Annotated in this window: 97 protein-coding genes, 2 tRNA genes and 1 other RNA gene; 44 read left to right on the top strand and 56 right to left on the bottom strand. The window is 63.6% G+C overall.

Annotated elements, in window-relative coordinates:
• From ACGYLA_RS14560 to ACGYLA_RS14550, 3 genes are all read left to right on the top strand, one after another.
• The coding region (locus ACGYLA_RS14560) for an ATP-dependent DNA ligase (RefSeq protein ID WP_394433446.1) at positions 1-1,233 on the top strand (1,233 nt) is incomplete at its 5' end.
• 56 nt (positions 1,234-1,289) lie between these two features.
• Positions 1,290-3,110 (top strand): M3 family oligoendopeptidase, encoded by a 1,821-nt coding sequence (locus tag ACGYLA_RS14555; protein ID WP_394433444.1) that lies wholly within the window; start codon positions 1,290-1,292, stop codon positions 3,108-3,110.
• Positions 3,110-3,352, top strand: a complete 243-nt coding sequence (locus tag ACGYLA_RS14550) for a hypothetical protein (RefSeq protein WP_067262457.1) — start codon at positions 3,110-3,112, stop codon at positions 3,350-3,352. The genes ACGYLA_RS14555 and ACGYLA_RS14550 overlap by 1 nt, the downstream gene beginning before the upstream one ends.
• A 2-nt stretch (positions 3,353-3,354) precedes the next feature.
• On the opposite strand, the gene ACGYLA_RS14545 is transcribed toward ACGYLA_RS14550, so the two are convergent.
• The 3 genes from ACGYLA_RS14545 to ACGYLA_RS14535 all read right to left on the bottom strand — a co-directional run bounded on the left by ACGYLA_RS14545 (position 3,355) and on the right by ACGYLA_RS14535 (position 4,938).
• Positions 3,355-3,624, bottom strand: a complete 270-nt coding sequence (locus tag ACGYLA_RS14545; RefSeq protein ID WP_394433442.1) for a DksA/TraR family C4-type zinc finger protein — start codon at positions 3,622-3,624, stop codon at positions 3,355-3,357.
• Between the two features lie 166 nt (positions 3,625-3,790).
• Positions 3,791-4,177 carry a hypothetical protein gene (locus ACGYLA_RS14540; protein ID WP_394433440.1) on the bottom strand — a complete coding sequence of 129 codons (387 nt, stop codon included), beginning with the start codon at positions 4,175-4,177 and terminating at the stop codon, positions 3,791-3,793.
• A gap of 200 nt (positions 4,178-4,377) precedes the next feature.
• Entirely contained in the window at positions 4,378-4,938 is a 561-nt protein-coding gene (locus ACGYLA_RS14535; RefSeq protein ID WP_394433438.1) for a hypothetical protein, read from the bottom strand.
• A gap of 87 nt (positions 4,939-5,025) precedes the next feature.
• Here ACGYLA_RS14535 and ACGYLA_RS14530 point away from each other — a divergent pair, with 87 nt between their 5' ends.
• Complete coding sequence (locus ACGYLA_RS14530; RefSeq protein ID WP_394433436.1) at positions 5,026-5,661, top strand: GntR family transcriptional regulator; 636 nt, start codon at positions 5,026-5,028, stop codon at positions 5,659-5,661.
• Positions 5,662-5,717: 56 nt separating this feature from the next.
• Here ACGYLA_RS14530 and rpoH read toward each other — a convergent pair whose 3' ends face one another.
• Together rpoH and ACGYLA_RS14520 are read right to left on the bottom strand one after the other, a co-directional pair.
• Positions 5,718-6,614 carry an RNA polymerase sigma factor RpoH gene (gene rpoH, locus ACGYLA_RS14525; protein ID WP_067262445.1) on the bottom strand — a complete coding sequence of 299 codons (897 nt, stop codon included), beginning with the start codon at positions 6,612-6,614 and terminating at the stop codon, positions 5,718-5,720.
• Positions 6,615-6,787: 173 nt separating this feature from the next.
• The gene (locus ACGYLA_RS14520) at positions 6,788-7,834 is read right to left on the bottom strand and encodes an RluA family pseudouridine synthase (protein ID WP_394433452.1); all 1,047 of its coding nucleotides are present in this window, start codon (positions 7,832-7,834) and stop codon (positions 6,788-6,790) included.
• On the opposite strand from ACGYLA_RS14520, the gene ACGYLA_RS14515 reads away from it, so the two are divergent.
• Positions 7,833-8,123 carry a DUF6476 family protein gene (locus tag ACGYLA_RS14515; RefSeq protein WP_271691728.1) on the top strand — a complete coding sequence of 97 codons (291 nt, stop codon included), beginning with the start codon at positions 7,833-7,835 and terminating at the stop codon, positions 8,121-8,123. The two genes, ACGYLA_RS14520 and ACGYLA_RS14515, sit on opposite strands and share 2 nt — an antisense overlap.
• Here the strand turns inward: ACGYLA_RS14515 and ACGYLA_RS14510 are convergent, their stop codons facing one another.
• Positions 8,124-8,909, bottom strand: a complete 786-nt coding sequence (locus ACGYLA_RS14510) for an inositol monophosphatase family protein (protein WP_067264836.1) — start codon at positions 8,907-8,909, stop codon at positions 8,124-8,126. It lies immediately after the preceding gene.
• Between the two features lie 167 nt (positions 8,910-9,076).
• Here ACGYLA_RS14510 and ACGYLA_RS14505 point away from each other — a divergent pair, with 167 nt between their 5' ends.
• Complete coding sequence (locus tag ACGYLA_RS14505; protein ID WP_394414008.1) at positions 9,077-10,117, top strand: NADP-dependent oxidoreductase; 1,041 nt, start codon at positions 9,077-9,079, stop codon at positions 10,115-10,117.
• A gap of 218 nt (positions 10,118-10,335) precedes the next feature.
• Here ACGYLA_RS14505 and ACGYLA_RS14500 read toward each other — a convergent pair whose 3' ends face one another.
• The gene (locus ACGYLA_RS14500) at positions 10,336-11,241 is read right to left on the bottom strand and encodes a LysR family transcriptional regulator (protein WP_394433435.1); all 906 of its coding nucleotides are present in this window, start codon (positions 11,239-11,241) and stop codon (positions 10,336-10,338) included.
• 94 nt (positions 11,242-11,335) lie between these two features.
• On the opposite strand from ACGYLA_RS14500, the gene ACGYLA_RS14495 reads away from it, so the two are divergent.
• Complete coding sequence (locus ACGYLA_RS14495; protein WP_067264828.1) at positions 11,336-12,202, top strand: methylenetetrahydrofolate reductase; 867 nt, start codon at positions 11,336-11,338, stop codon at positions 12,200-12,202.
• A gap of 81 nt (positions 12,203-12,283) precedes the next feature.
• Positions 12,284-12,766: a PaaI family thioesterase gene (locus ACGYLA_RS14490; RefSeq protein ID WP_394433433.1), complete on the top strand. Its 483-nt coding sequence runs from the start codon at positions 12,284-12,286 to the stop codon at positions 12,764-12,766.
• Between the two features lie 78 nt (positions 12,767-12,844).
• On the opposite strand, the gene ACGYLA_RS14485 is transcribed toward ACGYLA_RS14490, so the two are convergent.
• Both ACGYLA_RS14485 and ACGYLA_RS14480 read right to left on the bottom strand, forming a co-directional pair.
• Positions 12,845-13,300: a PRC-barrel domain-containing protein gene (locus tag ACGYLA_RS14485; protein ID WP_271689592.1), complete on the bottom strand. Its 456-nt coding sequence runs from the start codon at positions 13,298-13,300 to the stop codon at positions 12,845-12,847.
• A 171-nt stretch (positions 13,301-13,471) separates the two neighbouring features.
• Positions 13,472-13,548: transfer RNA gene (locus ACGYLA_RS14480), tRNA-His, on the bottom strand.
• Between the two features lie 337 nt (positions 13,549-13,885).
• Here ACGYLA_RS14480 and ACGYLA_RS14475 point away from each other — a divergent pair.
• Positions 13,886-14,074, top strand: coding sequence for a DUF6324 family protein (locus ACGYLA_RS14475; RefSeq protein ID WP_209219317.1), 189 nt, complete (start codon positions 13,886-13,888; stop codon positions 14,072-14,074).
• A gap of 60 nt (positions 14,075-14,134) precedes the next feature.
• Here ACGYLA_RS14475 and ACGYLA_RS14470 read toward each other — a convergent pair whose 3' ends face one another.
• The gene (locus ACGYLA_RS14470; protein ID WP_394433432.1) at positions 14,135-14,611 is read right to left on the bottom strand and encodes an MmcB family DNA repair protein; all 477 of its coding nucleotides are present in this window, start codon (positions 14,609-14,611) and stop codon (positions 14,135-14,137) included.
• A gap of 89 nt (positions 14,612-14,700) precedes the next feature.
• Between ACGYLA_RS14470 and ACGYLA_RS14465 the strand changes: the two genes are divergently transcribed.
• The 3 genes from ACGYLA_RS14465 (at position 14,701) to ssrS (ending at position 17,030) form a co-directional block, all read left to right on the top strand.
• Entirely contained in the window at positions 14,701-16,026 is a 1,326-nt protein-coding gene (locus ACGYLA_RS14465) for a hypothetical protein (protein WP_394433431.1), read from the top strand.
• Positions 16,023-16,799 (top strand): hypothetical protein, encoded by a 777-nt coding sequence (locus tag ACGYLA_RS14460; protein ID WP_394433429.1) that lies wholly within the window; start codon positions 16,023-16,025, stop codon positions 16,797-16,799. The genes ACGYLA_RS14465 and ACGYLA_RS14460 overlap by 4 nt, the downstream gene beginning before the upstream one ends.
• Before the next feature lie 76 nt (positions 16,800-16,875).
• Positions 16,876-17,030: non-coding RNA, 6S RNA (gene ssrS / locus ACGYLA_RS14455), on the top strand.
• Between the two features lie 58 nt (positions 17,031-17,088).
• Here ssrS and nusB read toward each other — a convergent pair.
• The 4 genes from nusB to ACGYLA_RS14435 all read right to left on the bottom strand — a co-directional run bounded on the left by nusB (position 17,089) and on the right by ACGYLA_RS14435 (position 19,912).
• A complete protein-coding gene (gene nusB, locus ACGYLA_RS14450; protein ID WP_394433428.1) occupies positions 17,089-17,565 on the bottom strand; it encodes a transcription antitermination factor NusB in 477 nt (158 codons plus the stop codon).
• Positions 17,562-18,113, bottom strand: a complete 552-nt coding sequence (locus tag ACGYLA_RS14445) for a 6,7-dimethyl-8-ribityllumazine synthase (RefSeq protein WP_209219320.1) — start codon at positions 18,111-18,113, stop codon at positions 17,562-17,564. The genes nusB and ACGYLA_RS14445 overlap by 4 nt, the downstream gene beginning before the upstream one ends.
• 5 nt (positions 18,114-18,118) lie before the next feature.
• Positions 18,119-19,243: a 3,4-dihydroxy-2-butanone-4-phosphate synthase gene (ribB, locus tag ACGYLA_RS14440; protein ID WP_394433426.1), complete on the bottom strand. Its 1,125-nt coding sequence runs from the start codon at positions 19,241-19,243 to the stop codon at positions 18,119-18,121.
• An 81-nt stretch (positions 19,244-19,324) separates the two neighbouring features.
• Positions 19,325-19,912: a riboflavin synthase gene (locus tag ACGYLA_RS14435; RefSeq protein ID WP_209219322.1), complete on the bottom strand. Its 588-nt coding sequence runs from the start codon at positions 19,910-19,912 to the stop codon at positions 19,325-19,327.
• A 130-nt stretch (positions 19,913-20,042) separates the two neighbouring features.
• Here ACGYLA_RS14435 and ACGYLA_RS14430 point away from each other — a divergent pair, with 130 nt between their 5' ends.
• From ACGYLA_RS14430 to ACGYLA_RS14420, 3 genes are all read left to right on the top strand, one after another.
• Positions 20,043-21,335 carry a capsule biosynthesis protein gene (locus ACGYLA_RS14430; protein ID WP_394433425.1) on the top strand — a complete coding sequence of 431 codons (1,293 nt, stop codon included), beginning with the start codon at positions 20,043-20,045 and terminating at the stop codon, positions 21,333-21,335.
• Positions 21,336-21,449: 114 nt separating this feature from the next.
• On the top strand, positions 21,450-22,580 hold the full coding sequence (locus ACGYLA_RS14425) for a polysaccharide biosynthesis/export family protein (RefSeq protein WP_394412893.1): 1,131 nt from the start codon (positions 21,450-21,452) through the stop codon (positions 22,578-22,580).
• A 9-nt stretch (positions 22,581-22,589) separates the two neighbouring features.
• Positions 22,590-24,614, top strand: coding sequence for a capsular polysaccharide biosynthesis protein (locus tag ACGYLA_RS14420; RefSeq protein WP_394433424.1), 2,025 nt, complete (start codon positions 22,590-22,592; stop codon positions 24,612-24,614).
• Positions 24,615-24,617: 3 nt separating this feature from the next.
• On the opposite strand, the gene ribD is transcribed toward ACGYLA_RS14420, so the two are convergent.
• On the bottom strand, positions 24,618-25,697 hold the full coding sequence (gene ribD, locus ACGYLA_RS14415) for a bifunctional diaminohydroxyphosphoribosylaminopyrimidine deaminase/5-amino-6-(5-phosphoribosylamino)uracil reductase RibD (protein WP_394433450.1): 1,080 nt from the start codon (positions 25,695-25,697) through the stop codon (positions 24,618-24,620).
• A gap of 29 nt (positions 25,698-25,726) precedes the next feature.
• Positions 25,727-26,194 (bottom strand): transcriptional regulator NrdR, encoded by a 468-nt coding sequence (gene nrdR, locus ACGYLA_RS14410; RefSeq protein ID WP_067264800.1) that lies wholly within the window; start codon positions 26,192-26,194, stop codon positions 25,727-25,729.
• 186 nt (positions 26,195-26,380) lie between these two features.
• Here nrdR and ACGYLA_RS14405 point away from each other — a divergent pair, with 186 nt between their 5' ends.
• Positions 26,381-27,052 carry an SDR family oxidoreductase gene (locus tag ACGYLA_RS14405; protein WP_394433422.1) on the top strand — a complete coding sequence of 224 codons (672 nt, stop codon included), beginning with the start codon at positions 26,381-26,383 and terminating at the stop codon, positions 27,050-27,052.
• Between the two features lie 18 nt (positions 27,053-27,070).
• Here ACGYLA_RS14405 and ACGYLA_RS14400 read toward each other — a convergent pair whose 3' ends face one another.
• The 11 genes from ACGYLA_RS14400 to ACGYLA_RS14350 all read right to left on the bottom strand — a co-directional run bounded on the left by ACGYLA_RS14400 (position 27,071) and on the right by ACGYLA_RS14350 (position 39,723).
• Positions 27,071-27,487 carry a secondary thiamine-phosphate synthase enzyme YjbQ gene (locus tag ACGYLA_RS14400; protein WP_394419230.1) on the bottom strand — a complete coding sequence of 139 codons (417 nt, stop codon included), beginning with the start codon at positions 27,485-27,487 and terminating at the stop codon, positions 27,071-27,073.
• 1 nt (position 27,488) lies between these two features.
• Positions 27,489-27,968: a hypothetical protein gene (locus ACGYLA_RS14395; protein ID WP_394433420.1), complete on the bottom strand. Its 480-nt coding sequence runs from the start codon at positions 27,966-27,968 to the stop codon at positions 27,489-27,491.
• Positions 27,969-28,038: 70 nt separating this feature from the next.
• The gene (locus tag ACGYLA_RS14390; protein ID WP_394433418.1) at positions 28,039-28,452 is read right to left on the bottom strand and encodes a hypothetical protein; all 414 of its coding nucleotides are present in this window, start codon (positions 28,450-28,452) and stop codon (positions 28,039-28,041) included.
• Positions 28,453-28,553: 101 nt separating this feature from the next.
• On the bottom strand, positions 28,554-30,536 hold the full coding sequence (gene rpoD / locus ACGYLA_RS14385; protein ID WP_394412909.1) for an RNA polymerase sigma factor RpoD: 1,983 nt from the start codon (positions 30,534-30,536) through the stop codon (positions 28,554-28,556).
• Positions 30,537-30,671: 135 nt separating this feature from the next.
• A complete protein-coding gene (gene dnaG, locus ACGYLA_RS14380) occupies positions 30,672-32,666 on the bottom strand; it encodes a DNA primase (protein ID WP_394433416.1) in 1,995 nt (664 codons plus the stop codon).
• Between the two features lie 114 nt (positions 32,667-32,780).
• The gene (locus ACGYLA_RS14375) at positions 32,781-33,089 is read right to left on the bottom strand and encodes a hypothetical protein (RefSeq protein WP_209219329.1); all 309 of its coding nucleotides are present in this window, start codon (positions 33,087-33,089) and stop codon (positions 32,781-32,783) included.
• Between the two features lie 51 nt (positions 33,090-33,140).
• Positions 33,141-33,677, bottom strand: coding sequence for a sarcosine oxidase subunit gamma (locus tag ACGYLA_RS14370; RefSeq protein WP_394433414.1), 537 nt, complete (start codon positions 33,675-33,677; stop codon positions 33,141-33,143).
• Entirely contained in the window at positions 33,670-36,606 is a 2,937-nt protein-coding gene (locus ACGYLA_RS14365; RefSeq protein ID WP_394433412.1) for a sarcosine oxidase subunit alpha family protein, read from the bottom strand. Before ACGYLA_RS14365 ends, ACGYLA_RS14370 begins: the two co-directional genes overlap by 8 nt.
• A complete protein-coding gene (locus ACGYLA_RS14360; protein WP_394433410.1) occupies positions 36,603-36,875 on the bottom strand; it encodes a sarcosine oxidase subunit delta in 273 nt (90 codons plus the stop codon). The genes ACGYLA_RS14365 and ACGYLA_RS14360 overlap by 4 nt, the downstream gene beginning before the upstream one ends.
• A gap of 12 nt (positions 36,876-36,887) precedes the next feature.
• Positions 36,888-38,141: a sarcosine oxidase subunit beta family protein gene (locus tag ACGYLA_RS14355; RefSeq protein ID WP_067264778.1), complete on the bottom strand. Its 1,254-nt coding sequence runs from the start codon at positions 38,139-38,141 to the stop codon at positions 36,888-36,890.
• Between the two features lie 151 nt (positions 38,142-38,292).
• Entirely contained in the window at positions 38,293-39,723 is a 1,431-nt protein-coding gene (locus ACGYLA_RS14350) for a Glu/Leu/Phe/Val dehydrogenase (RefSeq protein WP_394433408.1), read from the bottom strand.
• Between the two features lie 340 nt (positions 39,724-40,063).
• Between ACGYLA_RS14350 and ACGYLA_RS14345 the strand changes: the two genes are divergently transcribed.
• From ACGYLA_RS14345 to ACGYLA_RS14335, 3 genes are read left to right on the top strand one after another with little or no spacing between them, the layout of a single operon-like run.
• Entirely contained in the window at positions 40,064-41,500 is a 1,437-nt protein-coding gene (locus ACGYLA_RS14345) for a pilus assembly protein TadG-related protein (protein WP_394433406.1), read from the top strand.
• Complete coding sequence (locus ACGYLA_RS14340) at positions 41,497-42,036, top strand: TadE/TadG family type IV pilus assembly protein (protein WP_168612391.1); 540 nt, start codon at positions 41,497-41,499, stop codon at positions 42,034-42,036. The genes ACGYLA_RS14345 and ACGYLA_RS14340 overlap by 4 nt, the downstream gene beginning before the upstream one ends.
• Positions 42,036-42,584 carry a TadE/TadG family type IV pilus assembly protein gene (locus ACGYLA_RS14335; RefSeq protein WP_394433404.1) on the top strand — a complete coding sequence of 183 codons (549 nt, stop codon included), beginning with the start codon at positions 42,036-42,038 and terminating at the stop codon, positions 42,582-42,584. The genes ACGYLA_RS14340 and ACGYLA_RS14335 overlap by 1 nt, the downstream gene beginning before the upstream one ends.
• On the opposite strand, the gene ACGYLA_RS14330 is transcribed toward ACGYLA_RS14335, so the two are convergent.
• The 5 genes from ACGYLA_RS14330 to ACGYLA_RS14310 form a co-directional block, all read right to left on the bottom strand.
• Positions 42,581-43,087: a hypothetical protein gene (locus ACGYLA_RS14330; protein ID WP_394433402.1), complete on the bottom strand. Its 507-nt coding sequence runs from the start codon at positions 43,085-43,087 to the stop codon at positions 42,581-42,583. The two genes, ACGYLA_RS14335 and ACGYLA_RS14330, sit on opposite strands and share 4 nt — an antisense overlap.
• Before the next feature lie 125 nt (positions 43,088-43,212).
• On the bottom strand, positions 43,213-43,731 hold the full coding sequence (locus tag ACGYLA_RS14325; RefSeq protein ID WP_394433400.1) for a periplasmic heavy metal sensor: 519 nt from the start codon (positions 43,729-43,731) through the stop codon (positions 43,213-43,215).
• A gap of 1 nt (position 43,732) precedes the next feature.
• Positions 43,733-44,089 (bottom strand): hypothetical protein, encoded by a 357-nt coding sequence (locus ACGYLA_RS14320; RefSeq protein WP_271691757.1) that lies wholly within the window; start codon positions 44,087-44,089, stop codon positions 43,733-43,735.
• Positions 44,082-44,678, bottom strand: a complete 597-nt coding sequence (locus ACGYLA_RS14315; protein ID WP_394433397.1) for an RNA polymerase sigma factor — start codon at positions 44,676-44,678, stop codon at positions 44,082-44,084. The genes ACGYLA_RS14320 and ACGYLA_RS14315 overlap by 8 nt, the downstream gene beginning before the upstream one ends.
• A 46-nt stretch (positions 44,679-44,724) precedes the next feature.
• Complete coding sequence (locus ACGYLA_RS14310; RefSeq protein WP_394433395.1) at positions 44,725-45,333, bottom strand: calcium sensor EFh; 609 nt, start codon at positions 45,331-45,333, stop codon at positions 44,725-44,727.
• Positions 45,334-45,551: 218 nt separating this feature from the next.
• Between ACGYLA_RS14310 and ACGYLA_RS14305 the strand changes: the two genes are divergently transcribed.
• Both ACGYLA_RS14305 and ACGYLA_RS14300 read left to right on the top strand, forming a co-directional pair.
• A complete protein-coding gene (locus ACGYLA_RS14305; protein WP_394419217.1) occupies positions 45,552-45,968 on the top strand; it encodes a DUF983 domain-containing protein in 417 nt (138 codons plus the stop codon).
• Positions 45,969-46,010: 42 nt separating this feature from the next.
• Complete coding sequence (locus ACGYLA_RS14300) at positions 46,011-46,706, top strand: DNA mismatch repair protein MutT (protein ID WP_394433393.1); 696 nt, start codon at positions 46,011-46,013, stop codon at positions 46,704-46,706.
• Here the strand turns inward: ACGYLA_RS14300 and ACGYLA_RS14295 are convergent.
• From ACGYLA_RS14295 to ACGYLA_RS14285, 3 genes are read right to left on the bottom strand one after another with little or no spacing between them, the layout of a single operon-like run.
• Positions 46,703-47,623 carry an EamA family transporter gene (locus ACGYLA_RS14295; RefSeq protein ID WP_394433391.1) on the bottom strand — a complete coding sequence of 307 codons (921 nt, stop codon included), beginning with the start codon at positions 47,621-47,623 and terminating at the stop codon, positions 46,703-46,705. The genes ACGYLA_RS14300 and ACGYLA_RS14295 overlap by 4 nt on opposite strands.
• Before the next feature lie 40 nt (positions 47,624-47,663).
• Positions 47,664-48,170: a lipocalin family protein gene (locus ACGYLA_RS14290; RefSeq protein ID WP_394433389.1), complete on the bottom strand. Its 507-nt coding sequence runs from the start codon at positions 48,168-48,170 to the stop codon at positions 47,664-47,666.
• A gap of 38 nt (positions 48,171-48,208) precedes the next feature.
• Positions 48,209-49,252: an aldo/keto reductase gene (locus tag ACGYLA_RS14285; RefSeq protein ID WP_394433387.1), complete on the bottom strand. Its 1,044-nt coding sequence runs from the start codon at positions 49,250-49,252 to the stop codon at positions 48,209-48,211.
• 154 nt (positions 49,253-49,406) lie between these two features.
• Here ACGYLA_RS14285 and ACGYLA_RS14280 point away from each other — a divergent pair, with 154 nt between their 5' ends.
• Positions 49,407-50,630, top strand: a complete 1,224-nt coding sequence (locus ACGYLA_RS14280; protein WP_394433385.1) for an MFS transporter — start codon at positions 49,407-49,409, stop codon at positions 50,628-50,630.
• A gap of 70 nt (positions 50,631-50,700) precedes the next feature.
• The gene (gene metG / locus ACGYLA_RS14275) at positions 50,701-52,413 is read left to right on the top strand and encodes a methionine--tRNA ligase (RefSeq protein ID WP_394433383.1); all 1,713 of its coding nucleotides are present in this window, start codon (positions 50,701-50,703) and stop codon (positions 52,411-52,413) included.
• Between the two features lie 66 nt (positions 52,414-52,479).
• Here the strand turns inward: metG and ACGYLA_RS14270 are convergent, their stop codons facing one another.
• Positions 52,480-53,070 carry a PAS domain-containing protein gene (locus ACGYLA_RS14270; protein WP_394433381.1) on the bottom strand — a complete coding sequence of 197 codons (591 nt, stop codon included), beginning with the start codon at positions 53,068-53,070 and terminating at the stop codon, positions 52,480-52,482.
• Between the two features lie 311 nt (positions 53,071-53,381).
• On the opposite strand from ACGYLA_RS14270, the gene ACGYLA_RS14265 reads away from it, so the two are divergent.
• A complete protein-coding gene (locus ACGYLA_RS14265) occupies positions 53,382-54,923 on the top strand; it encodes an MHYT domain-containing protein (RefSeq protein WP_394433379.1) in 1,542 nt (513 codons plus the stop codon).
• 14 nt (positions 54,924-54,937) lie between these two features.
• Here the strand turns inward: ACGYLA_RS14265 and ACGYLA_RS14260 are convergent.
• Together ACGYLA_RS14260 and ACGYLA_RS14255 are read right to left on the bottom strand one after the other, a co-directional pair.
• A tRNA-Leu gene (locus ACGYLA_RS14260) sits at positions 54,938-55,024 on the bottom strand.
• A gap of 78 nt (positions 55,025-55,102) precedes the next feature.
• On the bottom strand, positions 55,103-55,579 hold the full coding sequence (locus ACGYLA_RS14255) for an Lrp/AsnC family transcriptional regulator (protein ID WP_394419336.1): 477 nt from the start codon (positions 55,577-55,579) through the stop codon (positions 55,103-55,105).
• A 107-nt stretch (positions 55,580-55,686) separates the two neighbouring features.
• Here ACGYLA_RS14255 and putA point away from each other — a divergent pair, with 107 nt between their 5' ends.
• The 4 genes from putA to ACGYLA_RS14235 all read left to right on the top strand — a co-directional run bounded on the left by putA (position 55,687) and on the right by ACGYLA_RS14235 (position 61,491).
• Positions 55,687-59,103: a bifunctional proline dehydrogenase/L-glutamate gamma-semialdehyde dehydrogenase PutA gene (gene putA, locus ACGYLA_RS14250; RefSeq protein WP_394433377.1), complete on the top strand. Its 3,417-nt coding sequence runs from the start codon at positions 55,687-55,689 to the stop codon at positions 59,101-59,103.
• A 27-nt stretch (positions 59,104-59,130) separates the two neighbouring features.
• Positions 59,131-60,282: an amidohydrolase gene (locus tag ACGYLA_RS14245; protein ID WP_394433375.1), complete on the top strand. Its 1,152-nt coding sequence runs from the start codon at positions 59,131-59,133 to the stop codon at positions 60,280-60,282.
• A gap of 82 nt (positions 60,283-60,364) precedes the next feature.
• Positions 60,365-61,108 (top strand): rhomboid family intramembrane serine protease, encoded by a 744-nt coding sequence (locus ACGYLA_RS14240; protein WP_394433372.1) that lies wholly within the window; start codon positions 60,365-60,367, stop codon positions 61,106-61,108.
• Entirely contained in the window at positions 61,105-61,491 is a 387-nt protein-coding gene (locus ACGYLA_RS14235) for a GFA family protein (protein WP_394433370.1), read from the top strand. The genes ACGYLA_RS14240 and ACGYLA_RS14235 overlap by 4 nt, the downstream gene beginning before the upstream one ends.
• Here ACGYLA_RS14235 and ACGYLA_RS14230 read toward each other — a convergent pair.
• From ACGYLA_RS14230 to ACGYLA_RS14220, 3 genes are all read right to left on the bottom strand, one after another.
• Positions 61,464-62,579, bottom strand: a complete 1,116-nt coding sequence (locus tag ACGYLA_RS14230) for a DUF2235 domain-containing protein (protein WP_394433368.1) — start codon at positions 62,577-62,579, stop codon at positions 61,464-61,466. The two genes, ACGYLA_RS14235 and ACGYLA_RS14230, sit on opposite strands and share 28 nt — an antisense overlap.
• Complete coding sequence (locus ACGYLA_RS14225; protein ID WP_394433366.1) at positions 62,557-64,854, bottom strand: xanthine dehydrogenase family protein molybdopterin-binding subunit; 2,298 nt, start codon at positions 64,852-64,854, stop codon at positions 62,557-62,559. Before ACGYLA_RS14225 ends, ACGYLA_RS14230 begins: the two co-directional genes overlap by 23 nt.
• Positions 64,855-64,924: 70 nt before the next feature.
• Entirely contained in the window at positions 64,925-66,085 is a 1,161-nt protein-coding gene (locus ACGYLA_RS14220; RefSeq protein WP_394433364.1) for a type III PLP-dependent enzyme, read from the bottom strand.
• Positions 66,086-66,185: 100 nt separating this feature from the next.
• On the opposite strand from ACGYLA_RS14220, the gene ACGYLA_RS14215 reads away from it, so the two are divergent.
• Together ACGYLA_RS14215 and ACGYLA_RS14210 are read left to right on the top strand one after the other, a co-directional pair.
• Positions 66,186-66,626 carry an Lrp/AsnC family transcriptional regulator gene (locus ACGYLA_RS14215; RefSeq protein ID WP_394433361.1) on the top strand — a complete coding sequence of 147 codons (441 nt, stop codon included), beginning with the start codon at positions 66,186-66,188 and terminating at the stop codon, positions 66,624-66,626.
• A gap of 89 nt (positions 66,627-66,715) precedes the next feature.
• A complete protein-coding gene (locus ACGYLA_RS14210) occupies positions 66,716-69,649 on the top strand; it encodes a valine--tRNA ligase (protein ID WP_394433359.1) in 2,934 nt (977 codons plus the stop codon).
• A 208-nt stretch (positions 69,650-69,857) separates the two neighbouring features.
• Here ACGYLA_RS14210 and ACGYLA_RS14205 read toward each other — a convergent pair whose 3' ends face one another.
• Entirely contained in the window at positions 69,858-70,649 is a 792-nt protein-coding gene (locus ACGYLA_RS14205) for a crotonase/enoyl-CoA hydratase family protein (RefSeq protein ID WP_394433357.1), read from the bottom strand.
• 119 nt (positions 70,650-70,768) lie between these two features.
• Between ACGYLA_RS14205 and ACGYLA_RS14200 the strand changes: the two genes are divergently transcribed.
• A complete protein-coding gene (locus ACGYLA_RS14200) occupies positions 70,769-71,872 on the top strand; it encodes a pyridoxal phosphate-dependent aminotransferase (RefSeq protein ID WP_394433355.1) in 1,104 nt (367 codons plus the stop codon).
• Here the strand turns inward: ACGYLA_RS14200 and ACGYLA_RS14195 are convergent.
• A complete protein-coding gene (locus ACGYLA_RS14195) occupies positions 71,869-73,077 on the bottom strand; it encodes a pyridoxal-phosphate-dependent aminotransferase family protein (protein ID WP_394433353.1) in 1,209 nt (402 codons plus the stop codon). The genes ACGYLA_RS14200 and ACGYLA_RS14195 overlap by 4 nt on opposite strands.
• 233 nt (positions 73,078-73,310) lie before the next feature.
• Here ACGYLA_RS14195 and ACGYLA_RS14190 point away from each other — a divergent pair, with 233 nt between their 5' ends.
• Complete coding sequence (locus tag ACGYLA_RS14190; protein ID WP_067265149.1) at positions 73,311-75,167, top strand: ABC transporter ATP-binding protein; 1,857 nt, start codon at positions 73,311-73,313, stop codon at positions 75,165-75,167.
• A 32-nt stretch (positions 75,168-75,199) separates the two neighbouring features.
• Here the strand turns inward: ACGYLA_RS14190 and ACGYLA_RS14185 are convergent, their stop codons facing one another.
• The gene (locus ACGYLA_RS14185; protein ID WP_394433351.1) at positions 75,200-75,883 is read right to left on the bottom strand and encodes a TIGR04283 family arsenosugar biosynthesis glycosyltransferase; all 684 of its coding nucleotides are present in this window, start codon (positions 75,881-75,883) and stop codon (positions 75,200-75,202) included.
• A 64-nt stretch (positions 75,884-75,947) separates the two neighbouring features.
• Here ACGYLA_RS14185 and ACGYLA_RS14180 point away from each other — a divergent pair, with 64 nt between their 5' ends.
• A complete protein-coding gene (locus tag ACGYLA_RS14180) occupies positions 75,948-76,694 on the top strand; it encodes a YgfZ/GcvT domain-containing protein (RefSeq protein ID WP_394433348.1) in 747 nt (248 codons plus the stop codon).
• Between the two features lie 85 nt (positions 76,695-76,779).
• Here ACGYLA_RS14180 and efp read toward each other — a convergent pair whose 3' ends face one another.
• Positions 76,780-77,343, bottom strand: a complete 564-nt coding sequence (efp, locus tag ACGYLA_RS14175; protein WP_067265157.1) for an elongation factor P — start codon at positions 77,341-77,343, stop codon at positions 76,780-76,782.
• Positions 77,344-77,564: 221 nt separating this feature from the next.
• Between efp and ACGYLA_RS14170 the strand changes: the two genes are divergently transcribed.
• Positions 77,565-77,885, top strand: coding sequence for a DUF6280 family protein (locus ACGYLA_RS14170; RefSeq protein ID WP_007120494.1), 321 nt, complete (start codon positions 77,565-77,567; stop codon positions 77,883-77,885).
• Between the two features lie 128 nt (positions 77,886-78,013).
• Entirely contained in the window at positions 78,014-79,471 is a 1,458-nt protein-coding gene (locus ACGYLA_RS14165; RefSeq protein ID WP_394433346.1) for a cobyric acid synthase, read from the top strand.
• A 32-nt stretch (positions 79,472-79,503) separates the two neighbouring features.
• Here the strand turns inward: ACGYLA_RS14165 and ACGYLA_RS14160 are convergent, their stop codons facing one another.
• Together ACGYLA_RS14160 and ACGYLA_RS14155 are read right to left on the bottom strand one after the other, a co-directional pair.
• Entirely contained in the window at positions 79,504-80,616 is a 1,113-nt protein-coding gene (locus ACGYLA_RS14160) for an S-(hydroxymethyl)glutathione dehydrogenase/class III alcohol dehydrogenase (RefSeq protein WP_394433448.1), read from the bottom strand.
• Positions 80,617-80,706: 90 nt separating this feature from the next.
• Positions 80,707-81,168 carry an Lrp/AsnC family transcriptional regulator gene (locus ACGYLA_RS14155; RefSeq protein ID WP_394433344.1) on the bottom strand — a complete coding sequence of 154 codons (462 nt, stop codon included), beginning with the start codon at positions 81,166-81,168 and terminating at the stop codon, positions 80,707-80,709.
• A 124-nt stretch (positions 81,169-81,292) separates the two neighbouring features.
• Between ACGYLA_RS14155 and ACGYLA_RS14150 the strand changes: the two genes are divergently transcribed.
• Entirely contained in the window at positions 81,293-84,694 is a 3,402-nt protein-coding gene (locus ACGYLA_RS14150; protein ID WP_394433342.1) for an indolepyruvate ferredoxin oxidoreductase family protein, read from the top strand.
• Here the strand turns inward: ACGYLA_RS14150 and ACGYLA_RS14145 are convergent.
• Positions 84,686-85,783 carry a cupin domain-containing protein gene (locus ACGYLA_RS14145; RefSeq protein WP_394433340.1) on the bottom strand — a complete coding sequence of 366 codons (1,098 nt, stop codon included), beginning with the start codon at positions 85,781-85,783 and terminating at the stop codon, positions 84,686-84,688. The two genes, ACGYLA_RS14150 and ACGYLA_RS14145, sit on opposite strands and share 9 nt — an antisense overlap.
• 440 nt (positions 85,784-86,223) lie before the next feature.
• Here ACGYLA_RS14145 and ACGYLA_RS14140 point away from each other — a divergent pair, with 440 nt between their 5' ends.
• A complete protein-coding gene (locus ACGYLA_RS14140) occupies positions 86,224-87,201 on the top strand; it encodes a PleD family two-component system response regulator (RefSeq protein WP_394433338.1) in 978 nt (325 codons plus the stop codon).
• 52 nt (positions 87,202-87,253) lie between these two features.
• Here the strand turns inward: ACGYLA_RS14140 and ACGYLA_RS14135 are convergent, their stop codons facing one another.
• Both ACGYLA_RS14135 and ACGYLA_RS14130 read right to left on the bottom strand, forming a co-directional pair.
• Entirely contained in the window at positions 87,254-87,622 is a 369-nt protein-coding gene (locus ACGYLA_RS14135; RefSeq protein WP_394433336.1) for a hypothetical protein, read from the bottom strand.
• Position 87,623: 1 nt separating this feature from the next.
• On the bottom strand, positions 87,624-87,863 hold the full coding sequence (locus ACGYLA_RS14130; protein WP_007120503.1) for an Lrp/AsnC family transcriptional regulator: 240 nt from the start codon (positions 87,861-87,863) through the stop codon (positions 87,624-87,626).
• A 159-nt stretch (positions 87,864-88,022) separates the two neighbouring features.
• Between ACGYLA_RS14130 and hisB the strand changes: the two genes are divergently transcribed.
• Together hisB and hisH are read left to right on the top strand one after the other, a co-directional pair.
• Positions 88,023-88,610, top strand: coding sequence for an imidazoleglycerol-phosphate dehydratase HisB (gene hisB, locus ACGYLA_RS14125; RefSeq protein WP_394433334.1), 588 nt, complete (start codon positions 88,023-88,025; stop codon positions 88,608-88,610).
• Between the two features lie 4 nt (positions 88,611-88,614).
• Positions 88,615-89,253: an imidazole glycerol phosphate synthase subunit HisH gene (gene hisH / locus ACGYLA_RS14120; protein ID WP_394433332.1), complete on the top strand. Its 639-nt coding sequence runs from the start codon at positions 88,615-88,617 to the stop codon at positions 89,251-89,253.
• 180 nt (positions 89,254-89,433) lie between these two features.
• On the opposite strand, the gene ACGYLA_RS14115 is transcribed toward hisH, so the two are convergent.
• A complete protein-coding gene (locus ACGYLA_RS14115; protein ID WP_394433330.1) occupies positions 89,434-89,823 on the bottom strand; it encodes a DUF2147 domain-containing protein in 390 nt (129 codons plus the stop codon).
• A gap of 129 nt (positions 89,824-89,952) precedes the next feature.
• On the opposite strand from ACGYLA_RS14115, the gene hisA reads away from it, so the two are divergent.
• From hisA to ACGYLA_RS14100, 3 genes are read left to right on the top strand one after another with little or no spacing between them, the layout of a single operon-like run.
• Complete coding sequence (gene hisA, locus ACGYLA_RS14110) at positions 89,953-90,672, top strand: 1-(5-phosphoribosyl)-5-[(5-phosphoribosylamino)methylideneamino]imidazole-4-carboxamide isomerase (protein ID WP_394433328.1); 720 nt, start codon at positions 89,953-89,955, stop codon at positions 90,670-90,672.
• Between the two features lie 3 nt (positions 90,673-90,675).
• Positions 90,676-91,437, top strand: coding sequence for an imidazole glycerol phosphate synthase subunit HisF (hisF, locus tag ACGYLA_RS14105; RefSeq protein WP_067265192.1), 762 nt, complete (start codon positions 90,676-90,678; stop codon positions 91,435-91,437).
• Positions 91,434-91,742 (top strand): phosphoribosyl-ATP diphosphatase, encoded by a 309-nt coding sequence (locus tag ACGYLA_RS14100; RefSeq protein ID WP_394433326.1) that lies wholly within the window; start codon positions 91,434-91,436, stop codon positions 91,740-91,742. The genes hisF and ACGYLA_RS14100 overlap by 4 nt, the downstream gene beginning before the upstream one ends.
• Here the strand turns inward: ACGYLA_RS14100 and ACGYLA_RS14095 are convergent, their stop codons facing one another.
• The gene (locus ACGYLA_RS14095) at positions 91,743-92,156 is read right to left on the bottom strand and encodes a CoA-binding protein (protein WP_394419186.1); all 414 of its coding nucleotides are present in this window, start codon (positions 92,154-92,156) and stop codon (positions 91,743-91,745) included.
• Between the two features lie 173 nt (positions 92,157-92,329).
• Here ACGYLA_RS14095 and ACGYLA_RS14090 point away from each other — a divergent pair, with 173 nt between their 5' ends.
• Positions 92,330-93,604 carry an acyl-CoA dehydrogenase family protein gene (locus tag ACGYLA_RS14090; protein WP_394433324.1) on the top strand — a complete coding sequence of 425 codons (1,275 nt, stop codon included), beginning with the start codon at positions 92,330-92,332 and terminating at the stop codon, positions 93,602-93,604.
• Position 93,605: 1 nt separating this feature from the next.
• A complete protein-coding gene (locus ACGYLA_RS14085) occupies positions 93,606-94,382 on the top strand; it encodes an SDR family oxidoreductase (protein ID WP_394433322.1) in 777 nt (258 codons plus the stop codon).
• 6 nt (positions 94,383-94,388) lie between these two features.
• Here the strand turns inward: ACGYLA_RS14085 and ACGYLA_RS14080 are convergent, their stop codons facing one another.
• The 4 genes from ACGYLA_RS14080 to ACGYLA_RS14065 all read right to left on the bottom strand — a co-directional run bounded on the left by ACGYLA_RS14080 (position 94,389) and on the right by ACGYLA_RS14065 (position 98,225).
• The gene (locus tag ACGYLA_RS14080; protein ID WP_067265201.1) at positions 94,389-95,264 is read right to left on the bottom strand and encodes an acyl-CoA thioesterase II; all 876 of its coding nucleotides are present in this window, start codon (positions 95,262-95,264) and stop codon (positions 94,389-94,391) included.
• An 85-nt stretch (positions 95,265-95,349) separates the two neighbouring features.
• Positions 95,350-96,384, bottom strand: coding sequence for a phosphotransferase family protein (locus ACGYLA_RS14075; RefSeq protein ID WP_394433320.1), 1,035 nt, complete (start codon positions 96,382-96,384; stop codon positions 95,350-95,352).
• The gene (locus ACGYLA_RS14070) at positions 96,381-97,373 is read right to left on the bottom strand and encodes an NAD(P)H-dependent flavin oxidoreductase (protein WP_394433318.1); all 993 of its coding nucleotides are present in this window, start codon (positions 97,371-97,373) and stop codon (positions 96,381-96,383) included. The genes ACGYLA_RS14075 and ACGYLA_RS14070 overlap by 4 nt, the downstream gene beginning before the upstream one ends.
• Before the next feature lie 33 nt (positions 97,374-97,406).
• Entirely contained in the window at positions 97,407-98,225 is an 819-nt protein-coding gene (locus ACGYLA_RS14065) for an SDR family oxidoreductase (protein WP_394433316.1), read from the bottom strand.
• Positions 98,226-98,490 lie beyond the last annotated feature (265 nt).

Raw genomic sequence — 98,490 nt, 5'->3', positions numbered from 1 at the left:
GTGCTTTCGGCGTGGCAGCAACTCGGCGGCACCGAGCGGTTTCTCTTCAACAAGCTCATCACCGGCGGCTTTCGCATTGGCATCAGCCAGAAGCTGATGACCCGCGCCCTTTCGCGCGCCACCGGCCGACCCGAAGCGGAGATGGCGCACCGCCTGATGGGCAACTGGCACCCCGACGACGTCACATGGCACAGCCTGATCGAGGCCGAGGATGCCAGCGCCGACGCCTCGCGCCCCTATCCCTTCTACCTCGCCTATGCGCTGGAGGACGGGCCAGAAGCCTTGGGCGACCCGACCGACTGGCGGGCGGAGTGGAAATGGGACGGCATTCGCGGCCAGTTGATCCTGCGCGACGGGGATTACTTCGTCTGGTCGCGCGGCGAAGAGTTGATGACCGACCGTTTCCCCGAACTCGCCCGTGCCGCCGACCACCTGCCCCCCGGCACGGTGCTGGATGGCGAATTGCTGGTCTGGCAGCCGGGGGCGGAGTTCCCGTCTTCCTTCAACGCTCTGCAAGCGCGGATCGGGCGCAAGACGGTCCCCAAGAAGCTGCTCAAGGACGCGCCGGTGGTGCTGCACGCCTATGACCTGCTGGAATGGCAGGGCGAGGACATCCGCCACCGCCCCTTTGCCGAACGCCGCGCGCTTTTGGAAGAAGCCGCCGCCGATCTTCCCGCCGACGCGCCCGTACGTCTTTCTCCACAGCACCAATTCACTGATTGGGCCGAATTGGCCACCCTGCGCGAAACGGCGCGCGAGGCGCAGGCCGAGGGGCTGATGCTGAAACGCGCGGACAGCCCCTATCTTTCGGGCCGCAAGAAGGGCGACTGGTGGAAATGGAAGCTCGACCCGCTGACCATCGACGCGGTGATGATCTACGCGCAATCGGGCTCGGGCCGCCGCGCGAACCTCTTTACCGATTTCACCTTCGCGGTCTGGAACGGCAACGATCTGGTGCCCTTCACCAAGGCCTACTCCGGCCTCACCGATGCCGAGTTCCGCCAGATCACCGCATGGGTGCGCAAGAACACGCAGCAGCGCTTCGGCCCCGTGCGGCAGGTTACGCCGCACCATGTTTTCGAGATCGCCTTCGAGGGCATCCAGCCCAGCCCGCGCCACAAATCCGGCGTCGCCCTGCGCTTTCCGCGGATGCTGCGCTGGCGCAAGGACAAGCCGCTGCAAGAGGCCAACACCCTCGACGATCTGAAAGAAATGCTGCGCATCTACGGATAGGTTGTTCCGGCCCGCTCGGAGGCATAGATGTGACGAAACGCAAATGAGGTACACCGATGTTTCAGCTTCCCTTCCCGCTTCACGATGCCGACGCCAGCGCCGGGGGCAAAGACCTTGGCGATCTGCCGGAATGGGATCTGAGCGATCTCTATACCAGTGAGGACGCGCCCGAATTGAAACGCGACCTCGACTGGCTGGAGGAAGCCTGCGCCAGCTTCGCCGCCGATTACGAAGGCAATCTGGTCGCGCTCGATGCCAAGGGTCTGCTCGACTGCGTGCTGCGCAACGAGAAAATCAATCAGGTCGCCGGGCGCATCATGTCCTTCGCCGGCCTGCGCTACTACCAGCAGACCACCGACGCGGGCCGGGCCAAGTTTATGTCCGACATGCAGGAGAAAATCACCGATTACACCACGCCGTTGGTCTTCTTCACGCTGGAGCTTAACAAGCTGCCCGACGATCACCTCGCCAAATTGCTGGACGAGAACCCCGATCTTGCGCGCTACAAGCCCGTCTTCAACCGCATCCGCGCGATGAAGCCCTACCAACTGTCGGACGAGATGGAGAAGTTCCTGCATGACCTCGGCGTCGTCGGCGACGCATGGGAGCGGATGTTCGACGAAACCATCGCCGGGCTGGAGTTCGATGTCGACGGTGAGACGCTGAACATCGAAGGCACGCTGAACCTGCTGACCGACCCCGACCGCGCCAAACGCGAGGCCGGTGCGCGGGAACTGGCCAATGTGCTGGGCCGCAACATCCGCACCTTTGCCCGCGTGCACAACACACAGGTGAAGGAGAAAGAGGTGATCGACCGCTGGCGCGGCATGGAGACGCCGCAGACGGGCCGTCACCTCAGCAATCACGTGGAGCCGGAGGTCGTCGAGGCCCTGCGCAACGCCGTGGTCGAAGCCTATCCGAAGCTGAGCCACCGCTATTATGAGCTCAAGCGCAAATGGCTGGGCCTTGATGTGATGCAGGTCTGGGACCGCAACGCGCCGCTGCCGATGGAAGACCCCAAGGTCGTCGACTGGGCGCAGGCCGAAGCGACCGTGATGGAGGCCTACAACGCCTTCGATCCGCGTATGGGCGAACTGGCCAAGCCGTTCTTCACCAAGGGCTGGATCGACGCGGGCGTGAAACCCGGCAAGGCGCCCGGGGCCTTCGCGCATCCCACCGTGACAGACGTGCACCCCTACGTGATGCTGAACTACCTCGGCAAACCGCGCGACGTGATGACACTGGCGCATGAGCTGGGCCACGGCGTGCACCAAGTGCTGGCCGCCGATCAGGGCGAAATGCTCTCCTCCACCCCGCTGACATTGGCCGAGACCGCCTCAGTCTTCGGCGAGATGCTGACCTTCCGCAAGATGCTCGACAAGGCGCAGACCCAGGCCGAGCGCAAGGTGCTGCTGGCGGGCAAGGTCGAGGATATGATCAACACGGTCGTGCGCCAGATCGCCTTTTATGACTTCGAGTGCAAACTGCACGAGGCGCGCCGCGGCGGGGAGCTGACACCCGACGACATCAACGCGCTGTGGATGAGCGTTCAGGCCGAAAGCCTCGGGCCGGCCTTCGAGTATATGGAGGGCTACGAGACCTTCTGGGCCTATATCCCGCATTTCGTGCATTCGCCCTTCTACGTCTATGCCTATGCCTTTGGCGACGGTCTGGTGAACGCGCTCTACGCCGTCTACGCGGAAGGTGAAAAGGGCTTTGAAGAGAAGTATTTCGACATGTTGAAAGCGGGCGGATCGAAGCACCACAAAGAACTGCTCGCCCCCTTTGGCCTTGATGCCAGCGACCCGGCTTTCTGGGACAAGGGCCTGTCGATGATCTCTGACATGATCGATGAATTGGAAGCGATGGAGGACTGATGTCCCGCGCCGAGCGCATGAAAGAAAGGTTCGCACCCTTCTTTGTCTGGATTCAACGGCGGGTGCCGCCCGGATTTAGATTTGCGCTCGGCCTGCTGCTCATCTGTGGCGGCATCCTCGGGTTCTTGCCGATCCTCGGCTTCTGGATGCTGCCGCTTGGCCTCATGGTGGCGGCGATGGATGTGCGGCTATTTCGACGCTGGCGCTCCCTTCGCCGCAGACGGCGGGCAGAGCGGCCTTGAGGTCACTTCAACTGGCTGTCTTTCGAGCCCCGCCGATTGATCCCGCCGCGCATCTGCGCCTGCTCGTCTCGTTCCCGCACGCAGTCGATACAAAGCTTTACCCCCGGCAGCGCCATGCGCCGCGCCTCTGGAATCGGCTCTTCGCATTCCGCGCAATGGGTGCGGCTCTCGCCCACTGGCGCGCGGCGCGCTTTTAGCCGCGCCAATTCGTCGGAAATGGAGGCTTCGATCTGCTCGCTCACCGCGCCATCGCGTGTCCATCCACCTGCCATGTTGCGCCCTCCTCATGCGGTTCACTTCATAGATATGGGCCGCAGCGGCAGCATGTCACGGCCTCACCCGGGATATGTCCCCCGCCCCAAGGCTCACTAGATGGGGTCGCGCAAATAAAAAAACACCCCTAAAAGGGGGTGCAGTTGCGAGGCATTGGGCTGTGAGTCAAGCAGCACGCAGGGTCGTATCTCCTCCATTCAAGCAGTTTAGCAGGGTGGACACGGTGACGGCGCTTTGAATGAGCCGTCGGCGAAGCTCTTGTCGCTGGCCGGCAGGGCGCAGCGGAACGTTGGTGCGCAGGTAGACCCTTTGCGGCATGGCGGCGGGATGGCAGGTATAGGTCACCTCAACCATAGCCTCGACCCGGCCAAAGTCGCGGGCATACTGTACACTGTGAAATCGGGCGTCGCAGATGGTAAGTGTGACGGGGCATTCATCGGACGGGTGACCAAGGGTGACGGGATCATAGCTGCGTTTGCGGCGGAGAATGTCACCTGCATTGAGGGACGTGATGGGACCGGGTGTTTCTGGCGCGGTGGAGCGGCTTGGCATGTCTGATCCTCTTCCTAATGATCTGGTCGCTTATCTTCCCTTTCTATGGGCCTTTGCGTTCTCTGAGGTGCCGCTTTTGCCCAACCTGTATACATGTTGTCGGGCTCAATTGTGGCAGAAATGGGGCAAGAACTTGCCGACAATGGGGAAAACGTATAATTCGCCAAACTTTTTTCACATCTCCTATGCGAAAGGGAGGTCTACCTCTCCTTTTCAACCTCTAGCAGCCAGTTCTCCTGAAGCTGGTTTTCGATCGCTTCGGGGGAATGACTGCGCACCAAGGCGATGGCCTCCGCGGCGGGCATTCCGGCCCCGATCAGCAACCACGCCGCGATCAGCCCACTGCGCCCCGCGCCGTATTGGCAGGAAAGGGCAACCGTCTCTCCCGCCTCTAGCGCCGCCTCGAAACGCACCCGGTGTGGAGGCCATTCGGCTAAGAATCTATCGCAAGGGACGTTGAAATCTTCGATCGGCGCGAAAGAGAGCCTTAAGCCAAGAGACTGTGAAGTCTTTAAAATCAAGGGAAAAGCTCCGTCAGGAAGCTCGACCTCCTCGGTAAGAACCAGCAACTCACGCGCCCCAGCCGCGCGCAGGCCTTCCAAGGTTTCCCCCATCTGTTGAGGATCGAGGTAAGCGCTGCCATCGACATGGGTCAACAGCCCCGGAAAGCCCGTCATCGCCAGATGCCCGCCGCGGGGCGTGGGGATAACGGCGCGTATCGAGGTCGCTTCAGGATCGAAAAAAGGCCCATCACGAGACATAAAAACATCCATAGAATTTGAGTAACGGCAGGAGCACCTGTATACATGTTAAATAGATAAAATCGAATAGACGAAGGATGCCGGGCAATGTCTACCCAAGTCAAATCCAGCGCGGCGATTGCAGAGGCGCTTCGGACGGACATCTGCCTGAACCGCAATATCGCCGCCGGCATGCTGCATGAGGTGGCCCTCGCTCAGCGTTTCGGTGTGTCCCGCACGCCCATCCGGCAAGCGTTGCAACGCTTGGCCTATGAACGCATGATCGCCGTGAAATCCGGCGTGGGGTCTGTCGTGACCCCTCTGGACGCGCCCATGCGCGCGGATGACATTCGCGCGGCTGTGGCGATTATCGAAGCCGCCGCCAAATGTGCACCGCCCTCCCCCGCCCCAACGGGGCACTTCATGTCGCTCGCCGGGATGCTGGGCATGATGGACCTCGCCCCGCTGGACAATGCCGAGACGTTTTTCGACATCCGCGCCCGGCTTTTGAACGCCCTATCGGAGATGATCGAGAACCCGATCCTCAGCGACGCCTTTCGCGCGGCCTATTGGCGGCTGATCAGATGGTCCCTGCGTGATTTCGACACCGCGCCGGAACCTCAGATCGTGCATCTGCGGGCGGTGCTGCAAGCCGCTGCCCGGGCGATGCAGTCGGGCACGATCGCCGCCTGTTTCGAAGAAGTCGCAAGGCTCGAAAACCAGCTCATCGAACCCCGAATTTAATAAAGAAAAGCCCCGCGTCAAAGAAGCGGGGCCCTCTGCATCATCTGGTTCAGCCGTTAGCTGGCCGCCAACATGCCCTTTTCCTTCGCCAAGTCGCGCATCCGCTTTTGCAGCTTCTCGAAGGCGCGCACTTCGATCTGGCGAATCCGCTCGCGGCTGACATCGTATTGCGCCGAGAGATCTTCGAGCGTGACCGTCTCATCCGACAGGCGACGCTGGGTCAGAATGTCCTTCTCGCGCTCGTTCAGCACGTCCAAAGCCTCCGCCAGCATCTCACGCCGGGTCTCCAGCTCGTCACGCTCCGCATAGTCGCCGGCTTGGTCGGCGTCTTCATCCTCCAACCAATCTTGCCACTGCATCGTGCCTTCGCCTTCGGACCCGACGGTGGCGTTGAGCGAAGCATCCCCGCCCGACATCCGCCGGTTCATGGAGACGACCTCATCCTCGGTCACCCCAAGTTGCGTCGCGATCTCTTTCACGTTTTCGGGGCGCAAATCGCCCTCTTCCAGCGCACCGATCTTGTTCTTGGCCTTACGCAGGTTAAAGAACAGCTTTTTCTGACCTGAGGTCGTGCCGAGCTTAACCAGCGACCACGACCGCAGGATATATTCCTGAATCGAGGCGCGAATCCACCACATCGCATAAGTGGCAAGGCGGAAGCCCTTCTCAGGATCGAAACGTTTCACCGCCTGCATCAGGCCGACGTTCGCTTCCGAGATCACCTCGGACTGCGGCAATCCATAGCCGCGGTAGCCCATCGCGATCTTCGCCGCGAGGCGCAGGTGAGAGGTGACCATCTTATGCGCGGCTTCGGTGTCTTGCTCTTCGACCCAGCGTTTGGCCAACATGTATTCTTCCTCAGGCTCCAGCAGCGGGAACTTGCGGATCTCTTGCATATAGCGGTTCAGCCCGCCTTCGGGCGTTGGTGCGGGCAGATTTGCATAATTTGCCATGTCTTGTCCCTTTCCCCAGTTTAATCGGGGCCTATGTTATTTCGCTTAACATGCAATATGGGCGGCCCCCTTCGTGCTTTCAAGACAGAAGCATTCACGCTTTTGTTCATGACTGCACAGTTTCTGTGAACAAAACGTAACCGATCCTTAGGCGGTTCCGCCGGGTGGCGGGGTCACGCCGATGGGGCGGTGGGGCCGTCGCGCAGCAGGTCCAGCAGGGCGGCCATATCGGGCGGCAGGGGTGCTTCGAAACGCAGGTTCTCACCAGTCACCGGATGTTCGAACCCCAGAACGGCGGCGTGCAGCGCTTGGCGGGGGAAGGCACGGATTGCTTCGGCGGTGGCCTCAGGCAAGGCCGTCTTGGCCAGCTTGCGCCGCCCGCCATAGGTGGCATCCCCCACCAGCCCATGGCCCGCGTGGGACATATGCACGCGGATTTGGTGCGTGCGACCCGTCTCAAGCCAGCATTCCAGCAGCGCCAGCACGGGCGGAGTGCCGAAACGCTCGACCGTGCGGGCGCGGGTCACCGCGTGCCGCCCGCCTTGAAACAGCACCGCCTGCCGCTGTCGGTCGGTCTTGTGCCGCGCCAGTTGGGTGGTCATCCGCAGGATATTCCCCGCCTCGAAAGACGCGCCTTTGACGCCCCGCAGGCGCGGGTCATTGGCATCCGGCACGCCGTAAACGAGGGTCTGGTAATAACGCTCGACGGTATGTTTCTCGAACTGCGCCGCCAGCCCGTGATGCGCCGCATCAGATTTCGCGACGACGAGCAGACCGGTGGTATCCTTGTCGATCCGGTGCACGATGCCGGGCCGTTTCATTCCGCCCACGCCAGAGAGGTCATCACCGCAATGCGCCAGCAATGCATTAACGAGGGTGCCGGAAGGCGATCCCGGCGCGGGGTGCACCACCATGCCCGCGGGCTTGTCGATCACGATCAGGTCGTCATCCTCAAAGACCACCGAAAGGGGGATGTCTTCGGGCAGGATATGGCTTTCCGCCGCCTCTTCGACCGTGATCTGCACCGCCTGCCCTTCGGCCACCTTGGCGCGGGGGTCTTGGACCACGACACCGTCCAGCGTGACGGCGCCTTCGGTGATCAAACGGCCCAAACGGGTGCGCGACATGTTCGCTTCCTCTGGCACATCGCGGGCCAGCGCCTTATCAAGACGGGCGGGCGGGCTATCGTTCAGAATGAAATCAATGCGGCGGTGAGACATGGACACGGACAACCCTGATGAACCGGCAAACCTGCGGTTTCTGCGGCGGATGGTGACGGTCTTGACCGTCGTGATGATTGGCGGGGTTCTAGTGCTGATCTTCGTGCTTGTCACCCGCCTGAGCGATCAGGGCCCGACCATGCCGCGCAGCATCACCCTGCCCGATGGCAGCAGCGCCCAAGCGTTTACGCAGGGGCGCGGCTGGTATGCGGTGGTGACGGATGCGGATGAGATCCTGATCTTTGACCAGCTGACCGGCGCATTGCGCCAGACGGTCGTGATCGAGTGATCAGCCGCGGATCGTCTTGGCAAAGGTCGAATAGATCGGCTCGTTCGCGCAGATGATCTCACCATGTTGCAGGATGTTGCGCTCAGGGCGGATCGGCTCGACAAGGCCACCGGCCTCTTTGACGATCAACATGCCCGCGGCCACATCCCATGGCTTCAGACGACGCTCCCAGAAGCCATCGTAACGGCCCGAGGCGACATAGGCGAGGTCGAGCGATGCCGCGCCCCAGCGGCGCACACCGGCGCAGACGGGCAGCAGGCGGCCCAAATCCTTGAGCGTTTCAGGCAGATCGGCACGGCCCCCGAAAGGCAGACCTGTGGCAAAGATCGACTCAATCATGCGGTGACGGCCAGAAACCCGCAGGCGGCCTTCGTTCATCCAAGCGCCGGTGCCTTTCTCGGCAAAAAACATTTCGTCCTTGGCGGGGTCAAAGACCACACCGGCGACGATCTCGCCCTTATGCTCCAGCGCGATAGAGATGGCCCAATGCGGCAAACCGTGCAGAAAGTTCGTCGTGCCATCCAGCGGGTCGACGATCCAGCGACGGGTCGGGTCTTGGCCCTCTTCCTCGCCGCCCTCTTCGGCCAGCCAGCCATAGGTCGGGCGCGCGCCCATGAGGTCGTCTTTGATGATCTTCTCGGCGCCAATGTCGGCCTTGGTCACGAAATCGCCCGCGCCCTTGACCGAGACCTGAAGATTCTCGACCTCGCGGAAATCCTTGACCAATGCACGCCCCGCTTTGCGTGCCGCCTTGATCATGATGTTGAGATTCGCACTGCCGATCATTGTTCGCGCCCTTTGATGGATAAGGCGGGACGTATAGGGCGCAAGAGCGCAATTGCCAAGGGGGCAGAAACCTGCACCGCTTATTGATTCTTGCGCGCCTCACGGGTTGCATTCAGAGCGCGAGGGAACACCTTGGACCCTGTAGCAACCAGCACGAAGGAAACCCCATGTCCGACCAGATGCAGAGAATCGTTCTCGCCTCCCGCCCAGATGGCGCACCGACGCCCGAGAACTTCCGCCTTGAAAGCGCGGATATCCCCCAGCCGGGCGACGGCGAAATTCTGGTCGAAGTGCATTACATGTCGCTCGACCCCTATATGCGGGGCCGGATGGACGATGCGAAATCCTATGCCGAACCTGTGCCCATCGGCGGGCTGATGGAAGGCGGCAGCGTGGGCAAGGTGATCGCCTCGAATGACCCCAGCTTTGCCGAAGGCGATTTTGCCTTTGGCGCCTTCGGCTGGGCCACCCATGGCGTCGCCCCGGCGAAACAATGTCAGAAGGTCGATGCCGAAGGCGTGCCGATCACCGCCTCGCTCGGCGTGCTGGGCATGCCCGGCCTGACCGGCTGGTACGGTTTGAACGACATCGGCCAACCGAAAGAGGGCGAGACCCTCGTCGTGGCCGCAGCCACCGGCCCCGTCGGCTCGATCGTGGGGCAATTGGCCAAGGCCAAAGGGCTGCGCACTGTGGGCATCGCAGGCGGCGCCGAGAAATGCGAGATCGCCACCCGCGATTTCGGCTTTGACGTCTGCCTTGATCACCGCGCCTATGACGATGCGAAATCCCTGCGCACCGCCCTGAAAGAGGCTGCGCCGGATGGCATCGATATCTATTACGAAAACGTCGGCGGCAAGGTGCTGGACGCGGTGCTGCCGCTGATGAACCCCCATGGCCGGATCCCGCTTTGCGGCATGATCGCATGGTATAACGCGGGCGGACTGGGTGCCGATGCCGAGGGCGCTGGCCTCACCGCGCCGCGGCTGTGGCGGACGATTTTGGTGAACTTCCTCACCGTGCGCGGCTTCATCATCTCGAACCACTGGGACCAGATGCCGAAGTTCCAGCGCGAAGTGGCGCCGATGGTCGCCGATGGCCGCGTGAAGGTGAAAGAGGACATCACCGAAGGGCTGGAGAATGCACCTCAGGCCTTCATCGACATGCTGAATGGCGGGAACACGGGCAAGGCCATCGTTAAGGTGAAGTAAACGTTGGAGTGCGTCGTTCCGCCTTGTGGAACGGCGCGTTCACCCACCCGCCCGGAGCCAAGCCGCAGGGCCGGGCCATCGCTTGCCCGTCCCCGGGTAGGCGATTTAGAAAGGCTTGGTGCAACTTCGCGTCCGTGCGTCATGGCTGAACCATAAAGCGGCATGAACCACGGTCAGATCGCCCACCCACGGGCAGGCGCTGGCCCTCGGCACCCCGCTCAGGCCCGCTGCAACTTCCGCGCCTCCTGCCCGGCCAGCTTTAGCAACTCATCCATAAACGGTTTGCCCAAATCATCCCGCCGCACCGCCGCATAAAGCCGCCGCGTGATCCCCTCGGCCGTCAGAGGCCGCGTGACGTAATCGGAGGAATATTTCACCTCCCGCACGACCCAATCTGGCAGGACCGAGACCCCGCGGTTGGATGCCACCAGCAACAGGATTACCGCCGTCAGCTCCACCTGCCGGATCGTCGCAGGCTCGACCTTGGCGGGGATCAACAACTGGCTGAACACGTCCAGCCGGGTCCGCTCCACTGGATAGGTAATCAGCGTCTCCCCGCGAAAATCGGCCGCCTCGACAAAGGGCTTTTCGGCCAAAGGGTGGTTCTGCGAGGCCACGAAAACAGGATTATAATCAAAGAGTTCGACAAATTCGACACCCGGCAATTCCTCAGGGTCCGAGGAGACCACCAAATCAACCTCTTCCCGCAAAAGCGCAGGCAGCGCATCGAAGGCGAGACCGGGGCGGATATCGACATCCACATCCGGCCAATGGCGGCGGAACTGTTCCAGCACCGGGAAGAGCCACTCGAAACAGGCGTGACATTCGATCGCGATATGCATCCGCCCCGTGCTGCCCGCCCGCAGGCCCGAAAACTCGTCCTGCAAGGCTTCGACCTGCGGCAAGACCTGCTGCGCAAGCTTCAACAGCCGCTGCCCGGCGGGCGACAGCTTCAACGGTTTCGAGCGCCGCACAAAGAGTTCGACCCCCGCCTGATCCTCCAACCCCTTCACCTGATGACTTAACGCCGATTGCGTGATATTCATCTGATCCGCCGCGCGGGCCAAGCCGCCCGCCTCGTGGATGGCCTTGATTGTGCGCAGGTGACGGAACTCAATGTGCATTTGAGGCATTACTCATGTTCAAGATGAATGTTATGAGTTTGTCTCACAAGGCTAGATGTGAGACAAGACGTGAAACCGCCAAAAGGATCTCTCAATGACCACGCCTGCCGTTTCCTTCGAAGTCTTCCCGCCCCGCACCGTCGGCGCGGCGTTCAAACTGTGGGATGCGGCGCAGGCATTGGCCCCGCTGGCCCCGCGTTTCTTTTCCGTCACCTATGGCGCGGGTGGCACCACCCGCGATCTCACCCATGATTCGGCGCATGTGCTGCACCGCACCTCGGGCCTGCCCGTCGCAGGACACCTGACCTGCGTCGGCGCCAGCCGGGCAGAGACACTCGACGTGGCCGATAAATTCGCCGAAGCGGGCATCAAAGACATCGTCGCCCTGCGCGGTGACCCACAAGCGGGCACCGACAAGTTCGTGCCCCACCCCGAAGGCTTCGCCGACAGCTGCGAGCTGATTGAGGCGCTGGCGAAAACCGGCAAATTCACAATCCGCGTGGGCGCCTACCCCGACCCGCACCCCGAAGCGGCGGACCAGCAGGCGAATATCGACTGGCTCAAGCGCAAGTTCGACGCAGGCGCGGATGAGGCGCTGACCCAGTTCTTCTTTGAGGCGGAGACCTTCCTGCGTTTCCGCGACGCCTGCGTGAAAGCGGGCATCGACAAGCCGATCACGCCGGGCATCCTGCCGGTGGTGAACTGGACCTCGGCCCGTAAATTTGCCGTCAAATGCGGCACGCCGGTCCCGGAATGGGTCGACCAAGCCTATGAGGCCGCGATCCGCGATGACCGGCACGACCTGCTGGCCCAAGCCATGTGCACCGAACTGTGCAGCGAGTTGATCGACGAAGGCGTGGACGCGCTGCATTTCTACACGCTCAACCGCGCGGAACTCACCCGCGATGTCTGCCGTGCCATCGGTGTGACCCCGCAGGTCGATCTCTCGGACGTCGCGTAAGCGCTGTCCCTCCGGCAGGGGGGCTTGCCCCTGCCCCGCGCGGGCGTATCCTCCGGCAAAAATCACTTGCCGGAGAAGACCATGCCCCGCATCGCCCAAAGCCCTGCTGACCTTTTGTCCCAATCCGAAGCGCTCAAGCTTTCGGGGCTGGAGTTCATGCAGGCCATTCTCGACGGCGCGAACCCCGGGCCGCCCATCGGCCAGACCATGGGCTATGCGCTGCATTCGGTTGAAGAGGGCCGCATCGTCTTTCGCGGCGCGCCGAGCTTTGCCATGACAAACCCGATGGGCACGGTGCACGGCGGTTGGTACGGCACGCTGCTCGATTCAGCGATGGCCTGCGCGGTAATGACGAAAATCCCCCGCGGCTCGGTCTATACCACTTTGGAATACAAGATTAATATCCTGCGTGGCCTGCCTTTGGGGACGGAAATTGACTGTATCGGGGTGACCGATCATGTGGGCCGTTCAACCGGTGTCGCACACGGAGAGATTCGCGGCGTCGAAGATGGCAAGCTTTATGCCACAGGCTCCACCACTTGCATCGTGATGAAGCTGGCCTAAGCCCATTCAGAAAGAACCCCGGTGCGGAAGGCTCCACGCCGGGGTCTGAAAATTTAGCTAAAGCGTTTACCGCTTAAATTAGTCCCAGAAGCCTTCGTCAACGCCGGGCAGCGCTTCGAGTTCTTCTTCACTCAGACGCGTGACATAAGCGTAGGTCTGGTCGTCGACGGCCACGAGGTTCACATCGGGTGTCGAGATCATGACGTGTTTGTCACCGATATCGAGGAAGCCGCCCACTTCGGCCACAATGCCGACCATCTGGCCGTTTTTGGACAGAACGATGTCTTCGATCTCACCAATTTCGTTCCAATCGGCGCCGATTTCGTTATAGGCCGTGTTGGGGCTCCATTCGTCGCCGGCTTCGTTGAGGGTGTAGATCTCACCGCCGGTGATGTCGCGCGACCGGATCAGATCGCCGCGCATTTCGTTCATCTGCATGCTGTCGACGTTGGAATAGTCGGTCATATGCGTTTCAGCGAAAGCGGCGGTGCCTGCGAGTGTCAGGGCAAGGGTGCTGGCTGTAAGCGTTTTCATGTCTCTCTCCTCTTCGTTATTCTCTATGGTCACAACGAAAGCTCGGACAGAACGTTCCAGAAAATCTAAAATTTACCATGGGTTAGGGTGCCAGCGCGTTGGCAGCATCATGCCGCGCGCCGCAAAAAGGCAGTTCGCCCCAAAGCGCAGATAGAGTGAAATAGGGGGGGGTGGTACCACCTCCTGGTCTCGAACCAGGGACCTCTTGATCCACAATCAAGCGCTCTAACCAACTGAGCTAAGGCGGCACTGGGGCGGATTTAGCGCCCGTGGCGGAGGAATGCAAGACCTCAAAGTCAGAAGAAATGCCGGTTTCCGTCAGATTTTTCGCGCGCCCTGTGTCATCGGCACTCATGCGGGAAACGCGGGTGGATGACGCGGCGATTCCGCCCTAGGTCTCCAAGCTGCGCGTCGCGGCAATCTCCCGATCTGCCAGAACGGCACCCCACCCTCTTCCAGAACGGTGATGATGCAGCCGTCACCTAAGGCCAACGAGCCCCCTGCCCTTCCACGCAACTCACCATGATATCTTGCCTTTCCGCCCATGCCGCGCTAGCGATAAGCCCCACCAAACCGGAGGCTCCCATGGGCATCGACACCGAACGCGACATCGAAGCAAACCTGCAAATCGGCCCGACAGACAAGGGCATGGTCCGCCTTTTCGTCGAAGGCGGCGGCGTTGAAATTCCGATGGATTTCACCCCGGAAGAAGCCCGCGAAATCGCGGAAGAGATCATGGCCGCCGCAAACCGCGCAGGCAAAAAAGGGCGCTAAGCCGCCTAAACGCGGGTTCGCCCCGCCTTAGGGATATGGGCGAACGACCTCCCCCCCCTTTCAAGACCAGTTCGGCGCCATGTCAGGATCGCGTAGGCGATGCAGGCGCCGGGCGGCATGGGTCGCGAATTTCTGCACCATCACCTTGCGCCGGGCGGGCGCAAGCTTGGTCTCATCGCACATCCTCACAATCTCGGCCCCATAGGCGTCACCGATGATGAGGCCGCTTTCCTCGGGCAGCAGTTCTACGGGGAAATTACTGTCCACGGCCCAAAAGAACCGGTCGGCCCAATCCAAATAGCCCTCCCATTTTGCATCGCCCATGAAATCGGCGCGACTGGATTTGCATTCGACGATCCAAATCTCCCCCTTCGGGCCAAGCGCCATCACGTCGACCCGCAAACCGCGCGTCGGCACAAGCTCCTCCACCGAGGCGAACCCACGATCGGCCAGATGCCGCATCACCCCCCGCGCCAATAATTGGCCGGGTTGGAGTTGTCGTATGTCATTCTCCATCATGGCGACAAATATGAACATTTGATGAACATCCACAAGGGGCAGCACCGGAAAGTTTGGTAATTCCCCCGCGACCCCCTATCTTCACCCCAGCAAAGCGAGGGAGGCCCATGGCACAACGCGAACCGATGAGTGAGACGCAGGCGCGCGGGGTGCGTTACGCCCGTGAATTGGAGGGCCACCTGACATGGCTCGATACATTCTCCGGCACGGCGCTTGGCGTTTTGGCAGTGGCCTCGGGCATTTACACCTATCTTGGCGTCTCGTCGCTGCTGGATGACAATGGCGCCATGTCGGCCTTTGCCGCGATCGCCTATTCGGTGGCGGTCTCGGTAGGGATTTTTGTCTTCTGGTCCTATCTGCTGCGGCTCTTCCCCGCTGTGCGCACGACCCGTGCGCGGATGGGGCTTTTGGGGGCGATGGGGCTCGGCTCCGTCGCGATCATCGCGATGTCGAGCTGGCTGAACGCCGCCGCGCTCGCCGGATCGGCGGCGGTGGAACAGCATCTGGCCGAGACGGTGCAGGACTACCAAGGCGCGTTGGAGCGCACCCATGAGATTGCCCTGTCGGCCCAAGGGCTTGAGCGGGACGTGGCGCGGGTCAGACAGAGCTTCGAAGACCTCAGCGAGCAAGAGGCGGCTGGCAGCCTGTCGGGCCTTGCCGGGCGCGGCGCGGTGTTCCGGGTGCTGCGGCAGAAGTCGGCGGAACTGGGCGCGCTGGAGGCGCAGATCGCCACCCAGACCCCGCTGGTGAATGACGCCTTCGCCGAGGGGAACCAGATCCTCAGCCGCATGCGCGCCCTGACGGTGGAGCCCGGCCCGGTTCAAGCGCGCTCGGTCGAGTTTTCCGAACAGGCCGTGCGGCTTGCAGGTCTGATCACCCGGCTACGACAGCTGTCCGTGGCCCCGCTGGTGGAACGCGCAGCGCAGGATTTGGCGGCCTCCGTCGTGCTGCCTGAGCTTGACGGCAGCAACGAAGAACAACGCGGCGCGCAAGGGGCGACGATCACCTCGGTTCTGGAGGTGCTGGCCCAGCGTGCAGCGACATTGGAGCGCGCGGCGCAGGATGTGCAAGCCATGCCGCCCGCCGCCGATACGACCTATACGCCGATTTCCAGCGCCGATGCGGTGATCCTCTATGCGCGCAATTTCGTGCCCTCTTGGGCCGGGGCCATCGCGATTGACCTGTTGCCCGCTGTGCTGGTGCTGATCCTCTCCATCACCCAAGGGGCGATCCGCTCGGGCCGGGAGGGGGCCGCGGTCGAAGACACGCTGACCCTTGCAGAACTGCGTGCCGCGCTTGCTGCCGTGCGTGATGTCGATGTGGCGATGCAGGAAAGCCCCGCCCACAAACGCCCCGCCGCCAAAGCGCCGCCCGCCGCTGATGCGCCCGAAGAACCGGCCCCCGGCCCAGTCGCATCGATCAAAAGCACATGAGCGAAGAGACCCCACCAGAAGCCGACGCCCCCCACCGGAAGCCAATTGTCGGGCGGGTGCTGATCGGCGTGCTGATCTTTCAACTTGGCCTTGCGGTGCTGCTGTTCTGGGGGGACCTAGGGGAAGGGCTGCGCCTGCCGGGCTTCGGCCCGCGCGCCCCGGAACTGACCGAGCCGATCCGCCCCGGCGACCAGACCCGCCGCTTCCGCCCCGAGCGCGCGCCAACCCCGGGCCAGCCGATGCCCGAGACCGCCCTGCCCGACCGGCTGGTGCTCACCCCCGTCTCGGGCGGGCGGGCGGCGCTGCTGGAAGGGGCCATCGAAGCTGGCGACGCCGAGCGGATCGTTAAGCAGTTAAGCGAACTGACCCCCACGCCCGAGGAAATCTACCTCAATTCCCCCGGCGGATCGGTCCGCGACGCTTTGGAACTGGGCCGCTTCCTGCGGCGCGAAGGGCTAGACACCGCACTGCGAGAGGGGGACATCTGCTATTCCGCCTGCCCCTATCTGCTGGCCGCCGGCGCGGCACGGACGGTGCCCGAGAGCGCCTCGGTCGGGGTGCATCAGCATTACTTTGGCGAAAGCACGATCCTGCCCGCCTTTGTCGCTGTGGAGGACATCCAGCGCGGCCAAGGTGAGGTGATGCGATACCTTGATGATATGGGCATTGATCCGATGGTGATGCAGCACGCGCTGGTCACGCCACCCGATGAAATCTATGTGCTGCTGCCCGAAGAATTGCGCCGCTATGGCTTTATCCCCGCCGAAGATTGAGCGCGGCAGAGAAGTTTTGCAAATCCACTTCCGCCCCCTTGCCGCAGCCCCACTTGGCCCCTACATCGGGGGTCGACGGGTTCTGCCCTGTTCGTGAACGTTACATTCCAGTGGCCTTAAGCAAATCCGAGGGAGCTGGCTCTGTCCGAGCCCTGGTTCGGTTACCTGGCGCCCACCTGTACATACAGGTCCTCGGGAATATAAAACAGCAGCGGCAGGCGCGGTTCCCGTCACTTTCCCAAGACATCAATGTGGTAGATGGCCCCCTCGGGGCCACTTTCCCGCGCGTTTAAAACGCTTCGGGGCGCGCCTCGCGGGCCATATGGTCAAGCACGGCGTTCACAAAGCTCGGCTCGCGCCCATCGGGGAAGAAGGCATGGGCCACGTCGACATATTCCTTGATCACCACGCGCGGCGGCGTGTCGTCATGGCGGAACTCGGCCCCGGCGGCGCGGAACAGCGCGCGCAGGGTCGGGTCGATCCGGGCAATGGCCCATTTGGCGACGATGGCGCGGTTGGCCATCTGGTCGATCGGCGCTTGATAGTTCACCGCATCTTCGAGCACGCGAGAGAAGTGATCAACATCCCCCTCCTGCATCTCGTCGCCCTCATAGACCGAACCGAAACGGTGGTCGATGAATTCGTGACGCACGACATCGACCGTCTGCGCAGAATGCTCCATCTGGAACAGCGCCTGCACGGCATAGAGCCGCGAGGCCGACTTCATCTTACGTTTCTGGTTGCCCGAAGGCCCGTTGCTGGTCATGCGATGTTTGATCCATCCGTGTCGCCGGCCATCAAAGTGTCCTGCCCGAATGGCTTGAACCCGATGCCCTTGCTCTGGCGGCCCCATTTACGAGCGAGCGCGATAAGATGCAAGGCCGCAGCGGCCGCGCCGCCGCCTTTGTTTTGCCCCTCGGGGTCGGCGCGCACCTCGGCCTGCTGTTTGTTCTCGACCGTCAGAATGCCATTGCCGATGCAAAGCCCTTGCAAGCCAAGCAGTTGCAAGGCGCGGCTGCTGTCATTGCAGACGGTCTCGTAATGGGTGGTCTCGCCCCGGATGACGCAGCCAAGCGCGACATAGCCGTCGAAATTGCTGCCCCGGTCGGAAATGCCGATGGCGGTGGGAATCTCCAGCGCGCCGGGCATTTCGATCACCTCATAACTGGCGCCCGCAGCCTCCAACTCGGCCTTGGCGCCGGTCAACAGGCCATTCGCAATGTCCGAGTAATAGGGCGAGACGACGATCAGCAGTTTCACCGGTTCGTCAAAGCTGGGGCGCGGCAGGATGGTATGCTCTTCGGCGGATGCCATGGCGATTACTCCGTAGTGATGGGCCGGGTGCCCACGATTTCCAGCGCATAGGCGTCGAGGCCCAGATAGCGCGTGTCGGGATTGTCGGTCAGCAGGATAAGTTCGTGCAGCCCCATCGACGAGAGGATCTGCGCGCCCAGACCGGTACGTTTGATCGTGCGCGGGCGGTCGTCCTCCTCGGGGTCGAGCTTCAGACGCGGGTAAGGATCGCGGAACAGCACAACGGCGCCGCGGCCCTCTTCGGCGATGATCTGCATGGCACGCGGCAACTCATCCGCCGGACTTGGGCCGAGGCCGAGGATATCTTCAAGCGCGTTGATGGCATGGGTGCGGATCAGCACCGGCTCGGGCGTTGAGATGTCGCCCTTGGTCAGCACCACATGGTCGGTGCCCGTGATCTGGTCGGAGAACACCCGCATCTGCCAATCGCCGCCATAGGCGGAGGTCACGGTGCGGCTGTCGCGCTCCACCAACAGATTGTCGTGCTTGTGGCGGTAGGTGATGAGATCGCTGATCGTGCCGATCTTGAGCCCATGCGCGGCGGCGAATTCCACCAGATCGGGCAGACGGGCCATCTCGCCATCGTCCTTCATGATCTCGCAGATCACGCCCGAAGGATGCAGCCCCGCGAGGCGCGAAATATCGACTGCCGCTTCGGTATGGCCCGCCCGCACCAGCACGCCACCATCGCGGGCGCGCAGGGGGAAAACGTGACCGGGGGTGGCAATATCTGCCGAACCGGATTGTTCCGAGATCGCCACGGCCACGGTCAGCGCACGGTCGGCGGCAGAGATGCCGGTGCTGACACCCTCCCGCGCCTCAATGCTGACGGTAAAGGCCGTCTCATGCCGCGAGGAATTGTTCACCGCCATCATCGGCAGGCCAAGGTGATCGACCCGCTCTGCCGTCATCGGCAGACATATCAGCCCGCGCCCGTGGGTCGCCATGAAGTTGATCGCCGCAGCATCGGCAAACTGCGCCGGGATCACCAGATCGCCTTCGTTCTCGCGGTCCTCATGGTCCACAAGAATGAACATACGGCCTTGGCGCGCGTCTTCGATGATCTCTTCGATGGGCGAGATCGCATCGCTCAGCCCTGTCTCGACCGGTCCGGGTTTGTCAAATTGCATCGGCTGCTTCCATCTATCTGTTGCCCGGCTCTTAGCCTGACCCGCACCGCTTGGCCAGAGCGCGCCCCGAAGGGCGCGGCGTCACATCTCGTTCAAACGCGCCACGTAACGGGCCAGCGTGTCGATTTCGAGGTTCACCAGATCGCCGACGCCTGCATCGCCCCAAGTCGTCACCTCCTTGGTATGCGGGATGAAGTTGATGCCGAAATCACAGCCATCGACATCATTCACCGTCAGCGAGGTGCCATTCAGCGCCACGGAACCTTTGGGCGCGATGAACCGCGCCAGATCCTCGGGCGCGCGCAGGGTCACGCGGGTGCTGTCGCCCTCGTCTTTCATCTCAATGATCTCGGCCACGCCATCGACATGGCCCGAGACGATATGCCCGCCCAACTCGTCACCCACCTTCAAGGCGCGTTCAAGGTTCACGCGTTTGCCCTCGCGCCAATGCTGGCCGAGGTTGGTCTTGGCCACGGTCTCGGCGCTGATCTGCACCTCATACCAATCCTCGCCCAGCCCCACGACGGTCAGGCAGACCCCGTCGCTGGCGATGGAGGCGCCCATGTCGATGCCGCTGGTGTCATAGCCGGTCTGGATGCGCGCGCGCAGGTCGCCTTCCTGCTCCAGCTTGGTCACGGTGCCAACGTCTGTAATAATGCCGGTGAACATGGGGTAGGCTCCTTTGCTGGTTCCGCGCAGTGGTAAACCCGGTCACCGCCACAGGCAAGAGCGGGTGACGCCACATTGTCGCCCCTATTATATGGTGGTTAAGAGGGCAAAGCCCCACCAAAGGACCAGAATGACCGTGACCGCCGCCCCGACCAGAACCTTCCTGTTCCTGCAAGGACCGCATGGCCCTTTCTTTAACAGTCTGGGCAAGATGCTGCGCCGCGCGGGGGCCGAGGTCTGGCGCGTGGGCTTCAACGCGGGCGACCGGGCCTTTTGGTTTCATCCGTCGACCTACATCCCCTATCGCGGCAGGGTCGAGGATTGGCCGGGCGTCTTTGCCAGCCTGCTGGACGACAAGCAGGTCACCGACATCGTGCTTTACGGCGACACCCGGCCCATCCACGCCGAAGCCGTAGCCGAGGCCAAGCGCCGTGGCATCACCGTCCATGTCTTCGAGGAGGGCTATATGCGGCCCTATTGGGTCACCTATGAGCGCGGCGGCTCGAACGGCAATTCGCGGCTGATGGAGATGACAATTCCCCAGATGCAGGCCGCCCTCGCCCGCTCAGACATGGAAGCCCCCCTGCCGCCGGGCCATTGGGGCGACATGCGCCACCACATCTTTTACGGCGCACTTTACCATTGGTTCGTGATGTTCCGGAACGGCGATTACCGCAATTTCAAACCGCATCGCAGCCTGCCGGTCACCAAGGAATTCCGTCTCTACCTCAAGCGGCTCTTGCTGATGCCGGTGCTGGCCGCCGACCGCCTGCTGGCCACGCTGAAAATTCGGCTGGGCGGCTTTCCCTATCATCTCGCGCTGCTGCAACTGGAGCATGATTCCTCTTTCCAGAAACATTCGCCCTTCAACACGATGGCCGATTTCCTTGAACTGGTGATCGAAGGTTTCGCCAAGGGCGCGCCGCAGCATCACCACCTCGTCATCAAGGCGCATCCTTTAGAGGATGGCCGCGTGCCGGTGCGGCGCGATGTCAAACGGGTGGCCCGGCTGCATGGCGTCTTAGACCGCGTGCATTTCGTGCGCGGCGGCAAGCTGGCGCAGCTCTTGAACGACACCCGCAGTGCGGTGACGGTGAATTCCACCGCCGGACAACAGGTGCTTTGGCGCGGCATCCCTCTCAAGGTCTTTGGCCGCGCGGTCTACTCCCAGCCCGAGTTTGTCTCGGACCAGTCGCTGCCGGATTTCTTTGCCGCCGCCAACCGCCCCGACAACCGCGCCTATAAGGACTACCGCCGCTATCTGCTTGAAACCTCTCAGGTTCCCGGCGGTTTCTATGCCGCACGCGGGCGGCGGCAATTGCTGCGCCAAGTGGTCGATATGATGCTCGCACCCGATGATCCATATGACGCGCTGGAACAGGGCACCGCGGCCCCTCGGCAACAGTTGCGGGTCGTCACCTGAGTTAACCCATTCCGCCCTGTAGATTTTTTCGCTAGGCTGCGCTAAGTTGCAAAGTAATACGTCATGACAATTGGCGATTTCGAGGCAGATATTTCAGGTCGAGGAGACCGGGCAGTGAAATCCGTATCTTTCCGGTGGGCGCGCCCCATCGCAGCGCTGGCGGCGGTGGCCGTCATCTCATCATGTGGCTTGCCACAGGTCGGACCGAACAAACGGCAAATCTATGCAGGCTCTGTTCAGCGCGAGGGCGATGCTTTTGTCGTCAGCGTGAATGACCGTGTGACCCGCGCCACCGCCGTAGCCCCCGCGCTCGGCTTTTCGGAAAGCTTCAAGAATGCGGGCCGGGTCGGTTCCGACACGATCCAGCCGGGCGACATCCTTGGCATCACGGTTTATGAGAACGTGGACGATCCGCTTCTCGGCGTCGAAGGCGCCCCGGCCACCATGCTGGAAGAGGTGCAGGTCGACGGCGCGGGCTTTATCTTTATCCCCTACGCGGGCCGCATTCGCGCTGCGGGCAACACGCCCGAGGCGATCCGCCGCATCATCACCAACAAGCTCGGCGAGCAGACCCCTGACCCGCAGGTCGAAGTGCGCCGCGCCGCCGGTGACGGCTCGACCGTCTCGCTCATTGGTTCCATCGGGGCGCAGGGCGTCTACCCGATCGAACGGCCGACCCGCACGTTGGCCGCCATGCTGGCACGCGCGGGCGGTGTGACCATCATCCCCGAAATTGCGCAGGTCACCGTGATCCGCGGCGGGCAGCGCGGTAAGATTTGGTTCCAAGACCTCTATGACCACCCCGAACTCGACATCGCCCTGCGGCCGGGCGACCGGATTTTGGTCGAGGAAGACACCCGTTCCTTCACCGCGCTTGGCGCCACCGGCGGACAGGCCCGCGTGCCCTTTGAATCGCAAAACCTCTCGCTCTTGGAAGGCATCGCGCAGGTGGGCGGGCTCAGCCCCCTCTCGGCCGACCCCACCGGCGTTTTCGTGTTCCGCAATGAGCCTGAGGAAGTCGCCGAACAGGTGCTGGGGCGCAGCGATCTGACCGGCGCGCAGCGCATGGTCTATGTCACCGACCTGACCAAACCCAACGGCATGTTCATGGCCCGCGATTTCGTGATCCGTGACGGCGATACGATCTATGTGACCGAAGCGCCCTTCACCCAGTGGAGCAAGGTAATCTCGGCCATCACTGGCACGGCGGGTTCGGCGGATAGTATCACCTCGCTGACCGAATGAGCCACCCCGGTGGCATTCGAAGCTGACCCATACCAATACCCCGCCGCCGGTCCCGAAAGGAGCCGGCGGCTTTTCGTATATAACGGCGGCTTTCTGACGCAGCGCCGTCTGCGGCGCATCCTGCAACTCTCGGGCCATTCCCTGCGCCTCGGCCTGCCCGGGCCGGATGATGCGGTGGCGGTCTGGGGCAACTCCCCCACCGCGCATCGCGGACTGGCCGTGGCGGCCAAACGCGGCGTGCCGGTGATCCGGGTGGAGGACGCATGGCTGCGCTCGCTCCACCCCGGTCGCGCGGGCGAGCCGCCCTTGGGCCTGCTGATCGACAGCCGGGGGGCGCATTTCGACCCTGCCCAGCCCTCAGACCTCGAAGAGCTGCTCGCCCATCACCCGCTGGACGATACCGCCCTTCTGGACCGTGCCCGGGGCGGCATGGCGCAGATGGCCGAGGCGCATCTGACAAAATATGCGGGCTTTGACCCCGACATGCCCGCGCCGGAGCCGGGCTATGTGTTGGTGATCGACCAGACCCGCGGCGACGCCTCCGTCACCGCCTCGAACGCGGATCGCGCGCGGTTTCTGGAAATGCTCGTCTTCGCGCAAGAGGAACACCCCGGCGCGCGGGTCATCATCAAGAGCCACCCCGAGACGGCACAGGGCTACCGCGCCGGGCATTACGGCCCCGAGGATACCAACGAGCGGATCAGCCTGCTGACCGATCCCATCAGCCCTTGGGCGCTGTTCGAAGGGGCGGTGGGTGTCTACACCGTCTCATCGCAAATGGGGTTCGAGGCGATCTTTGCCGGCCACAGGCCGCGCGTCTTCGGCCAGCCCTTCTATGCCGGTTGGGGGCTGACGGATGATGAGTTCCCCGTCCAACGCCGCCAGCGCCGCCTCAGCCGCGCGCAACTCTTCGCCGCCGCGATGATCCTCTATCCGACGTGGTACGATCCCTATCGCGACCAGCTCGGCAGTTTCGAGACGGCCTTCACCGCCCTCGCCGCGCAGGCCCGCGCGTGGCGAGAGGATCATCGCGGCTGGGACGCATGGGGCATGCGCCTGTGGAAGCGCCGCCCGCTGCAACAGTTCTTCGGTACGGCCACGCCCATCCGCTTTCGCAAAGGCGCGGCAGAGGCCCCCGAACCGCCCCGCCGCGCCATGGTTTGGGCCAGCAAGGCTGACGTAGCGCCACAAGGCGCCATGCGGGTCGAGGACGGGTTTCTGCGCTCGCGCGGGCTGGGGGCCGAACTGGTCCCGCCCCTGTCGCTGGTCTGTGACGATCTGGGCATTTACTACGATCCCCAAGGGCCGAGCCGGTTGGAAAAATGGATCGAGAAACGCGCCGACCTGCGCCCCGATCAACTGGCCCGCGCCCGCGCGCTGATCGCGGCGCTCACCGGGGCGGGCCTCAGCAAATACAACCTCGGCGGTGCCGCGCCCGACCTACCGCCGGGGCGGCGCATCCTCGTCCCGGGACAGGTCGAAGACGACGCCTCCATCCTCACCGGCACGGGCGATGTGTGCAGCAACGCGGCCCTGCTGGCCGCCGCACGCGCCGCAAACCCGGATGCCGTGATCCTCTACAAACCCCACCCTGATGTCGAAGCGGGCCTGCGCAAAGGCCCAACCGAGGCGCGCGAGGCCGATCTGATCCTGCACCGGGCCGACCCGGTGGCGCTTCTGGGCCAAGTCGACGCGGTTTGGACCATGACCTCCCTCTTGGGGTTCGAAGCGCTCCTGCGCCGGGTGCCGGTGGTGACCTTGGGCGCGCCTTTCTACGCGGGCTGGGGGCTGACCGAAGACAGGGGCGATGTGCCCCCCCGCCGCCGCGCGACACCGACGCTCGAAGGGCTTGTTCATGCCGCGCTCATCGATTACCCGCGCTACCGCGACCCGGTCAGCGGCTTGCCCTGCCCTGTCGAAGTGGTGGTCGAACGGCTGGCCGCGGGCCGCCTGCCCCGCGCCGAGTTGGGCAACCGGATGCTATCGAAGCTCCAAGGGGTCTTTGCCAGCCAGAGCCACCTCTGGCGGCGATAGCGCTCAATCGGCTGCGTTGCGCCGCCAAATGTGCAGGAGGTCCGGCCCGATCTGCTGGCTGGATTGCAGCGCAAAGCGCGGGGCCTCGGCCAGCCGCGACAGGCCAAGCGCCCCGATGCCGGGCAGACCTTCGGCCCCGATCACCAGCCCGGCGGTGAACCCCACCAGCCGGTCGACCAAATCCGCCTCGATGAGCGAGGCGGCCAAGGCGCTCCCCCCCTCGCAGAAAATCCTTGTGAGACCATGCGCCGCCAATTGCCGCATCACATCCTGCGGGTCCAACTGCGCCCCGCGTGCGGCACAGGGCAACAGCGTCGCCCCCAGATCGGTCCAGGCTTTGACCAAAGTCGGATCGGCATCCGCCCCATGGCAAAGGATCAAGGGCACCTGAGCCGCCGTGCGGGCCAGTTGCCCCATCAACGGCAGGTCGAGCCTGCGAGAGACGACAACGCGCGCCGGTTGCTGGGCAAGCCCGAGACCGCGCACCGTCAGGCTTGGGTCATCCTTGCGGGCGGTGCCCGCCCCGACCATCACCGCGTCATGACGACTGCGCATGGCATGGGTCAGCCGCCGCGCGGGAGCGTCGGTGATCCACTGGCTTTCCCCCGTGCCGGTGGCGATGCGCCCATCAAAGGAATTGGCCAGCTTCAGCGTCAGCATCGGGCGGCCCAGATCGGTGCGGCAGAAGAAACCGGCGTTATCCGCGCGGGCCGCATCCTCGTGCAGCCCGACTGAGACCTCGATCCCGGCATCTTGCAACATCGCGATGCCGCGCCCGTTGACCCGCGCGTCGTCATCCTGCGTCGCGATCACCACCCGCGCCACGCCTGCGTCGATCAGCGCCTGCGCACAGGGCGGCGTTTTGCCGTGGTGGGAGCAGGGTTCAAGCGTGACATAGACCGTCGCCCCCCGCGCCGCCGCACCCGCCTGCGCCAGCGCCTGCGGCTCGGCATGGGGGCGCCCGCCCGGCTGGGTCCAACCGCGCCCGACGATCCGCGTGCCTTGCACGATGACGCAGCCCACCGCCGGATTGGGCCAGACATTGCCCTGCCCGCGCCGCCCCAAGGACAGCGCCAGCGCCATATACCGCGCGTCGCTCACCCTCTCGCCGGTCACTCTTCCGGCAGGGCGTCGGGCCGCAGTTCTTGAACGAATTTGTCGAAATCGTCCGCGGCTTGGAAGTTCTTGTAAACAGAGGCGAAACGCACATAGGCCACGGTGTCGATCCGGGCCAGCGCCTCCATCACGATCTCACCGATATGTTTCGAACTGATGTCGGTCTCGCCCATGCTTTCCAACCGGCGCACGATGCCCGAGATCATCTGATCGATACGTTCGGGATCAATGGGGCGTTTCTGCATGGAGATGCGGATCGAGCGTTCCAGCTTGTCGCGGTCAAAATCCTCGCGCTTGCCGGAGGTTTTGATGACCACAAGGTCGCGCAGTTGCACCCGTTCGTAGGTGGTGAAGCGGCCCCCGCAGGCCGGGCAGAACCGTCTGCGCCGGATCGAGACGTGATCCTCGGCCGGGCGGCTGTCTTTCACTTGGGTGTCGATATTTCCGCAAAACGGGCAGCGCATCGGCCGTCCCCCTCTTCATCCTGCCTCACTTGTGGGGCGCGCGGCCCTCTTGTCAAAACTTATAGGGGAGCCGCGAGGTTTTGGGTAGAGAAGATTTCCACAGCTATATCTTGCGTTCAAAAATGTGTCATGGACCCAACGCCATGCCCCTGCGTTGGTCAGCGAAGGCTATAAACGGAGCATACCATGACCAAGACACTTTTCCTGACCGGCGCTTCCAGCGGGATCGGCGCCGCCACCGCCCGCGCCGCCGCCAAGGCGGGCTGGAACATCGGCCTTTTCGCCCGAAGCGAAGAGAAATTGAACGCCCTCGCCGATGAGATCGGCGATCAGGCGTTGGTGCTGGTGGGCGACGCCACCGATTACGACGGGCAGAAACAGGCAATCGACAAACTGGCCGACCACTTCGGACAGGTTGACGCCGCCTTTGCCAACGCCGGGCGCGGCACCAGCCCGGCGGGGACAGAGAATGGCGACCCGCAGGATTGGAAAGCGATGGTCGAGCTCAACATCATGGGCGCGCTCTATACCGCCCATGCCGCCATGCCGCATCTGCGCAAGACCACGGGGCAATATATCGTGACCGGTTCTGCTGCCGGACGGCGTCATATCCAAGGGTCGATCTACGGGGCGACCAAGTGGTTTATCCACGGCTACGCAGGTAACCTGGCGGATGAGATGGCCGAATGGGGTGGCCGCTGCATGGTGGTCTCACCCGGCATGGTCGACACCGCCTTTTTCGACGAGGCCAAACCCGACAAGCTGCAACCTGAGGACGTGGCAGATGCGGTGATGCATGCGCTCGAAGCGCCCGCGCGGGCGGCGGTGCGGGAAATTCATCTGATGCCGACGGGGTGACCCCTGCCCGGTCCGGCGTCAGTCGGGCCGGAAATGTGCCGCGATGCGCCGCTGATGCGGGGCGTCGCGGTGCTCGAACAGATAGATGCCCTGCCATGTGCCCAACATCATTTGGCCCCGCGCGACGGGGATGCTAAGGCTCACCGGCAGGACTGAGGCTTTGATATGCGCGGGCATGTCATCCGGCCCTTCCAGCAGATGCGTGAGATAGCGCATCTCCGGCGCATTTGCAGGCGGCACCAGCCGCGCGAAATAGGCCAAGAGATCGCGCTGCACGTCCGGGTCCGCGTTCTCTTGGATCAGCAGCGATGCCGAGGTGTGTCGGACCAGTAGCGTTAGCAATCCATCCCTCTGCCCCGCAAGCCATCGGGCCACGTCATCCGTGAACTCGTAGAGCGCCTGACCGCGGGTTTGAATGGTAAAGGCTGTCTGCATTTCAGCAACCTCCCCACCGCTGCGCGTCGATGTCCCAACATTGGCCTGCCGCCTCTTTCGCGTCGCTTATGGCAAAGAGGCCCAGTTCCGCTGACCCCCTGTCGCAGGAAAGCGAGGCGATCTCGCGCCCATTCTCGCGCACCGTCACCCCGCCATCGCTGACCTGATCGAGTTTGTCGAAAGAGCTATGGACCTCATATGTAAAAGCGCCATTCCGAAAGGTCGTGCTTTCCCAAATGGCGCGACCTATGCCCGGCCAAGGCTGATGCGCCACCTCCGTAATCGGGGCGCTCAGGGTCAGACCGGGCGCGTCAGCCGGGCCGAAGCGGTAGATCACCTCTTCCCCGTCGAGGCAGACCTCCAACTGCTTTGCCCCTTGGTCAATCGTACAGGTCAGAACCGTGGCGCTGCGCTGGTGGCAGTGGGCATGGGCTTGGCTGATGCCAAGGGTCAGAAACAGGCTGGCGAGTAGAAAACGCATGAGATCAATCCGTCGTAACAATATACGCAGAATAAGCCCGCCACCGCGTAAAAACAACGGCTTGCCCGGTTCAGAAATCCCGCAACTCAATTATGCGATCCAGACAGAACTGCCGCGCATGGTGGCTGGGCAAGTTCTCTCCCGCGCGGTTGATGGTGACAGAATAGGACTTCCCCATATCGCCGCTCGCCCGCTCAGGATTGGTGGTGTAAACCACGCCGGTACGGCCCACACCGCTCACCGACGGGCCGCGGGGGGTTTTGATATAAAGCCGCTCCCCGCGCGGAAGGCCCAGCACGTCCTGCGCAAACTCCGCCGCGGCGCACCAGATGTGACGCGCACCCGCTCCGTGGTCTTCGATCACCTCGAACTCCTGCGCGGTGAGGGGCACGACGATCAGCCGGTTCTCGGCCCGGTAGGCCTGTGCGGCGGCTTGCAGCGGCAGCATAAGACAAAGAAGGGTAAGGACAGTTTTGCGCATCATGGGAACCTTCTTGGGATACCCCCTTGATGTAAGCGGCGCGGGCGGCAGGTCAAAGACCCGTCCCGCAAAAGAAAACGCGGCCACCGGGGCCGCGTTTTGGCTTATTGGTCCAAGAAGCTGCGCAGCTTGCGCGAGCGGCTCGGATGTTTGAGCTTGCGCAGTGCCTTGGCTTCGATCTGGCGAATACGTTCGCGCGTGACCGAGAATTGCTGGCCGACCTCTTCGAGCGTGTGGTCGGTGTTCATGCCGATACCGAAACGCATCCGTAGCACACGTTCCTCGCGGGGCGTGAGCGAGGACAGCACCCGCGTCGTGGTCTCCTTGAGGTTTTCCTGAATGGCACTGTCGAGCGGCAGCACGGCATTCTTGTCCTCAATGAAGTCACCCAGCTGGCTGTCTTCCTCGTCGCCGATGGGCGTCTCAAGGCTGATCGGCTCCTTGGCGATCTTCATCACCTTGCGGACCTTTTCGAGCGGCATTTGCAGCTTCTCGGCCAGTTCCTCCGGCGTCGGCTCGCGGCCAATCTCGTGCAGCATCTGGCGACCGGTGCGCACCAGCTTGTTGATCGTCTCGATCATATGGACCGGAATACGGATCGTGCGGGCCTGATCCGCGATCGAGCGGGTGATCGCCTGACGGATCCACCAAGTCGCGTAGGTGCTGAATTTGTAGCCGCGACGATACTCGAACTTGTCTACGGCCTTCATCAGGCCGATGTTGCCTTCCTGAATAAGATCAAGGAATTGCAGACCCCGGTTCGTGTACTTCTTGGCGATGGAGATGACGAGGCGCAGGTTCGCTTCGACCATCTCTTTCTTGGCCTGACGGGCTTCTTTCTCACCCTTCTGGACCTGCTGCACGATGCGGCGGAATTCCGAGATGTCGAGGCCGACGTATTGGCCAACCTGCGCCATGTCGGCGCGCAGTTCTTCGACCTTTTCGGAGGAGCGTTCGATGAACATCTGCCAGCCACGACCGGACTTCTCGGCCATCCGCTCCATCCAGTTGGGATCAAGCTCATAGCCGCGATAGTTGTCGACGAATTCCTTGCGGTTGATGCGCGCCTGATCGGCGAGCTTCACCATGGCGCTGTCGATCTGCATAATGCGGCGGTTGATGCCGTAAAGCTGGTCGATCAGCGCTTCGATACGGTTGTTGTGCAGGTGGAGGTCGTTCACCAAAAGCACGATTTCCGACCGCAGCTTCTGATAGGTCTCTTCCTGTTCCTTGGTGAAAGAGCCGTCTTCGTTCAGCGTGGCCGAGATGCGGCTGTCCTGCATCGCGCTGAGCTTTTCATAGTCATCCGCGATGATGTCGAGCGCTTCGAGAACCTGAGGCTTCAGCGCCGCTTCCATGGCCGCAAGGCTCATGTTGGCCTGTTCGTCCTCGTCGTCGTCGTCATCCGACGAGATCGGATTGCCGTCGGCGTCATATTCGGGCTTGGACTCTTCGGTCTTGCTCTCGGCCCCGGCGGCGGGGGCGACGACCGGAGAGGTCTCCTCCTCATCGCCCATCTGTGTGCCAAAGGTCGCCTCAAGGTCGATCACATCGCGCAGCAGAATGTCTTCAGACAGAAGTTCGTCACGCCAGATGGTGATCGCCTGGAAGGTCAGCGGGCTTTCGCAAAGTCCCGCGATCATGGTGTTGCGGCCAGCTTCGATCCGCTTGGCAATGGCGATCTCGCCCTCGCGGCTCAGCAGTTCGACACTGCCCATCTCGCGCAGGTACATGCGCACCGGGTCATCGGTGCGGTCGAGCTTCTCGGAGGTGCCCGAAGACAGCGCCACATCGCGGTTGGACTCAGTGGTCGCAACCTCGGTCGAGCCTTTGTTCTCTTCCTCTTCGGCTTCCTCGTCTTCGATGATGTTGATGCCCATTTCCGAGAGCATCGACATCACGTCTTCGATCTGTTCCGAGCTGACCTGATCGGGCGGCAGCACCGTGTTCAGCTGATCATAGGTGATATAGCCCTTCTCGCGGGCCTCACCGATCATCTTCTTCACGGCGGCTTGGCTCATGTCGAGCGAGTGGCCGGCCTCTGAATCGTTGCTCTTTGCGTCGTCATTCGTATCTTTGGCAGCCATCTCATGCTCCTTCAGCGCGTCAGCGCGAATCATCCGCAGACGATTCGGTTTTCCGAATCATGCGGGGTTATGGGTGATTCTTAAACCCGTTGCCCAGCATTTTCAAAAAGTCCTGCAAATGGGCCACGCCGATGCTCATCCGCGGCCCTTTGACTTGTCATATTTAATCGTTCCCAACAGCGCGTCCAATGCGCTGCGCTCATCGCGGTCCATCGTCATGCCGTTGTCGCCCACGTCGAATTCCCCGTTGCTTTCTTCCTGTGCGCTGCGGCGGGCAAGATCGGCAGCACGGGCCGCTTCGCTCAAACGCCAGGTGACCCCCTCATCCGCCGGGCCGCTGAGGTCTTCGACGGCTTCGGCGATCTCTTCGTTCAGCCCACGGGCAGCATCCAGTTTGGCCAGTTCCTCGGCCACGGTCAGGCGGGTCATGTCCACGTTGCCGGGATTGCGGATGCAGGGCGTGATGGCAACGTGGCGTTGCCCCTTCATATTTTCAAGTGTCTCCCAGCCGAGGGAATAGGAAATCTCCTCGCGCAGCGTCTCTTCGCCCGCATGGCCAAAGCGCAGCAGCAGATCGCGCAGCCGCGCGTGATCGGGATCATCGCAGCGCATCGCCTCTAACCCGGTCTCAAAGGTCTCGACCAACTGCGGGCAATCGACAAGGGCCACAAGGATCACCGCCTCGCGCAGATGCATGCCCACCTGCTCATCGCTCATCGCCACGAGGGCGGAGGCTTTGGTGCTGGCCAGCGGGGCCAGCGGCGCGCCCCAAGCAGCACCCTTGCCGCCTTTGCCCTTGCCCGGCGCTTTGCCCCCGCCGGGGCGAAATTCGGGCCGTTTCTTTTGCGGACGGAACAGCTCCCACCGCAGATCCTTGATCTCTTGCCCATAATGGCTGCGGATCGACGGGTCGCGGATCAACTTGATCTTTTCGCGCAGGCTTTTGTCCAGCGCCGCCTTGCGTTCGGGGCTGTCGAAAACCTTGCCTTCGGTCTCACGCTGCCACAGCAGGCGCACCATGGGCAGGGCATTGTCCAAGAGCTTTTGCAAGGCCCCCGCCCCCTGCGCGCGCAGCAGATCGTCGGGGTCCTGCCCCTCGGGCATCACGGCGAAACGCAGGCTTTGCCCGGCCTCCAACAGCGGAAGCGCCAGATCAATCAATCGGAGCGCGGCGCGTTGGCCCGCCGCATCGCCATCCAGCGTGATGATCGGCTCAGGCGCGATACGCCACAACATCTGCAATTGGTTCTCGGTGATCGCAGTGCCCAAGGGGGCCACGGCCCCTTCGAACCCCACCCCATGCAGGGCGATCACATCCATATAGCCTTCGGCAACGATCAACGGTTGTCCCCGACCAGCGGCGGCCCGGGCCTCTTTGACGTTATAAAGGCTCCGGCCCTTGTCGAAGAGTTCGGTCTCGGGCGAGTTGAGGTATTTCGCCTTATCCTCCGGGTCCATCGCGCGACCGCCAAAGGCAATCGCCCGGCCCCGCGCGTCACGGATCGGGAACATGATGCGCCCCCGGAACGTGTCATAGGGTTTTCCGCCCTTGGACGAGGGTTTCGCCAGCCCCGCGCCGAGAATCAACTCATCCGCGACGCCCTTGGCTTTCAGCGCATCCCAAAGCCCCTGCCAACTGTTCGGAGCAAAGCCAATTTCCCAATGGGCCTGCGCCTGTTCCGACAACCCGCGCTTAGTCAGATAGTCGCGCGCCGCGCCCGCAGCCCCGGTGCGCAGTTGCAGGCGAAACCACTGCACCGCCTGCTCCATCACCTCGGCCAGTTGCGTGCGTTTGTCGGCCTTGGCCTGCGCGCGGGGGTCTTGCTTGGGGATCGGCATGCCGACTTCGCGGGCGATGATTTCCACCGCTTCCATGAAGCTCACATTCTCGGTCTCGCGCACGAAAGAGATCGCATCCCCCTTCGCGTGGCAGCCAAAGCAGTAGTAGAACCCTTTACGATCATCGACGTGAAAGCTGGCGGATTTTTCCTGATGGAAGGGGCATGGCGCCCACATGTCGCCCTTGCCCTGATTGGACTTTCGGTTGTCCCAAACAACCTTGCGCCCCACCACCTGAGACAGGCTGGCGCGGTCACGCAGTTCTTCCAAAAATCCGGGGGGCAGGCTCATGGCTTCATATACCGGCTGGGGCAGTTCAGAGTCCAGAGGAGGCAGAGCGGCAGCGGGCGGTAAAACGCCCCATTTGCCGGGCAGCGCCCCCTGCCCGGCACGGCGTTGTTCAGCCTATTGGGCGAGGCACATTTCTTTCCACGCGGCGGCGAGATCGTTCTTTTTAACGTCGCGCATTTTCATCTCGTAGACCCAAGGGGTCACCAGCGGGATCGCGGTGTTGAAGCTTTCGGGCCATGTCGCCTTGGCCTTCACGGCGGCGGGGACTTGGCGTTCCTTCACCCGGTCGAGGCGGGCCTGCTGCACGGCGGCGACCACGGCGGCCTGATGCATGCAGCTCGTCTCTTTCTTCGAGGCCGCCAGCGCCGGGCCCGAGACCGCCATGCTGATCGCGGCCAATGCGGCGAAAATTGTTTTGTTCATGTCTATGCTCCGTTGTTTGCCTAACGGGGATTCGGGCCCCTGCCGCACAACCTAGCGCCGCGATGCCACCGCTTCCATAGCGCGGCGCAACTCCTGCACAAAAGTGGCGGCCATCGACCTATAGACCATCAGCAAAAAGCCGGTATCGGTGCGGGTGATCGCGGCGGGCATTTCGCGCAAGGGGCTGCGCAGAGTCTGACCGGGTTTGAACGCCGCCGCACGCAGGTCAACCGGGGCCAGCCGCGCCAGCACATCTTCGGCCCCCGGCCCCTGCAACTCTGCCACCGCCCATCCGTCCGAGACATCGACAAGGGCTGCATGTTTCGCAAGCGCCTCATCTGGTGCGGGGCCGGCAAGCAGCGCTTCGTCCCGGCCAAACCACAGGCAGCGCGCATCGCCCTTGGCGGTGCTCTGAAGCGGCTCCGGCAGGGCAACCCCATGGGCGGCCTCCAGCGCCTTGGTGAGGCCCGCCGGATCGAACACGCCCAGCACGGTCAACTGGCCCAGATCGCGGGCCTCTACCGTCATCTCACCGATATGCAGCGGGAGCAGATCACCGAACGGTGTTTGCGCTTTCAATTCAACCACGGGCGCGCCCTCCTTCAGGGTCCACAAAGACCGGGGCGCAGATCTCTACCTCCGCCTCGATTTCGCGCAGATGGTCGACCATGCGCATCACTTCCCCATGCCGTGCGCGGCCCCGGGTGACAAAGCCCAGCCCGATGAAGGTGCCGACATCCGGCGAAAATCCGACCGAGGTTGTATGGCCTTGCGCATTCTCGCGGCTGGCCTCGGCCCCGGCCTCGAACAGAAACGCCCCTGCCGTAAGTTGTTTCACCGCGCCGACGGGCCGCAGCCCGACCAGTTGCGCGCGGTTTGGGTCGCGCAGGCCGGGGCGTTCCGACATGGTCTTGCCGATGCAATCCTTGGCGTCCGACAGCATCCGCCCCATGCCGATATCCTCTGCCGTGGCGCGGCCGTCGATCTCTGCATGGGTGATATGGCCCTTTTCCAAGCGCAGCACGTTGAGCGCCTCCATCCCATAGGCGCCGCCCTCCAACGCCTCGGCCCGCGCGACCAGCAGGTCGAACAGCGCCGCGCCATAGCGCGCGGGCACGGCGATCTCATAGGCATGTTCGCCCGAGAAGGAGATGCGGAACAGCCGCGCCGCGACCCCGCCGAGCCACACGTCACCACAGGCCATGAAGGGGAAGCTGTCATTGTCGATCGGCTGCTTCAGCAGCCCGTTCAGCAATTCACGAGACTTCGGCCCCGCCACGGCGAATTGCGCCCATTGTTCGGTGACCGAAGACAGATGCACCTGCCATTCGGGATGGAGGCATTGCGTGACGAATTCCAGATGGCGCATCACCTCTCCGGCAGCGCCGGTGGTGGTGGTCATCAGGTAATGCGTCTCGCTCAAGCGCGCGCAGGTGCCATCGTCCATGACGAAACCGTCTTCGCGCAGCATCAGCCCATAGCGCACCTTACCGACCTTCAAGGTATTGAGCTTGTTCGTATAAACCAGATCGAGCAGCTTGGCCGCATCCGGCCCCTGAATGTCGATCTTGCCTAGGGTCGAGACATCGCAGATGCCCACCGTCTTGCGGACAAAGCCAACCTCGCGGTCGCAGGACTGACGCCAGTTGCGCTCCTGCCCGCGCGGGAAATAACTGGGGCGATACCACAGCCCCGCCTCCGCCATCGGGGCGTTCATGGCAAGGCTGGCCGCGTGGCTGGTGGTCAGCCGTTCGGGCGCAAAGCCCTTGCCCTGCCCGCCCGCGCCCATCGCTGCAATCGCAACCGGAGTATAGGGCGGGCGGAAGGTGGTCGTGCCCGTCTCGGCAATGCCGCGCCCCGTGGCATCGGCCAGCACCGCCAGCGCCGCAACGTTTGAGTTTTTACCCTGATCGGGGGCCATGCCTTGGGTCGTGTAGCGCTTCATATGCTCGACCGAGCGGAAGCTCTCTGCCGCTGCCTGCTGCACGTCCTTCACGCAGACATCGTTCTGGAAATCCAGCCACGCCCGGCCCTTGCCCGGCACTGCCCAAAGCGGGGCAAGGCGGTAGGGCGCGTCATCGGCCTGCGGCAGATCGATGGGCACTGGCTTGCGGCCCAAAGCCGCCAACGCGTCCCCTGCCACCGCCACACCTGCCATAAGGCAGCCGTGGGTCGAGAAGCTGCCGTTACAGGCCCCCGCCACATGCATCCCCGGCACCGCGCCGGGGGTGGGCACAAAGGCATGGATCTCGGGCGACCATGTCGGTCGCCCGTTCATATGACAGGTGAGATGCAGCGATGGGTTCCAACCGCCCGACATGGCCAGACAATCAGCTTGTATCTTATGCACGCCCCCGGCGGTGCGGATCGACACCGCCTCCAACTCCTTGCCCCCCGAGGTGTTGCAGACCACCGCCCCGCTCAGCACCGGGAAATCCGCGCCATCGCGGCTGACCCCCTCGCGGCTGTCGATCAGCGCGGCCACATGCACACCTGCTGCCGCCAGATCGCGGGCCGTGCGGTGGGCGTCGTCGTTATTGCCAAAGACTGCGACCTGCTTGCCCGGGGCCACGCCCCAGCGGTTGAGATAGGCGCGCACCGCGCCTGCGGTCATGATGCCCGGGCGGTCGTTGTTGGCGAAGGCCACGGGACGCTCCAAAGCACCTGCCGCGAGGATGGATTGCTTGGCTGCGATGCGCCAGAAACACTCAAGCGGTGCGCCCTCGCCCCGCCGCGCGCGGTGTTGGTTGACCCGTTCGAGCGCGCCGAACATGCCGCCGTCATAGGCCCCGGTCACCGTCGTGCGGGGCATCAGGCGGACGTTGTCCATTGCCGCGAGTTCCGCCACCAAGCCTGCTGCCCAGACATGACCCGGCTCACCATCGACACGCTCACTCTCAGCATTCAGCCGCCCGCCCATCAGCGCATCTTCGTCGGCGAGGATCACATCCGCCCCCGCCCGCGCCGCCACCAGCGCCGCCATCAAACCCGTCGGGCCTGCACCGATCACCAAGAGATCGCAAAAGGCATAGGCTTTCTCATAGGCGTCCGCATTGGGCTGGCCGCTCAGCCGCCCCAGACCCGCGGCGCGGCGGATCACCGGCTCATAGACGCGCCGCCAAAAATTGCGCGGCCACATGAAGGTCTTGTAATAGAACCCCGCCCCCAGAAAGGGCGACGCCAGATCATTCACCGCCATGAGGTCGAGTTCGAGGCTCGGCCAAGCGTTTTGGCTGCGCACCTGCAAACCTTCGTAAATCTCTTGCATGGTGGCGCGAACGTTGGGCTCTGACGCGGGGCCGACGCCGGTGGTCACCAACGCGTTCGGCTCTTCGCTGCCCGCGCTCAACACCCCGCGCGGGCGGTGATATTTGAACGACCGCCCCATCAACCGCTGCCCGTTCGCCAGCATGGCCGAGGCAACCGTATCGCCCGCAAAGCCGTCGTAGCGCCGCCCGTCGAAGGTAAAGCTGACCGGCGTCTCTCGGTCAATCAATCCGCGCCCTGCAATCCTCATGCCATGGCCCTTTCCACATCCGACGCCAATTCCACCGCCCGCACCGCATGGGTCACCGTATCGCGGGTGACGACGAGCCAGGCGCCGCAGCCGGTCTCATGCTGCCACAGGTCGCGGGTCTCTCCCGCAGGGTTGTCGCGCAGATGCAGATAGGCGTCCCAGTCCTCATCCGAGGCATCGGGCGCAGGCCGGGCCAAGGCAATGGCATCGCCGCGATAATAGAACTCCCGCCGATCCCGGCTGCCGCAGATGGGGCATTCGGTCCGCATATTGGCCCTCCCTCAGTGCAAGTTGTGCTGAGACCCGGTGGCCTCTTCATCCATCAGACCTTCGCCCGAACGGAACCGGTCGAGCCTGAAGCCCGCCGCCGTCTCATGGGGCTGGCCGGTGGCCATCAAATGCGCCAGCGCATAGCCCGAGGCGGGCACCGCCTTGAAGCCGCCGTAGCACCAGCCGCAATCGACGAACAAACCCTCCGTCTCGGTCTTGTCGATGATCGGGCTGCCATCGGGTGTCATGTCCATGATCCCACCCCAAGAGCGCAGCACGCGGGCCTTGCCGATCATCGGCATCAGGGTCATCCCCGCCTCCATCACATGTTCCATCATCGGCAGGTTGCCGCGCTGCGCGTAGGAGGCATAGAAATCCAGATCGCCGCCAAAGACCAACCCGCCCTTGTCGGACTGGCTGATATAGAAATGCCCCATGCCAAAGCTGATCACATGGTCGATGACGGGCTTTAACCCTTCGGAGACAAAAGCCTGCAACACATGGCTCTCAATCGGCAGGCGCATTCCGGCCATGGCGGCAACTTGGCCCGAGCGCCCTGCCGTCACGATCGCCACCTTCTTGGCACGGATCGCCCCGCGCGTGGTCTGCACGCCGCGCACGCGGCCGTTCTCGATGTCGATACCGGTGACTTCGCATTGCTGGATCAGATCGACGCCGCGCTGGTCCGCGCCGCGGGCATAGCCCCAAGCCACCGCATCATGGCGCGCCGTGCCGCCGCGTCGGTGCAGCAACCCGCCGTGGATCGGAAAGCGCCCGTTGTCATAGTCCAGATAGGGCAGCAACTTGCGCAAGCCGTCGCGGTCGAGCAGTTCCGCATCGTCGCCCTGATTGATCATCGCATTGCCGCGCCGGGCCGAGGCATCGCGCTGCGCATCGGAGTGGAACAGGGTGATCACCCCGCGCTGGCTGAACATCACGTTGTAGTTCAACTCCTCCGACAGCCCCTCCCAGAGTTTGAGCGAATGGCTGTAGAACTCGGAATTGCCGGGCAGAAAGTAATTGCCGCGCACGACGGTCGTGTTGCGCCCCACGTTTCCCCCGCCGAGATAGCCTTTTTCGAGCACCGCGATATTCGTCATGCCGTGGTTCTTGGCGAGGTAGTAAGCCGTGCTCAGCCCATGCCCGCCGCCGCCGATGATCACCGCGTCATATTCCGCCTGCGGCTCTGGATCGCGCCATTGCGCCGTCCAACCCCGATTGCCGGTCAAGCCTTCGCGCAACACCCGCAGTCCTGAAAATCGCATCATTCGCCTCCCCCGGTCTTGGCGCAGTCAAGCAACTTGGGGCGGAAGTATCAATGACCGAAAACGCCTCTCGCCCCCATCCCGGCCCCAGACGGCAAAAAGGGGCGCCACGCGCCCCTTTTTCGATCACTTGCGAGAGGGTTACGCCCCTTCAAAGCCCCTTAGCGTGATAGCTCGCCGCGACCTTTTCGATCGAGACGAGATAGGCCGCCGTGCGCAGATCATCGACATCGTCGCGGCTGTGCCAGACATGGGCCATCGCCTCATAGGCCGTGCGCATCGTGTCATCGAGACCGGAGCGGACCAGTTCCAACTCCCCCGCACCGCGCAGGTACTTCTCTTTGAAGTCGGGGCTCAGCGTCCAGCCGAGGTCCTTATCCGCGCTCAGCCGCTCAAGCTCATCCACCACCAGTTGGTGGCGCGATTCCTCGGCGCGGCGCTGCATGCGGCCAAAGCGGATGTGGCTGAGGTTCTTGACCCACTCGAAGTAAGAGACCGTCACACCGCCCGCGTTGGCATACATATCAGGCACGATCACCGTCCCCTTCTTGCGCAGCACCTCATCCGCCCCGGCGGTCACCGGACCGTTCGCGGCCTCGATGATCAATGGTGCCTTGATACGTTCGGCATTGGTGAGGTTGATCACCCCTTCTAGCGCGGCGGGGATCAGGATATCGCACTCCGCTTCCAAAAACTTGGCGCCATCCTCTTCGAACTTCGCATCGGCATAGCCTTTGATCGTGCCGTGTTTTTCGATCCACTTGTGCACCGCCTCGACGTTCAGCCCGTCTTCGCTGTGCAGCGCGCCGTCGCGTTCGATGATCGCGGTGATCTTCGCGCCATCTTCTTCGCTGAGGAACTTGGCGGCGTGATAGCCCACGTTGCCGAGACCCTGAATGATGACCCGCTTGCCGTCGAGCTTGCCGGAAAGGCCCGCTTTCTTCAGCCCCTCGGGATCACGGAAGAAGGCTTGCAGCGCATATTGCACACCCCGGCCTGTCGCCTCGGTCCGGCCTTGGATGCCGCCCGCGTTGATCGGCTTGCCGGTGACACAGGCCACACCGTTGATGTCGGTGGTGTTCATGCGTTTGTACTGGTCCGCGATCCAAGCCATCTCACGCTCGCCGGTGCCCATGTCGGGGGCGGGCACGTTCTGCGCGGGGTGGATCATGTCGCGCTTGATCAACTCATAGGCGAAACGCCGGGTGATCAGTTCAAGCTCATGTTCATCGTATTCGCGCGGATCGATGCAGAGCCCGCCTTTGGAGCCGCCAAAGGGCGCCTCCACCAGCGCGCATTTATAGGTCATCAGCGCGGCCAGCGCTTCGACCTCGTTCTGGTTGACGGCCATGGAATAGCGGATACCGCCCTTCACGGGCTCCATATGTTCGGAATGGACCGAACGGTAGCCGGTGAACGTATGCATCCGGCCCCGCAGACGCACGCCGAAACGCACCGTGTAGGTGGCGTTGCAAACGCGAATTTTCTCTTCGAGACCGGGCGGCAAATCCATCAGCGCGACCGCGCGATTGAACATCAGGTCCACACTGTCGCGGAAACTCGGCTCATTGGCTGGATTCATCGGTCTCTCCTCTTCTTGTCCGGTCACGGTCCCTTTGTTTGCGGGCGCGACTCATCTGGCTGCCCTAGGGGCATGCAGTCGCACCGTAGGACGCCTCATGGCGGGGCGCGACCCAATTCCTCGCGATTTGCGAAACTTTATCAACCGTGGGTAGGAGCAACCCGCGCCACCCTCCCCGCCCGGTGGAAATCGGCCCAAAACGCCCCCGAAAACCGGCCCCAAGCGCCGCCTATTGCCCCAGAGGCGCCAAACTCTGGACACTTTCCCGCAGCACAACAGGGCAAGGCAAATGCCGCCCATTCCCTTTGGCGCCCGCAGGACGCCACAGGAAGAGAGGTTGATGACGATGCGCGATAGCACTCACAGTTCGGGAAATCCCCCGCAGCCCCTGCCCGCGCTGCTGCGCCGCTTCGCGCGCGAAGAAGACGGGCTGGTCACGGTCTTTGCCATTCTGATGATCTTGCTGATGATCCTCATAGGCGGCATCGGCGTGGACCTGATGCGCCATGAGCGCGAACGCGCAAGGGTGCAGGCCGTGGCCGACCGGGCCGTGCTGGCGGCAGCCGATCTCGACCAGACGCTCAGCCCCGAGGCCGTGGCCCGCGACTATTTCGACAAAGCGGGGCTGGCCGAATATGTTTCCAGCGTGACGGTCGACGAAGGGCTGAACTACCGCCGCGTCACCGTCGATGCCTCGCGCACGCTCAACACGATGTTCATGAGTAAATTCGGCCAAGACCGGCTGCATGTCCCTGCCAAATCCACGGCGGAGGAAAAGGTGAACAAGGTCGAGATTTCCATGGTGCTCGATATCTCCGGCTCCATGCGGGAGAACGGCAAGATGGCCAACCTCCATGACGCGAGCGATGCCTTCATCGACACCGTGCTGAAACCTGAGAACGCGGACCTGATCTCAATCTCCGTCGTGCCCTATACCGCGCAGGTGAACGTCGGGAAGGACATCATGGATGAGTTGAACGTCACCCAGCTGCATTCTTTCTCCCATTGCGTTGATTTCGACGACAGCGAGTTTGACCTCACCGCCATCAGCCAGACCCGCAGCTATGAGCACATGCAACATTTCGAGGCGGGCTATAGCTGGAACGGCTATCACCGCGACAACACAGGCCGTTATGACAACATCTACAACCCCGGCTGCCCGAAGCAGGATTACGAAGAAGTCGCGCCCTATTCGCAGAACGCCGCCGCGCTGAAAGCCCGGATTTCCAATTTCCAGCCCCGCGCAAACACCGCCATTCATCTGGGCATGAAATGGGGCGTGGCCCTGCTCGACCCGTCCTTCCGCGCGATCAATCAAGCCATCGGTGGCGATGCGGCCTTCCAAGGGCGCCCGGCTGACTACAGCGATATCGACACGCTGAAAACGGTGATCCTGATGACTGACGGGGTGAACGTGACCACCCGCCGGATCAACCGCCAAGTCTACGCCAACCGGGACCACTACCGCCATTGGAGCGATTACCCCTTCTACTGGTGGCTGAACCGCAATGTCCGTTCAAGCGAGCGTCACCGCTGGTACTGGACGAAATACAGCGCATCGCAGGCCGACGCCCTGCTCGACAACATCTGCGACGCGGCCAAGGCCAAGGGCATCGTAATCTGGTCGATCGGCTTTGAAGTGACCGACCATGGCGCATCGGTGATGAAGAACTGCGCCTCCTCCGACAGCCATTTCTTCCGCGTCGAAGGGGTGGAAATCGTCAGCGCATTCGAGGCCATCGCCCGCCAGATCAACCAGTTGAGGCTGACGCAATGATACAGCGCTGCATCAAGGCATGGCGCCGGTTTCGCGGCGATGAGGATGGCTCGGCCATGTTGATGGAATTCGCCATCCTGTCGCCGCTGCTCTTCGGCTGCCTGCTCATGTCCGTCGAAATGAGCTTTTACGCCATCCGCCACATGTTCCTTGACCGGGGGCTCGACATGACGGTGCGCTACATCCGGCTGAACACCAATACCCCGATGACGCATCAGACCATCAAGGACAAAATCTGCGAGGCCGCGATCTTTTTGGATGACTGCGAAGAGACCCTGCGCCTTGAGATGATCCGCGTGGACCCGCGCAATTTCGCCAGCTTCGACCAGTCGCCCGATTGCGTCGACACTTCCGAAGACCCCAGACCGGTGCGCGGCTGGACCCTTGGGGTCGAGCATCAGTTGATGCTGCTGCGCGCCTGCGCGCGGTTTGAGCCCTTCTTTCCGACCACCGGCCTTGGCTATGCCCTTGAGAAAGACGGCGCGGGCCGTGTTTCCATGGTCTCAAGCGCGGCCTTCGTACAGGAGCCGAATTGATGCGCGTTTTCCGCAATCTACTGGCCCGGTTCAAAGGGCGCGAGGACGGCTCCATCGCCGTCGAGACGGTGATCATGTTGCCGCTGATGTTCTGGGCCTATCTGGCCATGTATTCGACCTTTGACACCTTCCGGATGTACAACCTTAACCAGACGGCGGCCTATACCGTGGGCGATGCCATCTCGCGCGAGACGCAGGCGATTGACGCGGATTATCTGCGCGGGATGCAACAGCTTTTCGAGTATCTCACCCGCGGCACCGGGCAAACGGCCCTTCGGGTCAGTTCGATCTGGTATGATCAGGCGAACGACCGTTACCATGCGGATTGGTCACAAGTGCGCGGAACGGTCCAGCCGTTGACCAGCGACGATGTGCGCAATTGGCATGACAAGCTGCCCGTTATGCCCAATAACGAACGCGTCACGCTGGTTGAGACATGGCGCGACTTCGAGCCGCTGTTCAAAACCGGGTTGGAGCGGCGCGACATCCACAACTTCGTCTTCACCCGCCCGCGCTATGCGCCACGCACGGTCTGGTCGGACGGTTAAGCGGCTTCACGCTCGGCCAGTTTGGCGCGGATGATCTCGGCAATCAGCTTGGTTTCATTGGCCGGGGTCATGCCGCCCACACCGATCCGGCGGCCAAGGCTCCACCACAGGCCCAAACGCCAGCCCCGCGCCACGCGGCGGTTGGTCTTGAGCAGGAAACCGTTCGAGGGTTTGACCGCGAAAGCGCCCTGATCGATGCGCGCGATCTCGTCCATGCGGACGATCACCCGGCCATCGGCATCGCGCAGCGCCTCTTCGGTCAGTTCCACCGCGCTGGCGGTGGCGCGGCGCATCACCTCGGCAATCGCGATAAAACCAAGCCCCACCAGCACCAGAACGCTCTGCCAGACGGGATCGGGCGAGCGGGTCAGTGCGGAATAGATCAGCAACAGCCCTAGCCCCGCCAATGACAAAAGCCCCACCCCGCGCCGCGCGGGTGACGCCTTGGCCGTGGCCAGCACGGTCTCCGTGCCGCTGTGCATCGTCTGGATGGTATCGGTCATTGGCCGGGCTTTCTCAGGGGCGAAGGGGCCGCTCATCGCCGCCGCCTGCCGGGTTCATTAGCCCTCGGCCTAGCCCGCCATCCCGCAAAGGGCAAGACCGCGCGCCCGGGCGGCCCCCGGCCTGCTCAACGCTCGGGCTTGTTCTCGCGCTTGGCTTTTTTGCGGGGCGGTCCGGCTTCCAACCGCTCTTGCAGCTTGTCGGCATAGTCCTTGCGGGCGGCAGTATCCATCGCGCTGACCTCGGCCAACCACGCCTCATGGGCGACCTGCTGAACACTTGCTGCGGCGTCGCCTTGGGCGGCGAGCACCGCCGCGGCGACATCGGCCTCAAACGGCTCGGCCCGAAGCGCGGCGAGCATTTCGTCATAAAGCGCGCGGCGCGCATCCCGATCAAGGTGATGCGCCTTGCCGCTGGCGCGCATTTTGCTGTGCAGTTCGTGCCGCGTCTCGGGCGGCAGTGTCTGTACGTAGGGCGAGGCATAGCTACGCAGCCCCGGCAAATCGCCAGCGCCACGCGGCCCGGGCCCGCCATGACGCCACATCGCCCCGCCAAGCGCGCCGAGGATCATCACGTTCAACGCCAGCGACAGACCAAGCGCCAATCGCATGAGGCGCCTGCGCCGTGTTGTGGGATCCTGTGTCATCTCAACTTTCCTCCATGTCCCAGCCAAATCCACCGAATTCGCTGCCTGTGTCAGCCGCCGTGAGGTCCGAAGTCTCGGTCTCCCATGTGCCGGTCACGAACTGCCCGGCCAAATCCGGCATGCCCTCGGGCGGTGCCACGCCGACCCAAACCCCGACAGCCGCGGCAGTGGCAAGACCGCTCAGCCCCGCCGCACCGCCCAAGAGTTGCCAGAGCGCTTGATGCCATGGCTGGCGCGGTGCTTTGGGCATATGCGCTTCGGCATCAGCCAGAACGCGGGCCTGCAAATCGGCCGAGACCTGTGGCGGATTGGCCCGGGCCGCGGCAAAGAAATCTTCCAGATCGTCGACGTCACTCATTTTCAAACCCCAATGCGTCCCGTTGTGCCGACAGTTGCGCGGCCAATGCCCGTTTGCCCCGCGCGGTCAGGCTTTCCACCGCTTCGACCCCGATGCCCAGCACCTCTGCGATCTCGGGATTGGCCATACCGTCGATATGGCGCAATACCACCGCTTGGCGCTGGCGGTCGGGCAAAGTGGCCAGCGCCTGTTGCAGCGCGTCCACACGGGCGGCCTGCTGCATCTGCTGCGCGGCACCGGGGGTCGGATCGGCAGGTTCTGCCACATCATCGAGCCCGGCCACGCCCGCCCCACGGCGGCGGAGCCGGTCGGTGCAGAGGTTGGCCACGACACGGTAGAGCCAAGTGGTCACCTTGGCCTCGCCCCTGCGCCACTTCGGCGCCTGACGCCAGAGCCGCAGCATCGCCTCTTGGGCCACATCCTCGGCCTCGGCCCGGTCACCGAGCACCCGCAGCGCATGGCCGTGGAGGCGCGGCACCAGCCGCGCGGTAAGCAACCGCGCCGCCGCCGCATCGCCATTGGCATAGCGTTGCAACAACTCGGCATCCGCATCTTGCTGCGCGTTGGGCAAATCCTGCATCCCGTCCATGGCTAAGGTCCGGGCGCGCCATGATCAAGCGCGCCCAAAGCTTCATTTAGTCCTGCTGCGGCTTGTCATGGTGCATTTTGTGGCCCTTGTGGTGCCGCTTGCCATGCATTTTCGCCGCTTCGAACTCTTCGGCGCTGACGCTGCCGTTACCGTCTTTGTCCAGACGCTCGAACATCTTGGCCGGATCGTGGCGCTGTGTCATCTCTTCCATCGAGAGTTTGCCGTCGTCATTGACGTCCATACGCTCGATCATGCGGGCGCCCTTATCACCGCCCTTATGACCGTGCTTGCCGCCCTCTTTGCCGCCGCGCTTGCCACCGTGTTTGTCACCCATGGCTTCCAATTCGGAGGCGTCGAGGCTGCCGTTGCCATTAGTGTCGAAACGCTCAACCATCTTGGCGGCGCGATCGGCGCGGCGTGCATCGCCTGCGGCCTTCAGCTCTTCGCCGGTCACGAAACCGTCGCCATCGGCATCAACCTTGGCAAAACGCGCCTCGGCATGGGCCTGAAACTCTGCCTGCGTGATCGCACCGTTGCCATCTGCGTCAAGCTGCTGGAACCGGTCCTGCCCGCTTTGCTGGGCGGCGGCGGCCACGGCACCTACGGCCAACAATCCGCTGAGGGCTGCGATCTTCATATTGGTACGAATGGTCATCCTGATACTCCTCGTTTTTTTAAAGATCGTCTCACGCTTTTGCGCCGCGATCACAGGGTCAAACGGCGGAGCCCGAAACTTCCGTCGCAGGTTTTCAAACTTTTTTTCGAAGAATTGGCAAAGCCCCGCCCTGCGCGACATGGCGCCGCAACGGCAACCTCCGGTCTTTTCATTTGACGCCCCAGACTGCATCTATCCCTCAACCAGAGGATCGCCCCATGTCACAGACCCAGCACTTGTCCCCCGACACCGCAGAGACCGACGCCAGCGAAGAGCGGCCCCGCCTGCCTGCCATGCTGCGCGGCTGGCGTGGCAAATGCCCCTCCTGCGGGGGCGGAGAGCTGCTGCATGGCTATCTGAAAGTAAACGACGACTGCGCGGTTTGCCGTCAGGAGTTCCACCACCACCGCGCCGATGACGGCCCGGCCTATCTGACCATTCTGCTGGTCGGTCACCTTTTGGCACCGGGGCTGCACATCGCCTATGTGGTCTGGCGGCCCGAACCTCTGACCCTGTTCACCATTTTTGCGGTTGGCTGCACGGCGCTGTCGCTTTACCTTCTGCCCAGACTGAAGGGGGCCATGATCGGCTTTCAATGGGCCAAAAGGATGGGCGGCTTCGGCCGGTCAAACTAAGGCGGCCTGCCCTTCGGCCCCTGACCGCCGGAGCGCTACTGCATGACCATCGACAAGACCAAAATCCGCAACGCCGCCACGGTGATCGTGCTGCGTGACCGCCATGAGACCCCGCATATCCTGATGGGGCAACGCGGGGCCAAGGCGGCCTTCATGCCGAATAAATTCGTCTTTCCCGGCGGGGCGGTGGACGCGGGCGATGCCCATGTACCCCTTGCCGCCCCGGTGAACGCGCTTTGCCACGGCAGGCTTTGTGATGATGCCGAGCCGTCCCTCGCCCATGCCATCGCCGTTGCCGCCATTCGTGAGCTTTGGGAAGAGACCGGTCTGGTGCTGGGCCGCAAGGGCGCATGGCAGGGGGATGTGCCGCCCGACTGGCAGAGCTTTGCCGCCACGGGCCATTTGCCCGATGCCTCCGCCCTGCAATTCGTGTTTCGCGCCCTGACCCCGCCGGGCCGCCCGCGCCGTTTCGACGCGCGTTTCTTCCTGGTGGATGCCGACGACATCGCCAGCGACCCCGATGATTTCGACGCCGCCTGTGATGAGCTGTCACATCTGCAATGGGTGCCGCTAAGCCGGGCGCGGTCTTTCGACATGCCCTTCATCACCGAGGTCGTATTGGCCGAGGTCGCCGCCCGCGCGCGCGACACCAGCCCGCCTGCCTCGGTCCCGTTTTTCAAGAACAGCGACGAAGAAAGCCTGTTCCTGCGCCTGCATGGCCGCCCGATGACGGGTTAGGTCACCAAAACCAGCATCAGGATCGAGACCGCCAGCACCGCCATGCCCGCCCACTCCCGGCGCGAAATCCGCTCGCGAAAGAACAGGGTCGTGGCCGCAATGCTCAGCATCAGTTCGACCTGCCCCAAGGCTTTCACATAGGCCGCGTTTTGCAGGGTGAAGGCGATGAACCAACAGAGCGACCCGCCCATCGAGGTCAGCCCAATCCAAACCGCAACCCGCCGCGCGGCCCAGACCCGGCGCATCTGCCCCGGTTCGCGCAGGCGCAGCCAAAGGGCCATGATCAGCGTCTGCATCAGCACCACCGCCGCCAGCGTCACGCCCGCACGCAACAGCGGATCGCCCGAGGCCACGGCGAGCGAAGCGCCGCGATAACAGACTGCCGAGATCGCGAAGAGAAAGCCCGAAGCGATCCCCAGCCCCGCCGCGCGGTTGCGCAGATCGGCAAGACGTAGCCCCGTCGCTTCGGCCCCGCCGGACAGAAGCAGCAGCCCCAGCACGCCAAGGGCGATGGCCCCAAACCCCGCGCCCGAGACGCCCTCGCCCAGCACGATCCAGCCCATCAGAACAGTCTGGATGACTTCGGTTTTCTTGAAGGTGATGCCCACGGCAAAGTTGCGCTGCTTGAACAACAGCACCACGCAGACCGTCGCCATGATCTGCGCCGTGCCACCCATCGCCCCGTACAGCCAGAAGCCCGCCTCAAGCGGCGGCACTCCCTGCCCGCTCAGCGCCAGATAGAGCGGCAGCAACAGCGCCACGAAGGGCGCGGAATAGAGAAACCGCGAAAAGGTCGCCCCGCCTGCCGAAAGCGTATCAGTCGCCAGATGTTTTTGCAGCATGAAGCGCCCGGTCTGAAAGACGGCGGCGGCGAGGGTGACGAGGATCCACAGATCGGGGGCGAAAGCACTGTCCATAACAGCCTATAGGCCGAAGGCGGGCGGCAGGGCCAGTGTCTTAGGGTCTCATCTCTAGGGCGCCGAGGTCATAGCCGTTGAAGGCCAAGATCTCCTGCGCGGCGGCGATCCGGTCCGCCCCGCCTGTCGCCTGATGGTCAAGGATCCAGCCATATCCGCCATCGGGGCTGCCGATGACCGCCGTGCGGAAGCCTTCGTCGACCCAGAGCACCCAGAAAGGCCGCTCGGCCCCGCCGACGGCGGCGCGCATCGTGTAACGGCCCGGCCCCTCTGCGCTTAGCGCCCAAAGGGTACGGGTGTTGCGGCATCCGGCGCTGTCGCAGGTCTGGCGCTGTTCGATCAGGGTCGGCCCTTCCGGCGCAAAGGTCACGGCTTGCAGGTCGGCGTCACCGGGGAATGCGGCCCGGACCTGCCAATCGCCGCCAAAGCGCGCCGCGTCATAGCGGCTGGTGGCCCCGATCAAAGCCTCCGCATCGCGAAACCCAGTCTGCGCGGGCGGCGCTTCGCCGCCGCTACACGCCGCGAGGGCGCCCAAGAGCAGCAACATGCCCCCCCGCCGCGCCAAATGCATCCCGAGGCGGCCCATCAATAGGGCATCGGATGGGCTTTATGCGCCGCGTCAAGGTCGGCCATCACCTCATCGCTCAAGGTCAGCTCCGCCCCGCCAAGCGCCACGTCAAGCTGCTCAAGACTGGTCGCGCCAAAGATGACCGAGCCCATGAAGGGCCGTGTCGCACACCATGCCAGCGCCATCCGCCCCGGGTCGAGCCCGTGTTTCTCGGCCACGTCAAGATAGGCCGCGACTGCTTCAAAGGCGCGGGGGGTGACCCGACCGCCGAGGTCTTCGTTCAGCGACAGGCGCGACCCAGCAGGAACTTTCCCGCCCTGATATTTCCCGGTCAGCAAGCCCGCGGCCAGCGGAGAGAAGGCCAGCATGTCAATCTGCTCATTGATGCAGGTCTCGGACACATCGGTATCGGCCAGTCGGCACATCAGCGAATATTCGTTCTGCACCGAGATCGGCCGCGGCCCGCCCACCCGTTCGGCCACGGCAGCCCATTGGGTCAACCCCCAAGCGCTTTCGTTGCTGAGGCCAAAGGCGCGGATTGTCCCGCGTTCGACCTCACGTTGCAGCGCGCCGAGCGTGTCCTCCATATGCGCAATGGTCTCGGCCCGGTTTTGGCTCGACGGGTCGTAGTGCCAATTCTTGCGGAACATATAGCTACCGCGGTTCGGCCAGTGGAATTGGTAAAGGTCGATGTAATCCGTCTGCAAGCGCTTAAGCGAGCCTTCAATGGCGCCGGGGATCGTGTCGGAGGAAATCGGCGCGCCGTCGCGGGCGTGCTGCATCCCCTCGCCGGAGTGTTTGCTGGCCAGAACCACCTCGTCCCGGCGCTTGTCGCTGGCGAACCATTGGCCGATGATCTCTTCCGTCCGGCCAATCGTCTCGGCGCTGATCGGGTTCACGGGGTACATCTCGGCAGTGTCGATGAAGTTGATCCCGGCCTCCAGCGCGCGGTCGATCTGCGCATGGCCCTCCTCGGCGGTGTTCTGGGTGCCCCATGTCATGGAGCCCAAACAGAAATGCGAGACCTCGATATCGCTTGAGCCGAGCTTTTTCATCTTCATCTTTTGGTCCTCGCTTGTGATTTGCCCGCAACCTAGCCGCCTGCCCGGCCTTCGCAAGGGCAATTGCCCCGCGCCGATCCTAGCACCCCGACAAAAGCGCAGCCCCGGTGCTTTCGGCCTTCCGTTTGGGGAGCAATGGACGCAATCTGCGCCCATGCGCCTGCTCATATCCTTCGCCGCCCTGTTCTTCTCGGTCATCCTTCTGCAACTCTCCACCGGAGGCGTGGGGCCGATCGACGTGCTGTCAGGCGCGCAGCTTGGGTTCAGCCGACAGGAAATCGGTATGCTCGGCTCGGCCCATTTTCTGGGGTTCTTCATCGGCTGCTGGTGGGCGCCTCGGTTGATGGGCAGCGTCGGCCACAGCCGCGCCTTTGCGGCCTTCACCGCCGCCGGATCAATCGGCCTGATGGCGCATATGATGGTGGTGGACCCCTACGCATGGGGGCTGATGCGTGTCGCGTCAGGCATGTGCGTGGCGGGCTGCTATACGGTGATCGAAGCATGGATGCAGGCCAAGGTCACCAATGAGACCCGCGGGCGCACCATGGGCGTTTACCGGGTGGTGGACATGAGCGGCTCGCTCGCCGCGCAGTTGATCGTGGGCGTGCTCGCCCCGGCGTCTTACGTCTCTTACAACCTGCTGGCCATCGGCTGCTGTGCCGCCCTCTTGCCGCTGACGCTCACCAAGGTCCGCCCGCCCGAAACACCTAGCCAGCCACGGCTGCGCCCGCGCCTTGCCTTTGACCGCTCGCCGCTGGCGGCGGCGGGGGTCATCGTGGCCGCCGTCTCCAGCGCATCTTTCCGCATGGTCGGGCCGATCTACGGCCAAGAAGTCGGCCTCAGCGCGCCTCAGATCGCGTGGTTCCTTGCCGCCTTCGTCTTGGGCGGCGCGCTTGCGCAATATCCCATGGGGATGCTGGCCGATAAGTTCGACCGCCGCTGGGTGCTGATCTGGCTCTCGGTCGCTGCGATGGGCGGCTGTGCCGTCACGGTGATGGGGGCGGGCTATGGCACGGCGGGGATCATGCTCTCCGCCGGGCTTTTTGGGGCCACAACTTTTCCGATCTACTCGGTCTCCGCCGCCCACGCCCATGACTTCGCCAGTTCGGACGAGCGGGTGGAGCTGTCGGCCGCTTTAATGTTCTTCTTTGCCGTGGGGGCCATCGGCGCGCCCTACCTCGCCTCGGTCCTGATCGACAATTTCGGCGCCGCGGCGCTCTTTGCGATGATCGCGGCGGCCCACGGAGGGCTCGTGCTTTTTGGCCTCGCCCGGATGCGCGCCCGGCCCACTCTGGCCGAGCGGACGCCCTATGTCTATGCGCCCCGGACCAGCTTTCTCATCGGGCGGCTCCTGGGCCGCGCGCGGGACCGCGACTGACCGGTCCCGTCTTTTGCTGGAACTGGCGCAGCCCTTGCGATAAGGCTGCGCCAAGCACGGGAATATTTATATGACACGCCACCTCATCACTTCCGCCATCCCCTATATCAACGGGATCAAACATCTGGGTAACCTCGTGGGCAGTCAGCTGCCTGCGGACCTCTACGCGCGCTATCAGCGTGGCCGGGGGCAGGATGTTCTGTTCCTCTGCGCCACGGACGAGCACGGCACCCCCGCCGAGCTTGCCGCCGCAAAGGCAGGCAAACCGGTCGATGAATATTGCGCCGAGATGTATGAAACACAGGCCCGCATCGCCGAAGGGTTCGGCCTGTCCTTCGATCACTTTGGCCGCTCGTCCAGCCCGCAGAACCGCAAGCTCACGCAGCATTTCGCGGGCGCGCTGGCCGACCGCGGGCTGATCGAAGAGGTCTCCCAACGGCAGATTTACTCGCCGACCGACGGGCGCTTCCTCCCCGACCGCTATGTCGAGGGCACCTGCCCCAACTGCGGCTTCGAGGATGCACGCGGCGATCAGTGCGACAATTGCACCAAGCAGCTTGACCCCGAAGACCTGATCAACCCGCGCTCGACCATCTCGGGCGCTACTGATCTGGAGATGCGCGAGACGAAGCACCTGTTCCTCAAGCAAAGCCAGCTCAAGGACGAGCTCGACGCTTGGATCGACAGCAAGACAGACTGGCCCGTGCTGACCACCTCCATCGCCAAGAAATGGCTGCATGACGGACACGGGCTGCAAGACCGCGGCATCACTCGTGACCTGAGCTGGGGCGTGCCGGTGAAACGCGGCGATCAGGACTGGCCGGGCATGGAGGGCAAGGTCTTCTACGTCTGGTTCGACGCGCCCATCGAATACATCGCCTGCGCGCAGGAATGGGTCGATGCGGGCAAGGGCACCGATTGGGAAAGCTGGTGGCGCACCGACAAGGGCGCTGAAGACGTGCGCTACACCCAGTTCATGGGCAAGGACAATGTCCCCTTCCACACGCTCAGCTTCCCCGCCACGATCAAGGGCTCGGGCGAGCCGTGGAAGCTGGTGGATTACATCAAGTCCTTCAATTACCTCAATTATGACGGCGGTCAGTTCTCCACCTCGCGCGGGCGCGGCGTCTTCATGGATCAGGCGTTGGAAATCCTGCCGGCGGATTACTGGCGCTGGTGGCTCTTGAGCCACGCGCCCGAGACCTCGGATGCTGAATTCACTTGGGAAAACTTTCAAGCCTCGGTGAACAAGGACTTGGCCGACGTGCTGGGCAACTTCGTCAGCCGGATCACCAAATTCTGCCGCTCGAAGTTCGGCGAAGCGGTGCCCGAGGCCGGTGAATACGGCGAGGCGGAGCAGGCGCTGATCGAAGACATCACCGCCCGCGTCGCCCGTTACGAGACGTTGATGGAGGCGATGGAGGTCCGCAAATCCGCCGCCGAACTGCGCGGCATTTGGGCGGCGGGCAACGAATATCTGCAAGCCCAAGCGCCTTGGACCACCTTCAAGACCGACCCCGACCGCGCGGCGGCGCAGGTGCGGCTGGCGCTGAACCTGATCCCGCTCTACGCCGTGCTTTCCGCACCCTTCATCCCCACGGCCTCGGCCTCGATGCTGGAGGCGATGAAAGTCGAAGACATGCCTTGGCCCGACGATGTGCCCGCGGCCTTGGGCAAGCTTGCCCAAGGCCACGGCTTTGAAGTGCCCGAGGTGCTTTTTGCCAAGATCAGCGATGAGGACCGCGAAAGCTGGGCGGAACGTTTCGCCGGTAAGCGCGGCTGATCAGAAATCTAGGAACAGCGGCGCGTGTTATGCGCCGCTGGTTCACTTTGCGGCACGGGCATTGCGCTAACCGCGCCGCGCGCGCTTTCCCACTGAGACCGCGCGCACCGGTCCCACGCCATTCGCCGCCGCCTCCACACCCCGAAACCGGACGCCATGCCCCCGCCCCTCGGGATCCCGCTCCGCCGTGAGCCAACCGTGGACAATCCGGGCCGTCTCCTCCCCCGGGTGCATCTGAAAGCCGCCCTGCGGCACCAGCCCCTCAAGCGCCTGCGCCCAAAGCGTGCCGATCTCAGCCCCATCGCAGAGCCGCGGCCCGAACAGATCGCTGATATGCTGCCCGATCAGACAATCCCCCAGCCCATAGGTGACACCGCAGGCCGCCTCATTGGCATGGCAAACGCGCCCATCGGGAGTGAATACCACGTCGATTTCGGCCATATCGGCTTTCACGGGGGATAGGATGGCCTCACCCGCGGCCCCCTTCCCGCCCGCGAGGCCGGGAGAGGGCATAAGCGCCCCGCGAAGCCCTCCCTTGGGCCGACCATCAAGGTTCCGCCTAAACATGCGCCGCTCTGCCGCGAAAACGATGGAGATGAGCGGGAGTTGCCCTGAGGTAAGGCTGTCCTCCCCAGCAGTGGTATCTCCGTCTGACATCCTCCCCCTCTCACGCGGCCCGTTGGGCCCCGACGCGCCGCACCGCACAGCGGAGCCCAGCATCCGAGCAACATAGCCCCGCAGGCAAAAAACCATGCGCCGTAAGAGGTTAAACGATCGCCCTCCTTTCCCTGAACCTGCCATCTGCCGCCTCTGCTTCATCCCGCCCCACTGCCGACCTTGGGGGAGGATTAGCGGCAAGGTCTTACCACGGAGTTAAAAAATGTAGGCACAGTGTGAACTTGCGAGAGACTTATTTTCGCCCTATTCCGACAGCAATTAACCAAGTGTTAATATCAGATAGGATAAAGATGTTCCGGGTCGCCCATACAATTCATCACGATCACGACCTCGGGCTCGTGCTGCTTGCAGCACTTCTTTGTATCTTCGGCAGCTGGGTGGTGGCACGGCTCTATCGGCATGTGCTTGAACAGCCGCGTCGCCAAGCGTTGATTTGGTGCTATCTGACCGCGATGACAGCGGGGGTGACGATCTGGTGCACCCATTTCATCGCGATCCTTGCCTATCAACTCGACGCGCCGGCGACGTTCCATTTCTCGCTCACCTTCCTGTCGCTGATCATCGCCATCGTCGGCTCGATTCTGGGCGTCGTCATCGCCGGGCTGCTCAAATCCCGGCGGGCCACAGTTCTGGGCGGGACGATCTTTGGGCTGGCGATTTCGGCCATGCATTATACCGGCATGGTGGCCTATCGCGTGCAGGGCGCGATCCATTGGGACATGGGCTATCTGACCGCCTCTGTCATCATCGCGGTTGTCCTTGCAACCCTCGCGCTTGGCGCAGCTGGCCGTGGGGGCAAGGGCAGCGTGCTGTGGATGACCGCGCTTTTGGCGCTGGCGATCATCCTGCTCCATTTCACCGGCATGGCTGCCTTTCAGGTCACCCCGGTCGCCGCGCAGCCGCTCTATGCCAACCCGGTTGAATATAGATTAATCGCGCTGATCATCGCCGGCACCGCCGCCATCATCGCGCTGGCCGCGCTCTTTAGCTATGTTGTCGAAAACCGCACCCGCAACGAAAGCGTCCAGGAACTGCGAAAGGCCCGCGATGCCGCCGAAAGCGCCAGCCGGGCGAAATCGGAATTCATGAGCGTGCTGAGCCACGAATTGCGCACCCCGCTGACCATCGTGATCGGCTACGCCAGCTTCCTATCGGAACTCAAACGCCACAACCTCGCCAAGCTCGGCCCGGATGAAAAACCGGAGACCGAGCATTTCACCAAGATGGGCGATCAGGCGGAACTCTACGGCCAGCGCATCAAATTCGCGGGCGGGCAATTGTTGACCATTATCAACGACATCCTCGACTATACGAATATGGAGTTGAACGACCTCGCGCTCGACAAGACCGCCTTCGACACCCGCACGCTTTTGGAGGAAGTGGTCGAAGAGCACCACGGCGCCGCGCATGACAAGACCGCCACGCTGCATATCGACACCCCGCCGCTTACCGTCACCGCTGACCGCCGCCGCAGCCTGCAACTGCTGGGCCATATCGTCGGCAATGCGCTGAAATTCTCCAAGGCGCGGGACATCTATCTGCGTGCGCGCCTGCACGCGGGCGGGTTTGTTCTCGAGGTCGAAGACAATGGCGTTGGCATCGCCGCACAGGATCTGGACCGCATTTTCGAAGCTTTCACCCAGATCGAAGATGCCGATGACCGCGCCGAGGGCGGCACCGGGCTGGGGCTCGCGATCTGCAAGAAACTGGCCCTTGCCCATGGCGGCGACATTACGGTCAAAAGCACGCTCGGTCAGGGCACGACCTTTACCGTGTTTATCCCCGGCGCCACGCAATTGGCAGAGCCTGCGACGCTGGCGAAGGCAAGCTAAGTCTTTGAAAACAGTGGTGCGGGCGGTGGGACTCGAACCCACACGGGGCTACGCCCCAACAGATTTTAAGTCTGGTATGTCTACCATTCCATCACGCCCGCATCGGGGCGCACAATAAGCATCACGCGGGCGGTGTAAATGGGCGAATGCCCCCGGCCCCATGGTTCTAACACGATGCTTCAGGCCGTATCGGCCAGCATGGTTTCCTTCACCGCCTCCATCGCCACATAGGTCGAGGTGCTGGCCACATGCGGCAGGGTTGAGATGACCTCCCCCAGAAAGCGGCGATATTCCGACATGTTCCGCGTCCGCACCTTAATCAGATAGTCGAAATGGCTCGCGATCATATGGGCCTGTTCGATCTCAGGCACCTTGGCCACGGCGAGGTTAAAAGCCCGCAAGGCGGCCTCGCGCGTGTCGTTCAGGCGCACCTCGACAAAGGCGACGTGATCCAGCCCCAGCCGGATCGGGTCCAACAGGGCACGATAGCCAAGGATAACGCCGCTTTCCTCCAACCGGCGCAGACGCGCTTGGGTGGGGGATTTCGACAGGCCGATGCGGCGGGCAAGATCGGTGATGCTGATGCGCCCGTCTTCGGCCAACACCGATAGAATCGCGCTGTCGAACCGGTCCAGATTGAAAAGTTCATTTGGCATGTGATACCCCGGTAGTTCGGTCATAACGACTATAATGCAATACATATTAAGTCGATTAGCCTTCTCAACATGCGGTATTCTGGTCCAAACATCAACTGGAGCTTGCCATGGCCCTCGATCACGCCCCCGCCCTTCGCCAAACCATCGACGCGCGCACCTATGCCGAGCCTGACGCGCTGCTGACCGAGCTCAAGGCACAGGCCGATCTTTCGCCCGAGGACCGCGCCAAGATCACCGCCGATGCGGCGGGTCTGGTGCGTGACATCCGCGGCACCTCGGCCCCCGGCATGATGGAGGTCTTCCTCGCCGAATACGGGCTCAGCACCGAGGAAGGCGTGGCGCTCATGTGTCTGGCCGAAGCGCTGCTGCGCGTGCCGGATGCCGAGACCATCGACGCGCTGATCGAGGATAAGATCGCCCCCTCGGACTGGGGCCGTCATATGGGGCATTCGACCTCCAGCCTCGTCAACGCGTCGACATGGGCGCTGATGCTGACGGGCCGCGTGCTGGACGACGACCAGCCCGGCCCGGTGCGCCACCTGCGCGCGGCGATCAAACGTCTGGGGGAGCCGGTGATCCGCACCGCCGTCAGCCGCGCCATGCGCGAGATGGGCCGCCAGTTCGTTCTGGGCGAAGACATTCAGGCCGCGATGAAGCGTGCCCGCGGCATGGAAAAGAAGGGCTTCACCTATAGCTACGACATGCTGGGCGAAGCCGCACGGACCGAGGCCGATGCCAAGCGCTATCATCTCAGCTACTCCCGCGCGATCTCGGCCATTGCAGATTCCTGCACCCATGACGACATCCGCAAGAACCCCGGCATTTCGGTCAAGCTCTCGGCCCTGCACCCGCGTTACGAGCTGGCGCAGGAAGAGGCCGTGATGCGCGATCTGGTGCCGCGCCTTCGGGCGCTGGCGCTCTTGGCAAAATCCGCCGGAATGGGCCTCAACATCGATGCCGAGGAGGCCGACCGTTTGGCACTCTCGCTCGAGGTGATCGACACGGTGATGGGCGAGCCTGCCTTGGCCGGCTGGGACGGCTTCGGCGTGGTCGTGCAGGCCTACGGCCCCCGCGCCGGCGTGGTAATCGACACGCTCTACGACATGGCGCAGCGTCATGACCGCCGCATCATGGTGCGGTTGGTGAAAGGCGCTTATTGGGACACCGAGATCAAGCAAGCGCAGGTCGAGGGGATCGACGGATTCCCGGTCTTCACCCGCAAGGCCGCGACGGATGTGAGCTACATCGCCAATGCCCGTAAGCTCTTGGGCATGACCGACCGCATCTACCCGCAGTTCGCCACCCATAACGCCCATACAGTCGCCGCCGTGCTGCATATGGCCGACGACCCCGAGGCTTACGAGTTCCAGCGCCTGCACGGCATGGGCGAGACCCTGCATGACATCGTCATGCGCCACCACGGCACCCGCTGCCGCATCTACGCCCCCGTCGGCGCGCACCGCGATCTGCTGGCCTATCTTGTCCGGCGTCTCTTGGAGAACGGCGCGAACTCCAGCTTCGTGAACCAGATCGTTGACGAGGACGTGCCGCCCGAAGTCGTGGCCGCCGATCCCTTCGACCAACTTCAGGACAACGCCCCAACGATCCCGAAAGGGCCGGAGGTGTTCCAGCCGCAGCGCGCCAATGCGCGCGGCTTCGATCTGGCGCATACCCCAACCCTCGCTGCGATCGAAGAAGCCCGTGCGCCCTTTGCGGAGGCAACATGGGAAGCCGCACCGCTGCTCGCGGGCGAAGCTGCGCCGGAGGCGGCTGAAACCGTCGCCAATCCCACCGGGGGCACCTCCCCCGGGACCGTGCGCCCTGCCTCCAAGGCCGATGTGGCCACGGCGCTCGACACTGCCGCGCCTTGGGACGCGCCTCTCAACACTCGCCGCGCCACGCTTTTGCGCGCCGCTGACATGCTTGAGGACCGCTACGGCGAGATCTTCGCCATCCTCGCCCGCGAGGCTGGCAAGGGTCTGCCCGACTGCGTGGCCGAGCTGCGCGAGGCGGTGGATTTCCTGCGCTACTACGCCGGACAGGCCACCAACGAGCCCCCCGCGGGCATCTTCACCTGCATCTCGCCGTGGAACTTCCCGCTCGCCATCTTCTGTGGGCAGGTCACGGCAGCACTGGCCGCTGGCAATGCCGTACTGGCCAAACCTGCCGAGCAGACCCCGCTCATCGCGCAGCTTGCCGTCAAGGTGCTGCATGAAGCCGGCGTGCCGCGCGCGGCGCTGCAACTGCTGCCGGGCGGCGGCGAGGTGGGCGCGGCGCTGACCGGCGACGCCCGCGTCAACGGCGTGGCCTTCACCGGCTCCACCGCCACCGCCCTGCGTATCCGCGCCAACATGGCCGAACACTGCGCCCCCGGCACCCCGCTGATTGCCGAGACCGGTGGCCTTAACGCCATGATCGTCGACAGCACTGCCCTGCCCGAGCAGGCCGTGCAGGCCATCGTCGAAAGCGCCTTCCAATCCGCGGGCCAGCGCTGCTCCGCCGTGCGTTGCCTATATGTGCAAGAGGACATCGCCGAGGACCTGATCACCATGCTCAAGGGCGCGATGCAGGCGCTGCGCATTGGCGATCCGTGGCATCTGTCGACCGACGTGGGTCCGGTGATCGATGATGCCGCGCGCCAGACCATCGTCGATCATGTCGAGGCCGCCCGCGCGGAGGGCCGGCTGATCGCCGAGATGAAGGCCCCCGAAGGCGGCACCTTCGTCGGCCCCGCGATCCTGCGGGTGAACGGGATCAGCGACATGAAGCGGGAAATCTTCGGCCCGGTACTGCATGTGGCAACCTTCAAGAGCCATGAACTCGACGCCGTGATCGACGCGATCAATGCCACCGGCAACGGCCTCACCTTCGGCCTGCACACGCGGATCGACGACCGGGTGCAGCATGTGTCCGAGCGGATCGAGGCGGGCAACATCTACGTGAACCGCAACCAGATCGGCGCCATCGTCGGCAGCCAGCCCTTCGGCGGCGAGGGGCTTTCGGGCACCGGGCCGAAGGCGGGCGGGCCGAACTACCTGCCGCGTTTCGCCGCGCCCGACCATCAGGAGGCCTCGGGCACATGGGACAGCGAACAGACCACGCTGCCCGCCCTGCCCGCGCATACCCCGACCGTGCTGGAGACCCAGACGATGCCCGGGCCGACCGGCGAGAGCAACCGCCTGTCGACCCTGCCCCGGCCTGCGCTTCTCTGCATGGGTCCGGGGGCCGAGGCGGCCACCGCACAGGCCAAGGCGGTGCGCGCCCTCGGCGGTGTCGCGGTTGAGGCCACAGGCCCCATCGACCCCGAATCGCTCACCACCGGCCCGGCCTATGGCGGCGTGCTCTGGTGGGGCGATGAGGAGACGGCGCGGCAAATCGACAAGTCGCTGGCGGCCCGCGAGGGGGCGATCATCCCGCTTCTGCGCGGCAAGCCCGACACCGCGCGCGTCCGCGCCGAGCGCCATGTCTGTGTTGACACCACCGCCTCGGGCGGCAATGCACAGCTCTTGGGAATGATGGCCTGAACGGGCCGCGCAATTAGGGGGAGCGCCATGCTGACGAACCGCGATATCGAAGAGTTGACGCAGTTTCGCAGGGCGCTCCACCAATACCCCGAGATCTCGGGCGAGGAAGTGGAAACCGCCCGGACCATCGCGGCGGAACTGGAAAAGCTCCCCCCTACGCGCATCCTCACCGGCCTTGGCGGGCATGGGGTAGCGGCGGTTTTCGACAGCGGCAGCCCCGGCCCCACGGTGCTCTTCCGCGCGGAACTCGACGCCCTGCCGATCCCCGAGGAACATGACATTCCTTGGGTCTCCAAAGTGCCGGGCAAGTCCCACGTCTGCGGCCACGACGGCCATATGACCATGCTCTTGGCGCTCGGTCGGATGATCGCGCGCCGCCCCGTCGCGAAGGGCCGCGTGGTGCTGATGTTCCAACCGGCCGAGGAAGACGGCAGCGGCGCGCGGGCGGTGGTGAACGACCCCAGCTATGCCGAGATCGCTGCCGATTACGCCTTTGCCATCCATGTCGAGCCGGGCCGCCCCTTTGGCCATGTCGACACCGCGCCCGCGCTGATCAACTGCGCCTCGAAAGGCATCTCCGTCACCCTGCACGGCAAGACCGCCCATGCCGCCAGCCCCGAGGACGGCACCTCCCCCGCCCTCGCGCTGGCCGAGTTGATCCCGACGCTGCAAGCGCTCGGCCCCGGCGGGGCGCTGGACGATGACTTCCGCCTCGTTACCCTCACCCACCTGCGCATGGGCGAGCCGACCTTTGGCGTCGCCCCGGGCGAAGCGGCGCTTTACGCAACCCTGCGCAGCACCCGCGACGATGCTTTGGCTGAGATCGAAGCCGCCCTGCGCGCAGAGGTCGCTCGTGCCTCCAACGCCCATGGTTTGACGGCGACATTCGCCGAGTCCGATCATTTCGCCGCCTCCATCAACCACCCCGAGGCTTACGAGATCGCCGCCGCGGCGATGGATGCGCTCGGCGTGTCGCATGGGCAAATACACCTGCCGATGCGCGCCTCCGAGGATTTCGGCCTGTTCGGGCGCGATGCCAAGGCCGCGATGCTCTGCCTCGGCCCCGGCGAGGGCTATGCCGCCCTGCACAACCCCGATTACGATTTCCCCGATGATCTGATCCCCGTGGGCGCCGGTATTTTTGAGCGGATCGCGCGGGATTTGCTCGGTTCCGCTTGACAGATGCCCCGGCGGGCGCAGCTAACTGCGCTGATCCCTCCGCCGCTTGACGCTGCGGACGACTTGGCAAAGGCTGGCCCGCATGTTCCCGATCCGCGATCACAACCCCTCGGGCCGAACGCCCTTCGTCACCTATGCGCTGATGGCGCTCAACATCGGGGTGTTCCTGTCTTCCCTATCGCTGATGGCGGATGAGCGCGCCTTGGCCGAGTTTTACTATAGCTACGCCCTGCTACCCGCGCGGCTGAGCCATGGGGAGGGGTATTTCGGCCTCATCACCTCGCAATTCCTGCATGGCGGCTGGATGCATTTGTCGGGTAACATGCTGTTTTTGTGGATATTCGGCGACAATGTCGAAGATGAGATGGGCCATGGTCGCTATCTGCTGTTCTACCTTGCCTGCGGCATCGCCGCGGGTCTGGGCCAAGTCGTGACAGAACCGCTCTCATGGGTCCCCATGGTCGGAGCCTCAGGCGCGATCGCGGGGGTGATGGGGGGCTACCTGCTGCTCTTCCCCCGTGCCAAGGTCGACATTCTGGTGATCTTCATCGTGTTTTTCCGCATCTTCGCGATCCCCGCGTGGATCATGCTGGGCCTGTGGTTCGGGATGCAGTTCATCGGCGGGATCGGGGCCACGCCCGGCACTGGCGGTGTGGCCTACTGGGCCCATGCGGGCGGGTTCATCGCGGGGCTGGTGCTGACCCTGCCACTCTGGCTGAGGCGGGGCGGTTTCGCCTTTTGGCGGCAAACCCACGGCCATCCGCCCCATGCCGCCGCCGATTATGACCTGAGCGAAAGTCGCATTCCGAAAGTGAGACGCAAATGACCGAAACCTCCGAAACCCGCCGCGCCTCGTGCCACTGCGGGGCCGTGGTGATCGAAGCGCTGTTTCCGCGTGGGCTAGCCTCGGCCGCGCGCTGTACCTGCTCCTTTTGTCGCCGCCGTGCCGCCGCCACGGTGACCGCGCTTGCCGAGACGGTGACCGTGCTGAAAGGGGTCGAGAACCTTACGCGCTACACATGGGGCACGCATACCGCACAGCACTACTTCTGTAAGACCTGCGGCATCTACACCCACCACCGCCGCCGCTCGAACCCCGATGAATGCGGCGTGAACCTTGGTGCGATCGAAGGGGTCTTGCCGTGGGAGATGGAGCCGCTGCCCTATAGCGATGGCATCAATCACCCCTCGGACCGCGACCCCGGCTGAAGGCCGGAGATCACACCCTGCATCCGGGCCAGCAGCCCCGGCTGCGGCTGAGCCTGTTCGCGGCGCTGCTCCACGCTTTCGTGCAGTCGCTCGGACGGGTCCGCGCCCACCACCCGACGGCGGCGGGTCACCAGCATCTTGCCATAGCCGCGCCAGCGCCCGATGGAGGGCGCGGCGGGGTCTTGATCGAACCGCGTGGCCCAGCCTGCGGGCAGCGGCAGGCCGCTGTCCTCCATCCGCGATAGCAGCCAGACCAGCGGGATATTGGCCAAGGGGCGCGCGGCCTCATGCCCGCCCAACTGGCCACCCACGTCGCCATGGGTGCCGGGGAACCAGACCTGCTCAAGCCGCCCGTCATAGCCCGCGGGCGTGGTCCATAGCACCGGGGCATAGGCGACGCGGGTCTCGTTCAGGGCCAGCGCCTGAAAGCCGTTCTTCACGTTACGGCTCAGGTCATGGTTGTGAAACATGTGCAGCGGCTGCGAGAACCGCCAGAACAACGGCGCGTTGAGGCCCAGCGATTTGACCGTGTCCCAAACGCCGATTGCCTCGATCTCCACCTCGGGGTGGCAGTTGGCCCGTGCAAAGAGTTCGCCCGCCTTATTCAGATGATGCGCCTCGTAATGGCGGTAGACATCGCGGATGTTGCGCTCCGTCGCCACCTCGGCGCGCAGAAGCCCCACACGCTCGATCACCCCGGCGAGCGAACGCACCGCATAGCCACCGCGCGAATAGCCCATCAGGAAAATCCGATCTCCGGGACGGTAGCGCGAGGCGAGATAGCCATAGGCGCGCCGAATTTGCCGGTTGATCCCGCGCCCAAGGATCACATCCAACGCGCTGCGCCAATCGCGCCATTGCAGCCCCGGCTCGTAATAGATCGACAGGGCGCTGCCCATCTCGCGGCAGAGGCCATAGGCGATGCCCGCGTTGGTCTCGCGCCCTAGGTCGAGCGAGGACATGGTCCCGTCAAGGATGATGACATGGGTCACCGCCCCCCGGCGCGGGCCGAAATCGCTCTCAGGCCGCCGCCAGAACCGCCCGAAGAGCCGTTGGAACAGGGTTTTACTCGGCTGCGATTGCGGCACCTTGCAGCATCTCCCAGACCCGGTGCGGGGTGAACGGCATATCCGCCTGCCGCACGCCGCGTTCCCACAGGGCATCCTGCACCGCATTCGACACCGCCGCCAAGGCACCGACGGTGCCCGCCTCCCCGCAGCCCTTCATGCCCATGACATTGGCCGTGGAGGGCACCGGTTCGGAGGTGAAAGAGATCATCGGCATGTCCGCCGCGCGGGGCATGGCGTAGTCCATAAAGGTGGCGGTCAGAAGCTGGCCGTCCTCGTCGTATACCACGCGCTCCTGCACCGCCTGTCCGATGCCCTGGGCCACGCCTCCGTGGACCTGCCCCTCCGCCAGCATCGGGTTGATCAGATTGCCGAAATCATCGACCACCGTGTAACGGTCGAGCGTCACCACCCCGGTCTCGGGGTCGATCACCACCTCGGCCACATGCGCCCCGTTGGGATAGCTGCGCCCCGGCAGGCTGGCGCGTTCGTGGTGGCTGAGCAGATCGTCCCGGCCCTTGGCGCGGGCCATCTCGGCCACCTCCAGCATGGTCGGGCTGATGTTCGACCCTTCCGCGCGGAAGCGTTCGTCGTCAAAAGTGATATCCGCAGCAGCGACGCCTAACTCTTCGGCCAGAAAGGCGGTGAAGACTTCGGTGATCGTGGCCACGGTGGCCAAGGTCGCCGTGTTCTGCGTGGTGACCGAGCGTGAGCCGCCGGTGCCGCCACCTTTCTTGATCAGATCACTGTCGCCCTGCACCACGTCGATCCGCTCGGCGGGGATGCCGGTCTGGTCCGAGAGGAACTGCGCATAGACCGTCTCATGCCCCTGCCCATTGCTTTGGGTGCCGACATAGATCGTCACCCGGCCATCGCCCTCGAAAACCACTTTGGCCCCTTCGGAGGGGTCGCCCAGAATGCTCTCGATATAGTAGCACAGGCCCTGCCCGCGCAGCAGGCCACGCTTGGCATCCGCGCTACGGCGCGCGGCAAAGCCGTCGCGGTCGGCCTCTTGCCCCACCCGGGCCAGCAGCCGCGCGAAATCGCCCACGTCGTAGAGCTCGCCCGTGGCAGTGGTATAGGGGAATTGCTCAGGCTTGATGAAGTTGATCCGCCGCAACTCCCACGGATCGACGCCCAACTCTCGCGCCGCGCGGTCCATTAGCCGCTCCAGCACATAGATCGCCTCGGGCCTTCCGGCCCCGCGATAGGCGTCGACCTGCACGGTGTTGGTGTAGAACCCTTCGACATGCAGATAGGTGTCTTGCACGTCATAGACGCCCATCAAGACCTTGGAGAAGAGCTGCGACTGGATCGGCTGGCCGAACTGGCTGTTATAAGCCCCAAGGTTGCAGCGTGTATCGACACGGTAGGCGGTAATCTTGTGGTTTTCGTCAAAGGCAAACTCGGCCCAAGACACCAGATCGCGCCCGCCATTGTCAGTGAGCATGGCTTCGGTCCGCTCCGACATCCAGCGCACCGGACGGCCCAAGGCCCGCGCGGCTTGGGCCACGCAAAAATACTCCGGGTAGGTCATCGCCTTCATGCCGAACCCACCGCCTACATCGGGATTGGTCACGCGCACCGCGTCCTCGGGCAGGCCGAAGGCTTTGGTCAGGAACCCCTTATGCGCCCAGACGCCCTGCCCGCCAAGCGCCACATGCAAGCGGCCCTCGGTCCATTCGGCATAGCAGCCGCGCGGCTCCATGGAGTTGACGATGATGCGATTATCCCCCACCTCCAGCTTGACGCGATGGGCGGCCTTGGCAAAAGCCGCCTCGACCTTGGCCTCATCGCCCATATGCCAGTCAAAGGCGCGGTTGTCGGGGGCCTCTGCGTGCAGTGTCTCACCGCCCGGGGCGATATCTATCTTGGCGGGCAGATCGTCAGCGTCGAAAAGGATCATCTCCGCCGCGTCGCGGGCCTGCTGCAAACTTTCGGCCACCACCAGCGCCACCGGCTCGCCCACATAGCGCACGCGGTCCTTGGCCAGCAACGGGCGCAGCGGCGCCGCCCCTTTGCTGCCATCGCGGTTGTCGACGACCGTATGCGGCAGAGCGATATTCATTCCCGCCGCTTCCAGATCGGCGCAGGTCAGCACCAGATGCACGCCATCCGCCGCGCGGGCCTCATCTACGTCCAACTCAGTGATCACCCCATGGGCGACAGGCGCGCGGAAAAAGACGCCATGCAGCGCCTCGGCGGGGGCGATATCATCAACATAGCGGCCCGCACCGGTCAGGAAGCGGTGGTCTTCCACCCGTTTGACCGGTTGGCTTTTCCCGAACTTTTCCATCTGACACCGCCCTTGCTGCCCTGCCTCTTTCAGCGCAACAGTAGCGGGCGCGCCGCCAGTGTCCAGAGGCTCAGGCCGCCTTGCGGGTAAGCGCGCCTTCAAGGCTTGAAACCAGTGTCACCCCTGCCAACCCATAGCCATTAAAGGCGGTCGACATGGCGATGGAATAGGCCCCCATGCCCCCGAACAGGAGGTAATCCCCGGTTTGCGCATCTTCGGGCAGCGGCAGACCATCGGGCAGACGGTCCAGCGAATCGCAGGTCGGACCGAAAACCACACGCGGCTTGGCCGCCCCCTGACGCCGCATGCCATCGGGGCCGACCACATCGACGAGCCCCGAAAGCCCCATGTCGCGCAGATCGGGCAGCCCGCCATAGATACCATCGTTCAGAAAGACAGTGCGCCCGTCGTTGCGCATCCCTTTGATGCGGGTGGCCAACACGGCGGCATCGGCCGCCATCGCCCGGCCCGGCTCGCAGAGCAGCGCAGGCGCATCCGCGCCAAAGCTCTCGGCCAGCGCCGCTTTGACGGCGGCGAAGACAGCCCGGTGGTCCGGCGCGTCAAATCCGCGGTCCACGGCGAAGCCCCCGCCGATGTTCAACCGGTCGATCGAAACACCGGCCATGCGCAGAATATCCGCCGCCGCATGGACATATTGCACCCAAGCCTGCGGATCGTTGCACTGCGTGCCGGGGTGGAAACACATGGACGGCGTGAACCCCATCTCGACCACAGCGCGCAACAGCACCGCCGCCTCTTCAGGGACCGCGCCGAATTTCGAGCCGAAGTCATAGGCCGCGCCCTTCACCGGCAAGGCGAAGCGCACCGCCACCTCATTGCCGCGCGGCACGTCGCGCAGCTTGGCCAGTTCCGACATGTCATCGATCGACCAGCTATAGACCCCCGCCGCGATCCCTGCCTCGACCTCAGAAGGCGAGCGCACGGGGTTATTGTAATGCAAAACCGCCCGCGGACAGACCGCCCGCACCGCTGCCATCTCAGCCGGAGAGGCGACATCGAAGGTGGTGATCCCCGCCGCGACAAGGTTCGACAGCACCTCGGCCCGGTCGTTGGCCTTGACCGCATAGGTCACCAGCCCGTCGAAATCCGCCTGAAACCGCCGCGCGGTGGCTTGCAGCACCGATGGGGCCAGAAACAACACCGGCGCATCGGGGCTGTGTTTCGCTAGATAGGCTGCGGGCGTGTCGGAAAGGGGGGCGATATGCTGCATGGGGGCCTCTTCACTGCTTTTCCCCAGTGAAGCGCGGATTTCGGTCGATTCATCGTGTCATACCGCCTAAAGTGATGCGAACTTTGGGCGAAGTGACGACATGACAGCACAACTTGACGATACCGACCGCGCTTTGATCGCGGCGCTGCAATCCAATGCCCGCCAGCCGGTCGCCGATCTGGCGCGCGGTCTGGGCCTTGCCCGCACCACCGTTCAAGCCCGGCTAGAACGGTTGGAACGCTGCGGCGCCATCCTCGGCTATACGCTGCGTTTAGGCGAGACGGCCCGCGCGCCGCTGCATGCCACGGCACTGGTCAATATCGAGCTGCGTGCTGGCCCCGCCGTATTGGCGCGGCTGCGCAGCCTTCCGGCGGTGCAGGTGGTGCACACCACCTCGGGCCGCTTTGACCTGCTGGTGCAGATCGCGGCGCAGACCACGCAGGAGTTGGACGAGACCCTTGACCGCATCGGCGAGACACGCGGCGTCAAGGGGAGCGAGAGCCTGATCCACCTCAGCACCAAGATCGACCGCAGCGGCTAAGCCCTGCCCCCGCGCCTCACCCCCTGTCAGGGGTCTTTCCCTTACCGCGCCAGAGCGCTAAACGGGGCGCAACAAAAGGGATCATGACCATGGCACTCGAAAAGACCTTCAACGCCGCCGAGGCGGAAAGCCGCATCTACGTCGATTGGGAGACCAAGGGCGCGTTCAAAGCGGGCGCGAATGCGCAGCGGGATGAGCATTTCTCGGTGATGATCCCGCCGCCGAATGTCACAGGCTCGCTGCACATGGGCCATGCCTTCAACAACACGCTGCAGGACATCCTCGTGCGCTGGCACCGGATGCAGGGTTTCGACACCCTCTGGCAGCCCGGCCAAGACCACGCGGGCATCGCCACGCAGATGGTGGTGGAACGCGAGTTGGCCGCCACCGGCCAGCCGGGCCGTCGCGAGCTGGGCCGCGAGGCCTTCACCGCCAAGGTTTGGGAGCAAAAGCAGAAATCCGGCGGCACGATCATCGATCAGCTGCGCCGTCTGGGCGCCTCTTGCGACTGGTCGCGCAACGCCTTCACCATGTCCGGCGCGCCCGGTGCGCCTGCGGGCGAGGAAGGCAATTTCCACGATGCCGTGATCAAGGTCTTCGTGGACATGTACAACAAGGGGCTGATCTACCGCGGCAAGCGGCTGGTCAACTGGGACCCGCATTTCGAGACCGCGATCTCCGACCTCGAGGTCGAGAGCACCGAGGTCGATGGACATATGTGGCACTTCAAATATCCGTTGGCGGGGGGCGAGACCTATACCTACGTCGAGCGTGACGATGACGGTAACGTGGTATTCGAAGAGCAGCGCGATTATATCTCCATCGCCACCACCCGGCCCGAGACCATGCTCGGCGACGGTGCCGTTGCAGTTCATCCATCGGATGAGCGTTACGCCTCAATCATCGGGAAACTCTGTGAAATTCCCGTTGGCCCGAAAGAGCAGCGCCGCCTCATTCCGATCATCACCGACGAATATCCGGACAAGAACTTCGGCTCGGGCGCGGTGAAGATCACCGGCGCGCATGACTTCAACGACTACGGCGTGGCCAAGCGCAACAACATCCCGCTTTACGCGCTGATGGACACCCAAGGCCGGATGCGCGCCGATGGCCTGCCCTACGATCAGGCCGCCGCGCGCGCGCAGGCCATCGCCGATGGTTCCGAAGCCGCGCCCGAGGATGCGACCGAGATCAACCTCGTGCCGGAAGCCTACCGCGGCCTCGACCGTTTTGAGGCCCGCAAGCGCGTGGTCGCGGACGTGACCGCCGAGGGCCTCGCCGTGATGACCGAGGCGACCGACCCGCGCCTTGGCCGCGCCGCCAAGAAAGCCCCCGTCGAGCCCGGTGAAGGCGGTGAGATGCGCACCGAGGAAGAGAACCTCGTGCCGCTGGTCGAGGCTAAGAAGATCATGCAGCCCTTCGGCGACCGCTCCAAGGTGGTGATCGAGCCGATGCTGACCGACCAGTGGTTCGTCGCCACCGACAAGATCGTGCAGCCCGCCATCGACGCCGTGCGCTCGGGCGAAGTGACGATCCTGCCCGAGCAGGACCGCAAAGTGTACTTCCACTGGTTGGAGAACATCGAGCCGTGGTGCATCTCGCGCCAGCTCTGGTGGGGCCATCAGATCCCGGTGTGGTTCGACGACGAGGGCAACGAGTATTGCGCGCCGACCGAGGCTGAGGCGCAGGCCATGGCCCCCGGCAAGACCCTGCGCCGCGATCCCGATGTGCTCGACACGTGGTTTTCCTCCGGCCTTTGGCCCATCGGCACGCTGGGTTGGCCCGAGCAAACCGCGGAACTGGAAAAGTACTTCCCCACCTCCGTTCTGGTCACCGGTTTTGACATCATCTTCTTCTGGGTCGCCCGGATGATGATGATGCAATATGCCGTGGTCGATCAGAAACCTTTCGACACCGTCTATGTCCACGCGCTGGTGCGCGATGAGAAGGGCAAGAAGATGTCGAAGAGCTTGGGCAATGTGCTCGACCCGCTGGAGCTGATCGACGACTACGGCGCCGACGCCGTGCGCTTCACCCTGACCTCCATGGCCGCCATGGGGCGTGATCTGAAGCTCTCGACACAGCGCATCGCCGGCTATCGCAACTTCGGCACCAAGCTCTGGAACGCCCATCGCTTCGCCGAGATGAACGGCGTGTTTGAGGCCATGCCCGCTGGGATGCCCCAGCCCACCGCGACGCTGAACAAATGGATCGTGGGCGAGACCGCCCGCGTGCGCGAGGAGGTTGACGCCGCACTCGGCAACTTCCGCTTCAACGACGCGGCCAATGCGCTTTACGCCTTTGTCTGGGGCAAGGTCTGCGACTGGTATGTGGAGCTGTCGAAGCCGCTGATGCAGGACGACGCGCCCGAGGCCGAGGAAACCCGCGCCACCATGGCCTGGGTGCTGGAGCAATGCCTGATCCTGCTGCATCCGATCATGCCCTTCATCACCGAGGAACTTTGGCAGACCACCGCCAAGCGTGATGAGCTTCTGGCCCTCACCGATTGGCCCGCCTACACCACTGCCGATCTGCTCGATGCCGACGCGGACCGGGAGCTCAACTGGGTGATCGGCCTCATCGAGAGCATCCGCTCGGCCCGTCAGCAGATGCATGTGCCCGCTGGGCTGAAGGTGCCGATGCTGGTGACCGAGATGGACGAGGCGGCACAAGGCGCTTGGGACCGCAACGAGGTGATGATCAAGCGCCTGGCGCGGGTCGAGAGCCTTGAGAAAGCCGACAGCTTCCCGAAAGGCACCGTCTCGATCGCCGCCCCGGGGGCGAGCTTCGGCCTGCCCTTGGCCGGTCTCATCGACATCGATGCTGAGAAGGCGCGCCTGCAGAAGTCGCTCGACAAGCTGGGCAAGGAGATCGGTGGGCTGAAGGGGCGTTTGAATAACCCTAAATTCGCCGCCTCTGCGCCGGAAGAGGTCGTGGCCGAAGCGCAGGCGAATCTCGCGGCACGTCAGGAAGAGGCGGACCAATTGCAGGCCGCACTGGACCGGCTGGCGGAACTGGGCTGAGACCAACAAAGCCGGGCAGCGCCAGACCGCGGGGTGGCGCTGCATACGGGGCAGTTGGGCAGTTTATCTCTGCCGCGTTTATGCCAAGCTGACAGGAATGCACTTCGATTGCAAAAGCGCCAGCCCGGGGGGCGGTCTGGCGCTGCCCGGCGGCCTGCGGCCTTGATCCCGGGCTGGTTCGTTCAATGTGACCGGTTTGCAGGCCGGCTTACTTGAACACCGCGGGCCGCTTGCCGAATTCCGCCGCGATCACCTCCATCTGCTCGGGTTTGCCCAGCAGCGCCGCCTGCTCACGCGACTCGGCCAAGAGCACATCCGCATCCGATGCGCCCGTCTCCGCATATCCGATCAACCGCTTCGCCGTGCGGATCGCATTCGGCCCTTTGCCCGCGATCACCTGCGCCAGTTCCAGCGCGGCCGCCTGCGGATCATCGGCGACTTCCGTCACCAACCCCCAACGCTCGGCCTGCGCGGCGTCCACCGGCGCGGCGGTATAGGTCAACCGCCGCAACACGTCCGAGCGCACCAGACGCGGCAGCAGCACCATGCCGCCCATATCCGGCACGATGCCCCATTTCATCTCCATCACCGCGAGCTTCGTATCCGGCGCGGCAATCCGAATATCCGCCCCAAGCGCCAGCTGCATCCCGGCGCCAAAAACCACCCCATGCAGCGCCGCGATGACCGGGATTTCCAAACGGTGCCAAACCATCGACACCTCTTGCCATTTGTTCGTCGTGCCTTCGCCATGGCTGCGGGGCATGATCAACGCCTCGACATCCTGCCCCAGCATCCCCGAGAGCCCGCCGATATCAATGCCCGCGCAAAAGCCTTTGCCCTCGCCCGAGAGCAACACCACCCGGGCGTCCGAAGCCGCAACCTCCTGCCCTGCCGCGATGATCGCCTTGATCATCTCATCATCCACCGCGTTCATCTTGTCGGCGCGGGTGAGGGTCACATGGGCGATATGGTCTTCGATCCGGGTGGTGACGCGGGGCATGGCTGTTCTCCTGAATGTTTGGCGCAGTTCAGCGCAGATCACCGCGCGGCACCAGCAAAACGTGGCGGCAGGTGCTGCGGCACTTGCCCTCTCACGGGCCCGCCCCTACACCTTGGCGCATGACATATGCACGCCTTACCCCCCTCGCCCAACGTCTGCCCGCCAATGTCCCCTTCGTGGGCCCCGAAGCGCAGGAGCGCGTCCTTGGCCGCCCCTTCAAAGCCCGGCTTGGCGCCAATGAAAACGTCTTTGGCCCCTCGCCCCGCGCCATCGCGGCCATGGCAAAGACCGAGATGTGGAAATATGGCGATTCTGAAAGCGTGGAACTGCGCGCGGCGCTGGCCGAATTGCACGGCATCGCGCCCGAGAACATCATCGTCGGCGAAGGCATTGACGGGCTGCTGGGCTACCTCGTGCGCCTGCTGGTGGGCGAAGGCGATGCGGTGGTGACCTCCGAAGGCGCTTACCCAACCTTCAACTACCACGTCACGGGCTTTGGCGGCGTGCTGCACAAGGTGCCCTACCGCGACGATCACGAAGACCCGGCGGCGCTTTTCGCCAAGGCGGCGGAGGTGGATGCCAAGCTCGTCTACCTCGCGAACCCCGACAACCCGATGGGCACTTGGCATGAGGGCGCGGCACTGGCACGCGCGCTCGACGACCTGCCCCAAGGCAGCCTGCTTTTGCTGGATGAAGCCTATATCGAATGCGCCCCCGAGGGCACCGCGCCCGAACTTTCCGCCGATGACCCACGGGTGATCCGGATGCGCACCTTCTCCAAAGCCTACGGCCTTGCCGGGGCGCGGATCGGCTATGCCATTGCCGCGCCCGCGTTGATCACCGCCTTTCACAAGGTCCGCAATCACTTTGGCCTGAACCGCGCAGCGCAGGCGGGGGCCTTGGCGGCGGTGCAGGATCAGAGCTACCTGAAAGAGGTTCAGACCAAGATCGCCGAGGCGCGCCGCCGGATCGTCCAAATCGCTGAAGAAAACGGGCTGAGCACCCTCCCCTCTGCCGCCAATTTCGTTGCGGTCGACTGTGGCCGCGATGGCGCCTTCGCCAAGGCGGTGCTCGACGCGCTGGTGGCGCGGGGGATCTTCGTGCGCATGCCCTTTGCCGCCCCGCAAAACCGCTGCATCCGCATCAGTTGCAGCACGGCGGAGGAGCTGGATCACTTCGCCGCCGCCTTGCCCAAGGCCTTAACGGACGCGCGCGGGGCTTAAGCCCCGCCGATCACCTCCGCCGCCGCTTGCAAGGCGCCCGGGCCGTGGTCGATCTTCAGCGCCGAAAGCCCGGCTTCGATCCCGCCAAGCAGCCCCATGATCATATGGCCGTTCACATGGCCCATATGGCCAAGGCGGAAGAACCCGTGCCACGCAGGCTCCCCCGGCAGGGCCATGCCCAGCCCCACGCCCAGTGTCAGCCCCAGATTGCCCTGCACCCAGTCGCGTAACTCGGTCGCATGGGGCGCTTGCAGCCGCAGCGCGGTGACGGCATGGCTCCGCAGGGCGCGGTCTTCGATGTTGAAGCGCAGGCTGCCTTCCGCCGACCACGCCTCGCAGGCCGCCCAAACCGCACGGGCCAGCGTTTCATGGCGCTGCCAGACCTGCTCGATCCCTTCTTCATGGATGATGTCGAGGGCGGCGCGCAGGCCGTAGAGGTGATGCGTCGGCGCCGTGCCCCCGTGGTATTGATAAAACTCCTGCGCATGGGCGCGCGGCGACCAGTCCCAATAGCGGCTCACGCGGGGCAGACGCGCACGGGCTTCCTCGGCCCGGTCGTTGAAAAAGACGAAGGCCATGCCCGGCGGCACCATCAGCCCCTTTTGCGAAGCGGTGACCATGACATCGACACCCCAAGCGTCCATCTCAAAGCGCTCACAACCCAATGACGCGATGCAATCCGCCATCAAGAGCGCGGGATGGCCCGCCTCATCCAACAGGCGGCGCAGGCCCGGCACATCGTTGCGGACCGAGCTTGAGGTGTCCACATGCACCGCCATCACCGCTTTGATCTGATGGCCGCTATCGGCCTTCAAACGTTCGGCCACCTGCGTCAGATCGACGGGCGCGTTGCGGCCAAAGTCGAGGATATCCACCTCCGCCCCCAGCCCCGTCGCCATTTCGGCCCAGCCATGGCCGAAACGCCCCGTGGCCAGCACCAGCACCCGGTCGCCGGAGGCTATGACATTGCTCAGCGCAGCTTCCCAAGCGCCGTGGCCGTTGCTGATATACATCGCCACATGACGATCTGTACGCGCCACGCGCTTCAGGTCAGCGGCCAGCGCAGGCATCATTTCGACCAACTCGCCTTCATAGATATTGGGAGCCGCACGGTGCATCGCGCTCAGCACCGCGTCGGGCATGACCGAGGGGCCGGGAATGGCGAGGTACGAACGACCGGGGGCGAGTTTATTCTGCTTTGTCATGATATTGGCTGCCGTTTTGAAAATGCGTGACCGGGGGACGGTCGGGCGCAGCTTACTGCCCGGCAGGCCGGGGTCAACACGCGATCGGACCTTAGGTAAGGCGCGCCCCCGCGCCGCCCTTCCACCCGCTCAGGCCACCCCCTGCCCGCCTTGCCCGACCTGCGCGACGGCTTGCCCTGCCTGCGCGGCTTTCGTACACGGGATCCGACTGCCCAAAAGGATCAGGCACCGGTATGAATGATGACAGTTACACCTCCGCGCAGTTGATGCGCTGGCTTTGGCGGGACTATCTAAAGAAACACACCGGTCTGATGGCCATCGCGGTGATCTTCATGATCATCGAAGGCTCGACCTTGGGCGTGCTGGCGAAACTGATGGAGCCGATGTTTGACCGCGTCTTCGTCGGTGGTGACCGCGGGGCGCTGGTTTGGGTCGGGCTGGTGCTGGTGGCGATCTTTGCGCTGCGGGCGCTCGCCACGGTGGTGCAAAAGGTGCTGCTGACCCGCGTGGCACAGCGCACGGCAGCGGACCTGCGCATCGACCTGCTCGACCGGATGATGCAGCAAGACGGTGCCTTTCACCAAAGCCACCCGCCCGGCTTTCTTGTCCAGCGCGTGCAATCGGATGTGAATGCGGTCAGCGATGTCTGGCGCGCGGTAATCACCGGCGCGGGGCGCGATCTGGTGGGGCTGGTGATCCTCATGGGCGTGGCCATCGCGATTGACCCGATTTGGGCACTTTTGGCGATGGTCGGCGTGCCGCTGATGGTGCTGCCCGCCGCCATCGCCCAGCGTTTCGTCCGCGCCCGCTCCCGCGAGGCGCGCGATATCGGGGCCAGCCTTTCGACCCGGCTGGACGAGGTTTTCCACGGCATCGTGCAGATCAAGCTCAACGCGCTAGAGGACTACCAAGCCCGGCAATACCGCGAGTTGACGCGCACCTTTATTCGCACCGAAGTCCGTGCCGCCTTTGGCAACTCCGCGATCCCGGCGATGATCGACATCATGTCGGGCATCGGCTTCATGGCCGTGATCGTCTACGGCGGGTCCGAGATCATCGCGGGCAACAAAACCATTGGCGAGTTCATGACCTTCTTTACCTCGCTGGGGTTCATGTTCTCCCCCCTGCGCCGCCTTGGTGCGATCAGCGGCCTATGGCAGATGGCCGCCGCCGCGCTGGAACGTATCAAGGAATTGCTCGATGCGCCCCTGCACCTGCGCAGCCCCGACAAAGCGCAGGCCGCGCCCGATGGCCCGCCCGATGTGACCCTGACAGATGTCTCGCTCTCCTACGGCGACACGAAGGTGTTGAACGGCTTGGACCTGACCGCGAAAGCGGGCCAGACGACCGCACTGGTCGGCGCCTCGGGGGCGGGGAAATCGACCATCTTCAACCTGCTCACCCGGCTGGTGGATCCACAAAGCGGCAGCGTGCGGATCGGCGGGGTCGACACCAGCGCGATGACCATACCGGACCTGCGCGGCCTCTTCTCTGTCGTGACGCAGGAAGCGCTCTTGTTCGATGAAACCCTGCGCGAGAACATCGTGCTGGGCCGCGAGAATGTCACCGACGAAGAGCTCGACCGTGTGCTGAAAGCCGCCCATGTGGCGGACTTCCTGCCGCAGTTGGAACAGGGGCTGGAAACCCGCGTCGGCCCACGCGGCTCAGCCCTGTCGGGCGGGCAGCGCCAGCGCGTGGTGATCGCCCGCGCCCTGCTGCGCGACACGCCGATCCTGCTGCTGGATGAGGCCACCAGCGCCTTGGACGCGCAATCGGAACAGGTCGTGCAGGATGCGCTTGATCGCCTCGCCAAGGGCCGCACCACCATCGTCATCGCGCACCGGCTGTCGACCATCCGCAGCGCGGATAAGATCGTGGTGATGGACCGGGGCCGCGTCACCGATGAGGGCACCCATGACGAGCTGATGGAACGCGGCGGCATCTATGCCGACCTCTACCGCCTGCAATATCGCGACGGAAAGACCGTATCGGACGCCCGCGGCCTCAGCGCCCTCTCCGCGAAGAAACGCCGCGAAAGGGCGCGCCAGCCCAATCTGCTCCAACGGATCGGGGCGGCGTTCTTTAACTGAATGCGCGGGGCGTGGGCAAACCCGCGCCCCTTTCACGAACGCCGGTAGCTTTCGGCGAGCGCCTCGGGGCTGGCCCCCATCGCATAGCGGGTCAGTGTCCAGAGATTGCGCCCCCCGCGCCGCAGCCAGCCCTGACGGCGGTATTTCTCAGCACTGGTCACGGCGACGCCATTGAGCCGGCTCAAGCGACCGCGCAGGGCGCGGGCCAGTGCTACGTCCTCCATCAGCGGCTGATCGGGATAGCCGCCCACCGCGTCATAAAGCGCGCGGGGCAACAGCAACCCCTGATCTCCATAGGGCAGGCCAAGACCACTGCGCAGGTTCGCCCAGCCCGCCACCAAGCGCGGCGCCAGACCGCGCTGATCGAAGCGCAGGCGGAACCACCCCGCGCCTTCGGCCCTGTGCGCCATGTGATCCTGCACCGCATCGCTCCAGCCCGGGGCCAGCACCGTGTCGGCGTGCAGCACCAAGAGCCATGCGCCCTGCGCCGCGTCGCACCCACGCCGCAACTGCCCCCCCCGCGAAGGCGCGCCCGAGACGACCTCAGCCCCCCAGCCGTCGGCCAGCGCGCGCGTGCCATCCGTGGAGCCGCCATCGCTCAAGATCACCTCGCGGATCAGCCCGGCCTGCAAGCCTTCGACCAGAGCGGCGAGGCAAGCGGGCAGCGCCGTGGCCGCGTTAAGGCTGGGAATGACTACAGAGATCGGCGCGCGCATGGTTGCCCCTTTTGGATGGCTTTGACAGGTTATATGTCATGGCCAGCAATCGAAGGACACCCGCATGACCCCGCGCCGCATTCTGCGCCTCTCCGGCCCCGACACCCGCGACTTTTTGCAAGGAATCGTGACCAATGACGTCGGCAAACTGGACCAAGGCCCGGTCTATGCCGCCCTGCTGACGCCGCAGGGCAAATATATGGCCGATTTCTTTCTGATCGCCGATGGCGATAACGTCCTGCTGGACGTGGACGAAAGGCTCGGTGATATGCTGACCCAGCGGCTGTCGATGTACAAGCTGCGGGCGAAGGTGACCATTGAGTCCACGGGCCTACACCTGCACCGTGGCACCGGCCCCGCGCCCGATGATGCCGTGGCCGATCCGCGTCATCCTGAAATGGGCTGGCGCGCCTATCGCGACACGCCGCAGACCGAAGACACGACCGATTGGGACGCTCTGCGCGTGGCGCATCTGATCCCCGAGGCGGGGATCGAACTCACCCCCGATACCTTTATCCTTGAGGCGGGGTTCGATCGGATCAACGGGCTGGATTTCCGCAAAGGCTGCTATGTCGGCCAAGAGGTGACCGCCCGGATGAAACACAAGACCGAGTTGCGCAAAGGGCTGACCCGGGTCGAGGTCAGCGGCAGCGCCGCCCCCGGCACGGCAATCACGGCAGAGGGGAAACCCGCGGGCACGCTTTACACCCAAGCGGGCGGTCAGGCTTTGGCGCATTTGCGGTTCGACCGCGCCAAAGGCCCGATGCAAGCCGAAGGTGCAGAGGTCACTTGGCCCGGCCCTGCGACCTGAGCACCGCGCGCCGCTGAAAGGCCCCACGAAACAAAAAGCCCCGGCAAAACCGGGGCTGATCTCCTTTACCAAAGATGACGTCGCGTCAGGCCCGTTCGACATATTCCATGGTTTCCGTGTTCACGACGATGTCTTCGTCTTGGCCCACGAAGGGCGGCACGGTGATCTTCACACCGTTGTCGAGCACAGCAGGCTTGAAGGAATTCGCCGCCGTCTGGCCCTTCACCACCGGCTCGGTCTCGGCCACTTTGCAGGTCACCTTCTGCGGCAGCGAGGCGTTCAGCGCCTCTTCCTCGTGATATTCGACCACGATCATCATGCCGTCCTGCAAGAAGGGGCGGCGCTCTCCCAAAAGCTCGGCAGGCAGCTGCACCTGCTCATAGGTTTCGGTGTCCATCACCACCAGCATACCATCGTCTTCATACAGAAATTGCTGGTCTTTTTGCTCCAAACGCACCCGCTCGACCTTGTCGGCGGAACGGAAGCGTTCGTTCAATTTGGAGCCGTTGCGCAGGTTGCGCATCTCGACTTGGGCAAAGGCGCCGCCCTTGCCGGGCTTCACGTGATCGACCTTCACAGCCGCCCAGAGGCCACCGTTATGTTCAAGGACGTTTCCGGGGCGGATCTCGTTTCCGTTAATCTTGGGCATGTGACAAAACCACGACATAAGGTTGATGATATGATGTTCGGGTCTATATCGGGAGGGATGGTCCCCTGCAAGCAGGCGTTATTCTCTGCTGCCACACCAACTAGATATGCGCAAGCTGCATGGGAGATATGCTAAATAGAGGTATCCGAATCAAAAGATATCCGTCATAAGGGCCTCCACGCCCGAATGACAAGAGCAAGAATAATCGAAAGGACGACGAGATGAAAGATTTCGTTGATGGCACCGCTTTCAACAACGAGCAAGGCAACCGCGCACGCAAGCTCTTTGCTGCTGTGGTGCTAGCTGCTTTGGATGACGCAATTGCCGATGACAAGAAATATGGCAACGGCCCTGAACAGATCGCCCGCTGGGCCCGCTCGCGCGATGGCCGCGAGGTTCTGAGCTGTGCCGGTATCGACCCCAACGAGCGGGTCGTCGAAGGTTTGATGGAATTCGTCGGCAAAGGCGTGCGGACCTCCGTCGCCCTGTCGCGTGAAGAATCCGAGCGCCGCAATGCCGCGCTGCAGGCCGAAGCCGCCTGAGACATATACGCCAAACGGCGCAATTGACGCAGCCTTCGGGCTGCGTTTTTTTGTGTCTGCCCCCCGGCGATGGGCTTTCCCCTGCCGCTGATTTGCGCCAATTTGCGCGAAACCAAGGGCAAGCAGATATGACCAAAGCCATCATGATCCAAGGCACCGGCAGCAATGTCGGCAAGTCGATGATCGTCGCCGGATTGATCCGCGCCTGCGCCCGGCGTGGCCTGCGTGTGCGCCCTTTCAAACCGCAGAACATGTCCAACAACGCCGCCGTCACCGAAGACGGGGGCGAGATTGGCCGCGCGCAGGCGTTGCAGGCCCGCGCGGCGGGCGTGGCCCCGCATACGGATATGAACCCGGTGCTGCTGAAACCCCAGAGCGCCACCGGCGCGCAGGTGGTGGTGCAAGGCAGGATCGCAGGCCAGCAAGAGGCGCGGGAATTTGGCCGCAACAAAGCCAGCCTGATGCCCGCGGTACTGCAATCCTTTCACCGTTTGGCCGAAAGCTGCGACCTGATCGTGATCGAGGGTGCGGGCTCCCCGGCTGAGACGAACCTGCGGGCGGGCGACATCGCCAATATGGGCTTTGCCCGCGCCGCCGGGGTGTCGGTGGTGCTGATGGGCGACATCGACCGCGGCGGGGTGATCGCGCAGATCGTCGGCACACAGGCTGTGCTCTCCCCTGAGGATAACGCGCTGATCCGCGGCTTTGCGGTGAACAAATTCCGCGGCGACCGCAGTCTCTTTGACGCGGGGCGCGATGACATCGCCGCGCGTACCGGCTGGCCGAGCCTTGGGGTGATCCCGTGGTTCGACGCCGCCCACCGCCTGCCCGCCGAAGACGTGATGGACCTGCCCGCCCGCGCGCGCTCTGGCGGGTCGGGCTGTGTTATCGCCGTGCCGCGCCTGCCCCGGATCGCCAATTTCGATGACCTCGATCCGCTGGCGGCTGAGCCGGGCGTCGACCTGCGGATGATCATGCCGGGCAGCCATTTGCCCGCCGAGGCCGATCTGGTGCTCATGGTCGGCAGTAAATCCACGATCTCCGACCTCGAAGCCTTCCGGGCCGAGGGGTGGGACATCGACCTTGCCGCCCATATCCGGCGCGGCGGCCATGTGCTGGGCCTTTGCGGCGGCTATCAGATGCTGGGCAAGACCATCACCGATCCCGAGGGGATCGAAGGCCCGGCGGCGCGGGTGGCGGGGCTGGGGCATTTGGATGTAGAAACCACGATGGCCCCGCTGAAACATCTGTCGGAAAAGGTCGGCCAGCACCCCGCCAGCGGCACCGCCCTCACTGGCTATGAGATCCATATCGGAGAAACCACCGGCCCCGATTGCGCCCGCGCGTGGCTGGCTTTCGACGGCACGCCCGAGGGCGCGGCCTCCCCTTCGGGCCGGGTGCAGGGCTGCTATATGCACGGGATTTTCAGCTCGGATGCCTTCCGTCGCGCCTATCTTGGCGGCTTCGGCGTCACCTCATCGCTGGATTTTGAAACCGGGGTGGAAGAGGTGCTGGACGCGCTGGCCGATCATGTCGAGACCTATATGGATGTCGACCTGTTCCTCTCCCTCGCGGCAGAGGTCTAGGCTGGAGCGCGCGCAGCCCTCCAGCCCAACGCTTAAAACTCGACGACTGCGCGGATCGATTCACCCTTGTGCATCAGATCGAAGCCTTCGTTGATCTGATCCAAAGTCAGTTTATGGGTGATCATCGGGTCGATCTCAATCTTGCCGTTCATGTACCAATCGACGATCTTGGGCACATCCGTCCGCCCCTTGGCCCCGCCAAAGGCGGTGCCGCGCCAGACCCGACCGGTGACCAGTTGGAAAGGCCGCGTCGAAATCTCGGCCCCCGCGGGTGCCACGCCGATGATGATGCTCTCGCCCCAGCCCTTATGCGCGCATTCCAGCGCGTCGCGCATGACTTTGGTGTTGCCCGTGGCGTCAAAGGAATAATCCGCACCGCCCTTGGTCAGCTCAACCAGATGCGCCACCAGATCGCCCTCGACCTTCGAAGGGTTCACGAAATCGGTCATACCGAAGTAACGCGCGGCCTCTTCCTTGTCGTCATTAAGGTCGACGCCCACGATCTGATCCGCCCCGGCCATTCGCAGCCCCTGAATGACGTTCAGCCCGATGCCGCCCAGTCCAAAGACCACGCAACGCGCGCCCAACTCGACCTTGGCGGTGTTAATGACGGCACCGATGCCGGTGGTGACGCCACAGCCGATGTAGCAAATCTTGTCAAAAGGCGCGTCCTTGCGCACTTTCGCCAACGCGATTTCGGGCACCACGGTGTGATTGGCGAAGGTCGAACAGCCCATGTAGTGGTGGATCGGCGTGCCATCTAGCATTGAGAAGCGTGTCGTGCCATCGGGCAGCTTACCTTGGCCTTGGGTCACGCGGATCGCCTGACACAGGTTGGTCTTACCGCTGAGACAATATTCGCACTCCCGGCATTCCGGCGTGTAGAGCGGGATGACGTGATCGCCCGGCTCCAGCGTAGTGACACCCTCGCCCACTTCCAGCACGACGCCCGCCCCCTCATGGCCGAGGATGGCGGGGAAGATGCCTTCGGGGTCGTCGCCCGAGCGGGTGAACTCATCGGTGTGGCACAGGCCGGTCGCCTTGATCTCGACCAAGACCTCGCCCCGTTTCGGGCCTTCGAGGTTCACCTCCATGATTTCAAGCGGTTTGCCGGCTTCCACGGCAACGGCGGCACGGGTTCTCATCATGGGTCTCTCCTTCGGGTGTGATCTTTGTTGCTTTATGAAGCACGCATGCGGCAAATGTCCAACGCAGAAAACGCCGCCCTGATCGCCTCAACCGGTGATCGGCGCGTCGGATTTGATCTGCCGCAGGATCACATTCGTCGTGGCCGAATTCACCGCCGGATGCAGGAACAAAAAGCTCTCCAAAAAGGCGTTATAGGCGTCGATATCGCGGCACAGCACGCGCAGGTGATAATCCGCTTGGCCCGTGGTGGCGAAACACTCCGTCACCTCTGTCCGGCTTTGGATCGCGCGGATGAAACTGGCGAGGGCCGAGGCGTCATGCCGCGTCAGATGCACATGCACCATTGCCTCGAACCCCAGCCCCATCGCCTTGGGGTCGACCACGGCGGCGTAACGTTTGATCACCCCCGCCTGCTCCAACGCCTTGACCCGCCGCCAGCAGGCGGAAGCGGATATGTTCAGCTTTGCGGCCAGCTGTGCGTTGGGCAGGCGCGAATCCTGCTGGAGCAGGAACACAAGCTGTCGGTCCGTCGCATCCATTTCAGTCATCGGGTAAATCTTTCATTCTGAAAAGTTCTTCCGGATAATTTATTCAGACATCCGCGACAAAGCCAGTAAAATTGGTGCAAAAATTCGCGCATCCTGCGGTACACTTCTCAGTGAGGAGACCCCCATGACAGAACAACCGCGTGAATTTATCACTTATAAACTTGATGACCGCTATGATCAGACCGAAGGCCGCGTCTTTCTGACCGGGACGCAGGCGCTGGTGCGCATCATGCTGGATCAGGCCCGGCGTGATCGCGCAGCGGGGTTAAATACCGCCGGTTTCGTCTCAGGCTACCGCGGCTCGCCTCTGGGCGGGCTCGATCTGGAATACTGGCGCATCAAGGACCGCGTGGCCGAGGCGGGCGTGAAGTTCCTTCCGGCGGTGAACGAAGACCTCGGCGCCACCGCGGTCTTGGGCGCGCAGCAGGCCCATCTCGACCCGCAGGCGGAGGTCGAGGGCGTCTTCTCCATGTGGTACGGCAAGGGCCCGGGGGTGGACCGCTCGGGCGACGCGCTGAAACACGGCAACGCCTATGGCTCCGCGCCCAAGGGCGGTGTGCTGGTGGTGGCGGGCGACGACCACGGCTGTGTGTCGTCGTCGATGCCGCACCAGTCCGACGTGGGCTTCATGTCGTGGTTCGTGCCAACGCTGAACCCGGCTTCCGTCGCCGAATATCAAGCCTTCGGCGAATACGGCATCGCGCTGTCGCGTTTCTCGGGCACATGGGTCGGCTTCAAGGCGATCTCCGAAACCGTGGAGAGCGGCGCCTCGGTCGAGCTGACCCCGGACCGCGTGTTCAAGCAGCCTGACTACACCGCCCCCCCGGGCGGGCTGCATGTGCGCTTGGGCGATCTCCCCTCCCCCGAGATCGAGACGCGGCTGCACCACAAGCTCGACGCGGTTCAGGCCTTCATGCGCGCCAACCCGATCGATCGGCATATTTACGAGACGCAGGACGCCTCCTTCGGAATCGTCACCACCGGCAAGGGCCATCTCGACACGATGGAGGCACTCCGGCTTCTGGGCCTCGACGAGGCCGCCTGCCGTCGTCTCGGCATCGACATCTACAAGATCGGCATGGTCTGGCCGCTGGCGCTGGACGACGCGCTCGACTTCGTGAAGGGCAAGCGCGAAGTGCTTGTGATCGAAGAGAAACGCGGCATCATCGAGAGCCAGTTCAAAGAGGCTTTCTACGACTGGCCCGGCTCCAAGCCCGCGCGGATGGTCGGCAAGCACGACGAGAACCTAGAGGAACTGGTGCCCTGGACCGGGGAGCTGTCGCCGCTGAAGCTGGTGCCGATCATCGCTGCACGTCTCGATGCCTTCTTCCCCGAAGAGAAGCTGCTCGAAAAAGCCCGCACGCTGACCGACCAGCCGCCCGTGCTGCTGAACGTCGAGGGCGCCACCCGCACCCCTTATTTCTGCTCCGGCTGCCCGCATAACTCCTCCACCAAGCTGCCGGTGGGGTCGAAGGCCAACTCCGGCATTGGCTGCCATGTCATGGCCTCCTGGATGGACCGCGAGACGGCGGGTTTCGCCCAGATGGGCGGCGAAGGCGTGCCGTGGATCGCGGCTTCGATGTTTAACGGGAACAAGCACGTCTTCCAGAACCTTGGCGAGGGCACCTGGTATCACTCCGGCTCGCTGGCGATCCGACAGGCGGTCGCGGCGAAGACCAACATCACCTACAAGATCCTCTACAACGACGCGGTTGCTATGACCGGTGGCCAGCCGGTGGACGGCCCCGTTTCCGTCGCCGCCATCGCGCAGGCCTGCCGCGCCGAGGGGGTGGAGCGGATCGCGCTGGTCTCGGACCGGCCCGAACTGCTTCCCAAGGGCGACTTCCCGGATGGCACCACATTCGACCACCGCGGCGATCTCGACCGCGTGCAGCGCGAGCTGCGCGAGATCCCGGGCGTCACCGTGCTGATCTACGAGCAGACCTGCGCCACCGAGAAGCGCCGCAAGCGCAAGCGCAGGCTGATGGACGACCCGAAGAAATTCGTGATGATCAACGATCTGGTCTGCGAGGGCTGTGGCGATTGCAGCCTCGAGTCGAACTGTCTCAGCGTCGAGCCAAAAAAGACCGAGCTCGGCACCAAGCGGCAGATCAACCAGTCCACCTGCAACAAGGATTACTCCTGCCTCAACGGCTTCTGCCCCTCCTTCGTGACGGTCGAGGGCGGCAGCCGCCGCAAACGCTCCGGCGCGGGGTTGGACGTGGCGGGTCTGTCGGCGCAGTTGCCGATGCCGGAGTTGCCCAAGCTCGACCGGCCCTTCAACCTGCTGGTGACCGGCGTCGGCGGCACCGGCGTGGTGACCGTGGGCGCGCTCATCACCATGGCCGCGCATCTCGAGGGGTTGGGCTCCAGCGTGCTCGACTTCACCGGTTTTGCGCAGAAATTCGGTACGGTGCTGGGCTATGTGCGCCTCGCCAAGCGTCCCGAGGAGGTGCATCAAGTGCGCATCGATCAGGGCGGCGCAGATGCGGTGATCGGCTGCGACATGGTCGTGAGTTCCGCGCCCAAGGCCTCGGCCCACTACCGGCGCGGCACCCGGATCGTGCTGAACCGTGCCGAAATGCCCACGGGCGATCTGGTTCTGAACCGCGACGCCGAGTTGCGCATCGACGACCGCGAGGCGGTGATCGCGCAGGCCGTGGGGACCGAGAACCTTGCCGCTTTCGACGCCAACGCCATGGCCGAGAAGCTGATGGGCGACGCGGTGTTCGCCAATGTGATGATGCTCGGTTTCGCTTGGCAGAAGGGTCTCGTGCCGGTCTCGCTCACAGCGCTTGAGCAGGCAATCGAATTGAACGGCGTGGTGCCCGACAAGAACCGCGCAGCCTTTGGCTTTGGCCGGGTCATGGCGGGCAACCCGCAGGCGATCGAGGCGCATTTCGCCCCCGCGCCTGCACCCGACGACAGTGTCGAAGGCCTGATCGCGCGGCGGATGGAGTTCCTCACCGGCTACCAGAACGCCGCCTACGCCCAGCGCTACAAGGCCAAGCTCGATGCGCTGGCGGGCAAGCTGCCCGAAGGCGCCGACGACCTGATGCGCGCGGCGGCGAAATCGCTGTTCAAGCTGATGGCTTACAAAGACGAATACGAGGTCGCGCGCCTGCACCGGCAGAGCGGTTTCGAGGAGCGTATCGCCGATACGTTCGAGGGCGACTACAAGGTGCATTACCACCTCGCCCCGCCCGCATGGCCCACCGGCACGGATGGCCGCGGACGCCCCAACAAGCGCAAGTTCGGCCCCTGGATGGGCCGCGCCTTCGACCTTCTGGCGGCGATGAAACCGCTGCGCGGCACATGGGCCGACCCGTTCAGCTACGGCGCCGACCGCAAGCTCGAGGTCGCCCTGATCGGCTGGTACGAGGAGGTCATGGCACAGGCCCCCGCCCTGCCCCATGATGCGGCGCTGGCGGTGCTTTCCGCACCGATGGAAATCCGCGGCTACGGCCCCGTGAAAGAGGCCGCAGCCGAGAAAGTGCAGGCCGAGGTGGCCGCGCGCCTAGGCTAAGAGCGTCGTCGAGAAATCACCGCGCAGCCCGGCTTCGAGCAATTCGAGGTCGGGCGAGCAATTGCTATATTGCGCCACCATGCCCGGCGGGATGACGAAGGCATCGCCTGCCTCCAATTTGCGCGGCTCCTGCCCTTCGGCGTTCAGGGTCATGCTGCCTTCCATGACGAAGCTGAAGTGAATGTCGGCGTCGTGCTTCGCGGGCGGCGGCGTGCCACCGTCGAAACGCGCCACCTGAATGCCGGCCACGCCCTTGGTGCCCTTGGTGATCCCGGTGTCGCGCGCGACGAAGCCCGGAATACGGAAGGGCTGCGACGCGACCCCCTCCTTCACGTGATGCACGAAGGTCTGGCCCTCCCATTCGCGCGCCGGGTCGCCTTTGCCATTGGGCAGGGTCATCTCGTGGTCGATGGTGGTGACATGTTCCGCAGGAACGCCGATCTCGATCACCTCGATCGAGGGCGAGGCTTCGACCACGCGATGACGGATGCCCGGCGGCTGGGTCACGCAATCCCCGGCATGGAGCCGGATCACATCGCCCTGATCCTCGTAAAGCACGTCGACCCAGCCGCGGTAGCAATAGATCAGCTGGAAGCCGACGGTATGGTAATGCACCATGTCCGGCACCGTGCCGCCGTCGGGGATGCGAATATGGCTGGCGATGATCGAGCCGCCGAGGCGTGACGGGATGAGATCGCGGTAATGCATGCCCGCGCGGCCGATCACCCATGGGGCCTCATCCGCCAGCCGCCGCACGGCAAACTCATGCTGCGTCTCGGGCTGGTCCACGCGGGGGCTACGCCGCAGGATCTCGATCTTCGTGCCATTGGGCGCAGTGAGTTCCCGCTGGCCCTCTGCGATGCTGTCGGGCGCATCGGTGAGCAGGCGCAGATGCCCCGGCGCCACATCCGCCCCCCGCTCAAGCCTCACGCGTACCCCATGGCCCGAAAAACTGGCCACCGAAGGATCATCCGCGGGAAAAATCGTCTCAAGCCGCATGCCAAGCACTTTGGTGAAGAAAGGCAGATCCTCCCTAAGCTCCCGCGTGGGCAACAAGAATTCCGCCAAAACATCATCGGGCAAACGCATTTAACTCATCCTCTTCACGTATCGCGCCGCAGTTGAGCGCGCGACAGGCAAAGCGTCAACTGGGCGTTACGCACCACAGCCGATAAAGTTCCCCCGCTCGCTCATTTTTGGCTCGCGAGTCGCAGCGTGAAATTCGCACGATCACAAGAACCGCAAATTCTCGCCCCGATTTCGCACTGGGATGCGCCCAATAACGCCTGAAAGGCTGCACAATTTCCACGCAATCACCTCCCGTAATGCGGGAAAGCAAGGGGCCACGGCCATCTCTCTTCGCCAATTCAATGGTTTCGCGAGGCTTCAAAATATGGTTAATAATTTATGCAACGGCACAAGGTATTGGTGCAGAAGCGTCACAATTTCGCCGGGTTTATACGACTAGATATGAACAGATTATAAAGACACCCGGACTGCCCGTCTGCCCCACGAAAGAGGTGCTAAAAATGAAAATTCTTGCTGTCGACGATGACCCATTTATCCGCGAATTGCTGCCCGTTGTGTTCCGCGAAGCCGATTACCCCCATTTGACATTGGCCGCCTCCGGCGCTGCCGCTCTGGAACTGCTCGAAACCACCAAAGAACACTTCGACTGCCTGCTCTTGGACATCGAGATGCCCGAGATGGACGGCATCACCCTATGCCGCCGCATCCGCACGCTGGAAGCCTATCAAGACACGCCGATCCTGATGGTGACCTCGCGCGCCGACGCGACTGCGATCGAAAGCGCCTTTGCCGCCGGGGCCAACGACTATGTGACCAAACCTTTCGACGTGAAGGACATCGCAACCCGCGTGCATATCGCCGAGCGGATGTTGGAGAACACCCAGCGCGCCCCGCGCCTTGATCCGCAGCATTTGAAAGACGCGGGCGAGCCCGGTGTCCACGACTTCGCGCTGGCCGATCCTGTGCATATCAATGGGGTCGATCAATTGGTGCTGCCCTTCTCCTTGGGCAATTACCTGTCGCAGCTTTCACGCCAACACCTTGATATCTGTCAGGTCTTCGCGGCCAAGATCGAACATATCGATGAGCTTTACGCGACCTGCAACACCGCCGAATTCGCCCGCGCCATCGCCGCTGCGGCCGAGGCCATCGCGCGTGTAGTCGATTGCCCCCAACTGCTGATGACCCATAACGGATCCGGCACGCTCCTGTGCATCGTGACAGGTGACAGCCTGCCCGCGTGGCCCGAGATCGAGGTGCTCATCCAAGGGGAGCTTGACGGCATGGACCTGCGCCATGACGACAACAGCCCGATGGCGGTGATGCTCTCCGTCGGTGGCCCGATCCAGCCCAATGCCAGCCGCACTCAGCGGGTCAGAAAGACATTCGACCGCGCCATCCGCCGCGTGGCGATGCGGCAGAAGGTCAAGCTCGACACCCCCCCGACCGAGAAACCCTCCGTCTCCGCCGCCCATTGACGACAAGGCAATCGCCTCAAGAAAAACCCGCCTCATGGGCGGGTTTTCGCATTCAGTTGATGGGGAATTGCACCAAACAGCGTTCGGCGATGCGGCGGTAATCCTCAAGCGTGTCAGGCACGCTGCGCCGGTCGCGCATCACCTCCATCGCAGCGCGTTTCTGCGCCCAGGTCCCCTCAACATGGCGGTCGAGAATGCGCACGGTCACGCCCAGCATCACATTCTTCTCCCCCTCGCCAATCAACTCCGCCGCGGAAAGTGCCACGGCCGTCAGCGCCAGCGTATTGGCGCAGCGCAGGGCCGCGGCTTCGCGCCCCTCATAGACCCGCGTACCCGCCGTGGCCGTGCCGGGAAAGGCCACGAGCGCGGCGATCGACAAAACAGAACAGACGGCTGCTGTCAGGATGAGCTGGCGCGCCACCTCAAAAGACCTTGAAGGTCATCGTGGTCAAAGACCGCTCGATGCCTTCGATGTCCAACAGATTGTCATTGATGTAGACGCCCACATCTTCGCCCTTCGGAATATAAAGCTTCATCAAAAGATCATATTCGCCTGAGGTGGAATAAAGTTCGGAATGGATTTCGCGCAGGGCGATCTCTTCGGCCACACGATAGGTCGTGCCCGGTCGGCAGCGGATCTGGATGAATACGCAGGTGGTCATGTCGCGCCTCTTTCTGGGATTTGGTTCAAGCTGACATATGGGCCCTGCCCCCGCAATCCCCGATCGCGCTGTCCCTGCTCAAAGGCGTTTCACCGCTTGGGCTTGGCGCGGCGGCAGGCCCTGCTATAAGGGCGCAGCAATTGCCTTCGGAGATGCCCCATGCGTCGCAGCACCCTGACCCGCACCACTGCCGAAACCGACATCACGGTCGAGATCAACCTCGACGGCACCGGCAGCTATGACAATGAAACCGGCGTCGGTTTCTTTGACCATATGCTCGACCAACTCTCGCGCCACTCGCTGATCGACATCAAGGTGCGTGCCAAGGGCGATCTGCACATCGACGATCACCACACCGTCGAAGACGTCGGCATCACGCTGGGCCAAGCACTGACCCAAGCGCTCGGCGACAAACGCGGCATCCGCCGCTACGGATCCTGCCTGCTGGCGATGGACGACGCACAAATCCGCTGCGCGCTCGACCTCTCCGCGCGGCCCTTTCTGATTTGGAACGTGGATTTCCCCACCAGCAGCATCGGCAAGTTCGACACCGAACTGGTCCGCGAGTTCTTCCAGGCGTTCAGCACCCATGGCGGCATCACCTTACATGTCGACGCGCTCCACGGGTTCAACAGCCACCACATCGCCGAAGCCGCTTTCAAATCCGTTGCCCGCGCCCTGCGCGAAGCGGTCGAGACCGACCCGCGCAAAGCGGACGCCATCCCCTCGACCAAGGGTGCCTTGTAAACCAATGCTGACAGCAATCATCGACTACGAATCCGGCAACCTGCACTCCGCGCATAAAGCCTTCGAGCGTATGGCCCGCGAGCATGACGCAGGCAAAGTCACGGTGACCTCGGATGCCGAGGTCGTAGCCCGCGCTGACCGTCTGGTTCTTCCCGGCGATGGCGCTTTCCCGGCCTGTATGGCCGCCCTGAAAGGGGCCGGCGGCCTCTATGACGCGATGGTCGAGGCGGTCGAGGAAAAAGGCCGCCCCTTCCTCGGCATCTGCGTCGGCATGCAGCTGATGGCCAGCATGGGCCGCGAATATGAAGACACCCCCGGTTTGGGCTGGATCGGTGGCGAGGTGACCCAGATCACCCCGAAAGACCCGAAGCTCAAAGTCCCCCATATGGGCTGGAACGACTTGGTGATTGATCACGACCACGCGGTCTTCGACGGGCTGCAAACCAGCGATCACACCTATTTCGTGCACAGCTACCATATGGCCGTCGCCAACCCCGCCGAACGTCTGGCCCATGTCGACTACGGCAGCGAAGTCACGGCGATCATCGGCCGCGACACGATGCTGGGCATGCAGTTTCACCCAGAGAAAAGCCAAACCACCGGCCTGCGGCTGATCTCGAACTTCCTGACTTGGGCGCCTTAACCCGCGCCGCGCCTGTTGAAACGTCGGAAGGTATTTAAGAAAGGATGAAGATGAAGAAAGACCCTCTTCATCTTCATCCTTTCTTAAATACCTCTGCGCTGCGCTTTCCTCACGCAAAACGCAAGGAAGGCGCGAAGTTCTGGCTCCGCGCCTTCTAACCTTGGCAGAGGTGAACTGCGCTTACTTGATGCGCGCCCAGGTCTGTTTCGAGCAGATCAGCCCACCCGCGACGCAGCCCGAGAGTTTCAGCGAGTTGCCTGAGACGTCCATCTTCCCAATGTAGATTTTGCCGTTTGACGGGCGCCAAACCTTACCGGCGTATTTGCCGCCGCCCTGAGGCTTCATGTCGATTACAAGCGTCTTGCCGATATTGGGGGATTTGTATTCGCCGCTGTCGTTGAAGGTGCGCGCGATGGTGCCGCAGATCGCCCCGCCGCAGGGGGCCATTTTGACGTGGGCATAGGCGCCGTCATCCACTTGGGTTTTCCACGTGCCGACTGCCGGATCCGCGGCATGGGCGGCGCCGGTCAGGCCAAGGCCCAGAAGGGCCGCTGCAAAAAGCTGTTTCATGATCTCTCCTCCCGATCTGGCTTTAGTGTTAGCCACAACTTTCAATCGGGCAAGACTGACCTAGGGTCGCGTTGCAAAATCCCTGGCGACGTGCAAAAGGAAAGCGACTTCTCTAACAAGGGCCCGGCCATGATCCTTTACCCCGCTATCGATCTCAAAGACGGTCAGGCCGTGCGCCTTGTGCATGGCGACATGGACCGTGCCACCGTTTTTAACGACGATCCCGCCGCACAGGCGCTTAGCTTTGTCGAAGCGGGCTGTGATTGGCTGCATCTCGTTGACCTCAATGGCGCTTTTTCCGGGACCCCGGTGAACGCCGCCCCGGTGGAGGCGATTTTGAAAGCCTGCAAAGTGCCTGCGCAATTGGGCGGGGGCATTCGCGATATGGCGACGATCGAGGGCTGGTTGGATAAGGGGCTCGCGCGGGTCATTCTGGGCACCGTCGCGGTTGAGAACCCCGAACTGGTCCGCGAGGCGGCGCGCGCCTTTCCCGGGCAAGTTGCTGTGGGGATCGACGCACGGAATGGAAAGGTCGCGACCAAGGGTTGGGCGACGGAGACCGATGTGATGGCCACCGACCTCGCGAAATCCTTTGAGGACGCGGGCGTGGCCGCAATCATCTACACTGACATCATGCGCGATGGCGCGATGGGCGGGCCGAATGTGGAAGCGACAGCCGATCTGGCGCGGGCCGTTTCGATCCCGGTGATTGCCTCGGGCGGGGTGTCATCGCTCGAAGACTTGGGCGCGTTGCGGGACACCGGGGTCATCGAGGGCGCGATCTCGGGGCGCGCGCTTTATGATGGCGCGATTGATCTGGCCGAAGCCATGAAGATGTTGAAGGGCTGAGCCATGCTAAAGACCCGCATCATCCCCTGTCTCGACGTGGCCGATGGCCGTGTGGTCAAGGGTGTGAACTTCGTCGGCCTGCGTGATGCGGGCGATCCGGTGGATGCCGCGATTGCCTATGATGCGGCGGGGGCGGATGAGCTTTGTTTTCTCGACATCCACGCCACCCATGAGAACCGCGGCACGATGTTCGATCTGGTTACCCGCACCGCTGAGCATTGCTATATCCCGCTGACCGTGGGCGGCGGCGTGCGGACCGTGGCGGATGTGCGGGCCTTGCTGCTGGCGGGGGCCGATAAGGTCAGCTTCAACTCCGCCGCCGTGGCGAACCCGGATGTGATCGCCGAAGCGGCGGATCACTTTGGCAGCCAGTGCATCGTCTGCGCGATTGACGCCAAGACCGTAAGCCCCGGCAAATGGGAGATTTTCACCCATGGCGGGCGTAAGCCCACGGGCATCGATGCCGTGGAATTTGCCCGCACCGTGGCCGCCAAGGGCGCCGGGGAAATCCTGCTGACCTCGATGGACCGCGATGGCACCAAACAGGGGTTCAACCTGCCCCTGACCCGCGCCATTTCCGATGCCGTATCGGTGCCGGTGATCGCCTCCGGTGGGGTCGGTAATTTGGATCATCTCGTGGACGGGGTGATCGAAGGGGGTGCCTCGGCGGTGCTGGCAGCCTCGATCTTTCACTTTGGCGAATATACCGTGCAGGAGGCCAAACAGCATATGGCCGCCGCTGGCATTCCAATGAGGCTTTCATGACGCTTGATGACCTTTACGCCACCATTCTGAGCCGCAAAAGCGCCGATCCGTCAAGCAGTTGGACCGCGCAACTGCTGGCCAACGGGCCAGAGAAATGCGCCGAAAAGTTCGGCGAAGAGGCGGTCGAAGCGATCATTGAGGCGGTGAAGGATGACCGCAAAGGTCTGACCTCGGAAGCCGCCGATGTCCTCTACCACCTGTTGGTGATGCTGGCCGCGCGGGATGTGCCGCTAGGCGATGTGCTGAATGAGTTGGCGCGGCGGCAATCGACCTCCGGCATTGCCGAAAAGGCCGCGCGGAAATAATCAGCCCATAAGGCGTGGGATTTCCACCTTGGGGCAGCGGTCTTGGATCACATCCACGCCGCGTGCTTCGGCCTTGGCCGCCGCTTCAGCATTGGTGATGCCCATTTGCATCCAGATGGTCTCAAGCTCGGGAAAAGCCTCCAGCGCTTCGTCCACGACGGGGGGCACATCCTCGGACCGGCGGAAAATATCGACCATTTGCACCGGCGGGTCGATTTCGGCCAGAGTGGCGACAATAGTCTTGCCAAAGACCTCCTTGCCCGCGTGCACCGGGTTTACCGGCACCACGTCATACCCTTTTTGCGCAAGGTATTCAGCCACATAGTGGCTGGGCCGCGCAGGGTTGGGGGAGACACCGACCACCGCGATGCGGCGGGTGCGGGTGAGGACGTCTTTGATCAATGCATCTGTCATAGGCTGAACTTAAGCGCCTGCGCGCGGGTTTCAACGGCTTAATGACGTGGCGTCAAGCCTGCCGCCCCCTGCCCGCGATTGGCAAGGCCGCGGCGATTGCATAGGCTCGCCCCAAAGGGCCGCCTGCGGAGGAACCGGGCGGCACCGCGAACCATCATCACCGGGAGCATAGGATGATCGATCAGACCTTGGATATGAACAATCTCGAAATGTCGGAGAAGGCCAAGCCACTGCTGGCGGCGGTCATCAAGCACATCCGCGAGAATGTCGATCCGATCACCGAGGAGTTCTTTCGCCTTGGCGAAGGCCGCGCCGACCGCTGGTCCTATGCGCCCGGTCAGTTGGAATTGCTCGACGGGGCCAAGCAAAAAGCGCGGGAGGCGGGATTGTGGAACTTCTTCCTGCCCAATGCCGAAACCGGTGAAGGGCTGGCGAACCTTGATTACGCCTATATCGCCGCCGAATTGGGCAAAAGCCCGCTGGCGCCGGAAAGCCTGAACTGCTCCGCCCCGGATACCGGCAATATGGAGGTGTTGGAACGCGTCGGCACGCCTGAACAGAAAGAGCGCTGGCTGAAGCCGCTGCTGGCCGGCGAAATCCGCTCGGCCTTTGCCATGACAGAGCCTGATGTCGCTTCTTCGGATGCGCGCAACATCTCCACCAGTGCTGTGCTGGATGGCGACGATTGGGTGATCAATGGCGAGAAATTCTATATCTCCGGCGCGGGCGATCCGCGTTGCAAAATCATGATCGTCATGGTGAAAACCTCACCCGAGGCCGAGACTTTCCGCCAGCAGAGCCAAATTCTTGTGCCCATGGACACGCCGGGGGTGGAAATCCTCGGCCCGATGCATGTCTTTGGGCATGACGACGCCCCGCATGGGCATATGCATATCCGTTTCACCGATGTGCGCGTGCCGCGCGAAAACGTGCTTTGGGGCGAAGGGCGTGGGTTCGAGATCAGTCAGGTGCGGCTTGGGCCGGGGCGGATTCACCACTGCATGCGCTCGATCGGGGCGGCGGAAAAGGCGCTGGACCTGCTGATCGAACGCGGGCTGGGGCGCGAGGCTTTTGGCAAGAAGATCATCGACCTTGGCAAGAACATGGAAACGATCAGCCGCGCGCGGATCGACATTGAAGCCATGCGGCTGATGGTGTTGAAAGCGGCCAAGGCGATGGATGTCTTGGGCAATAAAGAGGCGCGCATCTGGGTCAGCATGATCAAGGCGCTGGTGCCGGAAAAGGCCTGCGAGATCATCGACGCCTCCATGCAGGTGCATGGGGCCACGGGGATGAGCCAGTGGAGCCCGCTGTCGGGCATGTACACATGGCAGCGCGCGCTGCGCTTTGCCGATGGGCCGGATGAGGTGCACCATCAGGTGATCGCCCGGGCCGAGGTGAAGGCGTTTCAGGCGTCGAACGCGCGCGGCTCTGGCAGCGACAGCTGATATGGATCTCGCGGGCCGCGTCATCGTCATCACCGGGGCCGCCAGCGGCATCGGGCGGGCCTTGGCGCTGCGCTTTGCCGAGGAAGCTCCTGCGCATATCGTCTGCGTGGACATCGACAGCGCGGGGGTCGAGGCGACGGCGGCTGAGGTCGGCGGCACGGCCTTCCGCGTCGATGTCGCGCGCGAGGCGGAGATCGTCGCGCTGATCGACAGCGTCGAGCGTGGCATCGGGCCGATTGATCTTTTCTGCTCTAACGCCGGGATCTCGGTCGAGGGCGGCGTCGAAGTCCCGGATGCCGACTGGCAGCGCATTTGGGAGATCAACGTGATGAGCCATGTGCGCGCAGCGCGGCATCTGGTGCCGCTGATGCGGGCGCGCGGGGGTGGCTATCTGCTCAACACCGCCTCGGCGGCGGGGCTCCTCAATCAGGTCGGCGCGGCGCCCTATGGGGTCACGAAACACGCCGCCGTCGGCCTCGCCGAATGGCTGGCGATGAGCTATGGCGACGACGGAATCAAGGTCTCTGTGCTCTGCCCGCAGGCGGTCCGGAGCGAGATGATGCGCGGGTTGGAGGACCATGTCGCCGCGATTGACGGCATGCTGGAGCCTGAGCCGGTGGCCGAAGCCTGCGTGCAGGCGATCCGCGATGAGGTCTTTCTGGTGCTGCCGCATCCGCAGGTGCGCGACTATATACAAGGCAAAGCGCAGGATTATGACCGCTGGATCGGCGGAATGCGCAAGCTGAACCGTCGCTTTGGGGCCGCGAAAGACAGCTAGCGGCCCTTAGCTCTCCCCCTTGGGCCGGATCGGGCGCAGCAGCCCCTCTTGCGCCACGCTGGCCACCAACTGCCCGTTTTGATTGTAGATCATCCCACGGTTGAACCCCCGCGCGCCGCCGGTGAATGGCGCGTCGAGCGCATAGAGATGCCATTCGTCAAAGCGGATCGGCGCGTGAAACCACATGGCGTGATCAAGGCTGGCCGTCATCACCTTGCCCTGAAACCACGTCAGACCATGAGGCCGCAGAGAGGAGCCGAGCAGGTTCATGTCCGAGGCATAGGCCAGCAGCGCGTGCTGCATCACCGGGTTCTGCCCTTCGGCGGCCCCCATACGGAACCACAGATAGTTGCGGTCGCTCACTTTTTCCGGCGTCATGAAATCGCGCGGCTCGACCTCACGGATCTCGATGGGGCGCTCGCGCAGGAAGTCCCCACGGTATTTCTCGGGCAGCTTTTCGGCAAAAGCCTCGCGCAATTCGGGCCGGTCGGGCCAGTTCTCAGGGGCCGAAACCTGCGGCATCTCGTGCTGCCAATCGAACCCCTCCTCTTCGACCTGAAAAGAGGCGGAGAGGTTCAGGATCTGCTTGCCATGCTGGATCGCCACCACACGCCGGGTCGTGAAACTGCCCCCGTCGCGCGCGCGGTCGACCTGATAGATTACCGGGATTTTCGGGTCGCCGGGCCGGATGAAATAGGCATGGAGCGAATGGCAGGCCCGGTCTGGCACGGTGCGGTAAGCCGCCATCAGCGCCTGCGCGATGACGTGACCGCCGAAAATCCGCATCGAGGTCTCACCCCCAGCACCCGTGCCCCGAAACAGATCGACCTCAAGCTGTTCGATATCCAACAGATCAAGCAATTGCCGCGCAGCGTTGGTCATGGGTCATCCTTTCGGGCCGGGGTGTTTCGGCCCTAGCAACAGGTTTTCACCGCAAAGCTCAAGCGCCAAACGCCCCGCCGCCCGCTCAGCGGTCGCGATCCAGCGCCTCCAGCCCGTGGCGCGCAAAAACCGGGACGTATTGCCCTAATTTCAACCCGTATTCAGGGTTTGAGGCATTGCCCTCCAAGGCGCGTTTCAACACGCCTTGGATGATCGCCGCCATGCGGAAAAAGCAAAAGGCGAGGTAATAGCCGAAGTTGCCGATGCCCTTCAGCCCGCGCCTGCGGCAATAGGCGGCGATGAATTCGGCATCGGTGGGCAGGCCAAGCGCCCTGCGGTCCACCCCGGCCAAACCGCGCCCCTCGGCCCCCACGGGCATCTGCCACTGCATGATAACGGCGGCGAGATCGGCAAAGGGATGGCCGATGGTCGACAGCTCCCAATCCAAAACCGCACGGCAGGCGGTGCCATGGGTGTCGAAGATCATATTGTCGATCCGGTAATCGCCATGCACCAACGTGCGCTGCCCGTCGTCCTCGGGCAGCTCGGCGCTGAGGCGCTGCATGAGCCTATCCATATCCGGCTGCGGCTCGGTCTCCGACGCGCGGTATTGTTTCGACCAGCGCGCCACCTGCCGCTCGAAATAGTTGCCGGGCGGGCCATAGTCTGACAGCCCCGCCGCGTCGATATCGACCTCATGCAGCGCGGCCAGCACGCCATTCATCTCATCCATGACCGCGCCACGCTCTGCCGGGGTAAGCTCCGGCAGCGTGGGATCGTTGAAGTTGCGCCCCGGCACATGGTCCATGACATAGAACATCGAGCCGATGACGCCCTCGTCTTCGCAAAGCAGGTGCATCCGCGCGACCGGCACCTGACTGCCCGCCAAAGCCTTCTGCACCCGAAACTCCCGATCCACCGCATGGGCCGATTTCAACAGCACACCCGGCGGTTTGCGACGCAGCACATAGTCATGCGCCGGGGTCGAAAGCAGGAATGTCGGATTGGACTGCCCGGCCTGAAACTTCGTGACCTCCAACGGCCCTGCAAAGCCCGGCAGGTTCGCCTCCAACCAGCGGCAAACGGCGTCCTCATTCAGGGTTTGGGTATCCGTGCTCACTGTGCGAACTCCGCTGCCAACCTTGCGCCAGCGGCGCGATACTCCGCCTCGATACGGTCCACCAGGTCGGCCGCGCCACCAATCTCTTTGACAGCGCCAATCCCCTGCCCCGCGCCCCAAATTTCCTTCCACGCTTTGGGCTTGGACGAGCCCGAGCCGAAGTTCATCGAAGAAGCATCCGCCGATGGCAGGTTGTCCGGGTCGAGCCCCGCCGCCTCAATCGATGGGCGCAGATAGTTGCCAGACACCCCGGTGAAGAGCGACGAAGTCACGATGTCATCCGCCCCGCCCGAGACGATCATATCCTTGTAGCCCGGCACGGCGTTCGCCTCTCGCGTAGCGATGAAGGCCGAGCCCATATAGCCCAGATCGGCCCCCATGGCGCGGGCCGCCAACAGCCCCTCGCCCGTGGCCAAGGCGCCGGAAAGCAAAAGCGGCCCGTCGAACCATTCGCGGATTTCGCGGATCAGCGCGAAGGGCGATTGCGGCCCCGCGTGGCCCCCGGCCCCCGCCGCCACGGCAATCAGCCCATCCGCGCCCTTCTCGATCGCCTTGCGTGCGAAACGGTTGTTGATGACGTCATGCAGCGTCACCCCGCCACAGGAATGTGCGGCCTCGTTCACCTCAACCCGCGCGCCAAGGGAGGTGATCCAGATCGGCACTTTGTGTTTGACGCAAATCTCAAGATCACGCTCCAACCGGGCATTCGACCGATGCACGATCTGGTTGACCGCGAAAGGGGCCGCGGGCCGGTCGGGGTTCTCTTGATTGTGCTTGTCCAAGGCTTCGGTGATCTGGGTCAACCAAACATCCAGCGAGGGCGGCTCCCCCTCCGCCTCCCGCGCGTTCAGCGCCGGGAAAGACCCGACGATCCCCGCCTTACACTGCGCGATGACCAGCTCAGGTCCCGAGAGAATGAACATCGGCGAGGCGACCAGCGGCAGGCGCAGGCCGCGCAGGGCTTGGGGTAGATGGCTGTCGTCACGCATATGGGGTCTCCGTTCGGGATCTATCGTTCGGCATCACAGTGCCTTTTCAAAAATATTCGGTCCCGACATCACATTGATGCCGCCGCTGACCGGGATCACGGCCCCGGTAACATAGGCGCCGCCGCGTCCGCAGAGAAACAGCATGCAGCCCGCGATATCCTCATCCCGCCCAACACGGCCAAGCGGAACATCCTGCCCCACCGCGGCCCGCGTCTTCTCATCGCCCGTGGCGAATGCCGTCATATGCGAAACGAAGGGCCCCGGCGCCAGGGCGTTCACGGTGATCCCTTCCCCGGCTAATTCCTTGGCAAGGATTTTACTCAAATGAATGACCGCCGCTTTGGACGCGGCATAGCTATAGGCGCCGTCGCCCATCTCGCGCTCCCCCATGACCGACCCGACATTGACGATCCGCGCGGGATCATCCGCCGTGGCCCCGGCGCTAAGAAGCGGCAACAGCTTTTGCGTAAGATCGAAAAGCCCGGCGACGTTGACGCCCATGACCTTATCCCAAGCCCGGTAAGGGAACTGCCCCAAGGGCGCACCCCAAGTCACGCCCGCGTTGTTCATCAAGATATGCAGCCGATCGCTACGCGCCTGAACCTCAGCCACGAGCGCATCCACACCAGCCTCAGTCCCCACATCGCCCACGAACCCTTCGGCGCTGCCCCGCGCGCCAAGCGCATTCAGCTCATCGGCTACCGCCGCGCAGACCTCTCCGTTCCGGCTGGCCAAGAAGACCCGCGCCCCGGCCCGCACCAAAGCCTCCGCCGCCATCCGCCCGATTCCTGTGGCCCCGCCGGTGATCAAAGCGGTCTTTCCCTCCAAGCCAAAGAGCGTCTCAATATCCATGCCCCGCCTCCCAACGTCGACTGCCGCCGCTACTGTGACAGGGCTTCGGGCAGCGTCAAGCGGATGCCCAACACAGGCTCGGATAACCGGGCGTCATATGGTTCTTGCTGGTCGGGAGATTACCCCCCCTCAAACACAAAACCGCCGCAGCTATGAGCTGCGGCGATTTTGTTAATCTGATCATCGTAGAGAGATACTGTAGTCTAGGAACTTATTAGGTTTGGCGATGACCTACTCTCCCACGTCTTAAGACGCAGTACCATCG

This window comes from Sulfitobacter sp. 1A13679, from assembly GCF_043557115.1.
In the GTDB taxonomy this organism is placed as follows: Bacteria; Pseudomonadota; Alphaproteobacteria; order Rhodobacterales; family Rhodobacteraceae; genus Sulfitobacter; species Sulfitobacter faviae.
Note: the sequence above shows the minus strand (reverse complement) of the source record. Positions and strands in the feature narration are given on the sequence as shown.

Excerpts from the sequence above, each read along its gene's own strand:
- ACGYLA_RS14555 (WP_394433444.1), top strand. The coding sequence starts at position 1,290 with ATGTTTCAGCTTCCCTTCCCGCTTCACGATGCCGACGCCAGCGCCGGG.
- ACGYLA_RS14550 (WP_067262457.1), top strand. The coding sequence starts at position 3,110 with ATGTCCCGCGCCGAGCGCATGAAAGAAAGGTTCGCACCCTTCTTTGTC.
- ACGYLA_RS14545 (WP_394433442.1), bottom strand. The coding sequence starts at position 3,624 with ATGGCAGGTGGATGGACACGCGATGGCGCGGTGAGCGAGCAGATCGAA.
- ACGYLA_RS14540 (WP_394433440.1), bottom strand. The coding sequence starts at position 4,177 with ATGCCAAGCCGCTCCACCGCGCCAGAAACACCCGGTCCCATCACGTCC.
- ACGYLA_RS14535 (WP_394433438.1), bottom strand. The coding sequence starts at position 4,938 with ATGTCTCGTGATGGGCCTTTTTTCGATCCTGAAGCGACCTCGATACGC.
- ACGYLA_RS14530 (WP_394433436.1), top strand. The coding sequence starts at position 5,026 with ATGTCTACCCAAGTCAAATCCAGCGCGGCGATTGCAGAGGCGCTTCGG.
- rpoH (WP_067262445.1), bottom strand. The coding sequence starts at position 6,614 with ATGGCAAATTATGCAAATCTGCCCGCACCAACGCCCGAAGGCGGGCTG.
- ACGYLA_RS14515 (WP_271691728.1), top strand. The coding sequence starts at position 7,833 with ATGGACACGGACAACCCTGATGAACCGGCAAACCTGCGGTTTCTGCGG.
- ACGYLA_RS14520 (WP_394433452.1), bottom strand. The coding sequence starts at position 7,834 with ATGTCTCACCGCCGCATTGATTTCATTCTGAACGATAGCCCGCCCGCC.
- ACGYLA_RS14510 (WP_067264836.1), bottom strand. The coding sequence starts at position 8,909 with ATGATCGGCAGTGCGAATCTCAACATCATGATCAAGGCGGCACGCAAA.
- ACGYLA_RS14505 (WP_394414008.1), top strand. The coding sequence starts at position 9,077 with ATGTCCGACCAGATGCAGAGAATCGTTCTCGCCTCCCGCCCAGATGGC.
- ACGYLA_RS14500 (WP_394433435.1), bottom strand. The coding sequence starts at position 11,241 with ATGCACATTGAGTTCCGTCACCTGCGCACAATCAAGGCCATCCACGAG.
- ACGYLA_RS14495 (WP_067264828.1), top strand. The coding sequence starts at position 11,336 with ATGACCACGCCTGCCGTTTCCTTCGAAGTCTTCCCGCCCCGCACCGTC.
- ACGYLA_RS14490 (WP_394433433.1), top strand. The coding sequence starts at position 12,284 with ATGCCCCGCATCGCCCAAAGCCCTGCTGACCTTTTGTCCCAATCCGAA.
- ACGYLA_RS14485 (WP_271689592.1), bottom strand. The coding sequence starts at position 13,300 with ATGAAAACGCTTACAGCCAGCACCCTTGCCCTGACACTCGCAGGCACC.
- ACGYLA_RS14475 (WP_209219317.1), top strand. The coding sequence starts at position 13,886 with ATGGGCATCGACACCGAACGCGACATCGAAGCAAACCTGCAAATCGGC.
- ACGYLA_RS14470 (WP_394433432.1), bottom strand. The coding sequence starts at position 14,611 with ATGTTCATATTTGTCGCCATGATGGAGAATGACATACGACAACTCCAA.
- ACGYLA_RS14465 (WP_394433431.1), top strand. The coding sequence starts at position 14,701 with ATGGCACAACGCGAACCGATGAGTGAGACGCAGGCGCGCGGGGTGCGT.
- ACGYLA_RS14460 (WP_394433429.1), top strand. The coding sequence starts at position 16,023 with ATGAGCGAAGAGACCCCACCAGAAGCCGACGCCCCCCACCGGAAGCCA.
- nusB (WP_394433428.1), bottom strand. The coding sequence starts at position 17,565 with ATGACCAGCAACGGGCCTTCGGGCAACCAGAAACGTAAGATGAAGTCG.
- ACGYLA_RS14445 (WP_209219320.1), bottom strand. The coding sequence starts at position 18,113 with ATGGCATCCGCCGAAGAGCATACCATCCTGCCGCGCCCCAGCTTTGAC.
- ribB (WP_394433426.1), bottom strand. The coding sequence starts at position 19,243 with ATGCAATTTGACAAACCCGGACCGGTCGAGACAGGGCTGAGCGATGCG.
- ACGYLA_RS14435 (WP_209219322.1), bottom strand. The coding sequence starts at position 19,912 with ATGTTCACCGGCATTATTACAGACGTTGGCACCGTGACCAAGCTGGAG.
- ACGYLA_RS14430 (WP_394433425.1), top strand. The coding sequence starts at position 20,043 with ATGACCGTGACCGCCGCCCCGACCAGAACCTTCCTGTTCCTGCAAGGA.
- ribD (WP_394433450.1), bottom strand. The coding sequence starts at position 25,697 with ATGGCGCTGGCGCTGTCCTTGGGGCGGCGCGGGCAGGGCAATGTCTGG.
- nrdR (WP_067264800.1), bottom strand. The coding sequence starts at position 26,194 with ATGCGCTGCCCGTTTTGCGGAAATATCGACACCCAAGTGAAAGACAGC.
- ACGYLA_RS14405 (WP_394433422.1), top strand. The coding sequence starts at position 26,381 with ATGACCAAGACACTTTTCCTGACCGGCGCTTCCAGCGGGATCGGCGCC.
- ACGYLA_RS14400 (WP_394419230.1), bottom strand. The coding sequence starts at position 27,487 with ATGCAGACAGCCTTTACCATTCAAACCCGCGGTCAGGCGCTCTACGAG.
- ACGYLA_RS14395 (WP_394433420.1), bottom strand. The coding sequence starts at position 27,968 with ATGCGTTTTCTACTCGCCAGCCTGTTTCTGACCCTTGGCATCAGCCAA.
- ACGYLA_RS14390 (WP_394433418.1), bottom strand. The coding sequence starts at position 28,452 with ATGATGCGCAAAACTGTCCTTACCCTTCTTTGTCTTATGCTGCCGCTG.
- rpoD (WP_394412909.1), bottom strand. The coding sequence starts at position 30,536 with ATGGCTGCCAAAGATACGAATGACGACGCAAAGAGCAACGATTCAGAG.
- dnaG (WP_394433416.1), bottom strand. The coding sequence starts at position 32,666 with ATGAGCCTGCCCCCCGGATTTTTGGAAGAACTGCGTGACCGCGCCAGC.
- ACGYLA_RS14375 (WP_209219329.1), bottom strand. The coding sequence starts at position 33,089 with ATGAACAAAACAATTTTCGCCGCATTGGCCGCGATCAGCATGGCGGTC.
- ACGYLA_RS14365 (WP_394433412.1), bottom strand. The coding sequence starts at position 36,606 with ATGAGGATTGCAGGGCGCGGATTGATTGACCGAGAGACGCCGGTCAGC.
- ACGYLA_RS14360 (WP_394433410.1), bottom strand. The coding sequence starts at position 36,875 with ATGCGGACCGAATGCCCCATCTGCGGCAGCCGGGATCGGCGGGAGTTC.
- ACGYLA_RS14355 (WP_067264778.1), bottom strand. The coding sequence starts at position 38,141 with ATGCGATTTTCAGGACTGCGGGTGTTGCGCGAAGGCTTGACCGGCAAT.
- ACGYLA_RS14350 (WP_394433408.1), bottom strand. The coding sequence starts at position 39,723 with ATGAATCCAGCCAATGAGCCGAGTTTCCGCGACAGTGTGGACCTGATG.
- ACGYLA_RS14345 (WP_394433406.1), top strand. The coding sequence starts at position 40,064 with ATGACGATGCGCGATAGCACTCACAGTTCGGGAAATCCCCCGCAGCCC.
- ACGYLA_RS14340 (WP_168612391.1), top strand. The coding sequence starts at position 41,497 with ATGATACAGCGCTGCATCAAGGCATGGCGCCGGTTTCGCGGCGATGAG.
- ACGYLA_RS14335 (WP_394433404.1), top strand. The coding sequence starts at position 42,036 with ATGCGCGTTTTCCGCAATCTACTGGCCCGGTTCAAAGGGCGCGAGGAC.
- ACGYLA_RS14330 (WP_394433402.1), bottom strand. The coding sequence starts at position 43,087 with ATGACCGATACCATCCAGACGATGCACAGCGGCACGGAGACCGTGCTG.
- ACGYLA_RS14325 (WP_394433400.1), bottom strand. The coding sequence starts at position 43,731 with ATGACACAGGATCCCACAACACGGCGCAGGCGCCTCATGCGATTGGCG.
- ACGYLA_RS14320 (WP_271691757.1), bottom strand. The coding sequence starts at position 44,089 with ATGAGTGACGTCGACGATCTGGAAGATTTCTTTGCCGCGGCCCGGGCC.
- ACGYLA_RS14315 (WP_394433397.1), bottom strand. The coding sequence starts at position 44,678 with ATGGACGGGATGCAGGATTTGCCCAACGCGCAGCAAGATGCGGATGCC.
- ACGYLA_RS14310 (WP_394433395.1), bottom strand. The coding sequence starts at position 45,333 with ATGACCATTCGTACCAATATGAAGATCGCAGCCCTCAGCGGATTGTTG.
- ACGYLA_RS14305 (WP_394419217.1), top strand. The coding sequence starts at position 45,552 with ATGTCACAGACCCAGCACTTGTCCCCCGACACCGCAGAGACCGACGCC.
- ACGYLA_RS14300 (WP_394433393.1), top strand. The coding sequence starts at position 46,011 with ATGACCATCGACAAGACCAAAATCCGCAACGCCGCCACGGTGATCGTG.
- ACGYLA_RS14295 (WP_394433391.1), bottom strand. The coding sequence starts at position 47,623 with ATGGACAGTGCTTTCGCCCCCGATCTGTGGATCCTCGTCACCCTCGCC.
- ACGYLA_RS14290 (WP_394433389.1), bottom strand. The coding sequence starts at position 48,170 with ATGTTGCTGCTCTTGGGCGCCCTCGCGGCGTGTAGCGGCGGCGAAGCG.
- ACGYLA_RS14285 (WP_394433387.1), bottom strand. The coding sequence starts at position 49,252 with ATGAAGATGAAAAAGCTCGGCTCAAGCGATATCGAGGTCTCGCATTTC.
- ACGYLA_RS14280 (WP_394433385.1), top strand. The coding sequence starts at position 49,407 with ATGCGCCTGCTCATATCCTTCGCCGCCCTGTTCTTCTCGGTCATCCTT.
- metG (WP_394433383.1), top strand. The coding sequence starts at position 50,701 with ATGACACGCCACCTCATCACTTCCGCCATCCCCTATATCAACGGGATC.
- ACGYLA_RS14270 (WP_394433381.1), bottom strand. The coding sequence starts at position 53,070 with ATGTCAGACGGAGATACCACTGCTGGGGAGGACAGCCTTACCTCAGGG.
- ACGYLA_RS14265 (WP_394433379.1), top strand. The coding sequence starts at position 53,382 with ATGTTCCGGGTCGCCCATACAATTCATCACGATCACGACCTCGGGCTC.
- ACGYLA_RS14255 (WP_394419336.1), bottom strand. The coding sequence starts at position 55,579 with ATGCCAAATGAACTTTTCAATCTGGACCGGTTCGACAGCGCGATTCTA.
- putA (WP_394433377.1), top strand. The coding sequence starts at position 55,687 with ATGGCCCTCGATCACGCCCCCGCCCTTCGCCAAACCATCGACGCGCGC.
- ACGYLA_RS14245 (WP_394433375.1), top strand. The coding sequence starts at position 59,131 with ATGCTGACGAACCGCGATATCGAAGAGTTGACGCAGTTTCGCAGGGCG.
- ACGYLA_RS14240 (WP_394433372.1), top strand. The coding sequence starts at position 60,365 with ATGTTCCCGATCCGCGATCACAACCCCTCGGGCCGAACGCCCTTCGTC.
- ACGYLA_RS14235 (WP_394433370.1), top strand. The coding sequence starts at position 61,105 with ATGACCGAAACCTCCGAAACCCGCCGCGCCTCGTGCCACTGCGGGGCC.
- ACGYLA_RS14225 (WP_394433366.1), bottom strand. The coding sequence starts at position 64,854 with ATGGAAAAGTTCGGGAAAAGCCAACCGGTCAAACGGGTGGAAGACCAC.
- ACGYLA_RS14220 (WP_394433364.1), bottom strand. The coding sequence starts at position 66,085 with ATGCAGCATATCGCCCCCCTTTCCGACACGCCCGCAGCCTATCTAGCG.
- ACGYLA_RS14215 (WP_394433361.1), top strand. The coding sequence starts at position 66,186 with ATGACAGCACAACTTGACGATACCGACCGCGCTTTGATCGCGGCGCTG.
- ACGYLA_RS14210 (WP_394433359.1), top strand. The coding sequence starts at position 66,716 with ATGGCACTCGAAAAGACCTTCAACGCCGCCGAGGCGGAAAGCCGCATC.
- ACGYLA_RS14205 (WP_394433357.1), bottom strand. The coding sequence starts at position 70,649 with ATGCCCCGCGTCACCACCCGGATCGAAGACCATATCGCCCATGTGACC.
- ACGYLA_RS14200 (WP_394433355.1), top strand. The coding sequence starts at position 70,769 with ATGACATATGCACGCCTTACCCCCCTCGCCCAACGTCTGCCCGCCAAT.
- ACGYLA_RS14195 (WP_394433353.1), bottom strand. The coding sequence starts at position 73,077 with ATGACAAAGCAGAATAAACTCGCCCCCGGTCGTTCGTACCTCGCCATT.
- ACGYLA_RS14190 (WP_067265149.1), top strand. The coding sequence starts at position 73,311 with ATGAATGATGACAGTTACACCTCCGCGCAGTTGATGCGCTGGCTTTGG.
- ACGYLA_RS14185 (WP_394433351.1), bottom strand. The coding sequence starts at position 75,883 with ATGCGCGCGCCGATCTCTGTAGTCATTCCCAGCCTTAACGCGGCCACG.
- ACGYLA_RS14180 (WP_394433348.1), top strand. The coding sequence starts at position 75,948 with ATGACCCCGCGCCGCATTCTGCGCCTCTCCGGCCCCGACACCCGCGAC.
- efp (WP_067265157.1), bottom strand. The coding sequence starts at position 77,343 with ATGCCCAAGATTAACGGAAACGAGATCCGCCCCGGAAACGTCCTTGAA.
- ACGYLA_RS14170 (WP_007120494.1), top strand. The coding sequence starts at position 77,565 with ATGAAAGATTTCGTTGATGGCACCGCTTTCAACAACGAGCAAGGCAAC.
- ACGYLA_RS14165 (WP_394433346.1), top strand. The coding sequence starts at position 78,014 with ATGACCAAAGCCATCATGATCCAAGGCACCGGCAGCAATGTCGGCAAG.
- ACGYLA_RS14160 (WP_394433448.1), bottom strand. The coding sequence starts at position 80,616 with ATGAGAACCCGTGCCGCCGTTGCCGTGGAAGCCGGCAAACCGCTTGAA.
- ACGYLA_RS14155 (WP_394433344.1), bottom strand. The coding sequence starts at position 81,168 with ATGACTGAAATGGATGCGACGGACCGACAGCTTGTGTTCCTGCTCCAG.
- ACGYLA_RS14150 (WP_394433342.1), top strand. The coding sequence starts at position 81,293 with ATGACAGAACAACCGCGTGAATTTATCACTTATAAACTTGATGACCGC.
- ACGYLA_RS14145 (WP_394433340.1), bottom strand. The coding sequence starts at position 85,783 with ATGCGTTTGCCCGATGATGTTTTGGCGGAATTCTTGTTGCCCACGCGG.
- ACGYLA_RS14140 (WP_394433338.1), top strand. The coding sequence starts at position 86,224 with ATGAAAATTCTTGCTGTCGACGATGACCCATTTATCCGCGAATTGCTG.
- ACGYLA_RS14130 (WP_007120503.1), bottom strand. The coding sequence starts at position 87,863 with ATGACCACCTGCGTATTCATCCAGATCCGCTGCCGACCGGGCACGACC.
- hisB (WP_394433334.1), top strand. The coding sequence starts at position 88,023 with ATGCGTCGCAGCACCCTGACCCGCACCACTGCCGAAACCGACATCACG.
- hisH (WP_394433332.1), top strand. The coding sequence starts at position 88,615 with ATGCTGACAGCAATCATCGACTACGAATCCGGCAACCTGCACTCCGCG.
- ACGYLA_RS14115 (WP_394433330.1), bottom strand. The coding sequence starts at position 89,823 with ATGAAACAGCTTTTTGCAGCGGCCCTTCTGGGCCTTGGCCTGACCGGC.
- hisA (WP_394433328.1), top strand. The coding sequence starts at position 89,953 with ATGATCCTTTACCCCGCTATCGATCTCAAAGACGGTCAGGCCGTGCGC.
- hisF (WP_067265192.1), top strand. The coding sequence starts at position 90,676 with ATGCTAAAGACCCGCATCATCCCCTGTCTCGACGTGGCCGATGGCCGT.
- ACGYLA_RS14100 (WP_394433326.1), top strand. The coding sequence starts at position 91,434 with ATGACGCTTGATGACCTTTACGCCACCATTCTGAGCCGCAAAAGCGCC.
- ACGYLA_RS14095 (WP_394419186.1), bottom strand. The coding sequence starts at position 92,156 with ATGACAGATGCATTGATCAAAGACGTCCTCACCCGCACCCGCCGCATC.
- ACGYLA_RS14090 (WP_394433324.1), top strand. The coding sequence starts at position 92,330 with ATGATCGATCAGACCTTGGATATGAACAATCTCGAAATGTCGGAGAAG.
- ACGYLA_RS14085 (WP_394433322.1), top strand. The coding sequence starts at position 93,606 with ATGGATCTCGCGGGCCGCGTCATCGTCATCACCGGGGCCGCCAGCGGC.
- ACGYLA_RS14080 (WP_067265201.1), bottom strand. The coding sequence starts at position 95,264 with ATGACCAACGCTGCGCGGCAATTGCTTGATCTGTTGGATATCGAACAG.
- ACGYLA_RS14070 (WP_394433318.1), bottom strand. The coding sequence starts at position 97,373 with ATGCGTGACGACAGCCATCTACCCCAAGCCCTGCGCGGCCTGCGCCTG.
- ACGYLA_RS14065 (WP_394433316.1), bottom strand. The coding sequence starts at position 98,225 with ATGGATATTGAGACGCTCTTTGGCTTGGAGGGAAAGACCGCTTTGATC.